Origin of the sequence: Rhodoplanes sp. (genome assembly GCF_013377085.1) — a bacterium.
Classification (GTDB): Bacteria; Pseudomonadota; Alphaproteobacteria; order Rhizobiales; family Xanthobacteraceae; genus Rhodoplanes.
On record NZ_JACAAX010000019.1, the window covers coordinates 1 to 115,343 of the forward strand.

Annotated in this window: 96 protein-coding genes and 7 pseudogenes (1 of these 103 running past the window's edge); 50 read left to right on the forward strand and 53 right to left on the reverse strand. The window is 66.7% G+C overall.

Going from position 1 to position 115,343, the window contains the following annotated elements:
• Positions 1-113: 113 nt before the first annotated feature.
• From HXX10_RS14610 to HXX10_RS14630, 5 genes are all read left to right on the forward strand, one after another.
• Complete coding sequence (locus tag HXX10_RS14610; protein WP_296523289.1) at positions 114-662, forward strand: 4Fe-4S dicluster domain-containing protein; 549 nt, start codon at positions 114-116, stop codon at positions 660-662.
• A 56-nt stretch (positions 663-718) separates the two neighbouring features.
• The gene (fdhF, locus tag HXX10_RS14615; protein WP_296523291.1) at positions 719-2,893 is read left to right on the forward strand and encodes a formate dehydrogenase subunit alpha; all 2,175 of its coding nucleotides are present in this window, start codon (positions 719-721) and stop codon (positions 2,891-2,893) included.
• A gap of 101 nt (positions 2,894-2,994) precedes the next feature.
• The gene (hypA, locus tag HXX10_RS14620; RefSeq protein WP_296523293.1) at positions 2,995-3,336 is read left to right on the forward strand and encodes a hydrogenase maturation nickel metallochaperone HypA; all 342 of its coding nucleotides are present in this window, start codon (positions 2,995-2,997) and stop codon (positions 3,334-3,336) included.
• A gap of 192 nt (positions 3,337-3,528) precedes the next feature.
• Positions 3,529-3,876: a HypC/HybG/HupF family hydrogenase formation chaperone gene (locus tag HXX10_RS14625; protein ID WP_296523295.1), complete on the forward strand. Its 348-nt coding sequence runs from the start codon at positions 3,529-3,531 to the stop codon at positions 3,874-3,876.
• A gap of 205 nt (positions 3,877-4,081) precedes the next feature.
• Positions 4,082-4,981, forward strand: a complete 900-nt coding sequence (locus tag HXX10_RS14630; RefSeq protein ID WP_296523297.1) for a LysR family transcriptional regulator — start codon at positions 4,082-4,084, stop codon at positions 4,979-4,981.
• Positions 4,982-5,191: 210 nt separating this feature from the next.
• Here the strand turns inward: HXX10_RS14630 and nikR are convergent.
• A pseudogene (gene nikR / locus HXX10_RS14635) lies at positions 5,192-5,584 on the reverse strand (nickel-responsive transcriptional regulator NikR); the annotation flags it as partial.
• Between the two features lie 402 nt (positions 5,585-5,986).
• Between nikR and HXX10_RS14640 the strand changes: the two are divergent.
• The 3 genes from HXX10_RS14640 to HXX10_RS14650 are packed head-to-tail and all read left to right on the forward strand — an operon-like array spanning position 5,987 to position 9,491.
• Positions 5,987-8,257: a TonB-dependent receptor gene (locus tag HXX10_RS14640; protein ID WP_296523299.1), complete on the forward strand. Its 2,271-nt coding sequence runs from the start codon at positions 5,987-5,989 to the stop codon at positions 8,255-8,257.
• Positions 8,254-9,099, forward strand: coding sequence for a DUF4198 domain-containing protein (locus tag HXX10_RS14645; protein ID WP_296523300.1), 846 nt, complete (start codon positions 8,254-8,256; stop codon positions 9,097-9,099). The genes HXX10_RS14640 and HXX10_RS14645 overlap by 4 nt, the downstream gene beginning before the upstream one ends.
• Complete coding sequence (locus HXX10_RS14650) at positions 9,096-9,491, forward strand: cupin domain-containing protein (protein WP_296523302.1); 396 nt, start codon at positions 9,096-9,098, stop codon at positions 9,489-9,491. The genes HXX10_RS14645 and HXX10_RS14650 overlap by 4 nt, the downstream gene beginning before the upstream one ends.
• 53 nt (positions 9,492-9,544) lie before the next feature.
• Here HXX10_RS14650 and HXX10_RS14655 read toward each other — a convergent pair whose 3' ends face one another.
• From HXX10_RS14655 to HXX10_RS14700, 11 genes and pseudogenes are all read right to left on the reverse strand, one after another.
• A complete protein-coding gene (locus HXX10_RS14655; RefSeq protein WP_296523304.1) occupies positions 9,545-10,813 on the reverse strand; it encodes an FAD-binding oxidoreductase in 1,269 nt (422 codons plus the stop codon).
• A gap of 327 nt (positions 10,814-11,140) precedes the next feature.
• A protein-coding gene (locus tag HXX10_RS14660; RefSeq protein ID WP_296523306.1) for an IS3 family transposase occupies positions 11,141-12,345 on the reverse strand; the annotation gives its coding sequence in 2 pieces (ribosomal slippage) (positions 11,141-12,081 and positions 12,081-12,345; 1,206 coding nt in all).
• Between the two features lie 476 nt (positions 12,346-12,821).
• Positions 12,822-13,082 carry an IS66 family insertion sequence element accessory protein TnpB gene (gene tnpB / locus HXX10_RS28975; RefSeq protein WP_367141980.1) on the reverse strand — a complete coding sequence of 87 codons (261 nt, stop codon included), beginning with the start codon at positions 13,080-13,082 and terminating at the stop codon, positions 12,822-12,824.
• 314 nt (positions 13,083-13,396) lie between these two features.
• A pseudogene (locus tag HXX10_RS14665) lies at positions 13,397-13,564 on the reverse strand (transposase); the annotation flags it as partial.
• A 160-nt stretch (positions 13,565-13,724) separates the two neighbouring features.
• The gene (locus HXX10_RS14670; protein WP_296523308.1) at positions 13,725-14,144 is read right to left on the reverse strand and encodes a 4Fe-4S dicluster domain-containing protein; all 420 of its coding nucleotides are present in this window, start codon (positions 14,142-14,144) and stop codon (positions 13,725-13,727) included.
• A gap of 8 nt (positions 14,145-14,152) precedes the next feature.
• A complete protein-coding gene (gene padH / locus HXX10_RS14675; protein WP_296523309.1) occupies positions 14,153-15,412 on the reverse strand; it encodes an NADH-dependent phenylglyoxylate dehydrogenase subunit epsilon in 1,260 nt (419 codons plus the stop codon).
• A 67-nt stretch (positions 15,413-15,479) separates the two neighbouring features.
• A complete protein-coding gene (locus HXX10_RS14680; RefSeq protein WP_296523311.1) occupies positions 15,480-17,708 on the reverse strand; it encodes a molybdopterin-dependent oxidoreductase in 2,229 nt (742 codons plus the stop codon).
• Positions 17,709-17,947: 239 nt separating this feature from the next.
• Positions 17,948-19,327, reverse strand: a complete 1,380-nt coding sequence (locus tag HXX10_RS14685; protein ID WP_296523313.1) for an MFS transporter — start codon at positions 19,325-19,327, stop codon at positions 17,948-17,950.
• Between the two features lie 263 nt (positions 19,328-19,590).
• Positions 19,591-20,838 (reverse strand): molybdopterin cofactor-binding domain-containing protein, encoded by a 1,248-nt coding sequence (locus tag HXX10_RS14690; RefSeq protein ID WP_296523315.1) that lies wholly within the window; start codon positions 20,836-20,838, stop codon positions 19,591-19,593.
• A gap of 40 nt (positions 20,839-20,878) precedes the next feature.
• The gene (locus HXX10_RS14695; RefSeq protein ID WP_296523317.1) at positions 20,879-21,385 is read right to left on the reverse strand and encodes a (2Fe-2S)-binding protein; all 507 of its coding nucleotides are present in this window, start codon (positions 21,383-21,385) and stop codon (positions 20,879-20,881) included.
• Positions 21,386-21,412: 27 nt separating this feature from the next.
• Entirely contained in the window at positions 21,413-23,347 is a 1,935-nt protein-coding gene (locus tag HXX10_RS14700; protein WP_296523319.1) for a molybdopterin cofactor-binding domain-containing protein, read from the reverse strand.
• Between the two features lie 411 nt (positions 23,348-23,758).
• On the opposite strand from HXX10_RS14700, the gene HXX10_RS14705 reads away from it, so the two are divergent.
• On the forward strand, positions 23,759-24,505 hold the full coding sequence (locus HXX10_RS14705; RefSeq protein ID WP_296523320.1) for a TetR/AcrR family transcriptional regulator: 747 nt from the start codon (positions 23,759-23,761) through the stop codon (positions 24,503-24,505).
• Positions 24,506-24,591: 86 nt separating this feature from the next.
• Here HXX10_RS14705 and HXX10_RS14710 read toward each other — a convergent pair whose 3' ends face one another.
• From HXX10_RS14710 to istB, 8 genes and pseudogenes are all read right to left on the reverse strand, one after another.
• The gene (locus HXX10_RS14710) at positions 24,592-25,311 is read right to left on the reverse strand and encodes an IclR family transcriptional regulator (protein ID WP_296523322.1); all 720 of its coding nucleotides are present in this window, start codon (positions 25,309-25,311) and stop codon (positions 24,592-24,594) included.
• A gap of 210 nt (positions 25,312-25,521) precedes the next feature.
• A complete protein-coding gene (locus tag HXX10_RS14715) occupies positions 25,522-27,153 on the reverse strand; it encodes a CoA-acylating methylmalonate-semialdehyde dehydrogenase (RefSeq protein ID WP_296523324.1) in 1,632 nt (543 codons plus the stop codon).
• A 297-nt stretch (positions 27,154-27,450) separates the two neighbouring features.
• A complete protein-coding gene (locus HXX10_RS14720; RefSeq protein WP_296523326.1) occupies positions 27,451-28,257 on the reverse strand; it encodes an SDR family NAD(P)-dependent oxidoreductase in 807 nt (268 codons plus the stop codon).
• An 85-nt stretch (positions 28,258-28,342) separates the two neighbouring features.
• Positions 28,343-28,954 carry an isochorismatase family cysteine hydrolase gene (locus HXX10_RS14725; protein WP_296523328.1) on the reverse strand — a complete coding sequence of 204 codons (612 nt, stop codon included), beginning with the start codon at positions 28,952-28,954 and terminating at the stop codon, positions 28,343-28,345.
• Between the two features lie 74 nt (positions 28,955-29,028).
• A complete protein-coding gene (locus HXX10_RS14730; RefSeq protein ID WP_296523330.1) occupies positions 29,029-30,219 on the reverse strand; it encodes a Xaa-Pro peptidase family protein in 1,191 nt (396 codons plus the stop codon).
• Between the two features lie 360 nt (positions 30,220-30,579).
• Positions 30,580-30,876: pseudogene (locus HXX10_RS14735) on the reverse strand (transposase); the annotation flags it as partial.
• A gap of 586 nt (positions 30,877-31,462) precedes the next feature.
• Complete coding sequence (locus tag HXX10_RS14740) at positions 31,463-32,107, reverse strand: hypothetical protein (RefSeq protein WP_296523332.1); 645 nt, start codon at positions 32,105-32,107, stop codon at positions 31,463-31,465.
• Positions 32,108-32,225: 118 nt separating this feature from the next.
• A pseudogene (gene istB, locus HXX10_RS14745) lies at positions 32,226-32,849 on the reverse strand (IS21-like element helper ATPase IstB); the annotation flags it as partial.
• Positions 32,850-32,904: 55 nt separating this feature from the next.
• Between istB and HXX10_RS14750 the strand changes: the two are divergent.
• Entirely contained in the window at positions 32,905-33,867 is a 963-nt protein-coding gene (locus HXX10_RS14750) for an IS630 family transposase (RefSeq protein ID WP_296523334.1), read from the forward strand.
• A gap of 575 nt (positions 33,868-34,442) precedes the next feature.
• On the opposite strand, the gene HXX10_RS14755 is transcribed toward HXX10_RS14750, so the two are convergent.
• Positions 34,443-34,646, reverse strand: a complete 204-nt coding sequence (locus tag HXX10_RS14755) for a cold-shock protein (RefSeq protein ID WP_296523336.1) — start codon at positions 34,644-34,646, stop codon at positions 34,443-34,445.
• Positions 34,647-35,150: 504 nt separating this feature from the next.
• Here HXX10_RS14755 and HXX10_RS14760 point away from each other — a divergent pair.
• Complete coding sequence (locus HXX10_RS14760; RefSeq protein WP_296523337.1) at positions 35,151-35,540, forward strand: HU family DNA-binding protein; 390 nt, start codon at positions 35,151-35,153, stop codon at positions 35,538-35,540.
• Positions 35,541-35,644: 104 nt separating this feature from the next.
• Here the strand turns inward: HXX10_RS14760 and HXX10_RS14765 are convergent, their stop codons facing one another.
• The 13 genes and pseudogenes from HXX10_RS14765 to HXX10_RS14825 all read right to left on the reverse strand — a co-directional run bounded on the left by HXX10_RS14765 (position 35,645) and on the right by HXX10_RS14825 (position 50,826).
• Positions 35,645-36,313, reverse strand: a complete 669-nt coding sequence (locus HXX10_RS14765) for a hemolysin III family protein (protein ID WP_296523339.1) — start codon at positions 36,311-36,313, stop codon at positions 35,645-35,647.
• Between the two features lie 560 nt (positions 36,314-36,873).
• The gene (locus HXX10_RS28980) at positions 36,874-37,449 is read right to left on the reverse strand and encodes a YeeE/YedE thiosulfate transporter family protein (protein WP_367141981.1); all 576 of its coding nucleotides are present in this window, start codon (positions 37,447-37,449) and stop codon (positions 36,874-36,876) included.
• A 135-nt stretch (positions 37,450-37,584) separates the two neighbouring features.
• Positions 37,585-40,674 (reverse strand): molybdopterin dinucleotide binding domain-containing protein, encoded by a 3,090-nt coding sequence (locus tag HXX10_RS14775; protein WP_296523341.1) that lies wholly within the window; start codon positions 40,672-40,674, stop codon positions 37,585-37,587.
• Positions 40,675-40,683: 9 nt separating this feature from the next.
• Positions 40,684-41,787 (reverse strand): NrfD/PsrC family molybdoenzyme membrane anchor subunit, encoded by a 1,104-nt coding sequence (gene nrfD / locus HXX10_RS14780; protein WP_296523342.1) that lies wholly within the window; start codon positions 41,785-41,787, stop codon positions 40,684-40,686.
• Positions 41,784-42,536: a sulfate reduction electron transfer complex DsrMKJOP subunit DsrO gene (gene dsrO / locus HXX10_RS14785; RefSeq protein WP_296523343.1), complete on the reverse strand. Its 753-nt coding sequence runs from the start codon at positions 42,534-42,536 to the stop codon at positions 41,784-41,786. The genes nrfD and dsrO overlap by 4 nt, the downstream gene beginning before the upstream one ends.
• 144 nt (positions 42,537-42,680) lie before the next feature.
• Complete coding sequence (locus HXX10_RS14790) at positions 42,681-43,319, reverse strand: response regulator (RefSeq protein ID WP_296523345.1); 639 nt, start codon at positions 43,317-43,319, stop codon at positions 42,681-42,683.
• Positions 43,316-45,139, reverse strand: a complete 1,824-nt coding sequence (locus HXX10_RS14795; RefSeq protein WP_296523347.1) for a PhnD/SsuA/transferrin family substrate-binding protein — start codon at positions 45,137-45,139, stop codon at positions 43,316-43,318. The genes HXX10_RS14790 and HXX10_RS14795 overlap by 4 nt, the downstream gene beginning before the upstream one ends.
• A gap of 334 nt (positions 45,140-45,473) precedes the next feature.
• Positions 45,474-45,716, reverse strand: a complete 243-nt coding sequence (locus HXX10_RS14800; protein ID WP_296523349.1) for a hypothetical protein — start codon at positions 45,714-45,716, stop codon at positions 45,474-45,476.
• 45 nt (positions 45,717-45,761) lie between these two features.
• Positions 45,762-46,225, reverse strand: a pseudogene (locus tag HXX10_RS14805) (integrase core domain-containing protein); the annotation flags it as partial.
• A gap of 92 nt (positions 46,226-46,317) precedes the next feature.
• Positions 46,318-46,581 (reverse strand): annotated as a pseudogene (locus HXX10_RS14810) (transposase domain-containing protein); the annotation flags it as partial.
• A gap of 164 nt (positions 46,582-46,745) precedes the next feature.
• Positions 46,746-48,839, reverse strand: coding sequence for an acetate--CoA ligase family protein (locus HXX10_RS14815; RefSeq protein ID WP_296523351.1), 2,094 nt, complete (start codon positions 48,837-48,839; stop codon positions 46,746-46,748).
• Complete coding sequence (locus HXX10_RS14820; protein WP_296523353.1) at positions 48,836-49,651, reverse strand: enoyl-CoA hydratase/isomerase family protein; 816 nt, start codon at positions 49,649-49,651, stop codon at positions 48,836-48,838. The genes HXX10_RS14815 and HXX10_RS14820 overlap by 4 nt, the downstream gene beginning before the upstream one ends.
• On the reverse strand, positions 49,651-50,826 hold the full coding sequence (locus tag HXX10_RS14825; RefSeq protein ID WP_296523355.1) for a tripartite tricarboxylate transporter substrate binding protein: 1,176 nt from the start codon (positions 50,824-50,826) through the stop codon (positions 49,651-49,653). The genes HXX10_RS14820 and HXX10_RS14825 overlap by 1 nt, the downstream gene beginning before the upstream one ends.
• 33 nt (positions 50,827-50,859) lie before the next feature.
• Between HXX10_RS14825 and HXX10_RS14830 the strand changes: the two genes are divergently transcribed.
• Positions 50,860-51,765 carry a LysR substrate-binding domain-containing protein gene (locus tag HXX10_RS14830; protein ID WP_296523357.1) on the forward strand — a complete coding sequence of 302 codons (906 nt, stop codon included), beginning with the start codon at positions 50,860-50,862 and terminating at the stop codon, positions 51,763-51,765.
• Positions 51,766-52,090: 325 nt separating this feature from the next.
• On the opposite strand, the gene pyk is transcribed toward HXX10_RS14830, so the two are convergent.
• On the reverse strand, positions 52,091-53,521 hold the full coding sequence (gene pyk / locus HXX10_RS14835; protein WP_296523359.1) for a pyruvate kinase: 1,431 nt from the start codon (positions 53,519-53,521) through the stop codon (positions 52,091-52,093).
• Between the two features lie 598 nt (positions 53,522-54,119).
• Here pyk and HXX10_RS14840 point away from each other — a divergent pair.
• On the forward strand, positions 54,120-55,439 hold the full coding sequence (locus HXX10_RS14840) for a sigma-54 dependent transcriptional regulator (RefSeq protein WP_296523361.1): 1,320 nt from the start codon (positions 54,120-54,122) through the stop codon (positions 55,437-55,439).
• A gap of 236 nt (positions 55,440-55,675) precedes the next feature.
• On the opposite strand, the gene HXX10_RS14845 is transcribed toward HXX10_RS14840, so the two are convergent.
• Complete coding sequence (locus HXX10_RS14845; protein ID WP_296523458.1) at positions 55,676-57,412, reverse strand: ATP-binding protein; 1,737 nt, start codon at positions 57,410-57,412, stop codon at positions 55,676-55,678.
• Positions 57,413-57,488: 76 nt separating this feature from the next.
• Positions 57,489-57,893 (reverse strand): hypothetical protein, encoded by a 405-nt coding sequence (locus tag HXX10_RS14850; protein ID WP_296523363.1) that lies wholly within the window; start codon positions 57,891-57,893, stop codon positions 57,489-57,491.
• Between HXX10_RS14850 and HXX10_RS14855 the strand changes: the two genes are divergently transcribed.
• From HXX10_RS14855 to HXX10_RS14890, 8 genes are all read left to right on the forward strand, one after another.
• Entirely contained in the window at positions 57,888-59,177 is a 1,290-nt protein-coding gene (locus HXX10_RS14855; protein ID WP_296523365.1) for a 2-hydroxycarboxylate transporter family protein, read from the forward strand. The genes HXX10_RS14850 and HXX10_RS14855 overlap by 6 nt on opposite strands.
• A gap of 126 nt (positions 59,178-59,303) precedes the next feature.
• On the forward strand, positions 59,304-60,344 hold the full coding sequence (citC, locus tag HXX10_RS14860) for a [citrate (pro-3S)-lyase] ligase (RefSeq protein ID WP_296523366.1): 1,041 nt from the start codon (positions 59,304-59,306) through the stop codon (positions 60,342-60,344).
• A gap of 71 nt (positions 60,345-60,415) precedes the next feature.
• Positions 60,416-60,709 (forward strand): citrate lyase acyl carrier protein, encoded by a 294-nt coding sequence (gene citD, locus HXX10_RS14865; protein WP_296523368.1) that lies wholly within the window; start codon positions 60,416-60,418, stop codon positions 60,707-60,709.
• Positions 60,706-61,578 carry a citrate (pro-3S)-lyase subunit beta gene (gene citE, locus HXX10_RS14870; RefSeq protein WP_296523370.1) on the forward strand — a complete coding sequence of 291 codons (873 nt, stop codon included), beginning with the start codon at positions 60,706-60,708 and terminating at the stop codon, positions 61,576-61,578. The genes citD and citE overlap by 4 nt, the downstream gene beginning before the upstream one ends.
• 14 nt (positions 61,579-61,592) lie before the next feature.
• Entirely contained in the window at positions 61,593-63,110 is a 1,518-nt protein-coding gene (gene citF, locus HXX10_RS14875; protein WP_296523372.1) for a citrate lyase subunit alpha, read from the forward strand.
• A complete protein-coding gene (gene citX / locus HXX10_RS14880) occupies positions 63,110-63,676 on the forward strand; it encodes a citrate lyase holo-[acyl-carrier protein] synthase (RefSeq protein WP_296523374.1) in 567 nt (188 codons plus the stop codon). The genes citF and citX overlap by 1 nt, the downstream gene beginning before the upstream one ends.
• Positions 63,639-64,595: a triphosphoribosyl-dephospho-CoA synthase CitG gene (gene citG / locus HXX10_RS14885; RefSeq protein WP_296523376.1), complete on the forward strand. Its 957-nt coding sequence runs from the start codon at positions 63,639-63,641 to the stop codon at positions 64,593-64,595. Before citX ends, citG begins: the two co-directional genes overlap by 38 nt.
• Positions 64,596-64,660: 65 nt before the next feature.
• A complete protein-coding gene (locus HXX10_RS14890; protein ID WP_296523378.1) occupies positions 64,661-65,248 on the forward strand; it encodes an alpha/beta hydrolase in 588 nt (195 codons plus the stop codon).
• Positions 65,249-65,551: 303 nt separating this feature from the next.
• On the opposite strand, the gene HXX10_RS14895 is transcribed toward HXX10_RS14890, so the two are convergent.
• The 4 genes from HXX10_RS14895 to HXX10_RS14910 all read right to left on the reverse strand — a co-directional run bounded on the left by HXX10_RS14895 (position 65,552) and on the right by HXX10_RS14910 (position 69,503).
• A complete protein-coding gene (locus tag HXX10_RS14895) occupies positions 65,552-66,517 on the reverse strand; it encodes a tripartite tricarboxylate transporter substrate binding protein (RefSeq protein ID WP_296523380.1) in 966 nt (321 codons plus the stop codon).
• Between the two features lie 39 nt (positions 66,518-66,556).
• Positions 66,557-68,047 carry a tripartite tricarboxylate transporter permease gene (locus tag HXX10_RS14900; RefSeq protein ID WP_296523382.1) on the reverse strand — a complete coding sequence of 497 codons (1,491 nt, stop codon included), beginning with the start codon at positions 68,045-68,047 and terminating at the stop codon, positions 66,557-66,559.
• Positions 68,047-68,478, reverse strand: a complete 432-nt coding sequence (locus tag HXX10_RS14905; RefSeq protein WP_296523384.1) for a tripartite tricarboxylate transporter TctB family protein — start codon at positions 68,476-68,478, stop codon at positions 68,047-68,049. The genes HXX10_RS14900 and HXX10_RS14905 overlap by 1 nt, the downstream gene beginning before the upstream one ends.
• A 272-nt stretch (positions 68,479-68,750) precedes the next feature.
• Positions 68,751-69,503 carry an IclR family transcriptional regulator gene (locus HXX10_RS14910; RefSeq protein WP_296523386.1) on the reverse strand — a complete coding sequence of 251 codons (753 nt, stop codon included), beginning with the start codon at positions 69,501-69,503 and terminating at the stop codon, positions 68,751-68,753.
• Between the two features lie 405 nt (positions 69,504-69,908).
• Here HXX10_RS14910 and HXX10_RS14915 point away from each other — a divergent pair, with 405 nt between their 5' ends.
• The 3 genes from HXX10_RS14915 (at position 69,909) to HXX10_RS14925 (ending at position 73,854) form a co-directional block, all read left to right on the forward strand.
• Complete coding sequence (locus tag HXX10_RS14915) at positions 69,909-71,327, forward strand: aldehyde dehydrogenase family protein (protein WP_296523388.1); 1,419 nt, start codon at positions 69,909-69,911, stop codon at positions 71,325-71,327.
• Between the two features lie 292 nt (positions 71,328-71,619).
• A complete protein-coding gene (locus tag HXX10_RS14920; protein ID WP_296523390.1) occupies positions 71,620-72,792 on the forward strand; it encodes an iron-containing alcohol dehydrogenase family protein in 1,173 nt (390 codons plus the stop codon).
• A gap of 99 nt (positions 72,793-72,891) precedes the next feature.
• Complete coding sequence (locus tag HXX10_RS14925; protein WP_296523392.1) at positions 72,892-73,854, forward strand: hydroxymethylglutaryl-CoA lyase; 963 nt, start codon at positions 72,892-72,894, stop codon at positions 73,852-73,854.
• Between the two features lie 64 nt (positions 73,855-73,918).
• Here HXX10_RS14925 and HXX10_RS14930 read toward each other — a convergent pair whose 3' ends face one another.
• Positions 73,919-74,806, reverse strand: coding sequence for a LysR family transcriptional regulator (locus HXX10_RS14930; RefSeq protein ID WP_296523394.1), 888 nt, complete (start codon positions 74,804-74,806; stop codon positions 73,919-73,921).
• Positions 74,807-75,056: 250 nt separating this feature from the next.
• On the opposite strand from HXX10_RS14930, the gene HXX10_RS14935 reads away from it, so the two are divergent.
• The 5 genes from HXX10_RS14935 (at position 75,057) to HXX10_RS28985 (ending at position 80,207) form a co-directional block, all read left to right on the forward strand.
• Complete coding sequence (locus HXX10_RS14935) at positions 75,057-76,472, forward strand: SAF domain-containing protein (protein ID WP_296523395.1); 1,416 nt, start codon at positions 75,057-75,059, stop codon at positions 76,470-76,472.
• Between the two features lie 42 nt (positions 76,473-76,514).
• Positions 76,515-77,897: a citrate:proton symporter gene (locus tag HXX10_RS14940; RefSeq protein ID WP_296523397.1), complete on the forward strand. Its 1,383-nt coding sequence runs from the start codon at positions 76,515-76,517 to the stop codon at positions 77,895-77,897.
• A 1-nt stretch (position 77,898) separates the two neighbouring features.
• Positions 77,899-78,669, forward strand: coding sequence for an aspartate/glutamate racemase family protein (locus HXX10_RS14945; protein WP_367141982.1), 771 nt, complete (start codon positions 77,899-77,901; stop codon positions 78,667-78,669).
• A 23-nt stretch (positions 78,670-78,692) separates the two neighbouring features.
• Entirely contained in the window at positions 78,693-79,898 is a 1,206-nt protein-coding gene (locus HXX10_RS14950) for a lactonase family protein (protein WP_296523399.1), read from the forward strand.
• Between the two features lie 177 nt (positions 79,899-80,075).
• Positions 80,076-80,207 carry a four-carbon acid sugar kinase family protein gene (locus HXX10_RS28985; RefSeq protein WP_367141983.1) on the forward strand — a complete coding sequence of 44 codons (132 nt, stop codon included), beginning with the start codon at positions 80,076-80,078 and terminating at the stop codon, positions 80,205-80,207.
• 75 nt (positions 80,208-80,282) lie between these two features.
• Here HXX10_RS28985 and HXX10_RS14955 read toward each other — a convergent pair whose 3' ends face one another.
• The 7 genes from HXX10_RS14955 to HXX10_RS14985 form a co-directional block, all read right to left on the reverse strand.
• Positions 80,283-81,638: a malonyl-CoA decarboxylase gene (locus HXX10_RS14955; protein ID WP_296523401.1), complete on the reverse strand. Its 1,356-nt coding sequence runs from the start codon at positions 81,636-81,638 to the stop codon at positions 80,283-80,285.
• Between the two features lie 127 nt (positions 81,639-81,765).
• The gene (locus tag HXX10_RS14960; RefSeq protein ID WP_296523403.1) at positions 81,766-82,647 is read right to left on the reverse strand and encodes a polysaccharide deacetylase family protein; all 882 of its coding nucleotides are present in this window, start codon (positions 82,645-82,647) and stop codon (positions 81,766-81,768) included.
• Positions 82,648-82,700: 53 nt separating this feature from the next.
• Positions 82,701-83,981: a hypothetical protein gene (locus HXX10_RS14965; protein ID WP_296523404.1), complete on the reverse strand. Its 1,281-nt coding sequence runs from the start codon at positions 83,979-83,981 to the stop codon at positions 82,701-82,703.
• Positions 83,982-84,212: 231 nt separating this feature from the next.
• Complete coding sequence (locus HXX10_RS14970; protein WP_296523406.1) at positions 84,213-85,550, reverse strand: MFS transporter; 1,338 nt, start codon at positions 85,548-85,550, stop codon at positions 84,213-84,215.
• An 87-nt stretch (positions 85,551-85,637) separates the two neighbouring features.
• Positions 85,638-87,869, reverse strand: a complete 2,232-nt coding sequence (locus HXX10_RS14975; protein ID WP_296523408.1) for a xanthine dehydrogenase family protein molybdopterin-binding subunit — start codon at positions 87,867-87,869, stop codon at positions 85,638-85,640.
• Between the two features lie 5 nt (positions 87,870-87,874).
• On the reverse strand, positions 87,875-88,375 hold the full coding sequence (locus tag HXX10_RS14980; RefSeq protein WP_296523410.1) for a (2Fe-2S)-binding protein: 501 nt from the start codon (positions 88,373-88,375) through the stop codon (positions 87,875-87,877).
• Positions 88,372-89,244, reverse strand: coding sequence for a xanthine dehydrogenase family protein subunit M (locus HXX10_RS14985; RefSeq protein ID WP_296523462.1), 873 nt, complete (start codon positions 89,242-89,244; stop codon positions 88,372-88,374). Before HXX10_RS14985 ends, HXX10_RS14980 begins: the two co-directional genes overlap by 4 nt.
• Before the next feature lie 435 nt (positions 89,245-89,679).
• Between HXX10_RS14985 and HXX10_RS14990 the strand changes: the two genes are divergently transcribed.
• From HXX10_RS14990 to HXX10_RS15020, 7 genes are all read left to right on the forward strand, one after another.
• Positions 89,680-90,444, forward strand: coding sequence for a GntR family transcriptional regulator (locus HXX10_RS14990; RefSeq protein ID WP_296523412.1), 765 nt, complete (start codon positions 89,680-89,682; stop codon positions 90,442-90,444).
• A 533-nt stretch (positions 90,445-90,977) separates the two neighbouring features.
• A complete protein-coding gene (locus HXX10_RS14995; RefSeq protein WP_296523414.1) occupies positions 90,978-91,199 on the forward strand; it encodes a 3-hydroxyacyl-CoA dehydrogenase NAD-binding domain-containing protein in 222 nt (73 codons plus the stop codon).
• Between the two features lie 301 nt (positions 91,200-91,500).
• Positions 91,501-92,277 carry a 5-oxoprolinase subunit PxpB gene (pxpB, locus tag HXX10_RS15000; protein ID WP_296523416.1) on the forward strand — a complete coding sequence of 259 codons (777 nt, stop codon included), beginning with the start codon at positions 91,501-91,503 and terminating at the stop codon, positions 92,275-92,277.
• Between the two features lie 194 nt (positions 92,278-92,471).
• Positions 92,472-93,473, forward strand: a complete 1,002-nt coding sequence (locus HXX10_RS15005; protein ID WP_296523418.1) for a TRAP transporter substrate-binding protein — start codon at positions 92,472-92,474, stop codon at positions 93,471-93,473.
• A gap of 25 nt (positions 93,474-93,498) precedes the next feature.
• Positions 93,499-94,038, forward strand: coding sequence for a TRAP transporter small permease (locus HXX10_RS15010; RefSeq protein WP_296523421.1), 540 nt, complete (start codon positions 93,499-93,501; stop codon positions 94,036-94,038).
• 4 nt (positions 94,039-94,042) lie between these two features.
• Complete coding sequence (locus HXX10_RS15015) at positions 94,043-95,332, forward strand: TRAP transporter large permease (protein ID WP_296523422.1); 1,290 nt, start codon at positions 94,043-94,045, stop codon at positions 95,330-95,332.
• A gap of 100 nt (positions 95,333-95,432) precedes the next feature.
• Positions 95,433-96,701: an ArgE/DapE family deacylase gene (locus HXX10_RS15020; protein ID WP_296523423.1), complete on the forward strand. Its 1,269-nt coding sequence runs from the start codon at positions 95,433-95,435 to the stop codon at positions 96,699-96,701.
• 606 nt (positions 96,702-97,307) lie between these two features.
• Here the strand turns inward: HXX10_RS15020 and HXX10_RS15025 are convergent.
• The gene (locus HXX10_RS15025) at positions 97,308-98,441 is read right to left on the reverse strand and encodes a GNAT family N-acetyltransferase (protein ID WP_296523425.1); all 1,134 of its coding nucleotides are present in this window, start codon (positions 98,439-98,441) and stop codon (positions 97,308-97,310) included.
• 135 nt (positions 98,442-98,576) lie between these two features.
• On the reverse strand, positions 98,577-99,233 hold the full coding sequence (locus HXX10_RS15030) for a class I SAM-dependent methyltransferase (RefSeq protein WP_296523427.1): 657 nt from the start codon (positions 99,231-99,233) through the stop codon (positions 98,577-98,579).
• Positions 99,234-99,471: 238 nt separating this feature from the next.
• On the opposite strand from HXX10_RS15030, the gene HXX10_RS15035 reads away from it, so the two are divergent.
• The gene (locus tag HXX10_RS15035; RefSeq protein WP_296523429.1) at positions 99,472-100,149 is read left to right on the forward strand and encodes a WecB/TagA/CpsF family glycosyltransferase; all 678 of its coding nucleotides are present in this window, start codon (positions 99,472-99,474) and stop codon (positions 100,147-100,149) included.
• Here the strand turns inward: HXX10_RS15035 and HXX10_RS15040 are convergent.
• Positions 100,109-101,524: a lipopolysaccharide biosynthesis protein gene (locus HXX10_RS15040; RefSeq protein WP_296523430.1), complete on the reverse strand. Its 1,416-nt coding sequence runs from the start codon at positions 101,522-101,524 to the stop codon at positions 100,109-100,111. The two genes, HXX10_RS15035 and HXX10_RS15040, sit on opposite strands and share 41 nt — an antisense overlap.
• A gap of 185 nt (positions 101,525-101,709) precedes the next feature.
• Between HXX10_RS15040 and HXX10_RS15045 the strand changes: the two genes are divergently transcribed.
• The 7 genes and pseudogenes from HXX10_RS15045 to HXX10_RS15075 all read left to right on the forward strand — a co-directional run bounded on the left by HXX10_RS15045 (position 101,710) and on the right by HXX10_RS15075 (position 108,075).
• Positions 101,710-102,795, forward strand: a complete 1,086-nt coding sequence (locus HXX10_RS15045; protein ID WP_296523432.1) for a glycosyltransferase family 4 protein — start codon at positions 101,710-101,712, stop codon at positions 102,793-102,795.
• Positions 102,792-104,036 (forward strand): cellulase family glycosylhydrolase, encoded by a 1,245-nt coding sequence (locus tag HXX10_RS15050; RefSeq protein WP_296523434.1) that lies wholly within the window; start codon positions 102,792-102,794, stop codon positions 104,034-104,036. The genes HXX10_RS15045 and HXX10_RS15050 overlap by 4 nt, the downstream gene beginning before the upstream one ends.
• A gap of 278 nt (positions 104,037-104,314) precedes the next feature.
• Entirely contained in the window at positions 104,315-105,634 is a 1,320-nt protein-coding gene (locus HXX10_RS15055; protein ID WP_296523435.1) for a GumC family protein, read from the forward strand.
• Positions 105,631-106,878 carry a surface polysaccharide polymerase gene (locus HXX10_RS15060; protein WP_296523437.1) on the forward strand — a complete coding sequence of 416 codons (1,248 nt, stop codon included), beginning with the start codon at positions 105,631-105,633 and terminating at the stop codon, positions 106,876-106,878. Before HXX10_RS15055 ends, HXX10_RS15060 begins: the two co-directional genes overlap by 4 nt.
• A gap of 90 nt (positions 106,879-106,968) precedes the next feature.
• Positions 106,969-107,214: pseudogene (locus tag HXX10_RS15065) on the forward strand (hypothetical protein); the annotation flags it as partial.
• Between the two features lie 175 nt (positions 107,215-107,389).
• Entirely contained in the window at positions 107,390-107,653 is a 264-nt protein-coding gene (locus HXX10_RS15070) for a hypothetical protein (protein ID WP_296523438.1), read from the forward strand.
• A gap of 71 nt (positions 107,654-107,724) precedes the next feature.
• The gene (locus tag HXX10_RS15075) at positions 107,725-108,075 is read left to right on the forward strand and encodes a hypothetical protein (RefSeq protein ID WP_296523440.1); all 351 of its coding nucleotides are present in this window, start codon (positions 107,725-107,727) and stop codon (positions 108,073-108,075) included.
• Positions 108,076-108,129: 54 nt separating this feature from the next.
• On the opposite strand, the gene HXX10_RS15080 is transcribed toward HXX10_RS15075, so the two are convergent.
• A complete protein-coding gene (locus tag HXX10_RS15080; RefSeq protein WP_367141984.1) occupies positions 108,130-109,176 on the reverse strand; it encodes a citrate synthase in 1,047 nt (348 codons plus the stop codon).
• A gap of 472 nt (positions 109,177-109,648) precedes the next feature.
• Between HXX10_RS15080 and HXX10_RS15085 the strand changes: the two genes are divergently transcribed.
• The 6 genes from HXX10_RS15085 to HXX10_RS15110 form a co-directional block, all read left to right on the forward strand.
• Positions 109,649-110,614, forward strand: coding sequence for a 2-hydroxyacid dehydrogenase (locus HXX10_RS15085; RefSeq protein ID WP_296523443.1), 966 nt, complete (start codon positions 109,649-109,651; stop codon positions 110,612-110,614).
• 53 nt (positions 110,615-110,667) lie between these two features.
• On the forward strand, positions 110,668-111,165 hold the full coding sequence (locus HXX10_RS15090) for a tripartite tricarboxylate transporter TctB family protein (protein WP_296523445.1): 498 nt from the start codon (positions 110,668-110,670) through the stop codon (positions 111,163-111,165).
• Between the two features lie 9 nt (positions 111,166-111,174).
• The gene (locus HXX10_RS15095) at positions 111,175-112,677 is read left to right on the forward strand and encodes a tripartite tricarboxylate transporter permease (RefSeq protein WP_296523447.1); all 1,503 of its coding nucleotides are present in this window, start codon (positions 111,175-111,177) and stop codon (positions 112,675-112,677) included.
• 22 nt (positions 112,678-112,699) lie between these two features.
• Positions 112,700-113,674, forward strand: coding sequence for a tripartite tricarboxylate transporter substrate binding protein (locus tag HXX10_RS15100; protein WP_296523449.1), 975 nt, complete (start codon positions 112,700-112,702; stop codon positions 113,672-113,674).
• A gap of 76 nt (positions 113,675-113,750) precedes the next feature.
• A complete protein-coding gene (locus tag HXX10_RS15105; RefSeq protein WP_296523451.1) occupies positions 113,751-114,767 on the forward strand; it encodes a 2-hydroxyacid dehydrogenase in 1,017 nt (338 codons plus the stop codon).
• Positions 114,768-114,817: 50 nt separating this feature from the next.
• A protein-coding gene (locus HXX10_RS15110) for a tripartite tricarboxylate transporter substrate binding protein (RefSeq protein WP_296523453.1) crosses the window boundary here: on the forward strand, positions 114,818-115,343 show its 5' portion. It continues 446 nt past the right edge of the window; only the first 526 of its 972 coding nucleotides appear in the window; it begins with the start codon at positions 114,818-114,820; its stop codon lies beyond the right edge, outside the window.

The following is a 115,343-nucleotide window of genomic DNA, read 5'->3' on the forward strand; positions in this document are numbered from 1 at the left end:
GGCCCGCGCCGTGCGCCGACCGCGCCCCGGCCGGCCCGGTCCCGCGCGGACCGCCCGGCGCCAGCCCGCCCCCGTCAATCCACGAGACAGAAGTTCACGAGAAAGACGTTCAGATGAATCGCCTCATCGTCTCCGAACCATCCAAGTGCATCGGATGCCGGACCTGCGAGATCGCCTGTGTTCTCGCGCATTCGAAGAGCAACGACGTCGACGCGATGTCGAAGAAGGACTTCGCGCCGCGCCTCAAGCTGATCCGGACGCTGAATATCTCCACGCCGGTGACGTGCCATCACTGCGACGACGCGCCCTGCCTCAACGCCTGCCCGGCCGGCGCCATCGTCTATCGGGCCGACACCGTCCAGGTCGACCAGGAGCGCTGCATCGGCTGCAAGACCTGCGTGGTCGCCTGCCCGTTCGGCGCCATGGACGTGATCTCGGTGCCGGCAAGGCGCGCCTTCGCGGGCGTGCAGATCGCCAACGGCATGAAGGCCGAGGCGCACAAATGCGACCTCTGCCTCGGCCGCGACGGCGGCCCGGCCTGCGCCGAGGTGTGCCCGACCAAGGCGCTGCACGTCATGGACGAGGCCGCGCTGGAGACAACCCGCCGGCTGCGCCAGCAACGGGCCGCCGTCGAGGCCGCGACGTTCGGCGCGGTCGCCTGAACGAGACCCCTTCGCGTCGCCCGAGCGACGTCCCTTTCACACCGTGAGGTGACACCATGGACAAGCACATTTCCGTCTGCCCGTATTGCGGCTCCGGCTGCAAGTTCAACCTGCTGGTCGAGAACGACAAGGTCGTCGGGGTCGAGCCGCTCAACGGCGTGACCAACCAGGGCGAGCTCTGCCTGAAGGGCTGGTACGGCTTCGACTTCGTCAACGACACCAAGATCCTCACCCCGCGCCTCAAGCAGCCGATGCTGCGCAGGTCGCGCACCGAGCCGTTCCAGGCGGTGTCGTGGGACGAGGCGATCGCCTTCACGGCCAAGCGCCTCTCCGAGATCAAGAGCAAGCACGGCCCCGATTCGATCATGCTGACCGGTTCCTCGCGCGGCACCGGCAACGAATCGAACTACGTCGCGCAGAAATTCGCCCGCGCCGTGATCGGCACCAACAATATCGACTGCTGCGCCCGCGTCTGCCACGGCCCCTCGGTCGCCGGCCTGATGGTGACGCTCGGCAACGGCGCCATGTCGAACTCGATCTGCGAGATCGAGGACACCGACTGCATCCTGTGCTTCGGCTACAATGCCGCCGACAGCCATCCGATCGTCGCCCGCCGGATCATCAAGGCGAAGGAGAAGGGCGCGAAAATCATCGTCTGCGACCCGCGCCACATCGAGACGGCGCGCATCGCCGACCAGTGGCTGGCGCTCAAGAACGGCTCCAACATGGCGCTGGTCAACGCCTTCGCCAATGTGCTGATCACCGAGGGCCTCTACGACAAGACTTACGTGGCGAAATACACGGAGGGCTTCGAAGAGTACAAGGCGACGGTCGCCAAATACACGCCCGAATACGTCGAGGAGATCACGGGCCTGAAGGCCTCCGAGATCCGCGAGGCGATGCGGACCTACGCGGCCGCCAAGTCGGCCACCATCCTGTGGGGCATGGGCGTCACCCAGTGGGGCCAGGCCGTCGACGTGGTGAAGGGCCTGTCCGGCCTCGCGCTGCTCACCGGCAATCTCGGCCGGCCGAATGTCGGCGTCGGCCCGGTGCGCGGCCAGAACAACGTCCAGGGCGCCTGCGACATGGGCGCGCTGCCGAACGTCTTCCCCGGCTACTATTACGTCACCGACGCCGAGGCGCGCGCCAGGTTCGCCAAGGCCTGGGGCGTGCCGAGCCTGCCCGACAAGGTGGGCCTGTCGATCACCGACGTGCCGCACGCCGCCGAGGCCGGCAAGCTCAAGGCGATGTACATCTTCGGCGAGGATCCGGCCCAGACGGAGCCCGATCTCGCCACGGTGCGCAAGGGCTTCGAGGCGCTCGAGCTGATCATCGTGCAGGACATCTTCATGACCAAGACGGCGATGTTCGCCGACGTCATCCTGCCGGCGACCTCGTGGGGCGAGCACGACGGCATCTTCTCCTCCGCCGACCGCGGCTTCCAGCGCTTCTACAAGGCCGTGAACGCCAAGGGCGACGTCAAGCACGACTGGGAGATCTACGGCCTGATGGCGAAGGCCTTGGGCTACGGCGGCATCGACTATCACTCGACCGAAGAGATCTGGAACGAGCTGATCTCGCTGTGCCACCTCTACAAGGGCGCGACCTACGAGAAGCTCGCCGGCCTCGGCTACGTCCAGTGGCCGTGCCCCGACGAGAGCCATCCCGGCACGCCGTGGCTCTACGAGGGCAACCAGTTCCAGACCAAGAGCGGCAAGGGCCTGCTGTTCGCCGCCGAGTGGCGCCCGCCGCTGGAGAAGGTCGACGAGGAGTATCCGCTCGGCCTGTGCACGGTGCGCGAGGTCGGCCACTACTCGTGCCGCTCGATGACCGGCAACTGCAACGCGCTGGCGACGCTGGCCGACGAGCCCGGCTACGTCACCATCAATCCGAAGGACGCCGCCAAGGTCGGCGTCAAGGACCAGGAGCTCGTCTGGGTGCAGTCGCGCCGCGGCAAGGTGATCGCCCGGGCGAGCATCACCGACCGCACCAATGTCGGCGCCGTCTACATGACCTACCAGTGGTGGATCGGCGCCTGCAACGAGCTCACGGTCCATCACGTCGACCCGATCTCGAAGACGCCGGAATACAAGTATTCGGCCGTGCGCCTCGAGACGATCGCCGACCAGGTGTGGGCCGAGACCTTCGTCCAGCAGGAATACGGGAACCTCAAGGCCAAGCTGGCCAAGGCCGCGACCCCGGTCGCGGCCCGGGTTTCCGAGCCGGCGTGACGACGGGCGCCGGGAAATGACGAGTGCTCTCCCCGCATGCGGGGAGAGGTGACGAGTGCCTCTCCCCGCATGCGGGGAGAGGTCGAGCAAGGACACGAAACGTGCACGAGCTGACGATCTGCGACAATCTGATCGGCATGCTCGCGGCCGAGCGCCGCAGGCGCGGCTTCACGGCCGTCACGCGGCTCAAGATCGAGATCGGCCGGCTGAGCTGCCTCGATCCGGAGGCGTTGCGCTACGCCTTCGACATATCCGTCCGCGATACCTTCATGCACGGCGCGACGCTCGAGATCGAGCGCCCCCGCGGCCGCGCGACCTGCCTCGATTGCGGCACCGCCGTCGAGGTCGACACCCGCCTCGACGCCTGCCCGCATTGCGGCGGCGTCCGCCTCGACCCCACCGGGGGCGATAAGATGCGTCTGATCGAGATGGAGATCCGATGATGTGCGAGCACTGTGGACGCGATCACGCGCCGCGGACCGAAGCGCGGAGTCCGGCTGATCACGCCGCCGGTCCGGCGCAGGACGCGCCCCGAAAGATCGGCGGCGACGCGCCGCCGCCGGCGGGCCACCCGCATGACGGACGCTCGGCGGCCGCCGATCCGGCCGCCTGAGCGAACCGCGAAAGCGCGCGCCATGTGCATCGCCCTCCCCCGAAAGGTCGTCGCCGTCGTCGACCCCGCGCGCGCCATCGTGGCGCTCGCAGCCGACGACGGCGCGGCCGGCGAGGCCGAGACGGTGTCGGCGGCGCTGCTCGTCGACGACGAGCGCGGCGTCGACGCGCTGGTCGGCGCCTGGATGCTGGTCCATGCCGGCTTCGCCCTCGCCGTCATCGACGAGGAGGATGCGCGGTCCCGCCTGCAAATGTTCGCCGCCATGCGCGGCGATCCGGGCAGGCTCGACCTGTCGGATCTTCACGCCGAGCTCGATCCCGATCTGAACGCCGCCGCAGCGCCTAAGCCGCGCCGCCTCGACGTGATCTGATCAGAACGGGAGCGCAACTCGATCCACGGCCTCGGCCGACGGCGCGCCCCGACGTCGCCGGTCACAGTCGCATAACCGTGTTGCACAATCGACGACGCTCGCGGCGACATAGAGGTTCCACCGATAGGCCGCGTTCCAGTAACATAGTATAGTCGACGGCGATGCGGCCGTTTCTCGGCATCTGGACCCCCCCGGCCCCACTCCCATGCAAGAGAAGCTTCAATTCCTGCTCGCCCTCGCCCGCGAAAAGCATTTCGGCCGGGCGGCGCAGGTCTGCGGCGTGTCGCAGCCGAACCTGTCGGCGGCGATCAAGCAGCTCGAATCCCTGCTCGGCGTGCCGCTGGTCGATCGCGGCGCCCGCTTTCTCGGCTTCACACCGGAGGGCGAGCGCGTGCTCGAATGGGCGCGCCGGATCGTCGGCGACGTGCGCGCCATGCATGCCGACATCGAGACCATGAAGCTCGGCCTCAAGGGGCATCTGCGCATCGCCGCCATCCCGACCGCGCTGCCGGTGATCTACCGGCTGACCTCGGCGTTCTGGCAGCGCCATCCCGGCATCAAGATCTCGATCGCCTCGCACACCTCGACCGAGGTGCTGTCGCTGCTCGAGAACCTGGAGGCCGATGCCGGCCTCACCTATCTGGACAACGAGCCGGTCGGCCGCGTCTCCGAGGTGCCGCTCTATCGCGAGCGCTACTATCTGGTGACGCCCGGCGATGGCCCGTTCGCCGGCCGCGCCTCGGTCACCTGGGAGGAGGTGGCGACGCTGCCGCTCTGCCTGCTGACGCCCGACATGCAGAACCGCCGCATCATCGACCGCATCTTCAAGGAGGTCGGCATCGAGGTCGAGCCGATGCTCGAATCGAGCTCGATCGTCGTGCTGGCGACGCATCTGCGCTCGGGCCAGCTCTCCACCGTGATGCCCCGCGTGATGGCGGAGGAGCTGGCCATGCCGGCCGCGATCGCCTCGATCCCGATCGTCGCGCCCGACGCCTCGACGCTGATCGGCCTCGTGGTGGCCAAGCGCGACCCGCAGCCGCCCCTCACCGCGGCGCTGATCGCCGAGGCGCGCCTGCTCGCACCGAGCCTCGCCTCGATGATGTGAGAGCGGCCACCGAACGGCCCGCATCGCGGCTCAGCGCGAAGGCTTGCCCCGTCCACGACGGAGCTTCGCGGCGCCGCTCGGCTTCGCGGCCTTCGCACCTGACCGCTTCGCCGCGCCGGCCTTGTGATCGGCGGCGTGCTCGGGCGCGGCAGCAAGCGGGTGCGCATGCCCATGATCATGGCCGTGCCGGTGCGCCGACGCCGGCGCCTCCGGCACGATGTAGAGATGCCCGTGCCGCACGCCACGCTGCGTCGTCACGCTGTCGGCGAAGGCCGAGACCTCGCGCACCGAGCCGCGCAGCACCGCGATCTCCAGGCAGTCCTCGTGCGAGAGATGCACGTGCATGGTGGCCACCGAGAGATCGTGGTGATCGTGCTGGCTGTTGGTGAGCCGGCGGGCGAGGTCGCGGGTCTCGTGCTCGTAGACATAGGCGAGCGCCGCGAAGCACTGCGCGCCGGTGGCGTGCCGGGTGCGCTCGGCCTGGTCGGCCTGCCGGACCATGTCGCGGATCGCCTCCGACCGATTCTGATACCCGCGCCGCGCGCACAGCGCGTCGAGCGCCTCCAGGAGTTCGTCGTCGATCGCGATCGTGACCCGTTGCATGAGATCCCCTCGTCCATGCGCCGGCGTCGTGGCGTTCCGAGACGAGACCGCCGGCGCGCGACCCTAGGCCGACGATGCCGTCTTGTCACGCCGGGCACCGCGACCGACGGGTCCTGAGCGCGACGAGGACACCGCCGGTGCTCCGAACAGATCCGGACCGGATGCGGCCGCGACACGGCGCAGGAAAACCCGCCATGCCGTATGACGTTTCTGTTGTTTGTTCCTAATGACGGTGTTACGAAATTGATCATTGATCATACCGGCGCCGCGGTGGCGCCGGAAGGGCATGCCGAACCCATGTGTCGCGACCTCGTGTCCCGTTGCTCCTGCCAGCCGCGTCCCGGCCGCTCCCGTTCCGATTCGGCCGCGCTCCTCGGCACCCTCTCGGCCTCGGTGTCGGGCATGACGCTGGTCCGCATCGCCATGCTGACGGCGATGCCCTCACTCTTTGTCCCGGCCGCGGCGCAGGACGCCGCGCCGGCGACGCCGCCGGAACAACGCGCCGCCGCGCCGCAGTCCCCCTCCCACCTGCCGACCCTGGTGGTGACGGCGCCGCGGCGCGCCGCTCGGGCGCCATCGTCGACGACGCGCGGCGGCACCCGGACCGCCGCGCCGGCGACGCCCGCCCCGGCGGCTCCCGCCGGCGCCTCCGCCGGCACGGGTGGCGGCGGCCTGATGAGCACCGGCCCGGGCGGCGACGGCGGCCCCGGCCGCGGGCAGCTCTCCACCGCGGCCTCGGCCCAGCCGGCGGCCAGCACCACGCTCGACGCGGCCTGGATCAGCCGCGTGCCGATCGCCAGCTATGGCGACCTGTTCCGGCCGGTGCCCGGCGTCAACATCTCGAATTTTGGCCAGGGCGCCATCGGCTACGGCATCGCCCTGCGGGGCTTCACCGAGGCCGAGCACGGCCGCGACGTCGCCTATGCGATCGACGGCGTGCCGATCAACATCGTCTCGTCGATCCACACGCCGAACTACGTCGATCTCAACACGCTGATCCCGGAGACCGTGAGGAGCATCGAGATCATCCGCGGCCCGTTCTCGGTGGAGTTCGGCGATTCCAATCTCGGCGGCTCGGTGAAGATCGAGACCAAGCGCTCGGAGCCGTTCTCCACCGCCACCGCCTCGGGCGGCTCCTTCGCCACCGGCCGCGGCCTTCTCACGCTGAGCAGCCGGGGCGGCGCGTGGGAGCCCTATGTGGCGTGGGAGGGCTACCGCACCGAGGGCTGGCGCGACAACAGCTTCATCGACCGCTACAACGGCTTCAACAAGGCCTCGACCAAGGTCGGCGAGGACGGCGTGCTGTCGCTGCGCGTCCAGGCCTACGGCACCGACTACGGCGCCCCGAGCTACATCAACCGCGACGCCGTGCTGGCCGGGACGCTCTCGCCGAGGACGGCGGTCAACGGCACCGACGGCGGCAGCCGCTACTACGAGAACCTGGTGGCCAACTACGTCGCCGGCGCCACCGACCAGGAGCTCTCGGGCGTCCTGTTCGTCAGCCACGATCTGTTCGACCGCTTCGCCGATTTCGGCGGCGGCCAGCGCTGGCAGCACGACGAGCGCAGCACCGCCGGCGGCACCATCCGCAAGGTGTGGACCGGTGCGCTGGCCGAGCGGCTGCCGCTCCAGATCCTGGTCGGCGCCAACTGGCGCAGCGACTCGATCGGCACGTTCCAGGGCAGGACCGTCGCCCGCCACCTCACCACGCCGACGCTCAGCGCCGCCACCGAGCAGACCAACCTGGCCGGCTTCGCGCAGATCCAGGTGAAGCCGGCCGAGTGGCTGAAGATCACGGGCGGCGGCCGCTTCGACCAGTTCTTCTACGACGTGACGGACCACCTCGCCCCGCTGAACTCGACCACGATCTCGCCCAACATCCCGACCCCGAAGGCCGGCGTGTCGATCACCCCGGCCTCGTGGCTCGAGCTCTACGGCAATTACGGCCAGGGCTTCCGCAGCATCGACTCCGTGCTCGAGCTGATCGGCAATCCCGGCATCAAGCCGTTCAGGATCGAGAGCGAGGAGGTCGGCGCCCGGTTCAAGCTCGATCGCCTCAGCGTCCAGGGCGACGTGTGGACGACCACGTCGGAGAACGAGTCGTTCCAGGCGGCGCCCGGCCTGCCGGTGACGTTTTTGGGCGCGGCGCGGCGCGAGGGCTTCGACATCGATACCCGCTTCGCCGTGGTGCGCGAGACCGGCACCAACGTCGCGCTGTTCGCCAATTACGGCGCCGTGCGAGCGCTGTTGTTGAACAGCGCGCCCTCCTGGTACGTGCCGAACGTGCCGGCCTATGTCGCCAATGTCGGCGTCGACTTCGACATCGCCACCCGCGGGACCGAGCGGCTGTTCGGCTCGGCCTATGTCACCTTGGTCGGCAGGAAGTACCTCACCCAGGACGGCCTGCTGACCACCTCGCCCTATTCGCGCGTCACCGGGCGGCTGAATTACGCCTTCGGCGACGGCTGGACCGCCTTCACCCAGGCGACCTGGTATCCGGGCGACACGACGAGCGAGATCGCGATCAATTTCGGCGACGTGGTCAACGCCTCCTCGGCCGACATCTACACCAGCCCGCAGGCCCGCCTCACCATGCTGGCCGGGCTCATCTACCGGTTCGGCGGACCGCCGGCCGCCGCGCCCCGCCCCACCACCAAGATGGTCGTGCCATGAGAGTCCGAAGCCCCGCCCCGCTCGCGACGCTCGCGCTTGCTGTCGTTACGCTTGCTGTCGCCGCGCTCGCCTGCGGCCCCGCCGCCGCGCACGACCTGTGGATCTCTTCGACCGGCACCGGCGCCGAGGCCCGCGTCGTCGTCAACTACGGCCATCCGGGCGACCGGCCGCCGCCGCTCGCCGACAAGGTGCTGGACATCGCCGCGACGACCGCGTCCGGCAGCACGTCGCTCGCACCGAGGCTCGCGCCCGCCGTCGTCGACGGCACCTTCGTGCTCGCCGCGCCGTGGTCGGGCGACGCGCTGCTCGCGGCGCGCTACGACAACGGTTTTTGGGTGGAGACGCCGGACGGCACCTGGCGCAACAGCAGCCGGCTCGTCTATCAGGACGCCAAGGCCGCCTTGTGGTCGATCAAGTTCGCCAAGGCGCTGGTCGGCCCCGGCGCGCCGTGGCGGACCGTCCTGGGCCACGAGCTGGAGATCGTTCCGCTCGCCGATCCGGCCGCCCTGACGGTCGGATCGCGCCTGCCGGTGCGGGTGCTGTTCCGCGGCAAGCCGCTCGCCGGCATCGCGGTCGAGCGCGGCGACGGCGTCACCCCGATGGCCGAGAAGGACATGCCGACCTTCCGCACGAACGAGGCCGGCATCGCCGAGATCCCCATCGCGCGCGTCGGCCCGCATCTGCTCGCGGTCGACCACGACGTGACGCCGCCGAAGCTGCCGACGCTCGCCGACCGCGATCTCTACAACGCGACCCTGATGCTCGACGTGCCGCCCCGCCGAGGCAGCCGGCACGGCAGGGGCGCAGACACGCGCAACCGACCCGAGGGAGACCACTCGTGACACACCGGACCACGTCTTTCGCGGCCGCGCTGGCGATCCTGCTGGCAATCCCGGTGGCCGTCCCGGCGCAGGATCAGGCCATCAAGGCGATCCCGTTCGAGCCCGGCGATCAATCCTATGTCCTGCTGCTGAAGGGGCCGCCGGACACGCGATCGTTCCGCTCGGGCCTCGTCACGCTGGCGCCGGGCAAGTCGATCGGCGTGCACAATTCCGGCGTCAACGAGGAGATGCTGGTGCCGCTCGAAGGCGAGGGCGAGTTGCGTTTCCCAAACCGCACCGTGCGCATCGCGCCCGGCATGGTCACGTATGCGCCGGCGCATTCCGAGCACGACGTGATCAACACCGGCACGACCCGGCTGCGCTACATCTTCATCACGGCGAAGGCGGAGTGACGGGCGACCACTGGTTCACGCCAATACCGGTCGGCTGATGGGCCGGTCCGTCCTCACACCACCTTGCCGGGATTGAGGATGCCCTTGGGGTCGAGCGCGGTCTTCAGCATCCGCATCAGGTCGAGCGCGACCGGGTCCTTGACGCGCGGCAGATAGTCCCGCTTCATCACGCCGATGCCGTGCTCGGCCGAGATCGAGCCGCCGCGGGCCAGCACCTCGGCGAACACCGCGTCCGACATGTCGTCCCAGCGGGCCAGATAGGCCGCCTTGTCGGCGCCGACCGGCTGGCTGACGTTGAAATGGATGTTGCCGTCGCCGAGATGGCCGAACGGCACCGGCCGGCAGCCCGGCACGACGCGCAGCGCCGCCACGGTCGCGGCGCGGATGAAATCCGGCACGGCGGCGACCGGCACCGAGACGTCCTGCTTGATCGAGCCGCCCTCGAACTTCTGCGCCTCGGCGACGAGCTCGCGCAGCCGCCAGAAAGCGGCCCGGTGCTCCAGGCTCTCCGCCATCGCGGCGTCGGCGACGAGACCGCGCTCGAGGCCGAGCGCCAGCGTCTCCTCCATCAGGTCGCGCAGGCCGCGGCGCACGCCCGACGACAATTCGATCAGCACGTACCAGAGATGCGGCGCGGCCAGCGGATCGCGCAGGCCGGTGCCGTGGCGGAGCGCGAAATCGACGCAGATGCGCGCCATCAGCTCGAAGCTGGTGAGATTGTCGCCGGCGCGGTCCTGCATCAGGCCGAGCAGCGCCGGCGCCGCCTCGGGCGAGGCGACGGCGACGACCGCGGTCTCGATCGATTTCGGCGCCGGAAACAGCTTCAGCACGGCCGCCGTGATGACGCCGAGCGTGCCCTCCGCGCCCATGAACAGGTGCTTGAGCTCGTAGCCGGTGTTGTCCTTCTTGAGCTTGTTGAGGCCGTGCCAGACGCGCCCGTCCGGCAGCACCACCTCGAGGCCGAGCACGAGGTCGCGGGCGACCCCGTAGGCGAGCGCCGCGGTGCCGCCGGCATTGGTCGAGAGGTTGCCGCCGATCGTGCAGCTCCCCTCGGCGCCGAGCGACAGCGGAAACAGCCGGTCGACTCCGGCGGCCGCGGTCTGCAGCACGACGCCGGCCTCGCACGTCATGGTGTTGGAGGCGGGATCGATCTCGCGGATGCGGTCGAGCCGCGTCAGCGACAGCAGGATCTCGCCCGAGAACGGGATCTGGCCGCCGACCAGGCCCGTATTGCCGCCCTGCAGCACCACGGGCACGCCGAGCTCGCCGGCGAGCGCCAGGATGGCGGCAACCTCGTCGACCGAGCCGGGCCGCAGCACCACGGGCGTGCGCCCGTGATAGAGGCCGCGCGGCTCCTCCAGGAAATCGGCCTGCGCGGCCGGGTCCGTGACGGCATGATGCTCGCCGACGAGGGCGACGAAGCGGGGGCGAGCTCTTCGGGTGCGAGGGGTTTGCGGAACGGTTTGTTCATTTGCGCGGGACTTTAGCGCGTTCTGGCGGGCGTGTGGATGGTCGCTCGGGGCCTTCTTGCCTCTCCCCCCTTGTGCTACGGCATGCACAGAACTGTGAAATGGACCCTGTGCCGAGGACCACTGGGGCGGCGTTCATAATTGGAAACTCGGCCGCTCCGATCTTCTGATATCATGCTGCTAATCGTTTTGTCTGCGGCTTTTGTTGGTGTGGGCATGTGGGCAACGCGGGAGCGTTGTCCACATGCCCACAGCCTCGGCGGCCCGACCGGAACGCCACACCGCCATCGGGGTGCGATAGCCGAGCGCCTGGTGGAGCCGCTGCTCGTTGTAGAAGGCGATCCACGCGGCGATGCCGGCCTTCGCCTCGCGGCCGTCGGCGTAGTGCTTCAGATAGACGTCCTCGTGTTTGAGCGAGCGCCACAGGCGCTCGATGAACACGTTGTCCATCCAGCGGCCGCGGCCGTCCATCGAGACCCGGATGCCGGCCTCGAGCAGCGCGCCGGTGAAGGCCGCCGAGGTGAACTGGCAGCCCTGGTCGGTGTTGAAGATCTCCGGCTTGCCGAACCGCGCCATCGCGTCCTCGAGTGCCGCCAGGCAGAACGAGGTGTCCAGCGTGTTCGACAGCCGCCACGCCAGCACGGCCCGGCTCGCCCAGTCGATGATCGCCACCAGATAGAGAAAGCCGCGGCCGATCGGGATGTAGGTGATGTCGGCGGCCCACACCTGGTTCGGCCGCTCGATCGACAGATCCCGCAGCAGATAGGGGAACACCTTGTGGCCCGGCGCCGGCTTCGACGTGTTCGGCTTCGGCCCCAGCGCCGCGATCCCCATCAGCCGCATCAGGCGCTGCACGCGCTTGCGGTTGATGACCCGTCCCTCGGCCCGGAGCGTTGCCGTCAGTCGACGCGAGCCGTAGAACGGCCAGGCGGTGAACAGCTCGTCGATCCGCCGCATCAAGACGAGATCGTTGTCGTTGGCCGGCCGCGCAGGCCGGTAGACGCTCGATCGCGCCACCCCGAGCAATGCACATTGCCGCCGGACCGACAGCGACTCGTCGCTGCGATCGAGCATTTGTCTCCGGTCCGCCGCGCTCATCTGCCGGACCTCCTGACTAAAATATCTCGCTCCACCGTCAACTGGCCGATTTTCGCGTAGAGGTCGTCGACCGTCTTCTGCGCGAGCTTATCGGCGTCCACACCCACGTTTGCGTCGAACGCCCGCGCCGCGTTGTCCAAGAGCAGCTTCTTCCAGGCGTAAACCCGGTTGGGATGCACCTCGTAGCGCTTCGCCAGATCGGCCACCGTCGCCTGCTCGCGGATCGCCTCCAGCGCAATCTTCGCCTTCAGCCCCGCGTCGATCTTCCGTCTCGTTCTCTTCGTCATCGTCCGCTCCATCTACCAAACGGAGCGACCGATTTCCAACTTGCACCCTGGCCCCAAAGCCCGGGTCCACTTCACTTCGTGATTGATGCGGCGGGACCGTTCCAGGCGTATGGCGACGATCCATACCGGCTGGCGCGGCTCTGCCTCCGCAATGCGATCCATTATGCCGACTTGTCCGACGATGCGACCTTAACGGCTGGGATTACGGCGCTGAACGCCGAGGCTGTCGCGGTCGGGCGGTTCGCATTATCGGGCGTATCCAGCGTGCCCTGCATCTCGGCGGCGGTCGTGAGCGCCTTCAGCGAAGGATTGGACACAATCGCGCTGATCGAGTCGGCGATAGTTCCCGGCAACCGCGCTCCCCGCGCGCTCTGTCGTCGAATCGATTCTCCGCCAGACTGGCGCCCCGTTGCGGCTATGGCGCGGCAGACGATGGCGAACCCACCTCGGCTCGACGGAGCCCCGCAACGTGCAATTCACCTTCGGCGGCCCGACGCGGTGGGCCAATCTAATCGGTGCCCCCGATCTCGTCCTCTTCCCGCGCACCTTCCGGGCCGAGTCGGGCGTGTTCCGCGCCGGCCTCGAACTCGGGGTCCTCCACTCCCCTGGCCATCATGCCAGACGACCTTCGGAAGATCGCCGCGGCGCCCTCTGAAGACAAACAAGTTGCCGTCGTGCGGATTGCGCTTCAAGGTCTCTTGCCCGATCAGAGCTAGGCCCGGGACTCTTTTGCGCATGTCGGTGTGCCCGGTCGCCAGCCACACTTGAACGCCGCTGCCGATCTGGATAATCGGCGCTCCAACACGTCGAGAACCCGTCCCAGCGCAGCGCCATCGACCCCGGCATCGACCCGGATTCGCCGGCCTCCGCCGAGATCAATCGCCATCACGCTTGGCTCCGGACGTGGCCGCGCGGAAGATGCAGGGGGCCGCCCTTCGTCTACCGGCGCGACCAATCGAGACTCCGATCTCGCACCATCGCCGATCTCGACAGTCACGAACGCCGGCAGATCGAACGTCCCGGCAATCCCGATAACGCCGAGTGCGGCAAGCCGCCGCCACTTGAACACCTGAGCCGGAAACAACCCGTGCCGCCGCGCGACGTTCGACAGGTTCGCGCCGGGCTCACTCCCCTCAGAGACGATCTTCAGCTTCTCCTCGACGCTGAAGCGTCGACGCCGCTCCACGCGGCCGCGGACTTCCCAACGGGCTTGGGACATGGATCTTGCGCCATCGCTAGCTTCATCACCAAGCCGCATACCGCCAGATTCCCTTCCCGCTCAGAAGGCGGTCTTGGTCGGGCACATACGGTCCTAAACCCCAGGCCCACTTCAGTCTGGGTGGGGCTCGCCATTCTCAAGTCTCGCCAATTATGCCGAATCAAACAGTACCCAGTGCGAGCGCATTGTGCGCGCACGCTGCGCTGCAGGCTGGCCGCCCAGCGCAGATGTCGCATTTGATCACATGGCCGACCTCCGCCTCGTACACAATGCCCGCATAGGCGCAGCCAACGGTGCACAACAGGCAACCCACGCAACGGCGGTCGTCCCATTCGATCACCCCGGTTTCGCCGTTCTTGGTCAAGGCACCAGACGGACACGTACCCACGCAGCCCGGATCGCTGCATTGGAGACACAGCACGACCTCGAACGCGCCGCTCACCTCGTCCATAAGAATGCGGATGCGCGACTGCGTGATATCATTGGTCGCTGATTTCTGCTGCGCGCAGGCGACCATGCAGGAAAGGCAGCCCTGACAGCGTTCGCGCTGGTAGTGGATTGCGCCGACGCCCTTGTGCATGACTCCCCCTATCGCCACATTTGCGACATCAGCAGCCGTCCGGCTTCCCGGGGCCTTGCCAGAAATGCGGCCTTGACCGGCGACAGGTCGATCCGACCTAGAATGATATGCTTCATGATTCCGGCATCGAAGACGTCGTCGATCGTGGAAATGCCGACCAGGCGCCCCTCTTGCAGCATGATCTGGCGGTAGATGTATCCGTCATCGTCGGCATCTTCGTGGATCTCAAATCCCGCGACCTCGGAGGGTGGCTGATTGATGCCGACCGAAATCAGATGGTGACCGAAGAAGTGATAGGTATTGAGCGGAATCGCACCCGCGTAGCGCTCTGTGCCATTGCCATCAGCCATATTGGCGCCGGCCGTGCGACCCTGCGCTGCGGCACCCGGCAGAATGCCGTTGACAACGCCTCCGCCCCAGAATCCGGGTGTTTCGGCGACGTCGCCGGCTGCCCAGATGCCGGGCTCACTCGTGCGCATGAGCTCGTCGACCACGATGCCTCGGTTCACCTTGACGCCAGACCCCACGAGATAGTCGGTCACCGGCTTCACGCCGGCGGCGACCATCAGGAGATCGGCGACGATCGTCGCGCCGTCGTTCAGCGTCACGACATACTTGCCGGCTTCACGCGCGACGGCCACCGGGCTGCGGTTGGTCCTGATCTCGATGCCTTCGGCCATGAACGAACGCGCGATCATCTCGCCCGCCCGTGGACTGGCGCATTCGCGCAGGATGCGATCACAGATTTCGACCACCGTCACGGTGATGCCCGCCTTGGCCATGCTCTCGACCGCGTGCATGGCGCACAACCCCCCACCAATCACGACCGCGCTCGCGGCGTGACGTAGCGCGTCGCGCAGCTCGATTGCGTCGTTCATCGTGCGCAGCACGTGGAACGGCACCTCGCGAAGGCCTGGAATGGGCGGTGTGGCCGGAGACGCGCCGGTGGCTAGCAAAAGTCGGTCGTATCGCCATTCGTCTCCCGAGCCTGTCCGGACGATCTTCGTATCGGGTTGGACAGCCGTCACCGTGGTGCCCCGCACCAACGTGACGTTGTTGCGAGCAAAGTGGGCCTCGTCACACAAGCTGATGTCGTCCGGCTGTTTCTGCGACGACACGATGTAGGGCAAGATCGTCGGCGAATAGGGTAGTCGCGGTTCGCGGGTCAGGACCGTCAGCGACCCGTCGACGTCCCGCTTGCGGATCGCGATGATCGCCTGCAGCGCGGCGTGACTGCTGCCGACCACGAGATATTTGCTCTCTTGCATATAGAGACTCCCATCGCGCTCTTGACACAACGACGCGCGTTGCTGTGCGACGCAATAGTTTCCCTCGTCACGGGCGGCTCGGCTCGGCTGCCTTTGCCAATTCGTCCGATGTCCCGTCCGTTCTCGCTCTGAACGGACCACCCAGCTTGCCTCTGGACGGCGGCTCCGCCTTCTCGAGCCGGCAGATGGTCCCCCGCAGCGGCACCGAGCCGCAGATCGGCTCGCGAGGCCGGTCGTCGGACAAAATCACGTTGATGTTCGACTCGAAGCAGCCGTGGTCCGGAGTGTCGACCTCGGGAAACCACCAGCCGTGCTGGGCACTGACGACGCGAGGATCGAGGTCCTGAGTAATTCGAACCTTGAGGCGCACCCGCTCACCTTTGACACGCGGTGTTTCGATCCATACCCAATCCCCGTTCGATACGTTCTGCTGCCGCGCCACTTCCGGATGAATGTCGAGCAAGGGGTCCGGTGATTGCGTCCTCAGGGCTCTGATCTGCCGTCCGGACGAGTGATAGAACTGGAGTGCCCTCGCACCGGTAATGAGGATGTAGGGATACTCCTTCATGAGGTCGGGCGTGCTGACAGGCCCCTCCTGCAGCTCGGAATAGGAGGGGAGCGGATCGTAGCCGTGCTTCTCGAAGATCGTCGAAAACAGCTCGACCTTGCCGGTCGGAGTTCGGAATCGGCCTTGCTCGTATTGGGGGAATTTGCGATCGACCTCGATATAGCCGCGCTGCTTGAGCTCGGCGAAGCTCAGGCCCGTGCCCCTGACCCGGAACTCGTTGAATTCGGCCATCGATCTCCAGGGCAGATATTTCGGATCCGCCCATGGAATCCGCTTGGCGAGATCAATCGCGATCTGGACGTCGTCGCGACATTCGGGCGGCGGCTCGATCGCCTTCTGTCGCGCCGCGACGCAGCTCAGATACACCTCGTCGCAGCAGTCGTCCCGCTCGAGCCAAGTCGTCGCCGGCAGCACGTAGTCGGCGAGCTCCGCGGTCGGGGTCATGAAGAAGTCCAGCACGACGAAGCATTCGAGATTCTTGAACGCATCCCAGGCTCGACGCGTATTCTGCATGTTCACCACGGGATTTCCCCCTGCGAGCAGGAGCGCTTTGAGCGGGTAAGGCTCGCCGGTGAGCATCGCCTCGGTGAACACGGCCGGATGCACGAACAGGAACAGAGGATCGGCCCCGGAGATGAGCGGATACTCCGCACCGCCGAGTCGATCGGCATTCACCTCCGGCGGCAATTTGCAGAAATTGATGATGCCCCCGGTCGTGACGAAACCAGGCAGAGAGCCGGCCAGCAGATTCCCACCTTGCACGCCGATATTCCCGGTTATCGCCGCGAGAATGGCGGTCGCCCGCACCGTCTGGGTGGAATTGATATTCTGCTCGATGCCGATGCGGCGGTGAAGGGCGGCAGGCTTCGTCGTCGCATACAGGCGCGCCGCCTCCCGGATCTTGTCCGCCGTCAACCAGGTCAGTGGTGCGGCCCACTCGGGTGTGCATGTCCTGATGTGAGCCGCGAGCTCGTCGAATCCGTGACAATAGCGCGCAACGAACTCGCTGTCGTAGAGCTGCTCCGTGATGATGGTGTGAATCATCGCCAGCACCAGCGCCACGTCGGTTCCAGGCCGGATCGGCAACCAGATGTCCGCCATGGCCGCGAGCGACGTGCGCCGGGGATCGACGACGATCAATTTTGCGCCGTTCTTCTCGACCGCGTCGACGAGATCGCGCCCCCGCCCGGGATGACTGATCGTCGGATTCGCTCCGATCACCAGGACGCATTTCGACGACAGGTAGTCGGGGCCCTGCTCCTGACACACGGATTGCCCTATCGTCGCAAACTCCCCGACCATCGACGGGGCGTAGCAAATGTGCAGATCGGTGTTGAGGACGTTCGGCGTGCCTATCGCGCTCGCCAACAGCCGCGCGAAGAACAGCGCTTGCCTCGGCGCAGTGCCATGAAACGTCCCCAGCGATTTCGCCCCGTTCGTCTCCCTGATCCGCGTGAGCCGGGCCGCTATGTCGTCTAGAGCCTCGTCCCACGACACTCGCTCCCACTTCCCCTCGCCTTTGGCTCCGGCCCGCCGAAGAGGATGCCGCAGCCGATCGGGGTGCCCGGCAAATGCGGCGTAGTTGGTTCCTTTCACGCAGATGTAGCCTCTGCTGTTCGGATGATCGGGGTCGCCCTTGATGCTCTTGACCCGTCCGTCTTCGACCTCGACCAGGACACCACACTCGGAGTGGCACTCTTGACAGACGGTTCTGATGACTGTGCTCATGACGTGGCTCTCGATCGTGTGTACCGCGTCACGGCTGCCGCCGATCTCGGATCTCGGCCGGAACCACAGGCGCTCGGCTTCCCCGCTTCTCGCGGCCGGCCGGATAGACGTAGGGCCCGATGCGTAGGATCAGCGCGGCCGCAATCACCAGCGCACCCGCGAAGCCCCAAAGAACCGGAGCGTAGGAGCCCGCCAATGACGCACTCCCTCGACGCGCTCCGGCCCCCGGGGCGGTCAACTCACGGCGAGACCTCTTCCAGCACCCTGCCCTTGGTCTCGACCGCGAATACCGCAACGATCACGCCCGCCGCCGCGGCGACGAGGCCGAAGGCCAGGAACACGTTCTCCAACCCCCCGCCGATCATCATGCCGATTGCGGTCGGGCCAATCATGGAGGCGATATTTCGCCAAGCGCCGCCGGCACCGACGCCGATCGCCCGCGCCCTCGTCGGATAGAGCTCGGGCGTATAGAGATAAATGCCGATCGACAGCACCGACGAGCAGAAGAAGGCGATGCACACCACGACGAGAACGCGTTCGGCGCTGCCGACACCGAAGATCCAGAGCGAGAGAAGCGAGGCGGCCACTCCAAAGAACGCCAGCGCGAACCACGGGCGCCGGCCGACATAATCGATGGTCAGCGCGCAGGTGAGCGTCCCGAACAAGCCGGCGACCTGGGTGATCAATCCGTACTGCAGCGACTGTGCAAGTGGCAGGTTGAAGACGGTGCGGTACATGGTCGGCACCCAGACGATCAGGCCGAAGGTGAAGAGAAAGGCGGCGAACCACATCGTCCACACGACGAGTGTGCGACGCAGGTAGTGCGGCCCGAAGAGGTCCGACCACGACGCCGGCTTCTCGTGCGTGGATACGACCGCCTGCACAGGCGGCAGCGGTTTTCTGGTCGACCTTTCAGTCGCCCGCTCGATACGTGCGAGCGCCGCCTCGGCTTCGGTGTCACGTCCCCGCACCGCCAGCCACCTCGGCGACTCCGGAATCAGTCGCTGCATGAAGACGGCCAGGATCGCCGGCAGGGCCCCGATGATGAACATGTACTGCCAGCCGAAGGTCGGAACCACCCAGCTGCCGAGGAAGCCGGCACACACCAGGCCGATCGGGAAGATCAACTCGTACAAGAGCACGAAGCGACCACGGCCCTTGGCCCGGGTGATTTCGCTGATGTAGACGGCGGCGATCGGAACCTCACCGCCCAGGCCGATCCCCTGCAAGGCGCGGAACGCGACCAATGACTGGTAGTCCCAGGCGAACGCACAGGCGAGACTCATGACCGAGAGCACGAGCAACGACCAGACCATCGCGGGCACGCGGCCGTAGCGCTGCGCGACCCACCCGAAGAACAGCGCGCCGATAAGCTGGCCGACATAGCCGACGGAGATCATGAAGCCGACCTGCGTGGGTGTCAGCTTCCACAGCGGAACGAGCGCCGGCAGGACGAAGGCGATCGCGAGCCCGTCGAACGCATCGAAGAACGTCGCGACGCCGATGACCACCCGCGCCTTGATGTGCCAAGTCGAGATCGGCATCCGCTCGATTCGAGCGACGACATCGTCGACCTTCGAACAACAGGAGCCGGAAGATTTCAGACTGGTGCTGATCATAATTCCCTCACGTAGGCTATCGAGTCGATCACGACAGTGACGCGGCGCCGAAGAGCGCGGACCGCAATCGCAAACGTTTTCGGGGGTATTCACGTTTCTGATTAGCGGAGTGTTCGACCCACAGGCACGCGGGTGTCGGTGCATTCGTAAGAGCTTTTTCCGTTCGCAGGCCGTTCAACCATCTGCCTGCGCCGGGCCAATCGATCCCGATCGGTCGGACCGCCGCTGGTGGGTCTCCTTCGCAAGGACGAACGAATCGGCGCCTATCGACTGTCGGAGGTTCCGACGCCCCAGCGCGCCATCATCTTCACCTTCTCCAGGCACGCGGTGATGCCGACGCTGTGCATCACCTGGCCGGTCCCGCAGCGGTCGCCATCCACCAGCGCGTTGCGAAGCCGGAACTCGAGCGGATCCATGCCGACGCGCCTGGCGGCGATGTCCATCATCGTTTCGATTGCCACGCTCGGCTGGGACATGCCGAATCCACGGAACGGGGCGCTCTGCGAGGTGTTGGTGTAGACGGTCCAGACCTCGGCAGACTGGTTCGGAATCCGGTAGGTTCCGGACCCGATCATGGCCGCCTTCCCGCTCGAGATGCACGCCGTCGATCCGTACGCTCCCGCGTTGGAAATGTGCGTGCGATGGATGGCCGTGAGCGTGCCGTCGCGCTTGAGGCCGAGCTTGAAGGTCATGTAGTGGGGCGCCTTGGTCGATCCGTACACCATGTTGTCGTGCATCGACATCGCCCAGCGCACTGGCCGCCTGACCTTCAGCGCGAGCGCGGCGACGTTCGGCTCGATCGTCATCTGGCCTTTCTGACCGAAGCCGCCGCCGACCGCCGGAACGATGACACGCACCTTGTTCAGGGGCAGCCCGAGCGCCTGGGCGAGAGTGCCGCTGACCATGAACGGCACCTGCGTGTTGCTCCACACCGTCACGCCGCCGACGGCCTCCGGACGGACCAGGCAGGCATGCGGCTCGATCGGCACCGATCTCTGCCCCGACGTCGAAATCGTCTCCTCCACGATGATGTCGGCCTCGGCGAACCCCTTGTCGACGTCGCCATGGATCTGCTGCAGGCAATCGTGGCCGAACACCATGATCCTGTTGCCCTTGCAGAGCTTCTCCTGGCCCTCCTCGTGGATGATCGGGGCATCCGGCTTCATGGCCTCGCGGGCGTCGAACACGGCCGGCAGCGGCTCGTATTTCACGTCGATCAGCTCGACCGCCGCATGTGCGATCTCTTCGGTATCGGCCGCCACCAGTGCGACGATCTCCCCGCGGTAGCGGACCTTCGTGTCGGCGAAGATCGGCTGCTCCTTGACGATCTGGCCGGTGACGTTGTCGGCGAGGTCGCGGGCGGTGGCGACCCCACGCACGCCCGGAAGGCGTTCGGCTCGGCTGGTGTCGATGGAGACGATTCTGGCGTGATGCTCGGAGCTGAGGAGCCCCCTTGCGTGGAGCATGCCGGGCAGATGCATGTCGCCGACATAGAGGACTTGCCCGGTCACCTGCTGCTCGGCGTCCGTGCGAGGGCGCCGTTTTCCGACTTCAGCGAAATTCATGGCTGCGCTCCCACCCTTGCTTTGCTTGTTCCCGCAGATCTTTGGCGGCGGCGAGCACCGCCTGCACCGGTTTGACGTAACCGGTGCATCGGCACATGTTGCCGGCGAGGCCTTCCTTGACGTCCTCCTCGGTCGGGTCGGTGTTCCTGTCGAGCAGCGCCTTCGCCGACAGGATCATGCCGGGTGTGCAGAATCCGCACTGGCTCGCGGCGAGATCTTTGAAATGCACCTGCAATGGATGAAGCGTCGTGGCGCCCAGGCTCTCGATGGTCTCGATGTGCGCGCCGTCGACGCTGATGGCGAGGACGAGACAGGCGTTGACCGTGATCCCGTCCATGATCACCGTGCAAGCGCCGCACTCGCCCTGTTCGCACGAGCGCTTCGCGCTCGTCATCTGCAGCTCTTCGCGAAGCATGTCCAGGAGCGTCAGATTTGGCTCAACGGACATCGTTACATCTTGCGAATTCAACCGGAACCGAATCTCTTGCTTCATGGTGATCACCTTGGTGGCGTCGGGCGTTCACGCCGTCGCGTCCGCGTCTCGCAGGCGTTTGTCCTGCAGCTTGCGCAACACCTTTTCGGGCGATGCCGGCAGGTCGAAGATTCGAATTCCGACCGCATCGTCGATCGCGTTGAGAATGGCGGGGGTCGGCGTGATCGCCGTGATCTCTCCGCACGCCTTGGCCCCGAACGGTCCGTTCTGCTCGGGCACCTCGACGAAGGCGGCATGGATGTTCGGCATGTCGAGCGAGGTTGCGATCGGATAGTTGGACAGGTCTTTCGGCTCGAATGCCGGATTGAAGCCGGACGGCTCATCCACCGGCGACAGGCCGGGATAGGCGTCCTCGCGCAATGCCCAGCCGACCGCCTGCATCGCCCCACCCTCGACCTGCCCCTCCACCAGAATCGGGCTGATCGCCTTGCCGCAGTCGACCACCGAATAGAGATCCCTGACGGACACGACGCCGGTTTCGGTATCGACGTCGACGTCGACTGCGGAGGCGATGTAGTAGAACGAGGCGATGGTATCACCCTGAAGTCCGCGGCCCGGCGGCGAACTCTTCGGAAAGTAGGTGGCCGAACTGTTGGGAAGCTGCCGGAACGCGAAGTGCGAGAGGGCCGCCGCCTCCGGAATGGAGATGAAGGTGTTGGTGCCCGGTTCGGTGTCGACGATCACCCCCGGCTCGAGGGCGAGGCGTTCGACCGGAACATTGAGCTTCTTCGAAGCGGAATCGAGCAGGACGGTCCTGATCTGCGCCGCGGCCGCCAGGGCGGCATTGCCACCGGCGAAGGTCTGGCGCGAGGAAACGGTGCCCCAGTCGTAAGGGCTGGTCCCGGTGTCGGCCTGATGGACCGTGACCTGATCCACGGTGACCCCGAGCGCCTCGGCGACGATGGTGGCGATGACGGTCGTCGACCCCTGACCGATGTCGCAGCCGCCCGCCTGCACGACGACGCTGCCATCCTCGCGCATCTGCATGTTGATCGAATAGGGATTGGGCACCCCCCCGGGAACGGTGCAGGAGTAGAATGTCCCGGCGACGCCGCGGCCTCTTTTGACGACGGGCCGGGCCATGGCCGGCCGCTCGCCACCGGCGAGCGCCAGCGCATCCTCCAGGCTGCGTTGCGCGAGCACCGGTGCGATCTGGGCGCGGTACCAGGCGCTGGCACGCAGGTCGGTGATCGGGGAGATCGCCTCGGCGACGAGCGGGAGAGCCCTTCGAACTTCGTCGCCGGTCGCGGGTCGCCCGCGCAAGGCGTTTTCGAAGGCCGTCGCCCGGACCACGGTCGGGGCCACCGAACCGAGCGCCAGGCAGACGCGCTCGAACGATCGCCCGTCTGCGCTCAGGGTCACCGAGGCCGCCGCATTGGCGATCGAGATCGTCATCGCCCTCCGGTTGCCTAGTTTGTGGAATGCGGATCCGCTGCGACCGCCGTTGAGCGGGATGCCGACGGCGACGATCAATTCGTTCTTCGCGAGGCAGTTCTTCTTCGGCCCGATCAGGAGATCGCGGACCGCCAGGGTCTTTCGCCCCTGATTGCTGGCGACCTCGATGGTCGCATCGAGCGCGACCAGCGCCGCAATGAGGTCGCCGGCAGGCGACGCCGTTCCGAGATTGCCACCGATCGTTCCGAGATTGCGGACCTGCGGTCCGGCCGCTTCACGTGCCGCCTGTGCGAGGACGTTCGCATGGTCCCGGATCAGGTCCGACGCGAGCAGGTCCGTGAACGTGGTGCGGGAGCCGATGCGGAGCGCATCGCCGTCTCGGCGGATGAACTTCAGCTCGTCGATCCTCTTGAGGTCGACGACGCAGCGGGGATTGATCTGTCGGGCATTCAGCGAGACGATGAGATCGGTGCCGCCGGCGATGACGACCGCATCCGGACCTCGCTCGTCGAGGATCGCGAGGGCCTCGGGAAGGGTCGTTGGGCGAACATAATCGAATGGCTTCATCTCAGTCCCTCCGGATCGGCCTTGACTGCCGCATTCCGCCTTGGGGGTGATGTGTCCGCACAACGACCGTGCCAAGCCGTCACCGCGGAGACCGCCGTTTCCGATGTCAGCTCAATTGTGTTAGCAGCAGAGTCGGAAGCGCGGACACTGATCCGGTCCCATCGCCTCGCGATATTTCCTGTTGTCCAGATCGCGGCCCGAGCTTGCATCATTGCCCACCCGTTCCGGGCGTGTCAGCGTTGGTTCGATTTCGGCCTTGGTTTCATCTCGACGCGAATTCACGCCTGTTCACGTGAATAAGGACTTGTCGGGGAGGCATTTATTGAACATGCTCATGTTTGAACGCGTTCATGCTTATGTCAAGCAGAGAGATGTGGGTCCTGGATCGGGAATGTTACGGATGTGGACGAAATGAGCGCGAAGCGCGGTACCGACCATACGACGCCGACCGCGGCGCCTGCACCAGGGCGACGCGAGCGCAACAAGATCGAGAAATTGCGTCGCATCAAAGAAGCGGCAATGGAGCTCTTCACGCGGAAGGGCTTCGACGACACCACCACCAGGGAGATTGCGGCCGCGGCGGACGTGGGCTTGGGAACCGTCTTCATTTACGCTGCGAACAAGCGCGATCTTCTCTTCTTGATCGCGAACGACGGGTTGGAAGGCGTGGAGGAGCGGGCGCACGCCTGCCTCGATCCGACGGCCCCACTGCTCGAGAACCTGCTCAACATCTTCCGGCACCATTACGAGTTTTTCTGTCGCCAGCCGGCTCTGTCGCGGCTCGTTCTGCGCGAGATGGCGTTCTACGAGGCCGGCGCACAGGCTCGCCCCTTCCAGGAGACCCGGGAAGCGCTCATCAGACTGCTCGGGAAAGCCGTGCAGGCGGCGATCGACCGGAACACGGTATCGCCCGGAGACACCCCGCAGTTCGTCGGCTGGACTCTGTTCTGTATCTATCAGGTGGAACTTCGTCGGTGGATCTCGCAGGATGACCTCTGCCTGCGCGAAGGAATGGATCACTTGCAGCGGGCCCTGAAAGTCGTGATTCGCGGACTCGATCCGACCGCCGAGGCCCTGTCTGTGGGCCGTCCGCCCGCTGCCGCGACCGACAAGACCCCGCCGCGCAAGGTGCCGCGGGCGGTACGCAGCACCAGATAGGGGCAGGCCGCACGGCCTGCGCGGCACAAGGATTTCAAGCGCCGCATATCGGCGTCTCCGGGCGAGATACGACGAGCCGGGCCGCCCTATTCAACTCCTGCCCGACCGAGGCTGGCGATCAGAAATTGCTTTGCTTCGAGCAGACTCCCTGAAATTGGGTTCTTCAATCTCGACACACGTGCGGCCGGGACCGGAACCGAGATGGTCGCATAGCCGCCGCGGGGCAGCGGAAGAGCGATCCCGACGGCGCAAACGCCGATCGTGTTCTCCTCCCGATCCAGCGCGAAGCCGGTTCTGCGAACAGCCGTCAGTTCATCGAGCAGCGCCGCCAAGGGCTTCACCGTCCGTCGGTCACGCCGCTCGAATGCCGACCCTATGCAACTGTTCACCGCGGCATCGGGGAGTTCGGCCAGATAAGCCTTGCCGTTCGCTGTGCAGCAGAGTGGGAGACTCTCTCCTATCGAGGAAACGACTTGTAGACGTTGATTGCCCGGGATCTGATCGACGACGAGCAGACGACGACCGCATACCATGGCGACCACGACAGTCTCCTGAAGCTCCTCCGAAAGCGCGACCAGGACCTCTCTCGCATTCGCCGGAATGGCAGCGGGCATCGAGGCTGCCAGGTGCAGCCATCCCGGCCCGAGCCTCACACCCGTTCCGGACCCCACGGGCACGACCAACCGCTCTCTTTCGAGCGCGGCGACGAGTCGTTGCACCGTGGACCGCGCGAGCGACGTGTGCGACGCGATCGCGCCGAGACTCAGGCCCTGTGGCGCGTCTTGGAGCGCATCGAGAACGGTCATGGCTCGGCGAATGATCTTGATGTCGATCTCCGCACGCGACGACCGGCGCGAAACGGCTGCTGCGCAGATGCACGTTCAGCACGCCAACATCCAGACCTACGCGGAAAGAGCCGCCTCGGATCGACGAGCCCGTTTGGCCGATCTGGTGGGGCCGGACGTCCCGCCCCACCAGGCCGACGATCATGCGTCAGTCTCCCGGCACCGTGCCGGTCAGCCGCGCGTCATGGTGCCGTCCCAGGTCGAAACCTTGGCGGGCACGGCCTTGCCGGTAAACCACGTGGTCGTGACGTTCTTGGTCTCGGTGTAGAAGATGAAGCCGTCACGGCCCATGCAGTGCAAGTCGCCGAAGAAGGACTGCTTGTGGCCGGTGAAGCCGAAGACGCCGAGCGGCACGGGAATGCCGACGTTGACGCCGACCATGCCACCGTCGGTCCGGTAGGCGAACTCGCGGGCGTAGTGCCCGCTTTCGGTGTAGATCACCGAGCCATTGGCGAAGCGGTTCGCGTTCATGACCTTCAGCCCCTCTTCGAAGCTGTCGACCCGCTTGATGCACAGGACCGGCCCGAAGATCTCTTCACGCCCGCAGGTCATATCCTCGGTCACGTGGTCGAAAATGGTCGGACCGATGAAGAAGCCCTTGTCGCAGCCCTCGGCAACCTTCGGGTTGCGACCATCCAGCACGAGCTTCGCTCCTTCCTTGATGGCGGTGTCGATCCATCCGAGCACGAAGCTCTTGTGGCCTTCGTTCACCACCGGGCCGAGATCCGAGGCCTTGTCGTAAGCGGCGCCGAGCTTCATGCCCTTCGCGAGCGAAACAATCATTTCGACCAGGGCGTCGGCAATCTTGTTCTCCACCACCACCACCGGCAGTGCCATGCAGCGCTCACCGGCGCAGCCGCAGAACGAGTTGATGATGCCCTGAGCGGTGCGCTCGAGGACGGCATCCGACAGCACCAACGCGTGGTTCTTGGCCTCGGTCAGCGCCTGCACCCGTTTTCCGTTCGACGCCGCCGTCGCATAGACGTGCAGGCCGACCTGGGTCGAGCCGACGAAGCTGACTCCCTTGATGGCCGGATGCCGCAGGAAGATCTCGGCCTCGTTACGGCTCGTGGTGACGATGTTGAGCACGCCGTCCGGCAGGCCTGCCTCCTTCCACAACTCGGTGATGCGCAGCGCGCATTGCGGCGCGTAGCTCGCCGCCTTCAGGACCATGCAGTTCCCGGTCACGACGCAGATCGGAACCATCCACCCCTGCGGGATCATGGCCGGGAAGTTCCACGGCGCGATGCCGGCGAAGACGCCCATCGGCTCGCGAAACTGGACGGTGTCGTAGCCGGACGAGACATTGAAGAGCGACTCGCCCTTCATCATCTGGGGCGCCCCACAGGCGAACTCGACAACCTCGATGACCTTGAGGATATCGCCCTTCGCCTCGTCCCACTTCTTGCCGTTCTCCTGGGCGCACAGGCGCGTCAATTCGTCCAGATGCTCGTCGAGCAGCGCCTTCATCCTGAACATGACCTGGGCCCGCACCGTCACTGGCGTGTCGCGCCAGGCCGGAAACGCCTTGACGGCGGCGTCGATCGCCTCCTCGACCTCCTCCGCCGTGCACTGCGGCGCCCGCGCGATCACGGCCCCGGTCGAAGGATCGTGGCAGGGCATCGTCCTGGTCGACTTCGATGCCTTCCACCGGCCACCCACACCGTAGTGCAGCGTCCTCGGGCGCTCGCCGCTGATCGAATCGAGGGGAGCGTCGTCGGCGATGTGGAAATAGCGTGCCTGCAGGTCCGGATCGGAGCCACGCACTTTGGGCGCACCAGGCTGTATCGTCGTCGCGGTCACGGAATTCTCCTTTGCGCATGTGTCGGAGCCGCCAGGAGCGGCATGCTGCGAAATCAGGCCGAACCAAGCATCACGAAACTCGGATCATGCCCGGCGTTCATGCCGCCGGGCCTGCGGGGTCCGAGAGGTAGGTCGGCCGGGGGCACGCGTTTCGCGGTACCCGACAGTGCCTCACCGGCGGGCCTCGCCCCCCTGCCCGACTGCGTTCGCTTCGTATCGCCGGAACGGCTCTCCGCTCCGGAGTCTGTCGGGCGAACGCTCCGTCGCGGAGCATTCGCCCGCAGACCTCCGGCGCCGTCAGCGGAATGAAATGTGCTGTCCGCAGTGCGCGATGATCGTCTGGCCGGTGATGGCCGAGGACTCGTCGGACGCCAGGAAGACGCAGACGCTTCCCAGCTCCGATTCCTCGGCCGGGCGCAGGAGCGAGTAGTTCTTCATTTCCCGCCTGATCGTCTCGTCGATGGAGCTGCCCGACGCCTTCGCGCGACCGTCCATCACCTTGAGGAAGCGCTCGCCCTTCACGGCCGCTGCGCTGAGGCAATTGACGCGAATGTTGTACTCGCCGACCTCCTGGGCCAACGTCTCCGTCAGACCGATCACGCCCATCTTGGCGCAGCAGTATCCGGCCCGCATGGGATAGCCGGACCGCCCGTCGCCGGTACGACCGCCTTCTGCGCCGATGTTGATGATCACGCCGCTCTTGGCCGCGATCATGTGCTTCAGCGACTCGCGGGCGCACAGCATGCTTCCGGTCAGATCGACGGCCAGGATCTCGTTCCAGCCGTCGAGCGTCAGGTCGACCACGTTCGCGGTCGGACCGCCGATGCCGCTGTTGTTCACCAGGATGTCGATGCGGCCGAAGGTCTTCACGGCCTCGGCCACCATGTCGATGATCGCCTGCTCCTTGGTGACGTCGCACTCGATGGCCTTGGCGACGCCGCCCATGGCGGTGAGCTCCTGCACGGTCGCCGCCAGATTGGCCTTGTTGCGTGCCGCGAGCACCACCTTCGCGCCCTCGCTCACGTAGGACTTGGCGATCGCCTTGCCGATGCCGCTGCCGCCGCCCGTGATGATCGCGACCTTGTCCTTCAGTCTCTGTCCCATGTCCTGTCTCCGTTGATGAGTTGATCCACGCGCTCGGGCGGAGACCTCCGCCACGGCGGCGCGTCCGATATGACGCCGTCCGACGTCAGCGAGCGTCGAGGCGCGAGATGACGTCCGCCGTCGGGCAGACCATGGCGATGTTGTTGATCATCCGCAGGGCCGCGTCGCAGCTCGCCTTGTCGGCGCCCGAGGACGCGTCCGAGGGAACCACCAGGTTGTAGTAGAGGTCCGACGCCTGCCAGACCGAGGCGAGCACCACCATGTCGGTCGCCACGCCGGCCAGCACGAGGGTCCGCACGCCCAGATCCTTCAGAACCTGGTCGAGATCGTTGTTGGCGAACATGCTGAAGGGGAAGTTGCCGATGACGGGCTCGCCGCGGGCGGGCGCCACCTCCTTGATGACCTCGATGTCCTTCGAGTTCGGCATGTTGACGCCGCTCGTCACGGTGGACCAGAAGCGCCCGAGAACCGGGGCGCTGCCGGCCTTGGTCGGATCCGTGACCGCATTCACGTAGATGACGGGCAGCTTGCGCTCGCGGAACGCCCCGAGAAGCGCCTGCTGCTTGGGAAGGATCCCCGATTCGTGGGTCGCCTTGGCGTGGCCGACATGCGCGACCCGTCCTTCCGGGTCGCAGATCGCATGTTGCATGTGCAGCAGTATCAGGGCGGGCTTCCCGACGATCTTCCAGTCGCTCATCACTGTCTCCTCATTGGCAGCGCGTCCCGGGGGTGGGCTGTTCGCCTTCGCCCTCCGGGGCGCCGATCGCCGTTTCACAGAACGACGATCTGTCTCGGGAACTGGTGGAGTCGGATGGGGGCACCCGTCGTCGTGAGGTAATTGTCGCAACACGGGCAGAAGGCGCCGGGCCGCACCATCACCGGATGGACGGCGATGTTGGTGTTCGGTTGGATCTTCCACAGCTCGTCCGGTCGCAGCATCGGACGATCCACCAGGGACTGGCCCTGTCCGTGTCCGAACGAGCGCACGGGCGGGAAGTATCCGTTCTTGATGCAGTAGTCCTTGAACCTGTTCCACAGATCCGCCGGATCGGCTCCCGGGACGAGCGCGGCGACCGTCATGTCCTGCGCCTCGAGCCCGGCTGCGAGCGTGTCCTTGAGAACCTGAGGAGGCTCCTTGCCGACCGTGTAGGCACGCATCACTTCCGTGTAGTAGCCGCCGGGTCCATTGACCTCGATCAGCACCGTGACCTGGTCGCCTTCCCGGATCACCCGGTTCTGGAATCGGGGAACGTCGAACGGCACGATGGTGCCGAGCGGACCGGATCCGACCTGGACGAGACCTCGCTCGCTGCCGTGCTTGCTGAGAAAGCAGTGCGCCTCGGCGTAGACGTCGATGTCGCGCTTGCCCGGTTGGATGATCGTCTTGAGCTCTTCGAGACAAGCGTCCTGCAGCGAGGCCGCACATTTGACGAGCTCGATCTCCTCGGCGCTCTTGGGAACGCGGATCTCGTCGAGCCAGTCTGTCGCGTCCACGAACCTGGCACCGGGCAGGTTCTGGACGACGTGCTCGAAGAACGTGACCGGGATCGTGGAACGCTCGACCCATCCGATGGTCGGGCGCGGCCGCTCCTTCAGCACGCCCACCGCCAGCTCCGCGTCGTAGGTGCTGGTGTAGGGGAGCGTCGAGAAATAGACGTTGCCCAGCTTCTTCTTGATCCCGCGCGCCGCGTAGGGAGGCGGCCAATTGTCGTTCGGCGGCTCTGATCCACAGACGATCGTCGTCATCTCGTCGTCGACCGGGAAGATGACGGTCATCGGGAACTGATGCCGCGCCGTCAGGTCGGTGAACCATCGAATGGTGCCGCCCATGTATTCTTCGGAATTTTGCATCACGAGGTAATCGATCTTCTTCTCGATCATCTTCTCGCGGACGGCCTTCCAGCGGCGCTCCAGCTCGGCCGTCGAAACACTTCGGGTCAATCTCTGTTTGGGGTCTTCCATAGCCGCTAGCTCCTGATCGAGGTGGCGTCCTGCCCGCATGTCGTCATCGAGGTGGTCAGTCATCGTGATCGACGACTCGCAGGCCGCGCCTCGGCACGAGGCGCCGTCGTCGCAGCAACCCCCGCCCGCAAGACGATGCCCTGCGCACGGTCCGCGTGCCGTTCCGGCGTTCCGGCGCGCGCGGAAGTGTCGAGCCCGGGAACTCGCGTCGATCCTTCTGACAAGACCGCATCGGCTGTTCGTACTCTGCAGCCCAGGCGGGACCTATATGAACATGATCATAATTGATCGCGTTCATTGTTGTGTCAAGCTGCCAAACATCGAACCGCTGTAAGGAGCTCTACGGATGGCCCGTCTCGACGCCGTGAGGGCGTTCTCGGCCATCCGGTGCGGGTCGAGGAGGCCGGAGAAGTGGCTTCCCTTGCGCAGCTTGGGGACACGCAGCTCGACCGCGCCGGCCCGGGTCTGCCGGTCGCGGTCTCGGTACCGGTTGCGCTGGGCGAGCCGCTCGGCGCTCTTCTCGCCATAGGCCGCGCGGGTCCGGCTCTCGATCTCCAGCTCCATCAGCCACTGGGCGGCGAAGCCGATCATCTCCCGCAGCACCTCGGCGTCGGGGGCCTTCTCCACGAGAGCGTGCAGGTCCTTTCTATCGTCGATCTTCGGTGGTTCCTCGGTTGCGTTGCGTGTCGCAACCCAACCCCACCGGCGGACCGTCGATGACCCCTTTCGACGCCGCTCGCTACGGCGCTATGGGGGGCGCGCTCGCGAGCGGCGCCACAACCGCCCTGCTAACACCAACACCGGGGACATGACCGGCCCCGATCTTGAACAACCCGAGCCGGATGGGGTTGAACTCCGCTGCGGCCAATTCGTGAGGCCTCGGAGTCGAGGCACCCACGGCGAGGACCAAGGCGATGGGCGGCAGAGTGGAGACCACGAACCTACTTGGCGAGCGCGCTCACCAACTGGTGCGATCGGAGGCGAGCTGGGTCTTGTCCAGCTCGATGAGGTTCTCGGCGATGATGAGAGGAGCTGCGGCGCACGGGTAAGCCTCCGAGCCGGTTCCCCTCTAGCCCCGCGTCGTCCGATACCGTGTTTGCAAGTTCCGGCTGATGTTGCGCTCGCGGACCCAGCCGAGGAGCTGGGAAAGGGCATCAACGTGGTCGTCATAGCGGCCGCCGGGGAACGAGAGGAGCTCGCGACGGAAGGCATCGAGCCAGGGTGCGCGGGCCAGAAGGAAGATCTACCCGGCTTCGATCATCGGAGTGACGGCCTGCAGGCGAACGACCTTGTCGCCCAGCGGCTGACGCTGGATGATCGGGATCTGCCCGTACAGGTCTTGGATCAGCGGGATGCCAGAGCCTGCCGCCTCGATCAGCGTCGTGGCGTTGTGACGACGGGCCTCCTCGACGATCCGCTTGCGAAACGCCGGGAAGTCGAGCCGGACGCGGATGACGTCCAGGATGTCGACCTGCCGGGCTCCCCGGACCATCGCCACGATGCCGACCGAGTCGTCGTTGACCTCGTGATCCTTCATCGCGATGTCCCAGCTCACGACCATGGTGTCGTACTGTCCGCGCTGGGGCTGGCCATCGTAGGTCTGGAACCACGACCAAGTCACGAGCCCGCCCTGGTCGGGGATCGGCTGTTGTTGGTACTGGGCTTCGAAGGTGCGAGACCCCAGGTCCTCCTTGATCTGGTCGAGCACGTGCCGCGGCTCCCGGACCGGATCGAGGATGTCCCCGGTCTTGCGATGGTGAACCCGTCCCGCCCCGATCGGCAGGATCGGGTCGGTCTCGGCGATGGCCGGGATGCAGCGATGATCCCAGCCGCCCCGGTCGAGCAGGAGCCCGGCGAGGTCTTCGGCATGGAGACGCTGCATCACCACGACGATCGCGTCCTCGGCCTTGTTGTCCAGGCGCGAGCCGACCGTCCTGTTGTTTTCCGGCGAGAGCTGACCCCGGCTTTCCACCGAGAACTGACCCGGCTTGATGATGGTTGCGGGGTCAGGTGGCCGTCAAGTTCCGAGGCTTTTCCTTTGTCGGTTTTGCGGCCTTCGCCGAGCTGCTCTTGAAGCGGAAGCTGTCGTTTCCGGTTTCGAGGATGTGGCAGTGGTGGGTGAGGCGGTCGAGCAGCGCGGTGGTCATCTTGGCGTCGCCGAAGACCGTGGCCCATTCGCTGAAGCCGAGATTGGTGGTGATGACGACGCTGGTCCGCTCATAGAGCTTGCTGAGCAGGTGGAAGAGCAACGCGCCGCCTGAAGCACTGAACGGCAGATATCCGAGTTTGTCGAGGATGACGAGATCGGAGTGGACGAGCCGGCCGGCGATCTGTCCGGCCTTTCCTCGAGTCTTTTCCAGTTCGAGAGCATTGACGAGTTCGATGGTGGAGAAGAAGCGGACCCGCTTGTGGTGTTGCTCGACAGCCTGGACGCCGAGCGCCGTGGCGATGTGCGTCTTTCCCGTCCCGGGACCTCCGACCAGGACGACGTTGTGAGCGTCTTGCAGGAACTCGCAGCGATGGAGTTGACGAACCAGAGCCTCGTCGACCTTGCTGCTGGCAAAGTCGAAGCCGCTGAGGTCCCGATAGGCCGGAAAGCGGGCGGCCTTCAGCTGATAGGCGGTCGATCGGGCCCGCTTTCTGGCGATGATGCGTCGGCAGACGAACAGTGCCGTTCATCGGCGCATGAACGTGCTGCTGCTGTTGGATGACGGGTGGTCGGTCGGCCGGATCTGCGAGGCGTTGTTCATCGATGAAGGCACGGTGCGGGAGCATCGCGCTCTGTACGAGACGCAAGGCCGGGTCGGGGTGGAGCGGCTGGCCTATCAGGGCGCGAGCGGCCCGTTGCGCCGTGATCAGATCGCCGCCCTGGAAGCGTTCGTCGACCGAGAAGTGCCGCAGACGGCGCGCGAGGTGTGCGCCTTCGTGGCGCGCCGGTTCGGTGTCCATTACGGTCCGAATGCCCTGTCGAAGCTCCTGAAGCGGCTGGGGTTCGTGTTCAAGAAGCCGAAGAGCGTGCCGGCCAAGGCGGACGCGGCGGTGCAGCGGCGCTTCGTCGCGGAGACGCTGATGGACGCGGCGGGGCCTGCGGCACCGCTCTATTTCGTCGATGCGACGCACCCCTCCTACACGGGGCGCCCGGCGCACGGCTGGATCCGGCGGGGCCGCACCGTCGAGCTGAAGTCCAACCACGGCCGCAGCCGGATCAACATCAATGGCGCGCTCCTCTGGCCGGACCGCACCCTGGTCCATCGCCAGGAGGAGCTGATCACCAGCGCCGCGATGATCCGCCTCTACGACGACCTGCAGGCGCTCCATCCGCAGGCGAAGCGGATCTCGGTCGTCATCGACAATGCCCGCTACAACCGGTCCCGCGAGCTGCGCACCTATCTGGAGAAACCGGGCTGTCGCATCGTGCCGGTCTATCTGCCGAGCTACGCCCCGAATCTCAACCTGATCGAGCGGTTCTGGCATTTCATGAAGCGGAAGGTTCTGTTCAACAGGGCCTATGCGAAGTTCGCCCTGTTCGAGCAAGCCTTCCACGACTTCTTCCAACGGCTCGACCACCACGCCGCCGAGCTCCGATCCATCCTCACCGACCGATTCCACTACATCGGCTCGGCCGAAAACGGAATTTCCGCCGCGTAGCGTTATATATTCAGTCGTGTGAACGATGTTGATTCGAGCCGCGTTTTCCTCCGGGGCGTTCTGCCCCTGCCTGCTGCCGAGCGCGACCGGCTACCGAGCAGACGGGCCACTCGTATTCCCCGGCGGTATAGCGCCGGATCGCGCGCAGTTCTTCATTGGCCTGACGAGATAGCCAGCGGAAGACGGAACCGACCTCCGAGAAGTCACGCTCATCGGAGACGATCACGTGCCGGGACCTGAGAAGCAATCCGTCCGGCCCGTCCTTCCCAATGAACCCGGCGCTTAACTCTATAGCTGCGAAAGCATCACCTTCCGCCGCTCGATCTGGTCGACGCTGAAGTGCACCCGAGTCCGGCAATAGGGACAATCGACCGACGGCTCGCCCGTGATGGCGAGCCGTCGGTTTGATTCATTGCCTTGGCAGACCGCCTTTTGAAACGCGATGAGCCGCAGGCACCCAGCGTTGGTACAGCGAACCGTCAGATACCATTCCTCGACTGCGCGAAGACCGTCGCCTGTGGAATCCGACTTTACAAGAGTTACCATTGTTTGCCCGGCGGAGCGCCGGAACGCGGTCACTTGACCTTTAGGTTCTCCGCCGAGGATTTTCCGCGGTTGCTGACGATTTCATACTCGACGTTCTGGCCTTCGTTGAGCGAGCTGAGCCCAGCCCGCTCAACTGCCGAGATATGAACGAACACGTCCTGTCCACCGCCTTGCGGTTGGATGAAGCCGTAGCCCTTCGTCGCGTTGAACCACTTTACCGTTCCGGTCGCCATTTGAGGAGATCTCCAGAGCCTTGCTAACGAACGCCGCAGGCTGCTCGATCGAGCGGGATTGCGCAAGGACTTTCCTCGCCCGTGATTTTCTGACCCGCCTGCCACCCGCCAGCCCGCTCCCTCGGCACGCCCCCCATCCCATTTCCGTGACGTCCGTCCCCTCCCGTTTCCGTCGCCCCCGGCGCGCGGTACCGTCCCATTTCCGTGACACGGTCCTCGCCCGTCAGCCCGACGAACAGAGCCGCCCCGCGCGAAATGGACGCCTCTTCGTCTGCCGGCAAACTCGTGGACGACATCCCGGGCTGGAACCGGGGGACACTGGGGACCAGCGAACCCGTCGAGCGGGGCACCCCAGCCGCTCCCATCCACCGCATCGCAATCTCAGGAAAAGGCGGTTGTATCGGCTCTATCGCGATTGCGAATCTATCCCGCCACCGGTAGCACAGCGCCTCACGTCCTGGACTGTAGAGCCGGTCCGGAAGCAATCTCGAACGGAGAACCTAGATGGCCAAGGCGAAGACCAGGAAGCCCGCAACGAAGACCAAAGCCAGCAAGCCCGAAGCTGCAGCCATCCGTCCGGTCAAGGAGACCATGACGAAATCGGCGCTGATCAACTACCTCGCCGAACAGCACGAGCTTCCGCGCAAGACCGCGGCCTCGATCTATGCGAGCTTGGAGAGCCTGTTCCTGGGCTCTGTGCACCCCCGCGGGGTCGGTGAGTTCGTCCTCCCGGGCCTGCTGAAGGTGAACCTCCGCAAGGTGCCGGCGCGCAAGGCGGGCACGCTGGTCCGCAATCCGGCCACTGGCGAGATGGTCAAGGGTGCTGCAAAGCCGGCCAGCGTGCGCGTGCGGATTCGCGCCCTGTCGAAGCTGAAGGCGGCGGCTGCGCCGTAAGGCTTACGAAAGTGCTGGACCGGGATGTGGCATCGTTCACGCCCGGTCCGCCACCGTTCCGCGTCGGTACCGACACGGCGACCACGACAGTCCAGTGACGTCGGTCATGTTTGCGCAAACGCCGCGAACTGCAGAACCGCCACATAGTGACAAGCCGCGCCAACAAGCACAAAGGCGTGCCAAATCGCGTTCTGGAAACGCAGGCTCCGCCAACCGTGAAAGATGACACCGATCGAGTACAGCACGCCACCCGCGGCGAGAAGCCAGAAAATCGAGTATGGGAGCGATGCGATGAAAGACCACACCGTCACGCCGCTCCAACCGAGAAGCAGGTAGAGTACAACCGACACGCGATCGAACCGGCCCGGCAGGGCGAGTTTCAGCAGGATGCCCACGCCTGCCGTCAGCCAAACGCCGGCAAGCAGACCGCCCGAGGTTACGCTGTCCTTCAGCTGCGTGATGAACGGCGTGTAGGTTCCGGCTATCAACAAGTAGATAGCGGAGTGGTCGAAGCGGCGGAGAATCCACTTCGTGGGAGAGACCGGCCACATGTTGTATATGCCGGAGATCCCGAGCATCGCTGCAAGAGCGGTGGCGTAGGCCAAAACGGCCGCGACCACGATGCTTTCCGTTGAGCGGGTCGCGACGAGGGCGACGATAATAACGGCTCCAATCAAGCCGAAGCACATACCGATCGCGTGGATCACGCCATCGGCGATGATCTCGCCGCGGTCGTAATCCCACGAGAACCCGGCAGGCTGTTTATGGTCCATCACCGCTCGTGTCCCCATGAGGATCGATCGCCTACGATGCTTGCCGGGGGACAGAGTCCCGATTCGGCGGCACTCTCGGCGCATCGGGGGGCGGCATTGTGGCGCCGCGTTCACGAGAGTCAGAGCGCGGGCAATTATGTCTGCTCAGGGGCCTCGTCGGCCGGGCGACCAGCGAGACGCCCCGGTGGCCATGCTGCCGGCGAGCCGCCGCGCATTCGCCGGCCCCACCACGCGCCCGATCAGTCTCCGCACGTCGTTCCCCGTTAGCCTTCTCGACGAATATCCGCGGGAGTGGCCGGCGTGTTACAGCCTGCGAACTCCCGCCGTGGTAGGAACCCCGCCATTGGTCTTGGCAGACGCGGAATGATCCAATGAACATCGTCGGCGACGGTCGGCTTCTGGGGTTCAACAAAGGCGACTGGGCCTTCTTTATCGTTGGGTGCCTGCTCTCCGGCGCACTCACGCTCCTCATCTGATCCCCCGATCTCACCCGATCCCGTAAGGTCAAAATACTGAACGCTGGACGATTCGTTCAGCATTCAATATTTTGACCTTACGGGTTAAGCTTCTTGCGAGAACGCGGGGCGCCGCTCCAAGACACCGAGGATCTGCCGCTGTTCATGTCGGCGATGACGGCCCGCTGGAGATCGGTCAGATCGCCCCTGGTGCTGGCACCAAGCACAGGTCTGAGAGTCGCTTTTGCGTCTCCTGGGCCTGCCGGCTCCGAGCCAATCGCAAGCATGACAGCATGGTCTCGGCGAGAGCGATGGCCACGCTCGCCGACAGCCCAGCAGGCGGCTGGCGCAGCCGCGCGTCATGATCATGCCGGCGCTGAAAATCAAGCCGCCGATGACGGCGCCCGACAGGCTGCCGCGCTGGGCGAGCTGCCGCGCCTCGGAGACATCCGGCCGGCCGAGCAGGATGAAGGCTTGCGTCCACACCACCGCGGTGGCGAAGGCCATCAGCCAGATCGCGACCTTCTGGCCGACATGGCCGTGAAAGAACTCGATCGACGCGGCGCGCAGGCAGAAGCGGCTCCTTTGCGCCGCGAACCCGAAGGCCGCCCCGACGGCGACGCCGCCGAGCGCCAGCACGGGGCCATCGCCCAAGGTTTCGATGATCGTGATCAGATCCACGCGTGCCACGCCTCTGCGGCCCTCGGGGGCCGAGCCGGACAAGCATGCGGGGCTACGAATGCGTCAGCCTTGACAAACCATAACAAGGCCGTCGGCGAGCTGCGGCTCGACGCTCGCAGCCGGCCCGTGCCAGGATCAGGCCCGTGCGATACGAGCCGGCAATCCCTGCCGCACGGCGGTGCCGACCACCGGATCGAGCCACACGGCCGGCTCCTTGCGGGTCGGATCACCGAGGCCGAGATCGTTGAGGCAAATCCCGGCGGCGAGCGCCGGCTTCACCGGCTGCGTCGTCGCGCCGATCGTATGCGGGCGCGCGCCGAGTTCCTTGTGGCCGTAGCCGTGCTCGATCGCGATCACGCCCTTCATCACGCCATGGCGCACCAACGCGGTGCCGACCACGCTGCCGCCGGGCGTAGAAATGCGCACGTGGTCGCCGTTGCGGATGCCGAGGACAGCCGCATCGTCGACATGCAGCGCCACCGGGTTGTCGACATGGATACCGCGCAGCCGGTCCAGCCCGATCGAGTAGCTGTTCAGCAGCACGGATTTCTGTGAGCACAGCAGCATCGGCCACTCGGCCGTCGAAAAATGTTGGCGCATCGCCGAGCCGTCCGAAAAAGCTGGTGCGGTCCATTGCGGCACACCGACGAAGCGCTGGCCCGTGACGGCGCTGCGGGCGGTGCCGACCTGCTCGTTGTAGACCTGCAGGGCGCGCGGGAACTTCTGCGCCATCTGGTCGCCCTGATAGGCCTGGTTCACCGGCTGGTACCGACCGCCGCGCGTAAACACATGCGCGGCCTTGCGCCACTCCTCGTCCTTCAACGTCGCCTGCAGCAGTGGGACGAGGCGGTCGACCCCGGTGAGGGCCATGTCGTCGTCGCTCGCGTCGGCCACCGGCTTCTGTCCGGCGAACGCGACATTCGCGGCGGCGCGAAGATACCAGTCGGTGCCACGGTCGAGCGCCAGCGGCGTGCCGGCCGCGTCCTTCATGGCGTTGGCGCCGAACCCTGGCAGACCGAGCGCCTTGGCGCAGGCGATGAAGAAGCTTTCCAGGCCGACCTGCTCGCCGTCCTTGGTCTTCGCGAGCGGTGGCTCGACGACGGGCCAGCGCGCCGTCGAGACGCGGGTCGGCACGCCGTGCCAGGGCGAGGCGAAGCCCCAGCTCTCGTACAAGAGCGAGTCGGGCACTATGTAGTCGGCGTACGCGACCGTCTCGTTGATGAACGGATCGATCGCGATGATCAACGGCAGACGCTTCGGATCCTTCAGGGGCGCGTCGACCTGCGCCCGCAGGCCCGGGATCCCGTAGATCGGATTGGTGTTCCACAGGATCAGCGCCTTGAGCGCATACGGATAGCCGGAGAGCGCCGCCGAAAACCATTCGGTGCCGAGCTGCGGGGCCGCCGGGTACCAGGGCTGCGCCGCCGGATACGGCTTACCCGCGTCCTTCTTGATCTTGAACTCGCCGGAGCGCTCATAGGGCACATTGCGCGACAGCGGCGTGCCCTTCGGCGTAACGGCGCCGTCGAAGCTGGCGAGATTGTAGCGCGGCCCGGGACCTTCGGCCGGGAAGGCGCCGCCCGACGCCATGGTGCCGCCTTTGGCGTTGAGATTGCCGATCAGCGTGTTGAGCGTCACCAGCGCGAAGGCGTTGTAGAAGCCGTTGCCCGCCATGGTGCCGCCATGGCTGTTCACCGCCGCCTTCTTGCCGTGGCTGCTGAACTCTCTTGCCAGTCCCTCGATCACCTCGGCCGGGATGCCGCATTCCGCCGCGTAGTCGGCGATCGTATGGCGGTCGGCACTCTCGCGCAGCAGATCGAAGGACGAGCGCAGCCGAAGAGTCTTGTCGCCGACCGCGAAGGAGGCGTCGACCAGCAGCGTCGCCGGTCCGACGGGCCCATCGTGCGCGACCAGCGCGCCGCTGCCGGGCTCGACCACCACGAACGCGTCCTTGTCGGTGTACTTGTCGCCCTCGATGGGAAGGCCGAGATCGGAGGCGCGCAGGAAGAAGCCCTCGCGCGGATGGTTCGATTCGGCGATCACCAGATGGGTGGCGTTCGACCACGACGGCTCGCCGGCGGCGGTCGCCGCCTTGGCGTTCGGCTGGGCGAGGAATTTTTCGTCGTAGCGCCGGTTCTCGATGATCCAGCGGATCATCGCCATGGCGAAGGCGCCGTCGGTCGACGGCCGGATGGGAATCCAGCGGCCGCGGTGGCGCGCCGCCATCGAGTCCGAATGGCCGAGGACCGGATCGACCACGACATAGTCGAGCTTGCCGTCGGTTCGTCCGCGCGCGAGCTGCCAGCCCTGCCGCTTGAACGGATTGCCGGCATTGGCGGGCGCCGTGCCGCAGAAGATGACGAACTCGGCATTGGCGAAATCCGGCTTGGCGTGCGGCATCTGCTTGACGTCGCCGAACACGGCACCGGAGCCGGACCGGTAGGAGCCGCCGCAATAGGCGCCGTGACCGACGAAGTTGATCGAGCCGAACGCCTGCTGCACGAACCGCTTGGCGAAATTTTCGCGGCCTTCGTTGGTCGAGGACAGGAAGGCGAGCTGGTTCTGCTTCGGCCCGAGGTCGGGCCGCGCCGGATCGATCGGGGCGGTGCTGTGGATGGCGCGCAGCCCGTCGACATGACCTTCGCCGAACAGGTTGCCGCCTTCGATCACCTCGGCGAGGAGCTGCTCGAACGGGATCGGCTGCCACTTGGCGCCGCCGCGCGGGCCGACGCGCTTGAGCGGGGTGGTGATGCGGAACGGACTCTCCATCTGGGCCAGCATGGCGGCGCCGCGGCCGCAGGCGGTCGAGCGGTCGCGCAGGCCCTGCTCGCCCTGCCGCGACAGTGCGACGAAGCTGTCGCGGATCGAGGTCTCGGGCGGCAGCGCCGGATCGGTCGAGAGCGGATGGAACGGATTGCCGGCGACCCGCACGACCCGGCCGCTCGCCTTGTCGACGCGCACCCGCACGCCGCAATAGGTCGTGCAGCCCATGCACATGGTGTAGCTGACCTGCTGGCCGGCGTTCGGCGCCAGCGCGCCGGTCGCCGGATCGACCGTGTATTCGGGCAGGAGCGACGCGCCGTGAATGTTGGCGGCCGCGGCCTTGGGAGCGAGCGAGTCGACGACGCCGTCGACCACCTTGCGGCCCGTGTCGGCATAGCCGACCGCGAAGGTCGCGAGCCCGCCGACGGCGACGCCCGATTTCAGCAGGGTTCTGCGGTCCATGGCGGCCTCCTAGGCGTGCGCGAGCGTGGTGCCGCGATCGGCGGCACGCACGGGCGGCACCACGATGGTGAGAACGACGAAGCAGAAGGCCCACAGGCCGAGCGTACCGGCGATGCCGAGCAGCCCGTCGTGGCCGAGCGGAAGCTCGTAGACGTAGAGCCCGGCGCCGGTCTTCGGCACGGTCTGGCCGCCGATGAGCACGGTCCAGCGGAACATCCAGGCGGCGTGCAGGCCGAGCAGACCGGCGATCCAGGACCAGCCGGCCGGCCGCGCCCACAGCAGCGCCAGCGGAAGCACGGTCGCAGCCGCGGCCCAGATCGCCGTGACCTGCCAGGCGCGATGGTCGGCGACGCTCGCCAGCGCCTGCGCATGGGTCGCGTCGAGCCCGAGGGCCCCGATGGCGAACCAGGCGAGGCCGAGCACGATGGTGGTGACGAGACCGACCATCATCCAGCGCGCCGCGAGGCCGTCGGCCGCCTCGTCGGTCTCACCCGACAAGCGGCCGATCAGCAGCACCAACCCGGCAGCGCCGCTGAACGCCGTCGCGGCGAACTGGAGCGGCAGGAACGGCGTGTTCCACAGCGGCCGCGCCCGCACGACCATGGTCTCCATGCCGGTGTAGAGCAGGATCAGCAAGGCGAAGGCCAAGGTCCAGGCGCCGAGCAGCTTGGTCAGGCGCGGCACCGGACGCGGGCCGAAGGCGATCGTCCGTTGCAGCCGGCTGAGCGGATCAGCGCCGCCCTGCGCACCCGCGGCATAAAAGTCCGGCTTCAGCGCCGCCCAGGCATAGACGAGCAGGCCGCCCACATAGGCCGGGATGAAGAAGGCCCCCCAGGCCATCCACGAGCCCAGGTTGGGATGCGCGTAGAAGCGCCAGAACCGGCCCGGCTGGTGCAGGTCGGCGAGCAGCGCCACCGGCGCCACCAGGGCGCAGGCGAGCGCCCCGATCAGCGCCAGGCGGGCGAAGCCGCGCTGGGCCGGACGGTCGAGCACGAAACCCGGCAGCGACATCACGAAGCAGGCGACCGACAGGCCGATCAGGAAGAAGTACTGAACGGCCCAGGGCAGCCAGGTGACCTCGCGCGACACGTTGACGACCTCGAGGATGCTCATGTGTGCTGCTCCGTCGTGCTCGGGCGCCACAAGGTGGGCTCACCCTCGACCTTGCCGGTGAGCCGCTCGTCGAGGCCGAGATAGAAGACATGCGGCCTGGTGCCGAGCTCCGGCTTCAAGACCTTGGCGTCGCCCCTGGCGACCAGCTTGGAGACGGCGCTCTTCGGGTCTTCGAGATCCCCGAAGATGCGGGCGCCGCCGACGCAGGATTCGACGCAGGCCGGCAGCAGGCCGGCCTCGACCCGATGGGCGCAGAGCGTGCACTTGTCGGCTTTCCGGGTGACGTGATTGATGAAGCGCGCGTCGTACGGACAGGCCTGGACGCAGTAGGCGCAGCCGACGCATTTGTCCGCGTCGACGACCACGATTCCGTCCGCGCGCTGAAACGTCGCTCCGACCGGACAGACCGGGATGCACGGCGCATCGGTGCAGTGATTGCAGAGTCGAGGCAGCATCACCATGGCGGCGCGGCCGGCCTCCTCGACCTCGTAGGTCGAGACGATGGTGCGGAAAGAGTCCTCCGGCACCGCGTTCTCGTAGATGCACGACACCGTGCAGGCCTGACAGCCGATGCACTTGCCGACATCGACCACCATGGCGAAGCGGTGCTTGTCGCCTGCTGCGGCCGGAGAGGCGGCCGCGGGTGACGGGGCGCCCGCGGCCGGCGCCGCGCTCGCCGGCGCGGCACTCGCCGCCCCGACCGTCACCACGCCGATGGCGCGCAGGAAATCACGTCGGGTGTCGAGCATGCCGGCTTCCTCCCGCGGCGGAGGCGTGACAGCGTCGAGGCGCCGCCCCCGCAGCGCGGCAGAACCCTACGCCGCAGGCTGATCCGCGAACATTTGGAGCTTTCCCGCAGGCGGTTAGGGGTTAACCCCTAAGCCGCGCCGCCCCTACCCCACCCCGCCGACCAGCGTCAGCATGCGGGCGAGGTCGGCACCGGTGGTCGCCGCCATCTTCTCCATCGCGTTGTGGCGGTGGATTTCCACGGTCTTCAGGCTGATGCCGAGGACGTGCGCAATCGCCTTGTTCTGCTTGCCGGCGGCAACGAGCTGCGCCACCTCGCGCTCGCGCGCCGTGAGCGCGGCGAGGCGCGCCCGGATCGCGTCGGTCTCGCGCGTCTCCTCTCGCCGCGTATGGGCGAGCCGCAGGGCCTGCTGGATGCGCTCGATCAGAAGCTGGTTGTTGAGCGGCTTCTCGATGAAGTCGAGAGCGCCGGTGCGCATCGCCCGCACCGCCATCGGCACGTCGCCGTGTCCCGAGATGACGATCACGGGCAGCACGGCACCGCGGCGCACCAGCTCCTCGTGCAGCTCGAGCCCGCTCATGCCGGGCATGCGCACGTCGGTGACCAGACAGGCCGTCCGACCGGGATCGTGCTCGGCCAGGAACGCATCGGCCGACGCGAACGATCGCACCGCGAGGCCGAGCGGCGTCAGAAGCCATTCGAGCGAGTGGCGCATCGCGTCGTCGTCGTCGACGATGTAGACGATCGGCTCGTCGCCCGTCCCGCCGCTCGTCATACCGCTCATGCCGCCGCTCCTTCTGCCGCGGTCGCGCGCGGCAGCCACAGCCGCATCACGGTACCGCCGCCGGCACCGAGGCTCGCCTGCAGGCGCCCGCGATGCTCCTCGACGATCGAGTGGCACAGCGCCAGCCCGAGGCCGAGCCCATCCGGCTTGGTGGTGAAGAACGGCTCGAACAGCCGCGCCCGCACCTCCTCGGTCATGCCCGCCCCCTGATCCGCCACCGTGATGGCGACGCCGCCCTCCTCGGATCGCGCTTCGACCCGCACGGTCCACGGTCCGGCACCGTGACCCGCCGACGCGTCGACCGCGTTCTGCAACAGGTTGAGCAGCACCTGCTGAAGCTGGATGCGGTCGCCCATCACGGCGGGCAGCGCCGGCACCACCACGGTCTCGATCCGCACGCCGGTGCGACGCGCCAGCCCCTCGAACAGCTCGACGGCCTCGGCCACCACCTCGCCCGCATCGATGACGGCCTGTGTCGGCTCCCGCTTGCGCACGAAGGCACGCATGCGCTGGATCACCTGGGCGGCGCGCTCGGCCTGCTGGCGGATCAGGCGCGTGCCCTGCATCAGCGCCGTGGTGTCGACCGGGCTCGCCTTCAGGCGCAGCTCACACCCGTCGGCATAGTTGGCGATCGCCGCGAGCGGCTGGTTGAGCTCGTGTGCCATGCCGCCGGCCATCTCGCCGAGGATCGAGAGCCGTGCCGCGTGGTCGAGCTCCTTGCGGTGCAGCGCCTCCTGCTCCTCGACGCGCCGGCGCCGCTCGATCTCGTGGCGCAGATCGCCATTGACGGTGGCGAGCTCGGCGGTGCGGCGGCGCACCAGCCGCTCGACCCGCAGCACATGCACGGCCCAGGCGCCGAGAGCGATGCCGAGCACCGCCAGGAGCTGCCAGTAGCGCGCCAGCACGTCGCGCGCGCTGATGTGGCGAAGCGGCTCGTAAGGCCCGATCTTGAGGTCGCGGAAGGCCTCGTGGACGGGCTGATAGTCGAGCGGCACGGTCCAGGCGGCAGCGCCGGCGGGCGGATCGAAGGTGAGCAGCGCGGTGGCCACCCGCTTCGCCATGGCGGTCGGTGTGCCCCGCAGCTTGGCGAACGGCCAGTCGGGATAGACGCGGCTCGACAGCGCGCAGGCCGTGGCGCTGGTCGGCATCGGCGCCAGCACCCGCAGCGCACCGGGGGCGAGCGCCCCTTCGGCCTCGCGCTGCTCCTTGACGCAGCCGCGGACGATTCCGGCGTCGACCCGGTTCGCCACTACGGCGTCGATCACCCGGGTCATCGGAAAGCCGACGCTGTCCAGGCCGGAAAAATCCCGGAACGGATCGAGGCCGGCGGCGGCAAACTCCCGCCACGCCGCCTGGAACCCGCCGAATGCCGTGGTGCCGACGATCGCCACCCGCTTACCGGCGAGATCGGCGAGCGTCCGGAGGTCGCGGCGGTCGGCGCGCACCAGTACGGCCGAGGCGACAGGCGCGCCGGAGTCGAGAGTGGCGATCCGGCTCACCCCCTGTGCGCTTTCGAGCTCGACATAGTGGCCCGGGTTGGTGATGAGGAAATCGATTTCGGCTCCAGCGACCGCTCGATCGAGGCCGGCGTGGTCGAGAGGGACGAGTCGCACCGTCGTGCCGGGTAGTCCGGTCTCGATCGCCCGCGCGGTGGGGCCCCACTCCTCAAGGCTGTGCTCGGCCCCGAGAAACGCCAGCACGCCGACCCGGATCGTCTCGGCGCGCATCTCTCCGCCGCTGAGCACCAAGCCCACGACCGAGACCCAAAGGGTCAAGATCGTCCTCAGCAGGGCCGCGTGCTCGGAGGTCGAGCTCTTCAAGATGGGAGCCTCGTAATGGGAAGCGTGCGCCGCAAGTGGTGCAGCCGGGCAGGAAGACATCGTGGAGCAGAGCAGGCCCGAAGTTCCCTGACCCTTGTCAATCGCATGGCGCCGATCGATCAGGACAGCAATGCCCGATCGGTACGCCGAAAGTGGTCTGCAGAGACCGCCGAGCGGCAGATGCGTTCGTCGGCGCAAGCATCATACGACCTCTTCTATCCAGGCGCGACTGACCAACGACGCATCCGATCGCAGGCATCGCTGCAGGTGCGGCCCAACCGCGTGCCGCACCATTCCGACCAGGCTCCCGATCCCGCCAAAGTGGACGATCGGCTCAGAACGGCCTGCACCCGACCCGGAACGTCTTCTCCGCCTCCGGCGTCAGCGCCACTGCCTCGATGTCGGCGCAAAAACTCTCCCACCGAACCAGCGCGGCTACCGCCTCCAGCGGATCGCCGTTCTCCGACAGCGCCGCCCGCCGCCTGTCCGCGTCGACAAACCCCGGCTCCCCCATCGTCCCGCCCCGCAGAATCAACTCCTCGGCGATGAGATTCGCGCGGTGGGCCGGGTCAGCCAACTATTCGAGGTGCCATCAGGTCGACGGTGACCTGCCCCTGAATAATCATCCAGCGGCGATTTGAGCCTCGGCCCTTAATACGCCATGCGGCGTGGGGTGAGCAACCGGCCGACACGCGGAGCTTTCAGGTGGCGCAGCGTGGTGGTCGGTTGCGGTGAGGTGGTCGGCGTAGGCCGCCGGGGTCTGGCAGGCGAGCAAGGAGTGCGGCCTCGCCGTGTCGTAACCGGCGATCCAGGCGGCGATCGCCTGGCGGCATGGTCGAGGCCGAAGAGCAGGCTCTCGTTCAACGGTTCATCACGCATGCGGCCGTTGACGGATTCGATGTAGCCGTTCTGCATCGGCTTGCCGCGCTCACCGATCAGCACCGTCAGTTCACGGGCGACGCGCTTGCCCGAGCTCGAGGTGTCGGGGATCGCAGCCAAGCATTCGTGCGTCACGTCGTCGACCACGTTGAGGATGCGGAACCTGCGATCGCCGGCCAACTGGTCGTGGACGAAGTCGAGCGACCAGCAGGCGTCGACCCCAGCCGATCTCCGATTCAGAACTCGATGATCGGCACACTCCGCCCTCACGAACCTCAACAGAAGGGTAAGCGTCGCTTTCAGGCCACGTCTGTGAGGGCTTGTGGAGGCGCATAGGCCCAGGGCAGCAGGTCGTCGATGCGGCTGTTCGGGTGGCCGTCGACGATCCGGGTGATGACGTCGGCGAGATAGACCTGCGGATCGACGCCGGCGAGCTTGCAGGTCTCGACCAGCGAAGCGACGACGGCCCTGTGCTCGGCGCCCCCATCCGAACCGGCGAAGAGCGCGTTCTTGCGGTTCAGTGCGATCGGGCGGATCGATCGTTCGACGACGTTGGAGTCGATGCGGTCGTGCTCAGCCCTCTCATCGCGTTGCTCCCCTCGAGGATTGCACAGGTCTGCAGACTTCGCAGCAAGAGGCGCCGGTCGGCTCCATGCCGGCCGTTCTCGGCGCCTCGTCGGTCGCGGATCCCGGCGGCTGACCGGGTCCCACGTCACCGGAACATGCCCTAGGTGGCCGTTGCCAGGACGACCAAGCCGTCGGCGGCCTTCACGCCCTGCCCTTCGGGCAGCACGAACAGCGGGTTGATCTCCGCCTCCCGCAGCCGTTCGCCGAGACTCCAGACCATCTCGGCAAACGCCTCGATCGCCGCACGGAGAGCCGCTACGTCCGCGCGCGGCCTGCCGCGATAGCCGTGGAGGAGCGGCGCCATCTTCAGCTCGGCAATCATCGCCTCGGCATCGCCGGGCATCAGCGGCAGCGGTCGAAGTGCCGTGTCCTCGAGGAGCTCCGCGGCGACGCCGCCCATCCCGAGCAGGATCGCGGGGCCGAGCTGCGGATCGCGATGAACGCCCAGAATCACCTCGACGCCGCCGCTCACGCGCTCCTGCACGAGAAACCCTTCGATATCGCCCCCCGATTCGCCGCCGAGGCGCGCGGCCATGTCCCGGCAGCGCGCGCCGACCTCGTCGGGCACCACACCGACCACAACCCCGCCGACCTCCGTCTTGTGCGCGATATGGCGCGACAGGATCTTCAGGACGACGGGCCCGTCGCCGAGCCGGTGCGCCGCCGCCTGCGCTTCGTCGGGCGTCGCTGTGACGAGCTCCGTGACCGGCCGGATGCCGAACCGCGCGAACAACGCCTTGCTCTCGGCCTCGTTCAGGGGACCGTCCCCGAGGTGCTTGCCCGCCGCGGACGCGGCTCCGGAACGGGGTTCGATCGCCGGCATGCGAGCAGGTCGTTCCGATGCGGCCCGCAGCGCCGAGAGGGCTGTGACGCAGCCTTCCGGACTCGCGAAGGCCGGGACGCCCGCCCGGTTGAGGGCGTTGACGATGTGCGGCGCCTCCGGGCTCACATAGGCGACGATCGGTTTCGTGGTTCGCGCCAGCGCCTCGATGACGGGGCGCGCGACGAGGTCGGGCTGCCCGAGCGCCGACGAGCCGACGATCGTCACGATCGCATCGTAGGTGGGGCTGTCGGACAGCAGCGACAGCACCGTCCGGAACAGCTCCGGCCGCAGCCCGGCGAGCGTGACGTCGACCGGATTCCGGTCGAGCGCGGCATCCGGGATGTCCAGCGCCATGAGCCCCTGCGCCGTCGTCTCGTCGGGCGCCGGCAGCGAAAAATCCGCGAGGCCTGCATTGTCGGCGATCAGGGTCGCGGCGCCGCCCGTCGTGGTGACGACCGCGAGGCGGTTGCCGGCGAGCAGACGCCCGGTCGCCAGCGCAGCCGGTATGTCGAGCAGGTCCGAGAAGGTCTGTGCCCTGATGATGCCGAGCTGCCGAAACAGCGCGTCGTAGACCCGGTCCGAGCCCGCGAGCGCGCCGGTGTGCGACACGGCCGATCTCGCTCCCGTTTCCGATCGCCCCACCTTGTAGGCGACCAGCCGCTTGCCGCGCTGGGCCGCCTTCGCGGCGCTGGCGCGAAAGCGGTCTGAGTTTCTCACGCCCTCGATGTAGAGCGCGATCACCGACGTGGCGTCGTCGTCGACCAAGTGATCGACGAAGTCCGAGATGTCGAGATCGGCCTCGTTTCCGGTCGCGACCAGCTTCGAGAAGCCGATGCCGCGGGCGGCGCCACGCGACAGCAGGGAGCCGAGAATCCCGCCGCTCTGCGACACCAGCGCGACCGACCCGGACACGAAGCCGTCCAGCTCCATGGCGCCGCTCGCCGACAGCATGATCTTGTCGGTGACATTGGCCAGCCCGATCGTGTTCGGCCCGAGCAGCCGCATGGCGCCGGCCGCCTCCTTCAGGGCGCACTGCCGGCGGCGCCCCTCCTCCCCCGACTCGCCGAAGCCGCTCGCCAGAACAACGGCGCCCACCGCCCCGGCGCGGGCGAGCTGCTCCACGGCCGACACGGCGCGGTCGGCGCCGAGCAACACGAGCCCGACGTCGGGGACCTCCGGCAGGGAGGCGACGTCGGGGTAGCACACGCGGCTGCCGACCCGGTCATAGCGCGGGTTCACCGGATAGATGGCGCCTGCGAAGCCATGCTTCTCCAGATAGGCGATCGGTCGACCGATCAGCTTGCCCGGATCCGAGGATGCCCCGACCACGGCGATGCTGCGCGGATGGAAGAGGCGGCCGACGGCGCTCACGTCCTCGGCTCCCGACGGTCGGTCTTGGCCAGGAACGCCGCGACGGACTCGCGATGCGCCTTACTAGTGTAGCACATCGCCTGTGCCTCCCGTCCGAGCGCGAAGACCTGCTCCTCGGCCAGCTCGAAGGTGCGGTCGAGGATCGACTTCGCGAGTGCCAGCGCGACCGGCGAGCCGCGGCCGAGCTCGGCGGCCCACGCGTGCGCCTCCGTCACCAGGTCGGCATCGGTCGCGAGCCGGTCGGCGAGCCCGATCCGAAGCGCCTCGTCGGCCTTTACGCGCCGACCCGAGAAGATCAGCTCCTTGGCGCGCGACAGGCCGATCCGTCGCGGCAGGAAATACAGGCCGCCGCCGTCGGGAACGAGACCGCGCTGGATGAAGCTCATCGCGAACACGGCGCTCTCGGACGCGACGATGAAATCGCAGCATAGAGCCATGTCGCAGCCGAGCCCGACCGCCGCACCATTGACCGCGGCGATCGTCGGCTTGCCCATCTGATGCAGGCCGGCGATGCTGCGATGGGTCTTCCTCTGGCGACGCCATCCATTGAAGGCGATCTCGCCCGGCGGCTCCTGCAGCCGGGCCTGCATACCCGACACGTCGCCGCCGGCGCAGAACGCCGCGCCCTTTCCGGTGATCACAACGGCCCGCACGGCGTCGTCCTCGGCGATCCGGTCGAGAACCGCGATCAGCTCCGCGCGCATCGCATCATGGATGGCGTTGCGGACCTCGGGCCGGCACAGGGTCACGGTGGCGACGGTATTCTCCACCGTGACGTCGATGAACTGCAGGGGATCGGGCATGTCGGTCATCACTGTCGCTCTGCTCGGATGTTTGCGGCGGCGATCAGGCGTTGCCATCGCGCCGCCTCGGCTCGCACGTAGCGGTCCAGGTCCTCGGGGGTGCCGCCTTCGAGGGTGAGCCCCTCGAGATCCTTCAGCTTGGCGAACGCTTCCGACTCGACGGCGCGCCGCACCGACTGGTTCAGCACCTTCACGACGTCGGCCGGCGTTCCGGCCGGCGCATACAGCCCGTACCAGCTCTCGGCGACGTAGCCGGTCACGCCGGATTCGGCGACGGTCGGCAGATCCGGGTAGAGGTCAGCGCGCGTGGCCGAGGTCACGGCCAGCGCCCGCAATTGACCGCTCTGGACATGCGAGGCGACGCTCGCTGCGGTCGTGAACATCACCTGGATTTGTCCGCCCATGAGGTCGGTGATGGCGGGGGCCGCCCCCTGGTAGGGGACATGGGTGAGGTCCACAGCCGCGAGGTTCTTGAACAGCTCGCCGGCGAGATGCGCCGACGTGCCGATGCCGAAGGACCCGAAGTTGATCCGTCCCGGCTCCGCTTTGGCCGCGGCGATCAACTCCTGCACGGAACGGTAGGGAAGCTGGGGATTGACGGCCACGACGTTGAACGACCGGGCGATCAACGCAACCGGCGTGAAGGCCTTGAACGTGTCGTAAGGCAGCTTCGGGTTCAAGCTCGGATTGACCGCATGGGCGAAGGTCGCCATCAGCAACGTGTAGCCGTCCGGCGGGCTGTTCGCGACCGCAGCCGAGCCCAGGATAGTGCCGGCCCCCGGTCGGTTCTCGACGATCACCCGCTGGCCGAGGGTCTTGCCCATCTCGTCGGCCAGCCGACGGGCGATCAGGTCGGTGCCCCCGCCAGCCGCGAAGGGCACGACGATTCTGACGACCCGGTCAGGATATGCGGCCGTCGCCGGGGCGACACCCGACAAGGTTGCGAGAACGACGGCGAACAGACCCGCCGCGACTGTCCACACGAAACGCGAAGCGGCGCGCGGCTCGCCCGCGGGGCCCGACGCCCGGTCATCGCCCGCGCGACATTGATCGCCTTCTGATGTGCGCATGATTCCTCTGCGTTTCCCGGCCTTTTGGTTGCTCTCCCGGCGAAGGGAGGCTCGCTGACGTCGAGGTGCAGCTCGGCCGAGCGAGATGGTCGGCCGGAGGCGTCGTTGACTCAACCAAATATTTGGCGCAGGTAGCATAACCAAAAGTTGGGCAAGCGAATGCGCGGTCGACGGGTCCCCCTCAATCCGATCCGCACCTTCGAGGTCGCGGCGAGATGCCTGAGCTTCACGGCCGCCGCCAAGGAACTCAACGTCACGCAGGTCGCCGTCAGCCGGCAGATCCGTGCCCTCGAGGAGTACCTCGAGGTGTCGCTTTTCGAGCGGTCACACCGGTCGATCCGGCTCACGGAGAACGGCCAGCGCCTTTTTCCTGCGATCAATCGGGCACTGGATGACATCGACGGGGCCGTCGCCGCGGTCAGCATGCGGGGTCGCCGCGACGTGTTGTCGGTGCACACGCACACGACATTCGGTCAGCGCTGGCTGATCCCGCGGCTGCAACGCTTCCACGACCGATTTGCCGACATCGAGATCCGCTTGACCGCGTCCGCTCATCCGGTGATCGACGCACGCGCCAATCAGGTCGTGATCCGGACCGGAACCGGCCGGTTCGACGGCTGCGACGCGGAATTCCTGGCCCCGGTAGAACTGATACCCGTCTGTACGAAGGCGCTCACGAAATCCTGGAAAGTCAAGAGCTCGCCCGCCAATCTCGCCCGGCACACGCTGCTGCATTCGCTGGCGCGACCGAACGACTGGGCGCAGTGGCTCGCATCGGTCGGCATGACGACCATCGATGCGACGCGCGGACTGAAGTTCGAGAACTCCGTTCTCGCTTACGAGGCCGCCCTCCAGGGGATCGGCGTCGCGATGGGCGTGCGCGTCCTTGTCGCCCAGTACCTGCGCCTGGGGAGCCTCGTCGCTCCGTTCCCGCACGTGCTCCCGCTGGATCTCGGATACTATCTTCTCGTCTCCAAGGATCGACGCATAAGCCCGGGAATCAAGGTCTTTCGCGACTGGTTACGCGACGAAATCAGCGCGGAGTTGAGCTGACCGTGGCTTCGAGCCACCGACAGCTTCGGCGCGGGATCCACTTCGGCAGAGCATTCCACCGGCACACGTCGAGAGAACATAGACGACGGCGTCGAGAGCTTCGCGCACATCGACATCGCGCAGGCGCCCGCCGCGCCGCGCCCGCGAAACCGCCGGTGCCACCATCACCCATTCGGCGTCGGTGAGGTCGCTCGGATAACGAAGGCCGCGTCGCTCGGCCATGCGCCGGTGCGCGGGCTTCCACCCCGCAGGCTTGGGACCTATCAAGCCCCCGCAATGGACTCACATCCGGTTCACCAAACTCGACGTCTTCTCGGATCGGCTCTCAGACCTCGCGCCCGTCGACGATCTGCACGACGCGCAGATTGTTGGTCGTGCCGGCGCGGCCGAACGGGATGCCGGCGACGATGACGATGTGGTCGCCGGGCGCGGCGAAGCCCTCGTTGCGGGCCACGAAGGCGCCGCGCTCGACCATCTCCTCGTAGGAATCGACGTCGCCAGCCAGCGACGCGTGGACACCCCACAGCAGGCTCATGCGGCGCGCCGTCGACTGGTGCGGCGTGATCGCCAGAATCGGCAGGCTCGGCCGCTTGCGCGCGATACGGGTCGCTGTGGTGCCGGACGACGTGAAGCCGACGATGACGGGCGCACCGATCGTCTCGGCGAGATCCGCGGCGGCGGCCGCGACGGCATGCGGCGGCGTCTCCTCGCTGCCGGGCTGCGACGCCTGGACGATCGAGCGGTACAGCTTGTGGCTCTCGGTGGCGCGGATGATCCGGTCCATCATCTCGACGGTCTCGACCGGGTAGCTGCCTGTCGCCGACTCGGCCGACAGCATGACGGCGTCGGCGCCGTCGTAGATCGCCGTGGCGACATCCGAGGCCTCGGCCCGCGTCGGGGTCGGGGCGCCGACCATCGAGTCGAGCATCTGGGTCGCGACGATCACGGGTTTCGCCGCCTGGCGGCACGCCCGCACGAGCTCCTTCTGCCGGCCGGGGACGTCCTCGTGGGGGATCTCGACGCCGAGATCGCCGCGCGCCACCATGACGCCGTCGGCGAGCCGAAGGATGTCGTCGATACAGTCGATCGCGCTCGGCTTCTCGATCTTGGCGATCAGGCCGGCATTGCTGCCGACGAGCGCCCGCGCCTCGATGACGTCGGACGGCTTCTGAACGAACGACAGGGCCACCCAGTCGACCCCGAGCTCGAGCCCGAAGGCGAGGTCGGCCCGATCCTTGGCGGTGAGCGGCGAGACGTCGAGGACGGTGCCCGGCAGGTTCACGCCCTTGCGGTTGGAGATCACGCCGCCGAGGATCACCTCGGCGTCGATCGCCTCGCCGGTCACGCCGGTGACCCGCACGCGCACCCGGCCGTCGTCGATCAGCAGGTCGTGGCCGGGCATCACCGCGGCGAAGATCTCGGGATGCGGCAGCGGGATCGCATCGGCGACACCGTCGACGCCGCCGAGCACGAAGCGGATGCGCTCGCCTGCCGCAACCCGGATGGCGCCGCCCGCGATGGTACCGACGCGGATCTTCGGGCCCTGCAGATCCTGCAGGATGCCGATCGAGCTGCCGGTCTCGCTCTCCAGCGCCCGGATCGCCGCGTGGACGCGCGCGTGGTCCTCGTGAGTGCCATGGCTGAAATTCAGTCGGAACGTGTCCACTCCGGCGAACAACAAGGCGCGCAGCGTATCGGGAGTGGCGCTCGCCGGACCAACCGTGGCAACGATCTTCGCTCGACGAAACCGGCGCATGTGCAACCTACCTGTTTGGACGCGCCGGACCATGCCCGGCGTCTGCCGACGGATCTGATCGCTCCGCCCTTCGGATTGCACCGAAGAGCCGAGCGAGACGGTGTGGGTAACCGGAGACGTCACGTCTCCGCAATCGGCGTGCCAAGCCGTATCCTGTATGTAAGCGGCTTGATTATGCTGCGTTTCGTAAAACGAATGTGATGCCGACCGGCCCGTGGCGGATGGAATCCCGGAAAACCTCGCGAATTGACGTCCGGTTTTTCGGAAATCGCCTGTCGCTTCGGCGTGATCCCGATGTCTGTGGCACCGGCCGGACGGACGGCACCAGCGCCCTGATTTGAGCATTCCGGTGGCGAAATGCGGTCGATCGCCGACCCGCAGGGCCGGTATGTACAGTCTGCAGGGCGACCAGCGAGCGAAATGTCAGGGTCATCCGGTGTTGTCCGGCCGCTACGTAAGTTGCCATATTGTTGACGTCGCCCCCGTCGATCTAAGACCCTGTCGTCGTCGACTGCCGCGCCGTATGTGCAGGCTGGTCGGGGCGCCGGACCGTCGTACTCCCTTTGTCCCCCGTGCGCAGTCCGGCAGGAGGCCGATCGTGTCCGACCCGCAGGTGCTGATCATCGAGGACGATGCCGACGTCCGGCTCGGCTGCGTCCAGGCGCTGGCCCTCGAAGGCATTCGGAGCCTGGGCGTCGAGTCCACCGAGAAGGCCCAGCGCCTGCTCGCGCCGGACTTCGCCGGCATCATCGTCTGCGACATCCGGCTTCCCGGACAGGACGGCTTGTCCTTCATGCGTGATCTGCTGGCCCAGGACGCGGCGCTGCCCGTCATTCTCGTCACCGGACACGCCGACGTCGCGACCGCCGTGCAGGCGATGCGGGACGGCGCCTACGATTTCATCGAGAAGCCGTTCACGTCCCAGCATCTGGTCGAGGTGGTGAAGCGCGCGCTGGAAAAGCGGGTCCTCACGCTCGAGGTGCGCGGCCTCAAGAAGCAGCTCGCCGGGCTCGGGAGCCTCGAGAGCCGCATCATCGGCCGCTCGCCGGCCATCGGACAGCTACGCCGGACGATCTCGGAGATCGCCACGACGTCGGCCGATGTGATGATCCTCGGCGAAACCGGGACCGGCAAGGAATTGGTGGCTCGCTGCCTCCACGACGCGTCGGGACGGCGCGGCCCGTTCGTCGCGCTCAACTGCGGCGGCCTGCCGGAGACGCTGTTCGACAGCGAGATCTTCGGTCACGAGGCCGGCGCCTTCTCGGGCGCGGTCAAGCGGCGGATCGGCAAGATCGAGCACGCCGCGCACGGCACGCTGTTTCTCGACGAGATCGAGAGCATGCCGATTCCGATGCAGATCAAGTTCCTGCGCGTGCTGCAGGAGCGGACCATCGAACGGCTCGGCTCCAATCAGCAGATTGCCGTGGACTTCCGCGTCATCGCCGCGACCAAGTCGGATCTGGCGGCGGAGAGCGCGGCGGGTCGGTTCCGCAACGACCTCTACTTCCGGCTCAACGTCGTGACGCTCGAGCTGCCGCCGCTGCGCACCCGTCGCGAGGACGTGCCGCTTCTGTTCGAGCATTTCGTGACGCAGGCGGCGCTCCGCCACGGGCGCGAGACGCCGGAGGTGAAGGAGGCGACGATTCGCGAGCTGATGGCCTATGGCTGGCCCGGGAACGTCCGCGAGTTGCGCAACTATGCCGAACGCCACGTTCTCGGCATCAAGATGTCGGCGACCTCGAACGACCGTCCGGTGCCGCTCGCCGAGGCCGTCGACCTGTTCGAGAAGTCGCTGATCGCCGAGGAGCTGCGCCGGCAGCACGGCAACGTGCTGCGTGCCGCCAAGACCCTGTCGACGGCGAAGTCGACCCTGTTCGACAAGATCCGCAAGCACGGCATCGACAGCGAGCAGAGTTGATCTCTCGGACGGGGTGCCGGCTGATCAGTTCGGCTCCGACAAACGATCTCGGCGAATGGGGCTTCCCCCCACCCCCAACCCCTCCCCGCCGCTTCGCGGGGGGAGGGGAGCAGAGGCGCTGCGGCTCCCCTCCCCCCGCGAGCGAAGCTCGTGGCGGGCGCGCCCCGGCGCGCCAAAGGAGTCGGGGGTGGGGGGCGGTTCTTGCACTGACGGTCGTTTGTGTCGCCCCGAGCTGATCACCCGGAAACCGTGTGGGATCGGGCGCTCGGCACCGTGCCCATCCCGCTGTCCGAAGCTCCGGCGCCGTCCGCCACCGGCTCTGCCGTGTCCGTCTCGTCTCCGCACAGCGGCAGCGCGAGGGTGAACACGGCCCCGCCCTGCGGCCCGTCGGCGGCCGTGAGCGAGCCGCCATAGATGCGGGCGATGTCGGCCGAGATGGCGAGACCGAGGCCGAGGCCGCCGCCGGTCTTGTCCTTGGTGGTGAAGAAGGGCTCGAAGATCCGGGTGAGGATGTCGGGCGCGAAGCCCGATCCGTTGTCGCTGACCGTCAGGACGGCCCGCGTGTCGGCCGCCTTCCAGGCGATCACGGCGACGGCGTCGGGGATCCCGCGGGTCGCGTCGAAGGCGTTGGAGATCAGATTCACCAGGATCTGCTCGATGCGGACGGCGTTGGCGTCGATGTGGATCGGCGTCTCGGGCGGTTCGAGCAGGATCTTCATGGGGTCGCGGTCGTGGCGGTGGCCGAGCAGAGCGAGCGCGCTCTCGACCGACCGGCCGAGATCGACCACCTCCCGCTCCGCGCTGGTGCGCCGCGCGAACGAGCGCAGGCGACTCGTCAGAATGCCCATCCGATCGACGAGACGGACGATGCGCTCGAGATTCTCGCGCGCCGTCGTCTCGTCGCCGATGTCCAGAAAGCGGACGGTGTTCTCGGAGAGTGTCGCCAGCGCGGCGAGCGGCTGGTTGAGCTCGTGAGCGATACCGGCGGAGAGCTGGCCGATCACGGCCAGGTTCTCGGTGCGGATCAGTTCCTCCTGCATGGATTCGAGCTGGCGGTTTGCCTGGGCGCGCTCCTCGACCTCGGCCTGGAGGGCGGCGTTGGCGATCCTCAGCTCCGAGCTGCGTGCCTCCACCTTGTCCTCGAGGCTCTCGTAGGCGCGTTCGAGCGCGTGGCGCGCCGCATCGCGCTCGATCAGATAGTTGCGAAAGACGTCGACCGCCGCCGCCATCCGACCGATCTCGTTCGACCCCTCGAGGCCGACGACCGACACGGTGCGATCCCCATCGGCGAGGCGGCGCATGGTCTCGGTGATGCGCTCGATCGGCTGGCCGATCGAACGAACGACGATGACGACGAAGACGGCCATCAGCACGAGCGCACAGAAGAAGAGTGTCAGGTTGAGTCGCATCGCCTGCTGGAAGGTGGCGACGGCCTCCGCCCCCGACCGGTCGGCCCCGGCATTATAGAAGGAGACGGCCGAGTTCATCGCCGCATTGACCGCGTCGAAAGCGAGGCGCGAAGGCCCGTTGACCAGCGCCGAGATCTCGTTGGCGGAGCGCGTGCCGAGAACGGCCCGCAGGTCCCGCTCCATGCCGAGATAGGTCTCCCAGGCCGTCATGGCCTCGGCGAAACGCTGCTTCTCGACCGGATCGGTGAGCCCGGTCGAGAAGGCACTGCTGAGCTCGGCGACGTCGTCGCGCCGGCGTTCCGCCGCGTCGAACACCTCGGCACGATCCCCGATCTCGGGCGTCAGGATGGCACGGATGAAGCGCAGCCGATGGCTCGCCATCACGTATTTGATCTCGGACAGCGCGTGCACGGAGGGCAGCCAGCGGGCGTAGAGCTCCTTGGTGGCCCGGTCGACGATGGCGAGCGCCAGCAGCGACGACAGGCCGACCGCCGTGAGCAACAGCAGACTGAGCGCCATGGCGACGATCAGCCTGGCGCGGATCGTGACGTTCGAAAACCACATCAAGGCGCGTCTCCCGGAAGGCCGGCCCGCCGTCGCCGGGGGCCGGATCGTCGCTCGATCTTAGGCCCGCTCGTCGTCACGCGGCAACGAAACGCCGAGACATCCCGGGCTCCACGCCGCGAGCCGATTTCCGGTTTTTCGGAAATCGCGCCGATCCGCGGTCCGGACACCCGGCCATGCCGGTGTCCGCAGACTTCCGGATGCGCTCGAAAAACCCGTTCATCGAGAGGGACTTGGAAACTCCGCGGCGCGTGGCACGGCGATTGCCAATCAGCAGAGCGTCGAAGAGTTCGAGCGCCACAAAAGTCATCCGCTCCGGCGAGACCGAGAGGTCGGCCCGAGCGCGAAAAGCGGCCAGTTCGATGTCGAGAAGAACGACAGGAATCAGGAGGACGTCGTGACGTTGCAGTTGGAAGGAACGCTCCCGGATCTGGCCGCCGCCACGGCCACGCGGGCAAAACCACGGGACGCGTGGTTGCATCTCTGGTGGAAGGTCGTCGACTTCAACATCGGCGTGGTGCCGCTGCCGATCTTCGTCGTGCTGGTCGGCCTCATCGGCTACTATTCCTGGATCGGCAAGCTCTCCGGCGAGATCACGATGGCGATCGGCCTCCTGTCGGTCGGCGGCTTCGCCTGCGGCGAGCTCGGCAAGCGCACCCCGATCCTCAACAAGGTCGGCGCGGCGGCGATCTTCGCGACCTTCATCCCCTCCGCCCTCGCCTTCTATCACGTGCTGCCGTCCGAGGTGGTGCGGGTCACGACGGAATTCTCCAAGCAGAGCCAGTTCCTCTACCTGTTCATCGCCTGCATCATCGTCGGCTCGATCTTCGCGATGGACCGTCAGGTCCTGATCAAGGGCTTCCTGAAGATCTTCGTCCCGCTGGCGGTCGGCTCGATGGCGGCCGCCGTGGTCGGTACGTTGGTAGGCGTCGCGCTGGGCAAGTCGGCTTACGAGACCTTCTTCTTCATCGTCGTGCCGATCATGGCCGGCGGCGTCGGCGAAGGCGCCATCCCGCTGTCGATCGGCTATGCGGAGATCCTGCACCAGCCGCAGGGTGAGCTGTTCGCGACCGTGCTGCCCTGCGTGATGCTCGGCAGCCTCACCGCCATCCTGCTCTCCGGCGCCCTCAACACGCTCGGCAAGCGCTATCCGCACCTGACCGGTGAAGGCCAGCTCCAGCCGGGTGTCTCCAACGATCTCGCGGCAACGGAAGAGAGGGTCGATCCGTCGACCATCGGCCCGAGCGTCGTCGCCGGCGCGCTGATCACGGCCTGCACGTTCTATCTGGTCGGTATGCTGGTATTCAAGCTCACCGGCCTGCCCGGGCCGGTCGCCATGCTGTTCCTGGCGGTTGCGATCAAGCTCGGCCGTCTGGTGTCGCCCAAGCTCCAGGCCGGTGCCGGCGTCGTCTACAAGTTCTTCCAGGTGGCCGTGACCTTCCCGCTGCTCTTCGCGGTCGGCGTCTCGATCACCCCGTGGGACAAGCTCGTCGCCGCCTTCAACTTCACCCATTTGGCGATTATCGTCTCGACCGTGGTGACGCTGATGGGGACCGGCTTCCTCGTCGGCAAGCGGATCGGCATGTATCCGATCGAATCGGCTATCGTTAACGCCTGCCACTCGGGTCAGGGCGGCACCGGCGACGTCGCTATCCTCACCGCCGCCAACCGCATGGTTCTGATGCCATTTGCGCAGATCGCCACCCGCATCGGTGGTGCTATCACGGTGACGGTGGTGCTGATCGTCCTGGCGCACATCGTCTGAGGGAGTTCTCCCGAGACCGGCGCGCGGCTCTTGGAGCGGCGCGCCGGCTTTCTTCGAGCGGGATACACGCGGATCGCATCGTCCTGCATCCCATGATTGTACCCCGCTCAATCGAGAGTCGCAGCGATGACAGACGACCTGCAGTCCTACACGATCGACCCGGAACGAGAGCCGGACGAACGCGAGGACATCCGCGACCTCCTCGCGAAATGCGGGCTCGACTACGAGACCGGGGTGGAGGCGTTCGTCGTCTTCCGCCGCAAGCAGCGCCTGATGGCTTGCGCCGGTCTCGAGAAGAACATCGTCAAATGCGCGGCAATCGATCCGGAGCTGAGAGGCGAGGCGCTGGGACTGAAGCTCCTCACCGAGGTGAGCCACCTCGCCTACGAACGCGGACACAGCCACCTGTTCCTCTACACCAAGCCGGACTGCGTGGAGTTCTTCCGGGCGTGCGGGTTCTATCTGCTGGCCGAGGTACCCGGGCTGGTGGCGCTGATGGAGAACACGCCTATCGGCATGAAGACCTATTGCGACGGGTTGAAGCGGCTGCGCCGTCCGGGCGCCGTGATCGGCGCCATCGTGATGAACGCCAACCCGTTCACGCGCGGGCACCGGTATCTGGTCGAGCGCGCCGCCGCCGCCTGCGACTGCCTGCACGTCTTCGTCGTCGCCGAGGACGTCTCGCTGATCAAGTACCGGGACCGCTACGCGCTGGTCGCCGAGGGCATCGCCGACATCCCCCGGGTCATGCTGCACCACGGCTCCGAATACATGGTGTCGCGGGCGACCTTCTCGGCCTACTTCCTCAAGGAGAAGGGCCTGGTCGAGAACTGCTGCACGGCGATCGACCTGCTGATTTTCCGCAACCACATCGGCCCCGCGCTCGGCATCACCCACCGGTTCGTCGGCACCGAGCCGTTCTGTCGGACCACCTTCAAGTACAACGCCGACATGCGCCACTGGCTCCGCGACGACGTGTCGCCGGCGCCGGCCATCGAGGTGGTCGAGATCGAACGAACGCAATCCGAGGACGTCGCGATCTCCGCCTCGGAGGTCCGCCGTCTCCTCGCTGCCGACGACTTCAACCGCATCCGTCGTCTCGTTCCGGCCGCCACGCTCGAGCTGCTCGAGACGAAATACCGCGTGCCTCGATCCTCCGCCGCCTGAGAGCTCGACGCGGGCTCCCGGCCGACGGCACGTCGTCGCGCCTGCACAAAATTCAGAAAGGACGACATCTGATGAAGATCGTGAGAGAGGCCCTGGCCGGGACGCTCGAGTCGAGCGACCTGATGGTCAGGATCGCGCCACGCGACGGCGAGCTCGCCATCGTGCTGCAGAGCGAGGTGGTCCACCAGTTCGGCGCCCAGATCGAGGCGGTCGCCCGGGATTGCCTGGCGCGCCTCGGCATCACCGAAGCCCTGGTCGTGATCGAGGACAAGGGTGCGCTCGACTGCGTGGTCGCGGCGCGGGTGCAGACGGCCGTCTCCCGCGCCGTCGACGAGTGGACCGCCGACTGGAGTGCCCTGTCATGAAACTGCGCCGCAGCATGCTGTTCCTGCCGGGCGCCAACGCCGCGATGCTGTCGACGGCATACGTCTTCAAGCCCGACACGATCATGTTCGACCTCGAGGACGCGGTTTCGTTGCGCGAAAAGGACGCCGCGCGCATCCTGGTGTTCCACGCGCTGCAAATGCCGGTATACCGCGACATCGAGACGGCGGTGCGCATCAACCCGCTGTCGACGCCCTTCGGCCTGAAGGATCTCGAAGCGGTGGTTCGCGCCGGGGTCGACGTGGTGCGCCTGCCCAAGACCGACACGGCCGACGACGTGAAGGCCCTCGAGACCGAGGTCGAGCGCATCGAGCGCGACTGCGGCCGCGAGGTCGGCTCGACCAAGCTGATGGCGGCGATCGAGTCGGCGTCAGGTGTCGTCAACGCGGTGGCGATCGCCACCGCCTCGAAGCGGCTGGTCGGCATCGCGCTGGCCGGCTTCGACTACGTGATGGACATGCAGACCGAGCGCGGCGACGGCGCCGAGCTGTTCTACGCGCGCTGCGCCGTGCTTCACGCCGCCCGCTTCGCCAAGATCGACGCCTTCGACGTGGTGTTCTCGGACGTCAACGACGACGAGGGTTTCCTCAAGGAGGTCGACCTGATCAGGCGGCTCGGCTTCAACGGCAAGTCGCTGATCAATCCGCGCCAGATCGACCTTCTGCACAACGCCTTCGCTCCCACCCAGGAGGAGGTCGACTACTCCCGCCGCGTCGTCGCCGCCGCCGAGCAGGGCGAGCGCCAGGGGCTCGGCGTGGTGTCGCTGAACGGAAAAATGATCGACGCCCCGGTGATCGAGCACGCGCGCGTGGTGCTGCGCCGGGCCGACGCCTCCGGCGTGCGCCAGTGATCGAGGACCATGTCATGACCGCAGCCATCCGAGAGCGCCTCGTCGGCGCCCCTCTGCCGCAAGGCCTCGAACCGTTCGCCGGCGTCACGGCCCACGCCCCCCATCTCGCCACCCGTGAGAGCAAGTACGGCCGCAAGCTGTGCAAGAGCCTGGAGGACGCGATCCGTGCCTCCGGCCTGAAGAACGGGATGACCATCTCGTTCCACCACGCGTTCCGCGAAGGCGACAAGACCATCAATCACGTCGTCGACACGCTGGCCGCCATGGGCTTCCGCGACCTGACGCTGGCGCCCTCGTCGCTCCTGTCGTGCAACGCGCCGCTGATAGAGCACATCAGGTCGGGCGTGATCCGCCGCATCTACACCTCCGGCATGCGCGGCAAGCTCGCCGAGGCGATCTCCAACGGCCTGATGGAGGAGCCCATCAACGTGCATTCGCACGGCGGCCGCGTCCATCTCATCGACAGCGGCGAGCTGACCCTGGATGTCGCGTTCCTCGCCGTCGCCACGGCCGACGAGTTCGGCAACGCCAATGCGATCTCGGGCCGCTCGCGCTGCGGCTCGCTCGGCTACGCCATGGTCGACGCCGCCCGCGCCCGCAAGGTGGTGCTGCTCACCGAGGAGCTGGTCCCCTTCCCCAACACGCCGGCCTCGATCCGCCAGGACCAGGTCGATCTCGTCGTCAAGGTCGACCAGATCGGCGACCCGTCCAAGATCTCGGTCGGCGCGGCGCGCATCACCTCCAATCCGCGCGAGCTGCTGATCGCCCGGCTCGCCGCCGACGTCATGGAGCACGCCGGCTGGTTCGAGGACGGCTTCTCGCTGCAGACCGGCACGGGCGGCTCGGCGACCGCGACGGCGCGCTTCATCGAGCACCGCATGGTGAAGAAGGGCATCAAGGCCGCCTTCGCGCTCGGCGGCATCACCGGCTCGATCGTCGACCTGCACAAGAAGGGGCTGATCGGCCGCATCCTCGACACCCAGAGCTTCGACGCGGTGGCGGCCCGGTCGCTGGCCGAGAACCCGGAGCACTGGGAGATCTCGACCAACACCTACGCCAACCCCACCTCCAAGGGGGCGTGCAGCGACCGCGTCGACATGGTGATCCTCTCGGCCCTGGAGATCGACCTCGGCTTCAACGTCAACGTCATCACCGGCTCCGACGGCGTCATGCGCGGCGCCTCCGGCGGCCATTCCGATGTCGCGGCCGGCGCCAACCTGCCGATCGTCGTCGGGCCGCTGATCCGCTCGCGCATCCCGACCGTGGTCGAGCGCTGCACCACCGTGGTGACGCCGGGCGAGACCATCGGCGTGCTGGTCACCGACCACGGCATCGCCGTCAACCCGAACCGGCCGGAGGTCGCCGACAGGCTGAAGGCGGCGGGCCTGCCTGTGACCACCATCGAGGACCTCTATGCGCGGGCGATCGCGCTCACCGGCAAGCCGCAGCCGATCGAGTTCCTCGACAAGGTCGTCGGCATCATCCGCTACCGCGACGGCTCGGTGATCGACGTCGTCCGCCAGGTGAAGTGATGGACGCGACCGCGGGCGACCGGCGGGCCGGCCCCGCCGTGACGATGGAGGCCATGCTGGCGGCCCGCGACCGCCGGGTGGAGCGGCGCCGGCAGGCCTTCGCCCGCCGGCCCGACGCGCCGATCGTCACCGTCTCGGTCGTCATGCCGGGGCCCGTGAAGGATTGTGTCCTGAGCCGCGAGGCCGCCAGTGCCGCACACGACGCGCTGGACCGCCTGCTCGCCGAGCGCCGGTGGTCGGCCACGACCGTCGCGGTCGAGGCCGGGCCGACCGGGGCGGAGGCGATGATCGCGGTCGAGGCCGACGCGCGCACCCTCAAGGCAGCGCTGGTGGCGCTGGAAGAAACCCATCCGCTCGGACGGTTGTGGGACCTCGACGTCGCCGCGTCGGCGGATCGCGCCGTGTCGCGGCGCGATCTCGGCCTGTCGCCGCGGCGCTGCCTGGTCTGCGAGGCGCCGGCCCATGCCTGCGCCCGCTCCCGCGCGCATCCGCACGCCACCCTGCTGGCCGTCATGGAGGAGAGGATCGATGCGTGGCTCGCTCGCCCCGCCGATCAGGCCGGCTGACGGCGGCGCGCTGCTGCGCCGTCCCGTCGAGCGGGGCGACGTCGCGCGCCTCGCCGGAAAGCTCGCCGATCTCGTCGTCGATGCGCTGATGCGCGAGGTGCGGCTGACGCCCAAGCCGGGGCTGGTCGATCTGCGCAACACCGGGTCGCATCGCGACATGGACGTGTCGACCTTCGTGGCGTCCGCCGCCGCCATCCGGCCCGGGCTCGCCGGCTTCGTCGTCCTGGGCGCCGAGATCGCGCTCGCGCCGGCCGAGGCCGTCCTGGAACTGGCGCGGCCGGCCGGGATGGCCTGCGAGCGGGCCATGCTGGCCGCGACCGGCGGGGTCAACACCCACAAGGGCAGCATCTTCGCGTTCGGGCTGCTGCTGTGCGCCGCCGGCCGGCTGTGGGCCTTGGGCCTGCCGCTCGATGCCGACGCGGTCTGCGCAGAGGTCGCCCGCATCACCGACGGGATCGTCGCCCGTGAGCTGAGGCGCCCCGGCGAGCCGCGCACCGCCGGCGAGCGGCTGTTCCAGCGCCACGGCCTGACGGGCGCGCGGGGCGAGGCCGAATCCGGCTTCGCCACCGTGAGGTCCGGAGCCCTGCCCGTCCTCGAACGGGCGCTCGCCGCGGGCCGGGACGACGAGAGCGCTCTCGCGGCGGCCTTCCTGCACCTTCTCGAGCACAATGCCGACACCAACCTCGCGGCACGCGGCGGCCTCGCCGGCCTGACATGGGCCCGCGCCGAGGCCGGGCGTCTCGCCCGGGCCGGCGGAATCGACGCGCCGGACTACCGCGACCGCATGCGAGCCCTCGACGACGCCTTCATCGCCCGCAATCTCAGCCCGGGCGGAAGCGCCGACCTCCTGGCGGTCGCCTGGACGCTGCACCGCCTGCCCCACATCCTGCACTTCGGTCCGGCCACTCGCGCGTGTTGAAGCGATAGGCTGCACCGCCTATTGTCCGGGCGGGCTTCCGCCCGGCAGAGCACAGGCCTTCGGAGATGATCGCGACCCTCTCGGGAGGCACACGGGACGCCCTCGCCGGCGCGTCGGCGCGGCTCGATCTCGTGCTGGTTCCCGGCTTCAAGGACAGCGGACCGGAGCACTGGCAGAGCCTGTGGGAGACCGGCCTGCCGACGTTCCAGCGCATCGCGCAGCGCCGCTGGGACAATCCCGACATCGAGCTGTGGATCGCGGCGATCGCGCGCCTGCTGGCGGAACGTCGCCGGCCGGCCGTGCTGATCGGCCACTCGCTGGGAGCCCTGGCCTCGAGCTGCCTCGCCGCCGACGGCCACCGGCTGGTCGCCGGGCTGATGCTGGTGGCGCCGGCCGAGCCGGCCCGCTTCGAGGCGGAGGAGCGCGTGCCGCAAACGCCGCTCGGCGTTCCGACCCTGGTGGTGGCGAGCCACAACGATCCGATGATGCGGTTCGCCCGCGCCGAGCACTGGGCGAAGACCTGGACGGCGGACCTCGCGGATCTCGGCGAGGCGGGCCACATCAATGCCGAGGCGGGCTTCGGCCCGTGGCCGCACGGGCTCGACCTGCTCGCCGGCCTGGTGTCGAAGGTGCTCGTTTCACTCGAAACATGAGCGCCCATCGGGCCGGGCCACCTCGCTTATCCGAATTCGATGTTTTTCGATGTGGGCGCCGACCGCCGATCGGCGCGGCAGGTCTCCCGTGATGGCGAAGGCGACCTTGGACAGACTGGCGTAATGCCAGCCCTCACTGGCTCCACCCCCTCGCGTCATGACCTGGCTTGACCCGACCATCCATCAAACTGCTGAAAAGAAAGCATTTTCTAGAGTTGGATACGCGGGTCGAGCCCGCGTATGACGAGTCGGAGCAAGGCGCCATTCCACTCCCGCACCAGGATCGTGCAATCAACCCGGCGCTCACTTCGGAGACCAGGGCTCCTCGCTCCAGAGTTTCTGCAGGAGTTGCTCGGCACGTTCGAGAGCGACAGCGTATTCGGCCGGTGGCAGGTAGCGCATGGGCGAGAAGGTCGCCGCCATCTTGGCCTGGAACTCCGGGTCCGCCGCCGTCTTGGTGACGGCGTCCTCGAGGATCTTCCGTACCTCGGGCGGAAGGCCTTTCGGCGCGGCGACGCCGCGCATCGCATTGCTTTCCATGTCGAAGCCGAGCTCCTTGAAAGTCGGAACGTCGGGCGCCACCGAGCTGCGCATCGCACCGGCCTGAGCGAGCTGAACGAACGGGCTGCCGGAGGCCACGTACTGCATCGCCTCGCCGATGTTGATCGAGGCGACCGCGATATGTCGCCCGAGAACGGCGGTTCGCACCATCGAGCCGCCCGCGTAGGGCACATGGGTCATCTTGACGCCCGCCGCCCGCTGGAACGCCAGCATGGCGAGGTGATCGTCCGAGCCGACGCCGGTCGTCCCCACCGTCACGGTGCCGGGGTTCGCCTTGGCGTAGGCCTGGAGCTCCTTGAGCGTCCGGAATTGGCTGTCCTTGTGCACGGAGAAGCCGCTCGGGTCGTCGACCAGATTGCCGAGAAGATCGTAGCTCTTCCAGGTGAATTTGGTCGCGCGCTCGATCGGGATGCTGAGGATGGTCGGCGTGTTGATGAAACCGATCGTGTAGCCGTCCGGCTTGGCTTCGGCGAGCGCCGTGAAGCCGATCTCGCCGGCCGCGCCGGGCCGGTTGACCACCACGATCTTGGTGCGCCCGCCGATGTATTTCTCCATGAACGACGCGACGATCCGGGCGGTCAGGTCGGTCACCCCTCCGGCCGAATAGGCGACGATCATCTCGATCGGCTTGGCGGGATACTGCGCCTGGGCGGACGTCGTGAGGCCGAAGACGAGCATCACCGTGGCGAACCACTTCAGCTTGGCCATGTCCCTCTCCTCCTGTGGAGTCTCGTGGTGGGGCCGAGGCTACAGGACTTCGCGTTTGCGCTTCAGCGAAGGCACGAGCATCAGCAGAAGCAACGCCGCGCTCAAGGCGAACAGCGTCGCCGATATCGGGCTCTGAACGAAGACCATGAAATTGCCCTGGGAGATGACCAGCGATCGTCGCAGGTTCTCCTCGAGCATCGGACCGACCACGAAACCGAGCATCAGCGGCGCGGCCTCGCAGCCCGTCAGCCTGAACACGTAGCCGATCACGCCGAACGCGGCCATGATGCCGACCTCGAACACGCTGTTGTTCAGCGAGTAGGTTCCGAGCGCGCAGAAGACGAGAATGATCGGGAACAATATCGTGTAAGGCACGCGCAGCAGGCGGACCCACAGGCCGATCAGCGGAAGGTTGAGGAGGACCAGCAGCACGTTGCCGATGAACATGCTCGCGATCATGCCCCAGAACAATGCGGGCTGGGACGAGATGACCAGCGGACCAGGCTGGATCCCCTGGATCATCATGGCACCGATCATCAACGCCATGATCGCGTTGGGGGGAACGCCGAGGCTCAGCATCGGAATGAAGCAGGCCTGCGCGGCGGCGTTGTTGGACGCCTCAGGTCCGGCGACGCCTTCGACCATGCCCTTGCCGAAGTCCTGCGGGCGATCGGAAATCCTCTTCTCCAGAGCGTAGGACGCGAACGAGCTGAGAGTCGCGCTGCTGCCGGGCAGGATCCCGAGTGCGCCGCCGAGCAGGGTTCCCCGAAGCGCCGCGGGCCAGGACCGTCGGAAGTCCTCCTTGGTCGGCCACAGCCGCGCGATGCTCGCCATCGCGCGGCCACGACCGCCGGTCTCGTCCAGGCTGGCGATGATCTCCGTGATGCCGAACATGCCCATAGCGAGAGGCACGAAACCCAGGCCGTCGTAGAGCACCACCAGATCGAAGGTGTAGCGCTTCTCACCGGAGCTGAGGTCGGTGCCGATGCAGCCGAGCAAAAGGCCGAGCAGAACCATCGCGACGGCCTTGACGATCGATCCGCCCGCCAGCACGACGGCCCCGATCAGACCGACGGTCAGCAGGGCGACATAGTCGACCGGCCCGAACAGGATCGCGATATCGGCGAGAGGCGGTCCCGCGACGGCGATGACCAGCGTGGTCACGATGCCGGCGAACAGAGACGCGAGCGCGGCGATCGCCAGCGCGGCGCCGGCCCGGCCCTGGCGCGCCATCTCGTAGCCGTCGAGGCAGGTCATCACCGACGAGGATTCGCCCGGGAGCTTGACCAGAATGGCCGTCGTGGAGCCGCCGTATTGCGAGCCGTAGAAGATCCCGGCCAGCATGATCAGCGAGGTGACCGGGGGCAGATAGAAGGTGATCGGCAGCAGCATCGCCACGGTCGCGGTCGGACCGAGCCCGGGCAGCACGCCGATCAGCGTCCCGAGGAACGTGCCCAGGAAGCAGAAGAGCAGGTTTTCTGGGCTCAACGCGACGCCGAACCCGAAGACGAGATTGTTGAGGACGTCCATCAGACCGGCCACACGCGAATGGGGAGCTGCGCCCCCCAGATGAAGATCGCGACACAGGTGAGCGACAGGGCGACGCCGAGCACGAGCGTCGTCACGACGCCCCTCCTCTCGCCGGCGAGGCCCGACAAAGCCACCATCAACAGGATGGCCGCGACCAGCCCGAGCGTCTCGAGCGTCAGGGCGAACAGGACGACGCAGAAGGTGACGACGATCAGGGGGCGGGGCGAGTGGAAGGCGATCGCCGCTCGCGACTTGACGACGCCGCCGATCGCGATCCCGACGCCGATGACGACCAGCAGCACGGACACCAGACGGGGCAGGAAGGCGCTACCGAGCTCGGCGGCCGTCCCGAAGCTGAGCTGAAGGGAGAAGAGATACCCGAGAACACCGAACAGGACGAACATCGAGCCCGCGACGATGTCTTGGCTCACGTGCGGACCCGAAGAATCCGCGACCGGATTCGGTTCGTCTGACATGACAGGCGTCCCCGCAGTCGCCAGACCAAAATTCCGTCTGGCGGAATTTGTTTCTTTAGTGTGAAATACGCTAGCCTCATTGTCGCCGCCGAGTCAACGGCGGCGCCGTGCCCTGTCCCGTTCTCCACGGCGTGACGGCCAGGCTCGAGAACGACCGTGCCGGGCGCGATTCCGGCGCCCTGATGCCGATCGTGAAAGACGGCCAGCGCCAGCGCCGGCGCCGATCGTCACGGGCGGAGCAGGCGTTCGATGTCGCGGGATGCCTGGATCGACAATTCGAAAATGCTTCTCAGCCCGGTGCTGTCCACGCGGCTGGACGGCGCCGAGACGGTCAGCGCGAAGGCGATCTTGTCCGGCGCGCAGAAGATCGGGACGGCGGTCGAGGTGATCCCCTCCTCCCGTTCGCCGTGGCTCACGGCCCTGCCCCCGTTGCGGCGAATCTCGGCCAGCTCGCGCCGGAATCGATCGGGGTCCAAAATCGTTCCGGGCGCGATCGGACGCACCTTCGCGATCTCCTCCTCGACCGTCTCGGCATCGGCGTAGGCGAGCAGGCATTTCCCGGCGGCGCCGGCCCACAGCGGAAATCGATCGCTGACGCGAACCACGCAGCGCATGCTCCGCAGGCTTTCGACATGCTCGTAGACGACGCGGTAGCCGCCTTCCATCGCGTAGAGCGTGACGGCCTCCTTGCAGGCGTCGCGCAGCGCCAGCATGTGGGGCAACACGGTGTTGTGCAGCTTGAAGTGAGATTTCGCGACGGCGCCGAGCAGATAGACGGCGTTGCCGAGCGAATATGTCTTGACCTTGCTGCGCTGCAGAAACCCCTGGGCGGTGAGGACGGTCGCCAGCCGCAACGTCGTCGACGGCGCCAACGACAGCTTTTCGGACAGCTCGGTCAGCGTCAGCGCCTCCGTGTTCAGGTCGAAGCAGCGCAGCAACGACAGCGCCCGCTCCACCGATCGCACCGAGTCTTCTGCCATGGCGTTTCTCGTCGGTCCGGCGGAAGGCACCGGCGCCTGGGTCGCCCCCGGGTGACCGGCCCGTCCGCGTGAGTATTTCATCCATTGTAACTCTTTTCCGACTGATGGAAACGCCGCGGGTACCGTCGGCGCCATCGTCGCCCCTCGTGCGTCCCTCGTGCGCCCCTCGTGCGTCCCTCGTCTCGCGCCTCGCGCCTCTCGTTCATCGCACGCCGTCGACGGTGCGGGCGGTGTGCGCCTCGCGCATGTCCCGGCTGCGGGCAAAGCGCAGGGGCCGCGTCTTGACATGGCGAAAGTCGGAGAGCACGCTTCTGCACAGAGGAATTAATTTCCGCTCTATGGAATTTTAGCTCCGAACAAGGCGGAGTGGACACCTGGAGCGATCCCAGCGGAAGGGGGAGCACGATGGCGCGCACCGAGATCACGGCAGAACAGAAGGCGGAGCTGGACGGGCTCTTCGCCACCGCCCGGGCCGGACTGAAGATCATCGCCGGCTACGACCAGGCACGGGTCGATCGCCTGGCCCAGTGCGTCGCCTGGGCGGCCGGCAATGCCCAAGTCTTCGATCGCATCGGCAAGATGGGCGTCGAGGAGAGCGGCATCGGCGATTGGGCCGGGCGCATCGGCAAGCGCCACAAGATCCTCGGCGTGCTGCGCGACGCGCTGCGCCAGAAGAGCGTCGGTCTGATCGAGGACAATCCGGCCAAGGGACTGGCGCGCTACGCCAAGCCGGCCGGCGTGATCGCCTCGCTGATCCCGATGACCAATCCGGAGCTGACGCCGATCGTGACGGCGATCTATGCGCTCAAGGCCCGCGACGTCGTGATCTTCTCGCCCCACCCCAACACCAAGAAGACCACCAACGAGGTGGTGCGGCTGATGCGCGAGGCGCTTCGCGCCATCGGCGAGCCCGACCTCTTTCTGCAATGCCTGCCCAACCCCAATCTGGCGCAGGTGGACGCCCTGATGGGCATGGCCGATCTGGTGATGGCGACGGGCGGGCCCGCGATGGTGCGCGCCGCCTATGGCTCGGGCAAGCCGGCCTTCGGGGTCGGCGCCGGCAACTCGACCATGATCATCGACGAGACCGCCGACGTCGCCGAGGCGGCCCGCAACAGCCGCATGAGCAAGACCTCCGATTTCGGCTCGGGATGCTCGGCGGACGGCAATCTGATCATTCACGCCGGCCTCTACGACAAGATGGTCGCGCAACTGCAATCGGAAGGCGGCTATCTGGCGTCGGACGCCGAGCGCGCGCTGCTCGAAAAGGCGATGTGGGACGAGAACGGTGCCCGCCGGATCTCGACCGTCGCGCAGTCGCCGAAGAGGATGGCCGAGATCGCCGGCTTCTCGGTGCCGGAGACGGCGAAATTCATCATGGTCAAGGGCACCGGCATCGGCAAGGCGCACGCCTTCTCGAAGGAGAAGCTGACGACCGTCATGGCGCTCTACAAGTACGACGGCGACTTCGAGCAGGCGCTGCAGATGATGGAGGCGATCTTCGAGGTCGGCGGCAAGGGCCACTCCTGCGGCATCTACAGCTTCGACGACGACCACATCCATCGGCTGGCGCTGCGGGCGCCCGTCACCCGCATCATGGTCCGCCAGCCGCAGTCGAAGGCCAATGCCGGCGCCTTCAACAACGGCATGCCGATGAGCTCGAGCCTGGGTTGCGGCACCTGGGGCGGCAACATCGTGTCCGACAATGTCGACCTCAAATACTACATGAACAACACCTGGGTGGCGCGGCCGATCGCCGAGGACAAGCCGCCCGAGAGCGAGCTGTTCGGCGAGTTTTTCGATCCGTCGAGGAACGTGCTCTAGCGAGGCCACAACGCGGCGTGCCGGCGTTTGATACTGAACGTCACGATCCTCGACATTCTCCGTCATTGCCGGGCTTGACCCGGCAATCCATCGAGCTTCGGAAGATGCACTTTTTCGAAGGGATGGATTCGCGGGTCGAGCCCGCGAATGACGAGTCGGAGCTGGTGACTGCTGGTGTGACGCGACGGCACGCGCGTGAACTCGGACGCGAGCTCGGGCGCGGGCCGCGCGACCGGCACGCCCGGCCGTCGCCCGTGTCCAGCCGCAAGTCCGCCAGATCCGGAGACAGACCATGCTCGAAGCGCATTTTCCGAAGCGAATCGTCTACGGCCAGGGGAGCATCCGGTTCCTCGAGACACTCGACGCCGAGCGGGTCTATCTGCTCGTCGACGAGGTGTTCCACCAGCACAACGCGGCGCTGTTCGCCGACCTCGACGCCCTGTTCGCGGCGCGCGGCAGCCGGACGATGCTGCAGTTCGGAGAGGGCCACGAGCCCACATTGGACTTCGCCAAGCAGATTTCGGGACGGCTGCGCGCGTTCGCGCCCGATCTGATCCTGGCGATCGGCGGCGGCTCGATCCTCGACACCGCAAAGGTCCTGGAGGTCTTCTACGAGCACCCGGACATCACCGACCAGGCGCTGTACGACCGCTTCCACCTGCCGCCGATCCGCCGCAAGGCGAAGCTGGTCGCGGTTCCGACCACCAGCGGATCGGGATCGGAGGTGACGCCCTTCAGCGTGATGTATGTCGCCTCCGGCAATCCGAGCATCCCGTCGATCAAGCGCGGCATCGCCGACTACCAGTTCATCCCCGACCACGTCATCCTCGATCCCGCCTTCACCCTGACCATGCCGCTCGGCGTGACGGCGGCGACCGGGCTCGATGCCTTCGTCCATGCCATGGAGGCCTTCGTCAGCGTCAAGCCCAAGAACCTGTTCGGCGACCATTTCGCCCTGGAGGGGATGCGGCGCGTCCACCGTTTCCTGCCGCTGGTCCTGAAGCAGCCGGACAACCTCGACTATCGCTCGCAGATGCAGATCGCGGCGACCATGGGCGGACTCGCTTTGGCCAACCGGTCGTCCGGCGGCTCCCATGCGGTCGGCAAGCAGCTCGCCACCCTGTGCCCGCTCGCGCACGGCTTGTCCGTGTCGATCATGCTGCCCGACGTCATCCGGGCCAACGCCGTGGTCCGGGCCCCCGAATATGCGGAGATCGCCCGCTACCTGGGGTCGGAGGCGACCGACGAGCAGGCGGCGATCGCCGACCTGATCGGGATGATCGACGGCCTCCTGACGGCGGCCCGATGCCCGCGTACGCTGGCGGATCTGCGGCTGGACAAGCAGACGTTGGTGGATCATGCCGACCTGCTCGCCCAGAACTCCCTCGCCGACGCGGCCATGAAGGGAAACCCGAGGGTGCTGTCGCACGACGAGGTCAAGCAGATGTTCTTGAATCTCGCCTGAAGCCGACTTGAGCTTTCTCGGCGAGGCGCGCACAAGGCTCGGGCGCGCGAGACGAGACTCGCGCGCCCACAGGCCATATGCAGCGAAGCGGACACTGCCATGAGCGACATGCCGGCGACGATCGAGATCCACGAGGAAGGCCCGCGCGAGGGTTTTCAAATCGAGCCCGGGCCGATCAGCACGGCGGACAAGATTCGCCTGATCGAGGCGCTCGCCGAGACGGGCCTGCGCGACATCCAGATCTGCTCCTTCGTGAACCCCAAGGTTGTGCCGGGCTGGGCGGACGCCGACGCGGTCGCCCGCGACTTCGCGGCAAAACCCGGGGTCCACTACACGGCGCTGTGGTTCAACGACAAAGGATTGGATCGCGCGCTCGCGCTCGGCGACAAGCTGCACCTCTACGGATCGATATCGCTGACCGCGTCGGAGGCGTTCACCCGGAAAAACCTCCATCGCAGCCACGCGGAAAATCTCGAGGCGATGCGCAAGCAGACCGCGCTGCACCTGTCCAAGAACGTGCCGGTGACGCGGATCGGGGTGATGGCGGCGTTCGGGTGCAACTATCAGGGCGACATTTCGCCGGACCAGGTGGTGTCGACGCTGGAGGACGGATTCGCCATCGCCGCCGAGGCGGGCGTCGCGATCAGCCGCCTGTCGCTCTCCGACACCATGGGCTGGGCGACCCCGCTGCGGATCGAACGCACCGTCTCCGAGGTCCGGAGCCGCTGGCCCGACCAGCGGATCTCGCTGCACCTGCACGACACCCGCGGGCTCGCCGTGGCAAACGCCTATGCGGGCCTGCGCCTCGGCGTCGATCATTTCGATGCGACGGTCGGCGGCCTGGGCGGCTGCCCCTTCGCCGGCCACAAGGGCGCGGCGGGAAACATCTGCACCGAAGAGCTCGTGCTGCTGTGCGAGGAGATGGGCATCCGCACCGGCGTCGATCTCGATGCGCTGATCGAGGTCGGTCGCATGGCCGAAGCCATCGTCGGCCATCAGCTCCCGAGCGAGCTGTTGCACGCCGGCAGCCTCGACGCCTTCCGGCGCCAGGCAAGACCATGACCCGGAACAGCGGCGCCTGAACAAGCCGGCACCGCCCTGCCGCACCACCACCAGGGACGGAACCCTACGGCGTCGCCGGTCGAAGGCCCACGACGAGTTGGCTCTGCATGTAAGCCAGAAAGTTTCGGACCAAAGGCCACTCGGCGAACTCGCGGCGCCAGACCATCCACGAATTCCGGGCCAACGGTGAGCCATCCGGGTAGGTCAACGGCAGGTGAAAGAGATCATCGGTGGGACTGATGAAATCGGGCGACAGAAAAATTCCGTAACCCAGGCCGTTGGCGATCATCTCGTGGCACGTCTCGCCGTGATTGGCACGCATCCCGATCAGCGGCGGAGCCGAGAAGCGGCTGTTCCACCATTGCTCCACCAGCTTGATCGCGAAAGGATCCGTCAGGTATGCGATCTGCGGCAGGCGCGGCAGATCGGCCAGGTCGATCGTCGTTCGGCTGACGAGGCACGCCTGCTCGGTGCCGATCAGGACCCTGTCGAAATCTCTTTGCGTTTCGCCTCGGATGAACCCGACGTGGCTCCGATAGCCGTCGAGAAGGTCGATGATGCTCGCCGAGACGCCGGTGGATATGTCGAATTCCACGTCAGGATAGACCTGCTTGTAGTGCCTCAGCGCACGCGGCAGCGTGAAGCGCGCGAAGGAATTGGTCGCGCCCAGCCTGATGACACCGGACCGTCCGTCGCCCAGGCGAACGATGTTCCGCTTGATCTCGTCGAAATGACCCAGCGTCTTGACGGCTTCCGCCGCGACGTACTCGCCCGTCGGCGTGAACACCACGCCTCTCGATGTCCTCATGACGAGCCGGACGCCGAGCTCCCGCTCGATCAACTGCAGCCTTTTCGACAGGGCCGGCTGGGTCATGCACAGCCTGTCGGCAGTCCGCGTGATGCTCGGGCTCTTGTGCAGCTCGACGACGATCTTCCAGTCGACCTCGTCCATTGTACGGTGTTCACGAGATGGCGCCGGCCATTCCAATCTGGAATGGCACGCCATGAAAGATCACGATTTTACAGCAAATTCAATCCCGGTATAATTCCGGCGTAATCCGCGACGTCCTGCTTCGTAATCCAAAATCTAGATCGGACAGTCATTCGTATTGATGGCCCACGCCAGGCGTCAATGCGGGCATAAACGTGCGTGCGTTTCCAATATCCGCACTGTGAATTCACGGCAGCCCGGCAGGAAAGACATGATCTACCATCACTTGTTCAAAAAGCTGGGTCGAAAGAAGACCGTGCATGTCGGCATCATCGGGACCGGCGCCTATGGCACCGCCATCGCGACCCAGGCGCCACATACGCCCTACTTGGCCGCGCGCGTGGTCGCCGACATTTCCCGCGAGAACGCCAGGCGAGCATATGAGCGGGCCGGCATCGGTTCCGACCAGATTGTCTACTGCGACAGCGCCGCGGAGGCTCAGCTCGAGATCGAGAAGGGGCACTACGTCTACACCGACAACTGCGAGCTGGTCTCGCACATCCCGATCGTCGACGTCGTCTGCGAGTGCACCGGCATCCCGGAAGCCAGCGCGACCTATGCCCTCGATGCACTGAACCAGGGCAAGCACGTCGCCATGGTCACCAAGGACTGCGATTCGGCGGTCGGCCCGATCCTGAAACGGATCGCCGACGAGAAAGGTCTCGTGTACACGCCGGTCGACGGCGACCAGCACGGCCTCCTCGTTCAGATGGTCGAATGGGCGAGGTCGGTCGGCCTCACGGTGCTCAGCGGCGGCAAGGCGACCGACGGAGAGTTCATCTACGACTGCGGCGCCGGCACCGTCACCATCAAGACCGACAAGACGATTCAGTCCCCCTACGTCTCGACCATCACCGTCGATCCGAAGGATCGCAAGTATCTCCAGATGATCCCGCCGGGCGGGGCCGCCGAGTACGTCGCCAAGCGACTCGAAATTCTCAGATCTCTGCCGCAGTCCGGCTCCTACGACCTCTGCGAAATGACCGTGGCGGCCAACTACACGGTGCTCGCACCCGCGGTCGACACACTCGTGCACGCGCCCCTGCGGATCACCGAAATCCCGATCGCCTATTGCGCAGCCAAGGACGGCGGCGTGTTCGCATCCGAGGGCGTCATCGATATTGCGACGTGTCTTCGGGCTCCGGAGGAGTCGGGCCTCGGGGGCGGCGTCTTCCTGGTGGTGCGCTGCGACAACGCCTATTCGCACCACGTCCTCACCACCAAGGGACAGATCGCGAACCACGACGGGACGACCGCGGTCATCTATCGCCCCTACCATCTGTGTGGCGTCGAGACGGCGATCTCGATCCTCGTCGCCGGACTGCTCGGCATGAACACGGCGTCGGATACGTTTCTGCCGCGTTACGATCTCGTCAAGGTGGCGGCCCGCGACATCGCGGCCGGCGAGGTCTTCGGCAACGACCACAGCATGCAACTGACGGCCCGGATCGTGCCGGCCGCACCGATCACCCGGGGCGGCCATGCGTGCGCCCATCTTCTGACCGGCAACCGGGCCAAGACGGATATCCCGTGCGGGACGACGATCACCTACGACATGGTGGTCGAGCCCCCGGAGTCGGTCATCTGGCGTCTCCGACGACTCCAGGACGAGACGTTCTTCGGATAGCGGCTCGAAAGCCCGTCTTCGTGCCAGCAGGGAGGCTGGACGATGCTGATCACAATCATCGCGTGGTCGACGGTCATCGTCTTCATGGCCCTCATTCTCGCCAAGAAGATGCATCCGTTCACCGCGATCGTCCTCATTCCGTTGCTGTTTTCGTTGATCGGCGCGTTCGCCGGCCTGTACCAGGCGCCGGCCGCGAAGGCGCTGAAGCTGCCCCTCGATCAGGTCGGCACCTGGGAGGTGACCCAAGCATTCGGCATCTGGATCAAGATGGGCCTGACCAGAACGTCCGGGACAGCGTTCATGCTGTTCTTCGCGATCTTGTTCTTCTGCCTGATGCTCAATGTCGGGCTGTTCGACCCGCTCACAAAGAGGATCGTCAAGATCGCCAAGGGGGACCCGGTCCGGGTTCTGGTCGGCACCAGCGTTCTGTCGACGGTGGTGTCGCTGAGCGGTGACGGAACGACCACGACCCTGATCTGCTGCTCCGCCCTTGTGCCGATCTACAAGAGGCTCGGCCTCAAGATGATGAATCTCGCGGTCATTCTGATTCTGCAGAACACCATACTGAACCTGCTGCCGTGGAGCGGTCCGACCGCACGCGTCATCGCCGTCATCGAAGGGATCGACGTCCAGGCGCTGCTGAACGCCCTCCTGCCCGGCATGATCCTGGCGATCCTGTTCGTCACCGCCGGATCGTATTACCTCGGGCTGACGGAGCGCCGGCGTCTCGGCATCCAGAGCCTCACCGGCGACGACATCGATCGAATGTTCTCCGAGACGTCGAGCGAGGAAGATGCCCTCAAGCGCCCCAATCTGGCACCGCTCAACGCCATCCTGACCATCTCGGCGCTCGTGCTGCTGATCGCCGGAGTCTTCGATCCGGTCTTCATATTCCTCACCGGCACGGTGCTGGCCCTCGCGATCAACTACAGAACGCTGAATGCACAGAAGGAACGCATCTACGCGAACTCGGGCGACGTGCTGCAGACCGTGATCATGGTCATCGGCGCCGGCGTGTTCATGGGCCTGTTCACCAATTCCGGCATGTCGGATGCCATGGCGGCGAGCCTCGTCGACGTCGTCCCGCAATCCATGGGCCGCTTCTGGGGTCTCATCGTCGTCCTGATCTCCGCGCCGGGTGGCTTCTTCCTGTCCAACGACGCCTTCTTCTACGGCGTTCTCCCGGTTCTGGTGGAGGCCGGGAAGATCTACGGATTCACGCCGTTCCAGATCGGCTTCGCATCCCTGCTCGGCCAGGCATTTCACATGCTCAGCCCGTTGACGGCCTTCATCTACATCCTTCTCGGCATCACCCAGGTGGACATGGGCGAATGGCAGAAGGCGTGCTTCGGGTGGACGGTTGGAATCTTTGTGGTCTTCATCGCGACTGCGTTGATGCTCGGCGTCGTGCCGCTGTATCGCTAGCGTGTCGAGCAGACAGGCATGCGACCATGGTGCGCTTCGGTCGACATTCACCGGAGAGGCCGGCTATCGTGCCGTCGCTCGTCCGGTGTGGAGAGCAACCGAGCCGGTGTCCGTCATGACAAAACGAATCGTTTTGATCCATGCCGTCATGGTCGCCATGCAACCCATCAACGATGCGTTCCACCGGCTTTGGCCGGACGCGGAATGCGTCAATATCCTCGACGATTCACTCTCGACCGATCGCGGCAAGGCAGCCGAGATCGCGCCGTCGCTGTTCCAGCGATTCGAGTCGCTGTCCGCCTACGCGCACTCGATCGGGGCAGACGGGGTCTTGTTCACCTGCTCCGCGTTCGGCCCGGCGATCGAGGCCGTGGCGCGGTCGGCCATATTCCCGGTGCTCAAGCCGAACGAGGCGATGTACGAGGCGGCCCTCGCGCATGGCAGCCGCATCGGCATGGTGGCGACGTTCGCACCCGCCGTCGCGCCGATGGAGCAGGAGTTCCACGAGCTCGCGGCGCAGCGCGGATCGAATGCGACGATCAAGACCATCTGTGCCCCCGCCGCGATGGATGCGCTGAACAGGGGCGAACCAGCCGTCCATAACGCCATCGTGGCGGAGGCTGCATGTCGCCTCGACGGCGTCGATGTCGTCATGCTGGCGCAGTTCTCCACGTCGCGAGCCGAGGAGGAGGTCGCACGGGCGATCAAAGCGCCGATCCTGACCAGCCCTGGAAGTGCGGTCCGCAAGCTGAAGACATTGCTGGGCGGGTAATCCCACGACTCAATGGGAGGTTGGTGCACGGCTGTTCCCTCCTCGCCTTCCACGTCGGGATGACCTACGGAAGTGCGCTGTTCAAGAAACCGCCTTACGACATCGAACGGGATTTCAGGCCGATGAGCTGTTTAACCCGCGCGTGTGCGTCGACCGGCACGTCCATCTACGTGTCAAATCACCAAGATGGCGACATATCCGGCTACGTCATGGCTGCCGACACCGGGCGGCTGATCCCCACGGCACGCGCGCCGGCCGGCAAGTTGGTGATGTCGATGGCGTCGGGTCCCGGCGGCGATCATCTCTATGCCGTGGTCCGCACCGAGCCGTATTCGGTGTACGCGTATCGGACGGACTCCGAGACTGGTATCCTGCGGTGCATCGGCACCTCGCCGCTGCCGGCCAGCATGGTGTACATCGCTGTCGACCGCACCGGCCGTTGGCTTCTGACCGCCGGCTACGGCAGCAATACGCTTTGTGTGCAAGCCATCGGCCGGGACGGCCTCGTCTCCAGCACGCCATCGCAGTTCGTGGAGAGCGGCGGCGTCAAGCCACACGCGATCCGCTTCGACTCCTCGAACCGCTTCGTCTACGTGCCGCATCTCGGCACCGATGAGGTGCGCATCTATGTCTTCGATGCCGGTGCGGGCACGCTCTCGCCAGCCGTTCCGGCTACTGTCAAAGTGACGGAAGGTACGGGGCCGCGCCATTTCGTCCTGTCGCGGGGCGACCGGTTCCTCTACATGCTGGGCCAGCTCACGGGCGTCGTCACGGTCTTCGACCGCGATCCGACAACGGGTGGGCTCGCGCAGATCCAGGCGATCGAATCGGTTGCACCAGGCAGCGGCCTGCTGCCCGGCAAGCCGCGTCCCCCGACGGGTGCGCCCGACGCGTTGCCCAGCGAGACGACGTCGATCTGGTGCGCCGACATACAAATCACGCCGGACGGGCGCTTCGTGTACACGACCGAGCGAGCGAAGAGCACCATCACGATCCTGGCGGCCGATACCGAGACCGGGCTGCTGCGCCATGCCGGCCATGTGCCGACCGAGAAACAGCCACGCGGCATCGCAATTGATCCGGGAGGCCGCTTTCTCGTCGCGAGCGGCGAAATGTCGTCATGCTTGTCGGTCTACGCCATCGACAGTGTGACCGGTGCGTTGACGAGAACGCAGCGCGTCCCGGCCGGAGCCGGCGCCAACTGGGTTGAGTTTGTCGAAACAAGGTGACTGCCGATTCCGGCCACGATGGAATGAGTATGGCCTCGGGCCCTTCACCCATTCACGCTCGCGAGTCGCGGCGGCGAGAATCGGCCCGCCATCATCCGCAGACCGTTCCGTCGCGACCCGTATGTGGACGCTCGGCCGGAACGGGTGTCCAGGCAAGCCCGGAATGGATGATGCAGCGTGTTGCTCGGGCGCGTTGCCGACGACCTGACAGGTGCGACCGATTTGGCCCTGGTCCTCACACGCGCAGGCCTGCCCACTGCTGTCGCCGCGATGGCCGCCGAGCTCGCTTCGATGAGGCCGCAGCGGTGATGCTGCGAAAGGCGCCGGGTGGACCTGATATGACGGCTGGCGCCGCCAGCCTTGTCGCCCACACAGCGCGTCGGATCATACCGAGGCTTTGGCCAACTCCCGGGTTCGACCGGCGAGCCGCCGAACCGCCCGCGAGGCGACGATTTCGCGTCGCTCCGCATACGCCTCGTGGTTCTTGACGATCTCCCCGAGATCGTACCGATAATTGACCATGATGCCGTGCGACTGGCGCAATCCTTTACCCGACGTGTCGGCGAGCCAGTTGATCCGCTCGAGTCGGGCACCGTTGCCGAGATGGAAGCGCGCCACCGGGTCCAACGGCGCCCCGGATCTGGAGCGCGCCGACAGGAAGTAGGTCGCCGCGGCCCGGACGAGCGGAGATTCGAGCTGCTCCACGCGTTTCGGGTCGGTGTGCCACACCACGCCGTCCAGGCCGGCCAATGCAGCCTGATCGGCCGTGGCGAGGTGCTCCGACGGTTCACGGCCGAGCTCGCGCTCCAGCCATCCGGCGAAGCCCGGCACCGGCGACAGGGTGACGAAGGTCCGGATCTGAGGGAGCTCGCGGGAGACCTCGTCGACCACCTGCTTGATGAGGAAGCTCCCGAACGACACGCCGGCGAGTCCCCGCTGGCAATTCGAGATCGAATAGAACACCGCCGTGGTCGCCCGATCGGGCGACATCGGCTCCCTGCTGGTGGCCAGAATCGGCGCGATCGCGCCGGGGATGTCGCCGGTCAGCGCCACCTGGACGAAGATCAGCGGCTCGTCGACCAGGGCTGGATGAAAGAACGCGTAGCAGCGCCGATCCGGCGGATCGAGTCTCGCGCGCAGATCCTTCCAGCTCGAAATTTCGTGCACCGCCTCGTAATGGATGATCTTTTCCAGGATATTGGCCGGCGTCGACCAGGTGATCCGCCGCAGGTCGAGGAAGCCGCGATTGAACCACGACGAGAGCAGGTGCATGAAGTCGGCGTCCAGAGCCGCCAGGTCACCGTCCTGCCGGATCGCCTCGAGCAGTTGGCCCCGCATCTGCACCAGCGTCGCGGTCGCGCCGGGCGCCAGATTGAGCCGCCGGAACAGCTCCTGCCGTCGCGGCTCCGCGGCGGAATACAGCGCCGCGGAGGTCCGTTCGGTCGGCGTCCGGCTCCAATCCGAGATCGCGGTCTTCAGAGGTCCCGGATCGCTGTCGAACCGCGTCATCAGCGCCTTGAAGAAGGTGACGCGCTGTCCGGGCTCCAGCGTCTCGTAGGAGGACAGGATCACCCGCGCAAGCGCTGCCCCGGACACTTCGCCGCGCCGCGACAGCAACTCCTCGCAAAGCTCGACAAGGCCCTCGGAAGGCGTCATCTGCGCGGCGCGGCGGGCCCCCATCAGAACACGACCGCGTTCAGCGACCTGCTCGAGCATCTCGCTCAGGAACGTACTGTTCATCGCACTTCTCTTGCCACGTTGTCGTCTCGGCTCGCCTCCCGGCGAGCCACCAGGCCTGCCCCGGCCGCCGTGCGGACGCGGCGGCCGTGGCGATGCCGATCGACGGCGATCGAAAGACTCGCCGCGGTCAGCCGGCGGTCTTCAGCACGTAGTCGGCCATCTCGGCGCGGGTGGCGACATAGACGTCGTCGCGGCCCATCACGGTCTTGACGATCGCCTCGTAGGCCCAGGCGCCGTTCGGGCGGCCGAACACGTGGCAATGCGCCGTCACGTCGATCACCACGGCCGCGTCCTCGCCGGCCAGCACATTGGCCAGAAGATCGTCGAACAGGGCGACGAAGTCGCGCGGCGAGCGGCCGAACCGCATGGCATGCGGCAGGTCGTTGATCTCCATGGTCAGCGGGATGGCGACGATGCGCCCGTTCTCGCAGATCTGGATATAGGGCCGCTCGTCGTCGAACACGTCGCCCTGCCAGCGATAGCCGGCGTCGATCAAGAGGCGCGAGCCTTCGCGCGACGGCGTGCCGCGCGGGCTGATCCAGCCGATCGGCCGCTTGCCCGACACCGCCTCGATCGCCTGCGTGGTGCGGACGATGTCGGCCTTCACCTGCTCGGTCGTCAGCGTCGCCGGGATGACGTCCTGGGCCCAGGCATGGGCGACGATCTCGTGGCCGTCCTCGACCATGCGCTTGAGCACGTCGGGGGTGCGCTCGGCCAGCACGCCCGAGGTCATCACGCTGGCGCGCGCCTTGTGGCGGCCGAGGTTGCGCAGCAGCCGGTCGATGCCGCGGGCGACGCCGTAATGGCCCCAGGACAGCGCGTTGGTGTCGAAGGCGCCGGCCGGCAGCGGGTTGCCCATGGGGCCGACGCCGGGGGCCTTGCCGTCCGACCACGCCTCGTAGGCGAGGTTGAGGATGACGGCGACATGGCGGCCGCCGGGCCAGCGGAACGCGCGGTCGAGGCGCTGGACGCGCGTGTCACGCGCGACGAAGTCGATTGCAGCAGTCATGATACGTCAATTCCGGTGAGTGGAGCGCCAACGATCTGAATTGCTCTGCCGAGTCAGTACGCTTTCGAGACGTACAGCAACGGCATCGCGGCAGTCGGGCTTTTGCCGTTGAGCTTCGGATATGCGGTTCCCACGACGCTCTCGGCGATGGCACGAAACTCCTCGTCGGTGACCAGGCCGCGCTTGGCGATGCCCTGGTCCTTGACCTGCCTGAGCATCTCGTTGACGGCGGCGTCGTCCGGGACCGGCAGGCCGAGCTTCTCCAGCGTGTAGGTGATCGACGCCTTGCCGCTCTTCTTGCCGAGCACCACGTCGCCGGCCCGCCCGGTCAGCGCCGGATGGGTGCCGAACATGGCGAGCGGCTCCTTCACGACGAGATCCACCCCGATTCCCGATTCGCGGGTAAAATTCTTCGAGCCGAGGATCGGCTTGTTGGCGGCGATCGGCACGCCGCTGATGCGGCTCACCAGGGCGCCGAGCTCGGGCAGCTTGTCGAGCCGGTACTGCTTGTCGTAGCCGTACAGCACGTGCAGCGCGACCATCAGCTCCTCGAGCGCCGCGTTGCCGGTGCGCTCGCCGAGCCCGTTGGCGCAGGAGTGCACGCAGCTCGCGCCCGCCTCGACGCCGGCCAGCTCGGTCGCCACCGCCATGCCGAAGTCGTTGTGGGTGTGCACCTCGACCGGCAGATCGGTGATGCGCTTCACCCACCGCACCATGTACTTGATCGCCTCCGGCAGGGCGCAGCCCATGGTGTCGACGACGCCGATCGAGTCGGGCGGCGCCTCCTGCATCAGGCGGGTGAGCAGGTTGGTCAGATCCTCCTCGCGGGCCCGCGTCGTGTCGTAGGGGAAGTAGACGACGTAGAGGCCGCGCTTCCTGGCGTAGTTGACCACCTCGACGCTCTTCCTGAGCACGTCCTCCCAGGTCCACTTGAACTGGTACTTGAGCTTCGGCCAGCCGATCGGCACCTCGACGATGACGCCGTGGCAGCCGCATTCGAGCGCCTTGTCGATGTCGCCCGTGACGGCGCGCGCGAACGAGAAGATCTTGGACTTCAGGCCGAGCCGGGAGATCTCCTTGATGGCGGTGAAATCCATGTCGGAGACGGCCGGCATGCCGGCCTCGATGCGCTCGACCCCGACCTCGGCGAGCTTTTCGGCGATCGCCACCTTGTCGGCGACGTCCATGACGATGCCGGGCGTCTGCTCGCCGTCGCGCAGCGTCGCGTCGTGGATCTCCACCTTCGGCGGAAGCTGCCGCGCCGCCGCCACCTCGGGCGCGTTGTTGTAGGGGCAGACCCACCATTCGTTGTCGCGGATATGGGGCTCGCTCATGACACTCTTTCCTTCAGACGGCTGCTGTGACTGTCGCGGTCACCGACAGAAAGCTCGGCAGTCCACCCGAGACCGCACCATCCGCCGCCGTGGCAGCCGGATCATCATCCTTCGTCGCATCGACCGGGTTTCGACCAGGTCCAGAGACCGTCCGACCTGCGCGGACAGATCGGACGGCGTTCGTGAGTTTGTCTCGCGCGGCTGCTCGCCGACGAAACGCCGCCTGTCGCCTCAGGAGTTCTTGTCGAGGGTGGCGATTTCGATGCCCTTCGTCTCCTTCATCAGCAGGACGAAGACCGCAGCCACGACGAATGCGAGGGCGGCCGAGTTGATCGCCAGGCTGAAGCCGACCTTCGGGATGAGATAGGTGATGATCATCGGCCCGACGAACACGGCCGCACGGCCGCCGTTGTAGAGGAATCCGGCACCGGTCGCCCGGACGTCGGTCGAGTACAGCTCGGAGAACAATGCGCCGTATCCGCTGTAGTAGCCGGTGAAGAAGCCGAGCGCGATGCCGACGAGCGGCAGATAGGTCAAGCCGGTCGACGTCACCGTATAGATGAACACCGTGATCATGATGCCCATCGCCACGAAAAAGACCGCGAAGGTCGGACGCCGCCCGACGCGATCGGCGAAGGCGCCGAACAGCAGGTAGCCGAAGAAGGCACCGATGCTCGTCCAGATCATGAACTCGGCGCCCTTGGTGATGCCGACGTTCAGGGTCTTGTCGATGTAGGTCGGCAGGAAGGTGAACAGCGTCCACCAGCCGTACATGCCGAAGATCGAGACGCCGAGGCCGAGAAGCGTGTTCCGGAGGTTCTTCTTGTTGAAGAGCGCCACGAGCGGGATGGCGTTCCCCGACGCCCGAGGCTGGGCCTTCTGTTCCTGCCGCTTCGCCTTCCAGACCGGCGATTCCTTGACGCAGAACAGCACCAGGAAGAACGTGATCACCACCGGAACGACGGTCGCGTAGAACATCCAGCGCCAACCGTGGCTTGGGATGATCGTGAATGCGAACATCGCGGCGGTGAGCAGGCCGAAGGTCCAGCCCGTCTGCAGGACACCGACGGCCATTCCTCTGCTCTTCGCAGGCCAGACCTCGGAAACCAGCGCCATCGCCGCAGGCCACAGCCCGCCGAGGCCGAAGCCGACCAGCCCCCGATAGATGCTGAGCTCGGTGAGCGATTCTGCGGTGCCGCACAGGAAGTTGAAGACGCCGTACAGAACCACGGACAACAGGACGGTCGGCTTACGCCCGATCTTGTCGCCGATGCTGGCGATCACGATGCCGCCGATCGCGGTGGACGCCAGGAAGACGGAGACCACGCTGAAGGCTTCCGCCATCGTCACGTTCAGGTCTTTGATGATCGACGGAACCGCATAGGCGTAGATCGTCGCGTCCATCGCATCGAAGAGCCACGCGGCGAACAGGCCCATCAGCAGGAGCCCGTCGACCTTGAAGGCCGCTCTGAAGGAGGCGAAGATTTCGGCGAACTTCGATTCCACCGGTGCGGCCCCGACCGCAACGACTGGGGAGGCAGGCACGTGGTCGAGTGGCTGTATGGTCATGTGCAAAGTCCCAACCGCCTATGGAGCGCATTCGAGCGCGCATGATGGTGTCTTCCCCGCGTCGGATCGCGACGCGACGCGAGGCGTCTACGCTTTGTCGGCGGACAATGCCGCCCACACTCGTTCCGATGTGATCGGAAGGTCCTTGAAGAAGACTCCGGTGGCGTCCGCGACCGCCGCCGCGATCGCCGCGGCCGCCGTGATGGCGCCGCTTTCGCCGATCCCCTTCGCCCCGAACGGACCGGCGCCGTCCTGGTTTTCGACGAGCGACGAGTCCATCTCCCACGGGATGTCCATCGTGGTCGGGATTCTGTAGTCGAGGGGACTTCCGTTCCGCAGGCGCCCCTTCTCGTCGTAGAGCATCTGCTCCATGAGAGCGTGACCCAGCCCCATCATGGCGCCGCCCTCCTCCTGCGACTTGCAGTGGAGCGGATTGATCGCCTTGCCGATGTCGCTGACGTTGATCATCTTGGTGATCCGAACCTTGCCGGTCGCAGGATCGACCCTCGCCTTGACGGCGATGAAGATGACCTCCCAGAAGTCCGACAATCCGCCGAGGGGATGTCCGGCGACCACCTCGCCCTTGTAGAGTCCGCGGCCGACGACCTCGCCCTGGGTCTTGGAGAAGTACCGGGTGAAGATGTCGTTGAACGACAGGCTGTTCTGCCCGTCGCTCACCATTCCGCCCTTGATCTGCACCGTCTCGTCGGCGGCGATCAGGCCGAGCTCCTTGGCCATGTCCTCGAGCTGCTTGATCACGTCCTTGCAGGCCGACTGGACCGCGTTGCCCATCGTCACGGTCGACCGGCTTCCGGCCGTCGCGACGTCGAACGGCACGGCCGCCGTGTCCCCCATGATCATGGTGATGCGATCCATGGGAATGCCGAGCTCTTCGGCGGCGATCTGGGCCAGCACGGTGCAGGCTCCCTGCCCCATCTCGGATGTGCCGACCGCGACGGTCAGGCTGTTGTCGGCATGCAGCTTGACGAGCGCGTTCGACACCGAGCCGGGAATCGGGTTCTTGATGCCGATGCTGATGCCGCGTCCGGTTCCGGGCGGCAGCGGCTCGTCCCATCCGAGCATGTCGGCGGCACGTCGCAGCCCCTCGCTCCACTCGCCGTCGGCCGGGATGTCGCCGGGGACGAGCTGCTCGCCCTTCCTGACCAGGTTGCGCAACCGGATTTCGACGGGGTCGATGCCGAGGTCCCTTGCGGCCATCTGCATCTGGGTCTCGAGGGCGAAGTTCAACGGCGGCATGCCGAAGCCTCGCGCCGCCGTGCTCGGCGTGGTGTTGGAATAGATCGCGCGCGCCACCGTCCGCAGATTGGGGATTCGGTACGGCCCGCAGCTCACATAGGCCGCCTTCTGGGTAATCCGCGGGCCGGCGTCGGCATACGCCCCCATCAGATAGTCGGCCTCGACCTGCTGAAGCAGGATTCGACCGTCACGGTCGAACCCCGTCCTCATGCGCACCGTCGCCGACAGCCGCCGCGCCGTGACGAACGCCTCGTCGAGCGACGTCGAGATCTTGACGGGCCGGCCGGTCTGCAGCGCCAGGCAGGCCGCGAGCGGCTCGTACTTCGCGTAGCCCTTGGAGCCGAACCCGCCGCCGATGCTGGTCGCCACGACCCGAACCTTGGACAGCTCGAGCTTAAGGCACTCGGCCACGACACGGCGCAGGAGGAACGGATGCTGGACCGGGCTCTTGATCTGCACCCCGCCGCTCTCGGGCCAGGCGATGACGGAGAACGGCTCCAAGGCGAAGTGGTGGATCATCGGGAACGTGTAGGTGTTCTCGAAGATCTTGTGGCACTGCGCCTCGGCCGAGCCGACGTCGCCCCAAGCGTAGTTGTACGCCTTGTGGACGTTCGAGCGGGGTCCGCCCTCCGTGTCGTGGACCAGGGCCGCATCGTGAGCGAGCGCGTCGGCGACCGTCACGACGGCAGGAAGCTCCTCGTATGCGATGCGGGTTCGCGCGGCGCCGATCAATGCCGCCTCGTCGTTGTCGGCGAGCACCACGGCGACCGGCTCGCCGTGATACCGGTATGTCCCGTCGGCGAGCAGCGGCTGGTCGGCGACGACCGAGCCATAGAGCGGCATCGGCTTCGGAAGGTCGGCCGCCGTGATCACCGACACGACGCCGGGCACGGCCAGAGCCTCGGACGCATCGACCGAGACGATCCGCCCATGGCCCGTGGGCGCCCTGACGAGCCGCGCCCAGAGCATTCCGGGAACTCGTCCGTCGATGGCGAACTCGTGCGTTCCGACCACCTTCTTGTAGGCATCCCCGCGGAGAACGCTCTTTCCGACGACGTCCATCGGCTTCACTCCCCTGCGACCGGAGACGGCGCGCGCAGCTTCCCGGCGGCTCTCGACACGGCTTTCAGAATTCGGTTGTAGCCAGTGCAGCGGCAGAGATTGCCTTCGAGCGCCTTGCGCACCTCGGCCGAGTCCGGATCGTGGTTTCGATCGAGAAGCGCCTTCGTCGACAGGATCATGCCGGGCGTGCAGTAGCCGCAGTGCACCGCCCCTTCCTCGATGAACGCCGTCTGGATGGGGTGCAGCTCGCCGCCGGCCGCCAGTCCCTCGATCGTCAGCACCTCGCAGCCGTCGACCTCGGCGGCCAGGACGATGCAGGAGTTCGCCGTCCTTCCGTCGATCAGCACCGTGCAGGCGCCGCATTCGCCTTCGTTGCAACTGATCTTGGTTCCGAGCAGCCCGAGATCGTCTCTCAGAACCTCGGCCAGCATGGCGCTGCTGCGCACCGCGATGGTCTTCGGGAGGCCGTTCAGCGTGAACTGGAGCTCGATCGTGTCCGACATCATGGCAGCACCCGGCCGGTTGTGAGGCGACGCTCCAGCGAGACTCGGATCGCCTCGCGCGTGAGGGCTTTCACCATCGCCAGCCGATAGTCGCGGGAGGCGCGGATATCGGTGATGGGTTTGGTCGCGGCGGCGACCATGTCGATGCCGCGCTCGAACGCGTCCGCGTCATCGAGCCCTTTCCCGAGCTGGTCTTCCGCATCGAGCGCCCGGACCGGCGTGGGACCGACGGCACCGAGCGCCACCCTGACCTTGCCGGTTCCGAGAATCATCGCGGCAGCACCGACCGTCGCGATGTCGATGCCGTTCCGGCGCGCGAGCTTGATGTAGGCGGAGCCTGCACCATCCTCGGGGCACGGACAGAAGATGCTTTCGATCAACTCGCCCTGGGCGAGCGAGGTCTTCCCGGGAGCCGTCACGAAGGATTGGATCGGAACGGCTCGTCGCCCGTTTGGTCCGACCACGTTGACGACGGCGTCGTAGATGTACAGCGGCGGCATCGTATCGGCGGCCGGCGAGGCGTTGCCGATGTTTCCGCACAGCGTTCCGCGGTTTCGTATCTGCTCGGAGCCGATCTGACCGGCCGCATCGGCGAGAGCCGCGTAGCGATCCCTGATGACCGGATGACTTGCGACATCGCTCAGGCGCGTCAGAGCGCCGAAGAGAACCCCGCTCCCGGTGACCTGTATCGTGCTGTCGAGGTCGCGAACCTTGGAGAGCAGGACGAGGAGCTTCGGTGAGGACTTTCCGGCCCGGATGTGGATCAGCACATCCGTGCCTCCGGCGACAAGCGCAGCGTCGGCACCATAAGTCGGCAGGAGCGAAAACACCTCGTCGAGGGCTCTCGGCGCAGCCACTCGGAATTGGGCCATATCGACCACCCGTGATTACGAACCGCAACGAACCGACCAGGGCAGATCTGTCCTGGCGCCCCTCAACGGCGCCGGTCGGAAGGGCCCGAACGGGTCGGTTGAGGTCTAGGAGACTTCAGGCGGGGGCTGTTCTTGCGGGGGTGGCAGTCGGATTCTGGTACGCAGGCCGAGGAATTCGATGGTCGAATCGGCTCGCTTCTCGAGGTTCGTCCTTTCGACCGTCGGACAACGGCGACCATCGTCGTGGTCCTACCGAGCTCGCCTCAGGGGCGGGCTTCAATGTTCGAACATCTGACACTTTTGATACGATGGTCGACAATCAGGTATACTACGTATAGTGTTCGCACATAGGGCCTATGAGTTGCCGCTCGAGCGAATTGTCTCCAAAATGAAAAGTTGGGGCTGCCGGTGCGCCGGTTTCGCCCTGCAGGGCTGATGATCGCGACCATGACCAAAAGAAAATTCGACCCGAAGAGCCGCCGAGTCGGCGAGACGCTGGCCTCCGCGACCTACGTGAGTCTGCGCCGCGACATCATCGACGGTGCGCTCGAGCCAGGAAGCCAGTTGCGGATCCGCCAGCTCTGCGAGCGCTACGGCACCGGCTTCAGCCCGATTCGCGAAGCGCTGAATCGGCTGCTGCGCGACGGACTGGTGACGCAGACCGACCTTCGTGGATTCGCTGTGGCGCCGCTCAGCAGGGCCGAGTTGGAGGAGATCACGGTCACGCGGTGTTGGCTGAACGAGCTCGCGCTCCGGCAATCCATCAAGCGCGGCGATACCGCGTGGGAAGAAGGCATCGTCCTCGCCTATCATCGGCTGGCGCGCATCGCCGTCGATGCGCCGGGCGTCGACCGGGCGAACAGCGCCGAGAGCAACGAAGCCGCGCACCGCGCCTTTCACGCCAGCCTGCTGCGTGCCTGTGGTTCATCCTTTCTGTTGGGATATTGTGAGCAGTTGTTCGATCTCGGCGACAGATACCGGCGTCTCGTCAAGCCGACGACGCGAAAAGAACGTCAGCAGGACGAGCACCGGCTCATCATGGAGGCCACACTGTCGCGCGACGCCGAAAGCGCGGCAAATCTCCTGACCGGTCATCTTCTCAAGACGGCCGAGCTGGCGTCTCGGGCTCTCGATGATCAGGATTCCGGATCGCCGAGCAAAGAGACGGGCAAATCAGTCCTCGCAACCGCAGAGCCATGAGCCGTCGTTCGGCATTCCGCTATTTCGTCGTTCGGTGATGGTTGGACCCAGAGCCAGAGAAGCTTGTATTGTTGATCCCACGTCTGCTTCCGGCACCAAGCCGCGGCGTGAGTGAGGAACGCTCACGTCAGATTAGAGCGATTTCCGATCGAGATGAATCGGCCTACGAACTCCGCTCGTCCCCGCGAAAGCGCTACGGGATGCACACATCGCTTGCCATGCATGAGAGCGTCATGCGCGGGCTCGACCCGCGCATCCATCGATTTTCGCAAAAATGCTTTGTTCGCAGGATGATGGATCGCCGGGTCAAGCCCGGCGATGACGACGGTGGGGAAGGCGCTCTTTTTGCCGTACCACCAGATGGTCTCGACAAAACGAGATCTGTGCATCCCGTAGCGCGAAAGCGGGGACCCAGAACCGCGGGCGTGGCCCCTCGATTCCCGCTTTCGCGGGAATGAGCGGAGGGTGGGTCGAGATCGCCGGAAAATGCTCTAGTGGAGAGCTGCGGATATCCCGGCAGAACTCCGCCCCCGTTGACCCGCGCTGCCGCCGATGCGGACGTCCGAGGTCCGCCGATCTCCCTCACGCTCAGGGTGACGTCGAGGTCGGACAAGGCGATCCGCTCCGCCATGTCCGCGAGCGACGACAACGTCATGGCGCGGCCGGAGTGCCGCCACCCCGATCGCGTCCTGATTGGGCATCCGTTCGATCCACCAGATCTGATTCCGCTGATCGAGGTGGTGGCGGCACGTTGACCTCGGCCGCGGCGATCGAAACCGCCACGCTGGTCTATCGCCGGATCGGGAAGAAGCCGATCCCCGTGAAAAAGAAGCTCATGGGCCATATCGCGAGCCGGCTCCAGCCTGCCCTCCGGCGAGGACTGGTTCGGCTTCGCCGAGGGCGACGACTCCACCTTCGAGGCACGGCCGTGACGATTCTCAAACAGCCGACCAGGTGAACGACTGGACAAATCGTAAGCTTCTCGAACGAGGCAATCCATACTAGCTTTCGGCCGCGTGTAGCTGGGCTGATACCGGGCTCGGTCGACGGGCGTCAATGGTGGACATGATGCAGGCGAGTCCGGCTTCGAGAATCCTGTTCTCCGGTGATACGGCCATGATCGTCGAGTTCGGCGACACAGTGGACCGCCACGTCAACGCGCTCGTTCTCGAATTCGCGCATCGCGTGGAGCGAGCTGCCATACCCGGGATCGAGGAGCTGGTCCCGACATTTCGATCCCTGATGGTGCACTACGAGCCGCTGCTGCTCGAGCCAGCCGACCTGATGGCGCGGCTGAAGGAGATGATTGCAGGACTGGAAGCGGCCGACATGGCCGGCCTGTTGGAGCAGTCCGGCCGGTTGTGGCATATGCCCACCTGCTATGACGAGGCGGTGGCCCCCGATCTCGCCGAGGTGGCGGCGCGCACCGGAATGACAGCGTCGCAGGTCGTCGATTGCCACAGCGCCGAGACCTATCACGTCTACATGCTGGGATATCTGCCGGGGTTTCCCTACATGGGAAACGTGCCGTCTCGCCTGGTGCTTCCGAAGCTTGCAACTCCGCGCCTGAAGGTGCCGGTAGGCGGAATCGCGATCGCAGGCGAGATGACGGCCATTTATCCCATGGAAAGTCCGGGCGGCTGGTATCTGATCGGGCGCACGCCGGTGCCGATCTGGGATTTGCGGCGCGATCCCCCCGCCTTGATCGCGCCCGGCGACAAGGTCAAGTTCGACCCGGTGTCCCTGGACGCCTTTGCGGCGATGGCAGCGCGCGCGGCCGAGGGATCGCTGACGCTCGCCCCCGAGCCATTCTCGAGCGGCGCCCACCCCTGACGATCCGGCCGTGGCGGATTCGAGCAAACCGTTCCGACGCCGTCGAGGAGCCACATCGGGGTCGGCACGGATGTTGCCAAGCCAGGGCGCCGGTCCTATCGTACTATTAATAGGATGACTTACACCGACTGCTGTCCAATCGCCCGGCAGTGACTGCCTATTTTTCCCGCATTTTCGAAACAAGGAGCCACTCGATGGCGTCCCGCGCACACGTGATCCCTGCTGCGTTGCTGATCCTGGGAGGGCTCGTTTCGTCTCCCGCCCTCGCCCAGACCACCGTGAAGCTCGGCCACGATCAGCCCGAGACCAGCACCCATCACCAGGCCGCAGTGAAGTGGAAGGAACTGGTGGAGAGCCGCACCGGCGGCAAGGTGAAGGTCCAGATCTTCCCGTCCAGCATGCTCGGCAGCGGCACCCAGATGGTCGAGCAGGTTCAGGCCGGCGCGCTCGAGGCCGCCGTGCTGCCGACCGCCTGGGTCGCGCCGCTGGCGCCCAGCGTGCAGGTGCTCGATCTGCCGTTCCTGTTCCCCAATCGCGAGGTCGCCTACAAGGTGGTCGACGGCCCGGTCGGCACCGAGATCCTCAAGCCGCTCGAGAAGGTGAACATCGAAGGCGTCGCCTTCTGGGAGTCCGGCTTCAAGCAGTTCACCGCGAACACTCCGATCCGCCAGCCTGCCGACTACAAGGGACAGAAGATCCGGACCATGCCGGCGCCGGTCATCCAGGAGCAGTTCAAGGCGTTCGGCGCGACGCCGACCATGATCAACTTCAGCGAGCTCTACAGCGCGCTGCAGCAGAAGGTGGTGGACGGCCAGGAAAACCCGATCGCCACCATCGCCTCGATGCGCTTCTTCGAGGTCCAGAAGTACATGACCCTGTCGGACCATGGCTTCCTCGCCTATGTGTTCATGATCAACAAGCCGATGCTGGACAAGCTGCCGGCCGACCAGCGCGACATCCTGGTCAAGGCAGCCCGCGAAGCGGGCCAATACCAGCGCGACATCATCAAGGCGGCCGAGGCGCAGCACCTCGAGGCCTTCAAGAAGGCCGGCGTCGAGATCATGACGCTGTCGCCCGAGCAGCGCGCCGAGTTCGAGAAGGCCTCGCGCCCCGTCTACGACTGGTACATCGCGAAATTCGGCCCGGCGACGGTCGATCTCGTCCGCGCCGATGTCGCCAAGGCGCAGGGCAAGTGACCGCCTTCATCGCGGAGTCGATCGCATGAACGCGACGACGGGACCGTCGCCGTCGATCCTGGCCAGGGCAGACCAAGTTCTGTCCTGGCTGGAGATCACCTTCGTCGGCGGCGCGCTGGCCTTCGCCAGCGTTCTGCTGTTCGTCAACGTGGTGCTTCGCTACGTCTTCCTCATGCCGATCTCCTGGGCCGAGGAGGTCAGTCTCTACCTGATGGTCTGGATCGTGTTCGTCGGCGCCAGTGTCGCCGTCCGGACGCGCGGCCACATCGCCATCGACCTTCTCCCGCTGGTGCTGTCGGCAGCCAACAAGCGACGGCTGGCGATCGCAATCGCGATGGTGGTTCTGGTCTTTCTGGCCGTGTTCGGCTGGTACAGCGGCCAGCATACGCTGCGCGTCTTCAGCAGCGGACAGGTCACGCCGGTGATGCAGGCGCCGATGTGGCTGACCTATCTCGCCATGCCGTTCGGTTCCGCCCTGATGTTTCTGCGGACCTGTCAGCTCTTGTGGCGGCTCGTGCGTCAGCAGCCATCGGACCTCTCCTTCGCGATGGACCTACAGGACTGAGCCCGTGACCGCGCTGTTGATCTTCATTCTGCTCGCGATCGGGTTGTTCTCGACCGTGCCGATGTTCATCGTGCTGGTCGGCACGTCGTTCATCGTGTTCGCCATGACCAGCTCGATTCCGCTGTCGATCCTGCCCCAGCGGGTGTTCGCGGGGCTCGAAAGCTTCCCGCTGCTGGCCATTCCGTTCTTCATCCTGGCCGCCAACATCATGGGGCGCGGCGGCCTGTCGGCTCGCCTGATCGCCTTCATCCAAGGGCTGGTCGGCCACCTGCCGGGCGGACTCGGGATGACGGTGGTCATCACCTGCGTGCTGTTCGGCGCCATCACGGGCTCGAGTGCATCGACCATCGTCGCGGTCGGCGGCATTCTCTATCCGGCGCTGATCAAGGCCGGCTACGGCGAGCGTTTCGCGCTCGGCGTCGTCACATCGTCGGCGCTGATCGGCATGATCATTCCGCCGTCCAACGCCATGATCGTCTTCGGCGCGATCGCCAACGTGTCGATCGGTGCGCTGTTCATGTCAGGCATCGGTGCCGGCCTGGTGTTCGCGCTCGTCTACGCCGTCTATTGCGTGGTCTGGGCGATCATCAACAAGGTTCCGCGCTCCCGCCGAGCCACGCTCGCCGAGATCGCGCAGAATGCGCGCGAGGTGGTGTGGGGCCTCGGCATGCCCGCCATCATCCTCGGCGGACTCTATGGCGGCGTGTTCACGGCCACCGAGGCGGCCGCCGTGTCGGTGATCTACGCCGCCTTCGTGTGCTGCGTGATCTACCGCCAGCTCGACCTCGTCGGCCTGTGGGAGGTCTGCATCGAGTCGGGTCTCGCCAGCGCCCGCATCCTGATCATGGTCGGCGCGGCCAGCCTGTTCTCCTGGCTGCTCACCGTTTCCGGCGTCACCCAGGCGATCGTCACGCCGTTCGCCGACCTGCGCTCCTCGCCGGATCAGACGCTCCTGTTCGTCAACATCCTGGCGCTGATCGCCGGCATGCTGGTCGACGTGTTCTCGAACCTCCTGATCCTGGTGCCGATCCTGCTGCCGATGGTCACCGGCGCCGGCATCTCCGGCACGCATTTCGGCATCGTGATGTCGGTCAATGTCGACATCGGCAACATCACGCCGCCGTTCGGGCTCAACCTGTTCGTCGCCAGCGGGACGTTCGACAAATCCTATGCGACGGTGGTGTGGGCGGTGCTGCCCTGGCTCGTGCTGGCGCTGTTCAGCCTCGCGATCATCACCTACGTACCGGAGATCAGTTTGTGGCTGCCGCGCCAGCTCTATCCGGAATTGAGGTGAGGCCGGGGGGCCGCGACAGGTTCATTTGGCGCGCGTCTGCCGCCAGGCTGCAGCACTCCGCGCGAAATACTGCTCTCATCAACCTGCAGAAGGACACGACATGGCAACCGACGCCCGTCAAAACGTGATCGAGACGATCGACGCCAACCGCGACAAGGCGATCAAGCTGCTCCAGCAGATCGTCGCCATCCCGAGCGTCACGGGCGACGAGGGCAAGATCCAGGCGTTCCTGTCGGACTACATGACCAAGGTCGGCCTCGACGTCGACATGTGGGAGTCCGACTGGGAGGCCCTGAAGACGCATCCTGGCTACATCCCGGTGGACCGCGGCTACGAGGGGCGTCCGAACATCGTCGCCACCTGGAAGGGGACGGGCGGCGGCCGCTCGCTGCTGCTGAACGGGCATACCGACGTGATCCCGGTCGGCAACGGCGAGGGCTGGAGCGACAATCCGTGGTCGGCGAAGATCGAGGACGGCCGCATCTACGGGCGCGGCTCGTGCGACATGAAGAGCGGTGTCGCCAGCCACATCCTGGCGGTGGAGTTCCTCAAGGCCGCGGGCGTCAAGCTCAAGGGTGACGTCCTGATCAACGTGGTGATCGACGAGGAGGTCAGCGGCCACGGGACGCTGGACACGGTCATCCGCGGCTACAAGGCCGATGCCGGCATCTCCGGCGAGACCAGCGGGCTCGCGGTGCAGCCCGCCTGCATCGGGCGCATCTGGTTCGAGATCGAGATCCAGGGCAAGGCAGCCGGCATCCAGCGACGCTACCAGGGCGTCAGCGGCGTCGAGCTCGGCTACAAGATCACCAAGGCGGTCGAGGCCCTCGAGGCGCATCGGGTCGCCACCGTGAAGCATCCGCTCTACCCGAAACCGATCGATGCGCTGCCGTGCATGATCGGCGCCTTCCACGCCGGCAGCTTCCCGAGCTCGTTCCCGGCCACCTGCCTGCTCAAGGGCAGCATGGCGACGGTGCCGGGCGAGGACCACGAAGGCGTCAAGCGCAGCCTGGTGGAGGCGGTCGCGAAGGCCGCCGCCGCAGACCCGTGGATGAAGGACCATCCGCCGGTCGTCCGTTTCGTCGGCTACGACGCGCAGGCGTCGGAAATCCAGCACGATCACGCCATCGTTCAGACGCTGTGCCGGAACTTCAAGGAGATCACCGGGCGCGACCCCGAGATCAGCGGCCGGCAGGGCGCGGCCGACACGCGCTTCCTCAACCTCTACGGCAACACGCCGACCGTCATCTTCGGTCCCGGCTCGACGGCGGTGATGCATTCCGACGACGAGTACGTCTCCATCGACGACTACATCACCGCGATCAAGGTCATGGCGCTCAGCATCTACGATTGGTGCGAAGCCCGCTGATGACGCGTGAGCGAAGCTGCGGCTGCCGATCGTGAAACAGGTTGGAGCGGAACCCGACCTGATCGAATCGGAGAGAAGTCGAACGAAGCTGCTGCGCGCCGGTGTGGGGTGATCGCGGCGATCCCTCCTGTCCGAGAGGATTGTGGGTGTCGAATCCCCCCCTTCAGACAGGAGGTTTGCAGATGGCCCCGACGGGCCCTCTGCGCCGCACCAGGGCGATCGGCGTGAGGGACGTCACCTCCTATCGGTAGCGGTTGGAGTACGGCGGGTCGCGCATCCGTCCACGGCCGGGGTGCGCCGACCATGCCTGGTCCTACGACCTCGTCGGGGATCGGACCCACGACGCTCGGAGGTTCCGCATGCTCAACATCATCGATGGCTCACGCGGGAATGCCCGGCCAGCTTCGCGTCATCCTCGGATCCGGCTTGCAGAGCTTCATTCACCCGTGTTCTTCATCTTTGCCCCCGGGACTGGCGTTCCTGCCGCACTGGTGCATCGAGGCGCTGGCGTTCCGCCCCGAGACGGAGCGGCGGGGCAGGATCAAGCGCCTCGTTTCCTGCATACCCAGGCGAGCGCCGGTGGACGATGTGCTGGACGACAGACAGCTACTGCGGCCGGTAGCGAGCAAGAAATCGAGCTGTGCGGCGAGCCCAACCCCAGCGGGCAAGGGCCAGTGCTACGATGCGTCCGATGGGGCCAATCCCGAGGCAGACTGTCCACAAATCCGACGCCACGCTGCCGAACTGCGTCTTGTATGCTTGATCGCCGATCGTCAAGTCGATGCCCCGCTCTCCGCGGCGGAGGCAGTCGAGCACGATGTCCTCGATCATCAACAGACCGACCGACTCGCTTCGGAAGCTCGTATCGAAGCCGCTCAGCAGCAGATGGAAGACGCCGCCGACAACGATCCCGAACCCGGCTGCAATAGTGCGATCGTCGAGGCGCATCACGTAACCGCGCGCCGGAGGCGTCGTACCGACAATTTCGCGATAGAACGCCGCGTAAGAGGGATCGGAGAGCAGATCGACGATCCCTCTTGCCCGGAAGCGGTCGCGCCGGAACGCGCCGACGGCATCGATCGCCGCGGCAATCTGATCGGAGTCGCTCAACATTCGCGTCTCCAGTCGTCCCTGGGCCGCCAGCTTCCGGCGCTTGCCGTCCAGGGTGCTGCCGCGGCAATGTCCGTGGGTGCGGGCGCGCCACGCCGCCAGCGATCCGCGTGGATCGAGGAAATGTGCGTGCAACGGCATGGCCGACACCCGGATGTCGCCGAGCAGGCCGAACGTGGCCAGCGCCGCTTGGGGCACCTTGTTGACGACGACGAGATCACTGCTGCGGAGCGCGACGCGCACCTCTGCTGTCACGGCCGGCGTCGAGAGGAGGCCTGCGAACTCCGGATCGACGATCACGGCGCAGTAATCGGAGACGCCGAGATCGGCGAACTCGGCGATGCGCAGACCGAAACGGTGCCGAACCACGAGCGGCAGCACCGCGACGAGCCGACGCGAGCATCGTTCACGCACCGTGACGATCAAGGGCCGCACCGCCGCGCCCGGGACGAGCCGCCGAAAGAGGCACTCGAGCCAGATCGGCGACTGGAACGCCGTCGCCGCCGCCCGGTCGAACAACTCCCGGTACTCCGCCGAGAGAAAATCGAACTCCGGAGACGCGTCGACGACGACATCCTCGTTCGCGCGGCCGCGCCCGATCTGCGAATACGAACTGAGGAAGCCGGACATTGCGGGTCTGCGTTCCGGAACTCGGACTGTGGCGGGAACGGCGATCCACCCGCGGACTCGGGGTCCGAATCTGATCTCGACTTGCTACCGGATGGCCAGCGGGCGGGCAACTGCGCGCTTCGCGAAGACCGCTCGTCAGTGATGGATCGCGATCAGCGACTTGGTGAGGAACCCCACACGCTCGCGCACGATCTCCGAGTTTGGGAACAGGCTCCGCATGGCGTCGAACGTGAGGAGGCGCGCATCGTCGACGATGCCGTAGGCCTGGTCGATGTCGGCAGCGCGCGGATAGAAGCCGCAGGCCCGTCGCTGCACGATCGACAGTCGCCATGGCTCCGGCAGCCAGTGGATGAACGGCAGACGGAAATGTGGCTCAACCGGGAACCAGTAGTTCGGCGTCTGTACGAAATGGCGCGGCGCAACGCGCCTGACCTCGGCCGCCATGCGCTTCTGGTCCATCCAGGTGCCGACGTGCTCGATGACGGAGTTCGAATACACGAGATCGAAGCTGCCGTCGGCGAATGCGGTCAGGGCGCGCGCATCGGCGGCGACCGAGCTGAACCGCGGATCGTCGACCGGCACCGCCTCGAGATTGGCGAGCGTGACTTGCAGCGGCTTCCCGGCCCAGAGATCGGCGAACGCGGTCCAGTGCTCCAGCCGGCCGCCGACGTCGAGAATACGGCAGGAACCACGCGCCGAGAGCACCTCGTCGGCAATCGCGAGAAACAAAACAAATCTCCGCCGGCGAAATTCGTTCTTGTAGACGGCGTCTGGCTCGACGGAGAGAAACATTGTTGCCTCTTGCGGTCGCCTCGTTCGCCACCCGGCTTCGACGGTCGGGCGAAACTGGACAGTTCGCCTCTATACGCGGAGAATAGAGCGCTGTCGTCATGGAGCCTGTTCTCCGAAACAGCAATTCCGTCTGCCCATAATGCACTCTTAATGGACGAACCTCCTCCTCTTCACGATGACCTCCCATACGCGTAACATTCTGGGCGTGGACGTTCTGTCCGCGACTGCGAGCGGCGCCTTGCGCGCAATCGACGCCGCGCTCGATCGCGGTGCGCCCGTGCTGGTCGAGTTCCTCAACTCGAACGTTTCCAACCTCGCCGAGGAGAGCCAGGCGTTGAGCGAGGCCTTGAACGCCGGGATCGTGCTCAACGACGGATTCGGCGCCGACCTCGCCTCGAAGTTGCTCTACGGGCGCTTCTTCCCCGAGAACCTGAACGGCACCGACTTCGTGCCGTGGTTCCTCGCCGAGACCGACCACCGTTTCCGCATCTACCTGGTCGGTGCCGAAGGTGACGTCGCGGCGCGTGCTCTCGAGACGCTGCGGCAGGCGGCGCCGCAGCACACGTATCTCGGCGCCCGCGACGGCTTCTTCTCCGTCGACGAGCAGGCTGGGGTCGCCGCCGCGGTCCGGGCCACCGGCGCCGACCTCGTGCTCGTCGGGATGGGCACGCCGAACCAGGAGATTTGGGCGCACACTCATCTGATGACGATGGGCGGACCGTCGGTGTTCTGCGTGGGCGGACTGTTCGATTTCCTGGCAGAGCACAAGCCGCGCGCCTACCAGTGGGTCCGGCAGTTGCGCAGCGAATGGCTGTTCCGTCTGATGGTCGAGCCCCGACGTCTGTGGCGGCGCTATCTCCTCGGCAACCTGGTGTTCATGGCGCGCCTGTTCCGCGCACGCTTCTCGTCCCGATGAGGGCGAGCAGGCCGAAGCGCCAAGCGATGACGAGCGCTGCGATTCCGAAGAGGGCAGCGTCCATGGCAAGTGCCATCCGCGTCGCGCCGAGCAGCCACTCGACGCCCCGGCTGGCGGCGACGAACAGCATCGCCACGATAGTCATCCCGACCAGCGGTCCCGGATCGACCGGGAACCGGTAGAGCGTCCGGCCCCGCACCGCGACGACCGCGCAGGCTGCCGCGTGAGCGACCAGCAGCGCCAGGGCGCCGCCGAACGCGCCGTGCGCCGGCACCAGCATCACGCCGAGCAGCACCGAGACGACCACGAAGGTGACGGAGGCGATCAGGTCGAGCAGTGTCGCGTCGGTAAAGTAGATCACCTGGCCGAAATAGAAACTGCGCAGCATCATGAAGCCGAAGGCAAGCGCGAGCGGCGTGACGATGTCGTAGGCGGGACCGGCGAAGGCCTCGCCAAGCACGAGGTTGGCGAGCGGATGGCCGAACACGACGAAGAACGCCGTACCGAGCGTCGCCGCTGCGACACAGGCGGTGAAGGCCTGCCGCATGATCACCCGCGACTCGTCGTGCCGCCCTTCGTCGGCGTGCTGCTTGGCGACCGTGATCAGCGCCAGCGCGATCGCCTCGCCGACCACCATGAAGCTCTGCCGCATCAGGTCGGCGATGACGCCGTAGGGACCGAGAACGGCGTTGCCGGCGTACCAGGCGATCAGCAACCGGTCGACCGTCTGACCGAGCGCCAGCACGCCGAACGAGAAGATCAGCGGCCAGCCGTAACGAACCATTTGCAGCGCCGCCTCCCGCTCCGGCCGCGCCCGACCGAGGTCGCGCAGCGCCACGAGGCAGGGGACGGCGGCGGCGAGGTGCCCGGCCGCCACCGCCAGTGCGAGCGCGACGGCGGACGGCGAGAGCGAGAGCGCGCCCCAGCCGCCGGCGAGCACGAAGACGGCACGGCAGACCATCGCCGCCGCCACGGTGCCGGACTGCAGGCGGGTGCGGCTCACTTCGACGGCGGCCTCGTAGATCGCCATAGCGCCGAACAGCGCGGCAAGCGCCACCGTGAAAGCGATGCTCCAACCGGCGAGCGGCGCGATCCCGAGCAGGATAAGCGTGGTGATCGCGACGGCGGCGAGCACGAGGCGCGCATAGGTTGCGACGTAGGCGCCCGCCGTGGCCGATCGGTAGCCCCCGAAATAGGCGAACTTCATCCACTGCGCCGCGAACCCGTAGGCGATGATCGCCCAGGCGAAAATCAGGATGTAAACGCCGTACTCGGCCGGTCCGAGCACACGGGCGAACACCGCGACCGACGCAAGGTTGCCGACCGCCGAAACAACGCGAGATCCGAGATAGAGAACGAGATCAGGCGGTCTCATGGATCGGCAGACATCCGGTCGAGCGAATCCGGCCTGGAGGGATCAGGCCCGAAGTGATTCGGCGCTCGTAGCGGACGGTCCGATTGCGTCGTCACGTCCGTTGCGGCTACGTTGGCGCACGCTGGAAGATCGGGCGCGGGGCCGGGATTGGATCACGATTGATGCCGCTCCGACAAGGAGAACCGTTGCGTGTCCTGCAAATCCTCCACACCGACGAGCGTGGCGGAATCCTGACGCTCGCGACCGCGCTGGAACGCGGGCTGCCCGCCTTCGGGATTCGCGTCGACACCGAGCTCCTGTTCCCGCGGCCCGGCCTCGGCGCCGTGGCGAAAGCGCGCGCGGCCGCCGCCATGGCGGCCCGGCTCGTGCGCGACGACCACGACGCGGTCGTCGCCTACCAGGCGACCGCATCGATCCTGGTCGGCATCTTCGCCGGCCGCCGTGGCGGCCAGCGGATCGTCCACCAAACCGCGATCCCGGGCGCAACGGCGCGGCCGCTGCGGATCGCCGACAAGCTGGTCGGTACCGCCGGCCGTTACGACGCCAACATCGCCAACACGGTGTTCACGCGCGACGAGTTCCGCACCTATCCGGCGCGCTACCGCCGCTCGCTGATCCTCATCGAGCACGGTGTCGAGCCGCCCCAGCCCGGAAGCGACCGGCCGACGACGCGGCGCCGATTCGGCTTGCCGGCCGAGGCGCCCGTGGTGTTGACGGTCGGACGACCGACGCCGCAGAAGAACCAGGGCGTGCTGATCGACGCGCTGGCCCGGATCGGCGACGCTGTGCTGGCGATCGCCGGCGCCGGCAGCGACGAGACCGCCCTGCGCGCCACCGCCGAGGCGCTCGGCGTCGGCGCGCGTGTCCGATTCCTCGGAGCCCTTGCGCCAGCCGACGTAGCGGACCTCTACGGGGCGTGCGACCTCTTCGCCTTCCCGTCGGTGTGGGAGACCTTCGGCCTCGCCGCCGTCGAGGCAGCCATGGTCGGGATTCCCATGGTGGTCTCCGACCTGTCGGTGCTGCGCGAGGTGCTGGGCCAGCCCGAGGCGCCGGTCGTTCACCTGCCCCCGTTCGACGTCGCGGCCTGGGCCGAGGCGATCCGGACCGGGCTTGCGGCGCCGCCGCCACGTGCCGCCCGCGATGCCTTCGCGGTGGCGCTGCGCCGACGCTACAGCCCGGTCGACATGATCCGTCGCTACGTCGCACTGCTGCGAACCGGCCGGGCCGAACGCGCGGCCGGGCCGGCGATCGAGCTGGAGACGATGCTGTGAGTGCGGTCCTGCGCCGGCTCGCCGTCGTCGCCACGGCCGTGCTCGCCGTCGCGGCCGTGCTCGCCGTCGCGGCCGGAGCCGCCGTCGCCGAAGCCGACGGCACGCCGTTCCGGCGCGGCGTCAGCGTGCAGGCGTTCACGTTCCCGGCGGTTGTCGGTGGCCGTTATGCGGCGGATGCCTACCCCGGCGCCGACGAGACGGCGGCACGCTTCGATATCGCCGGGCTGCGGGGGCTCGGTCTCGACCACGTCCGCCTGCCCGTCGACGTCGGCCCGCTGCTCGACGATCCCGACGGTCGGCGGCGGCGCGCGCTTCTCGACGCAATCGGGCCGCTGATCGGGCGCCTGCACGCCGACGGGCTCGGCGTGATCGTCACCCTGGTTGCCCCCGGCCTCGGCGGTGCGCTGCCCGAGGACAACCTCGACGGGCCCGAAGGACCGCGCTTCCGCCGCTATGCAACGATTGCCGAGGCGCTCGCCCGAGCGCTCGACAACCTCGCCGACGCGCCGCTTGCGCTGGAGCCGATGAACGAGCCGCAGCGTGCCTGCGTGCGGGCCGACGGCCCCGACTGGGCCATCCACCAGCCGATCCTGCTCCAACGCCTGCGGGCGGCCGCGCCGCGACTATGGCTCGGCGTGACCGGCGGCTGCTGGTCGAAGGTCGAGGGGCTCGAGTCGGTCGACGCCGCCCTGCTGCGCGACCCGCGGACGTTCCTCTCGGTCCACTTCTACGACCCGTTCCTGTTCACCCACCAGGGCACGGACTGGGCTCTCGACATCATGCCGCTGGTGTCGGGCCTGCCCTATCCGCCGCGAGCCGAGCAGGTGCCGGAGGCGCTGGCCACGGCCCGCGACAAAGCGCGCCGGGCCGCCTGGCCCGAGGACGTGCGGCGGGAGCGGCTCGCCCGGGCGGAGGCGTCGCTGCGCTATTATCTGACCACCGACCCGCGGCCGGCGCTGCGCGACACATTCGCGGATCTGCGGGGGCGGGCCTCACGGCTCGGGATTCCGGCCGGCCGGATCGTCGTCACCGAGTTCGGCGCGACCCGAACGCCGGACCGCGACGTCTCCCGCGCGCGTTGGTTGCATGATGTGTCCGGGATGATCTCGGCGGAAGGCTGGGGCTGGACCTTGTGGGTGCTGCGTGAGGGGCCGTTCGGCCTCGACGGGCCCAACAGCCGTCTCGATCGAACACTTTTGCAGGCTCTGGGCCTTCGGGCGCCGGCCGGTTCCTTTCCGTAAACACGTTTGTGGCATTGATGTTGCGAGCAGACGCGGGCGACGTCCCCGCAGTATTGGTACCAAGCGGAATGGCACGGCGACGGAAAAAGGTATCCGTTCCGATGCGCCGACGGTGCGGAGGGGACGCCTCGAGGCTCGCCGATCCGGCCCAGAAGGTCAGTATGTTCGTTCTCAGACCCGACGACACACCATCTGCGGACCGCCGGAGCGGGACCGCACCGGCAGGGCCGGGCCTGCCGGCCGGGCAGGGGGCAGGGTCGCGGGTGCGACCGGTCTGGATGGGACTGACCGTCAGCGTGCGCCGCAATCTGCCGCTCGTCGCCGCCACGGCGCTGCTCTGCATCGGCCTGACGGTGCTCTACCTGGTTGTCGTTTCGCCGACCTTCGTCGCCACCGGACGCATCCTGCTGCAACCAAACGAGCCGCGCGGGGCGTCGACGGCCCAGGCGAACCGCAGCAGCCGCGAGACGGCGGCCATGGAGGCGGAGAGCCAGATTCACCTCCTCACCTCGCGCGCCGTGTTCGACCGCGTCATCGCTGCGGAAAACCTCGACACCAATCCGCTGTTCGGCGCCAAGCCGCGCGGCATCCTGTCCCGCATCCTCGGCTTCGGCCGGGTGGACGATCCACACGCGCTGGCGCTGCGCGAACTCGAGCGGTCGATCTCGGTCGGCCGCCTGCAGAACTCCTTCGTGATGACGATCGGCGTCCGGAGCGAGAACCGCGATCTCGCGGTGCGGCTCGTCGACGCCATCATGAGTACCTACATCGCCGAGGAGGCCAAGGCCCGGGCCGGTATCGCCGGCCGCGCCGGCACCACGGCGGAGCGCCGGCTGGGCGAGCTGCGCGCCCGCGTTCGCGACGCAGAGGAGCGCGTCGAGCGCTACCGCCGGGACCACGGCATCGTCACCACCGGCGGCCAGCCGCTGCTCGAGCAGCAGATCGCCCAGTTGTCGACGGAGCTGAGCGAGGCGAACGCCAAGACGGATCAGCTTCGCTCGACGCTGGCGCATATCCAGCGGGTGCAGAGCGGCGCCGCTGATCTCGATGCGCTGCCCGAGGCGTTGCGCACCGGGACGATCGAGACGCTGCGCTCGCGTTTCGCCCTCACCCGGCAGAACGTCGCCAATGTCGACGCGACGCTCGGGCCGCGCCATCCGCAGCGCCGTGTCGCCGACGCCGAGGTGAACGAGGCGCGGCAGCTCGTCGACCAGGAGCTCGGCAATATCGTGACTGCGACGACGGCCGAGCTGGAGCGGGCCCGGGCGGTCGCGGCGGGCGCGCGGATGCGGCTGTCGGGGCTGGAGAGCGAGCTCGCCAAGTACAACGACGCCGCGGTGGGGCTGCGCGAGCTCACCCGCGAGGTGGATGCCGACCGGGCGATCTACGAGTCCGTGCTCGCCCGCTCGCGTGAGCTGAGCGAGGAGGGGCGGCTCGAGGAGGAGCCGGCCCGGATCATCAGCAAGGCGACGCGGCCGCTCGATCCGGTCGGCCCGCCGCCGCTGCTGCTCGTCGCCGCCGCCCTGCTGCTGGGGCTCGGCCTCGGCTCGGCTCTCGCCTGGCTGCGCGATCAGCTTCGCGGCGGCGGACGCTCGTGACGGCGTCGGACACGCTCTCGGGTCAGACGTCGGTCGAGACGCAATCCGGAAGCGCGGCCGCGGCCGCCGTCGCCATCGTGATCGCGGCGCTGACGTTCAATCAGGTGCTCGCCTTCGTCAACGCGTCGATCACGCCGGTCACGCCGCTCTCCGTCATGGCCGCCGAGGTGCTGATCCTGGCCGCGGCCGCCTCGCTGGTGTGGAACCGCAGCGAGAGTCTCTATCCGCTCTCTGTGGCGCTGGCCGCCTGGTTGGTGTTCGCGATGACGATGCGGTCCGGCTTCGATCCCAAGGTGCTGCGCGACGCCTTCATCCCGGTGCTGTTCTACTTCCTCGGCCAACGCTGCGGCACACCGGAAACTTGCGACCGGCTGGTCGCCATCTCGATCGCGATCGTCGGCGCCTTCGCGGTCATCGAGTGGGCTTTCCTCGACACGTATATCCGCTACGTCGACATCCTCGGCTATTATCTCGCCAAGGGGAGCACCGACGTGACGCTGGGTGGCGACGGACCCGGCCTGTTCACCAGCGGCATCCGGTTCGAGGGGCGTACGCTACTGCCGTTCCTGGGCGAGCACCGGGTCTCGTCGGTTTTCCTCGAGCCGGTGTCGCTCGGCAATTTCGGCGCCATAGCGTTCGCCTGGCTGCTCTTGCGATTTCGCGCCTATGGCTATGCATTCTACGGCTGGACAGCTCTCGTCCTGATTATCCTGGTCCTCGGCGATGCGCGGTTCGGAATCTATCTGTGCGCCACCGCGGCGGCGATCTATCTGGTGGCGCCGCTGGTGCGGCCCGGCCTCGTGTTCGTCGTGCCATTCGTGCTGGTGGTGGTGCTGCTCGCCTATGCGGGCGCGCTGAGCGGGGGGGCATGGGACAACACGTTGCTCGGCCGTTTCCTGCTGTCGGGCCAACTGCTGTCGACCCTCGACGGCTGGCAGGCGCTGGGGCTCGCGCCGAGCGACGTCAACTTCGTGGACTCCGGCTACGCCACCGTGCTGTCGCAGTTCGGATTGTTCGGCGCCGCCGGCCTGTGGGCCGTCTATTTGTTCGGCAGCCCCGCCGAGACACCCGCGGCCTGGCGTTTCAAGCTGTTCGTCTGCTTCTACCTCATCCTGCTGCTGTCGATCAGCACGTCGTTCGCGACGATCAAGACCGCGGCGCTCCTCTGGTTCCTGGCCGGCGGTACCGCGGAGAATCCTCCCGTCGAGCCGGGAGAACGGTGCGGCTCAGCCGGCGCACCTTGAGGAGAGCAGCGATCGCCGCGATACCACGCTTGCGTGCATATGCTCGGAATTGGCGATGCATCGGCGAAATCCCTGTCCTCCCTCGAGGCGGAAATCGTCAGGCGCGCCGACCGTCCGAAACGATTTGCGGTGCTCCCCGAGCGCTGGATCGTCGAAAGCACGACCGCCTGACTCAATCGCTGCCGTAGGCTCGCCGGGGACTGGGATAACCTAAACCGTAAGCGGCTCGCTCTTCTGCGCCTCGCGCCGATCCGCCTCACGCTGCGAAAGCCCTGTAATCTCGCCCGACGTTTCCGGACAGACTCAAAAAGCTCGTTTGGAAAGCGTGCGCCGTGATCGGACGCTTCTGAGCGATGGTTGTCTTTCGACTTATCAGAGCGCGATCTCACGACGCCTTGCTTGATTTACGATCGTGAAATCATGTCGTCGGCTTCGATTCGATTAACCAATCATCTAAAGCTCGGCCTCACGCCTCCCGGGTATGGTCGCACGCAAGGGATGGGAGGCGAACATGCGGATCACCGCAGCAGTTCTCGTGTCAGTGGTCGGCCTTTTACAGCCGGCATTGGGTATCGCCGGCGAACAGACGGCGAGTTTCGATTCTCGGTGGCCCGAGGTTCCGATGCGCGAGCCGACGAGCATGGAAGCAATTCGCCTCGTCGCGAGTGCCCTCAAAGAAGACCTCGAGCCGGCGATCAAAGCGGAGCTGGTGGCCAGGACGGAGAAGCCGTTGCGCTGCAGCGCGAAATTCTGCGGGCTCCTGACGCTGCGCTGAATGCTCCGAGTGCTCGTCAAGACGTCGACCGAAACGGCCATGGGCGACCCGCCACTGACGATCTTTTCCCCATGGAGATCGAGTCCGGCCTGATCGAGGGACGGACCGATGACGCGAAGCAGGCTCACGGAACAGCAGATCATTGCGGTTCTGCACGAGCAGGAGGCGCGCGGCAAACCATGGGCCGTCACGCTGCATTCGGCGGCCCCGAGCGCCACGCCCTCATCGGCAGATGCAGTCGATCCCGAGCAGACGGCCGGACCCTGCCGAGAATCCCCCCTCTCTCGCCCGTCGCCGAGATCCTGGAAAACGCTCCGGCGATCGGCACAGCCGTTTCGAGCACTATCGACGCTGCCCGGAGATGTCTGGTGGACTGGAAACAGCCGACCACACCGCCCGGCGTGGTCGATTCCCGCGTTTGACCCCAAGCCGACCCGCCGCCGGACTTGCCGACGCGGCTCGGCCGTCGCCTTCCTCTAACCTCTCGATCGAGCCGCCGACCCAGGAGGCGGTGGACTTTCGGGGCGCATCAATGGCGGGCCCGTATAGCGCGCGCGCGGACGTATCATGGTTCCGATGGCGGACTGCTCGATGCTGTGCGCGAGCCACCCGACGCTCCGACCCACCGCGAACAGCGCGAAGGGCGCATCTTCGGGCAGATTGAAGCGTTCCGCCAAGGCCGCGAGGGCGACGTCGATCGTCGGGGCCTGACCCGTCGTGGCGCCGACGGCCGCGATCGTGGTCTTGAGGTGGGCCGGCACGTCGAACGCGGCGAGAAGCGCGGCCGCACGCGGATCGCCTTCGGGGTAAAGCGGATGCCCAAACCCCGGAACGGCCCATCCCGACGCGAGGTGGCGCTGGATCGCCTCGTCCGCATTCGTGCGCGCGACCTCGCCGAACAGGCTCTGCACCCGCACCGAGGCGCCGCCATGCAGCGGGCCCGACAGGGCCGCCAGTCCCGCGAGCACGCATGCGCCGAGGGATGCCCCGGTCGATGCGGTCACGCGCGCCGCGAAGGCCGACGTCGTGAGCTCCTGATCCGCCAGCAAGACCAGGGCGCGCCGGATGAGGTCGACGGACGCCTCGTCCGCCTTCCATCCTTTGGCCAGCCGAATATGAACGGGCGAAGTGCCGGGCACGGCCCCGACAGCCGAGGCCAGACAGCCTACCAAAGCGGCCGCCTCCTCACACAGGACGCTCGCCGCTCGTCCGAATGTCGGGCTGCTGGTCGCGGCGGCGCCCGCAAGCGTCGCGTACGCTCGTGCCCGCATGGAGTCTGCGGCCACCGCGCGCTGCCGTTCCGACGTGAATCTCGGGACCGCAGGCGCATCCCAGAGCACCGCCGCGACATCTTCCAGACTCGCCGTGCTGGAGAGATCGACGACGTCTCGGCCGCGATAATAAAGCCGCCCGGACTCGATCGTCGAGATGGTCGTGGTGATGATCGGCTCGCCCCACGCGATCGTGCTCGCGGCGATGACGTCCGGACGTTTCCCGCGCCGCCGGCGCCGGACGAGCGTCATGATGTCCTCACCGCGGTAGAGGCTGCACTTGGGATCTCGAGGGTCGCGACACACCCCGATCTGGCCGCGGCTCGCATAGGCGTAAAGAGTCTGTGGGCGGACGCCCAACTCCCGCAGCGCCTCCGCCCGGGTCAACCACTTTCTCATGTTGATTCACACAATCAACGTTGATCTCATTAATTCATAGGACGATGCTCCCGCCCGAGCAAACGCTTTCTTCGGAAGAAGCCTCGGGCGGGGCCGCACAGCAAACCCCGGTCGTTCTGCTGGTCCTGCATCCGCTGCCGAAGGTGGCCGCCCTCATCGTTGTTCTCGTCGAAATCCAACCGGTCGCACGCGGGTCCGCACCGTCAGATCGAGCCGAACGCCGACACCCATCGAACCGAGAGAGCTCGCCGCGATCGTGCGAGCTCGACACCGGCCCTTCCTCCGCGGGTCGGCGGCAACTCCAGCAAGGAAGCGCCCGAGAGACATGAACCGCGCAGAAACGACCGCATCGCTCCTGGTTGCCCGACGCGTCCCCGACGCGGTTGCCGAACGCGCCCGCCGCGAGTTCGATGCCGTGGTGACCGACCATGACATGGACGCGGCAGCCGTCGTCGCCGCGAGCCGTACGCATCGCAGTCTGGCGATCCTCACGGGGAAGAAGGCTGCCCTGACGGCAGCCGACATCGCGGCCCTGCCCGACAGCGTTCGCATCATCGCCAATCCGAGCGCCGGCTTCGATCACATGGACGTCGAGGCCGCCCGGGCTCGCGGCATCGTCGTCACCAACGCTCCCGACTCGCTGACCGAATGCACGGCCGACTTTGCCTTTATGCTGATCCTGGCCGCATGCCGGCGCGCCTCCGAATACGAGCGGATCATGCGCGCGGGCTGGCGAAAGTCGTTCGGCATGCCGGACATGCTGGGCAAGCGGGTGAATGGGCAAACGCTCGGCATCGTCGGCTTCGGCCGGATCGGCCGTGCGGTCGCCCGGCGCGCCCGGGCCTTCGACATGCGGGTGATCTACAACGATCTGTCGAGAGCGCCCGCGACGCTCGAACAAGGCGCCGAGTTCGTGCCGAACCTCGAGGACATGCTGCCGCGTTGCGATATCCTGTCGCTGCACGTGCCCGGCGGCTCCCGAACCCTGATGACGCGCGAGGCGTTCGGCCTGATGCCGCGCGGCGCCGTGTTCGTCAACGCCGCGCGTGGCTCGCTGGTCGACGAGGATGCGTTGATCGACGCGCTCCGGTCCGGGCGACTGTGGGCGGCCGGCCTCGACGTCTTCCGCAACGAGCCGGATTTCGACCTGCGTTTCGGGGAGCTTCCGAACGTCTTCCTCACTCCGCATGTCGCCAGTGCCACGGTCGACGCCCGCAATGCGATGGGGTTCGCGGCTCTCGACAACATCTCCGCCGTGCTCGCCGGACGCCCACCGATCAATCCGGTTTGACCGGCCGACGTCCGACTGCACGATCAACAGGACCACGACTCCGGGACGAGCGGATGGCCGACATGCCGATCAAAATCTCCAGCCCGAAGGACTTCTGGGCCGGCCTGATCTACCTCGCGATCGGTGCGGCCGCGATCTGGATCGGCTCCCACTACAGGTTCGGGGTCGCCGGGCGTATGGGTCCGGGCTACTTCCCCTTCGTCCTGGCGGGCGGCCTGGTTGCCGTCGGTGTGGTTTCGTTCGTGCGATCCTTCGTCATCCCCGGCAGCCGGATAGGAACGATCGCCTGGAAGCCGATGCTCATCGTTCTCTCGGCGAACCTTCTCTTCGGCTTCCTGCTGCCCCGGGCGGGCCTCGTCGTCGCGCTCGTGGCCCTCACTTTGGTGAGCGCCGCCGCGAGCCGCGAGTTTCGCTTCGAGTGGCGCGCGAGCCTCGGCCTTGGCGTTCTCGTGCTCTTCTGCGCGCTGGTTTTCGTGAAGGGCCTCGGCGTGCCGATGCCGATCGTCGGGTCCTGGCTCGAGCCCTACGTACCCGCCTCCTGGCTGTTCTGAGGTCGCACCATGGACATTCTGTCGAACCTCTGGCTGGGGCTCTCGGTGGCCGCCACGCCGTTGAATCTCTGGTGGTGCCTGGTCGGCTGCTTCCTCGGGACGGCGATCGGGGTGCTGCCAGGGCTGGGCCCGGCCGCCACCATCGCCATGCTGCTGCCCGCCACCTTCGGGCTGCCGCCGGTCTCGTCGCTGATCATGCTGGCCGGCATCTTCTATGGCGCACAATACGGCGGCTCCACCACGGCAATTCTGGTCAACCTGCCGGGCGAGACGTCGTCCGTGGTCACGGCCCTCGAAGGCCACCGGATGGCGCGGCGGGGCAAGGCCGGCCGCGCCCTGGCGGTTGCCGCCATCGCCTCGTTCTTCGCCGGCACGGTCTGCACCTTCCTGATCGCGCTGTTCGCGCCTCCGCTCGCCGAGGTCGCCATCAAGTTCGGGCCGGCCGAGTACTTCTCCCTGATGGTGCTCGGCCTGGTGGCGTCGATCGTGCTCGCTCACGGCTCGATCCTGCACGCCTTCGGCATGGTGTTCCTGGGCCTTCTGCTCGGCCTCGTCGGCACCGACGTCAACTCCGGCACCCAGCGGTTCAGCTTCGGAATCTCCGAGCTCGCCGACGGGATCAACTTCGTGATCGTGGCGATGGGGATGTTCGGGATCGGCGAGATCATCGCCAATCTCGAGTCCGGCGATACCCGGGACGTCATGGTGAAGAAGGTCACGGGACTGTGGCCGACCCGGGAGGATTTCCGGCGGATGATCGCGCCGACGCTGCGCGGCACCGCACTCGGCTCGATTCTCGGCATTCTGCCGGGCGGCGGCGCCGCGCTGGCCTCGTTCGGCGCCTACGCGCTCGAGAAGAAGATATCGAAATACAGGCACGAGTTCGGGACGGGCGCCGTCGAAGGCGTGGCGGCACCGGAAAGCGCCAACAATGCCGGCGCCCAGATGTCTTTCATTCCGATGCTCACTCTCGGCATTCCGGCGAACCCGGTGATGGCCCTGATGATCGGTGCCATGGTGATCCAGGGCATCCAGCCGGGCCCGTCGGTGCTCACCGATCAGCCGGCACTGTTCTGGGGCGTCATCGCATCGATGTGGATCGGCAACCTGATGCTCGTCGTGCTGAACCTCCCGCTGATCGGCATCTGGGTGAAGATGATTTCGGTGCCGTATCACCTGCTCTATCCGATGATCCTCGTCTTCTGCGCGATCGGCGTCTACTCGCTGTCCAACGCGGCGTTCGACGTCTATCTGATGGTCCTTTTCGGAGGGCTCGGCTACGTGTTCAAGAAGCTCGACTGCGAGCCGGCTCCCATGCTGCTCGGCTTCATTCTCGGCCCCATGATGGAGGAGTTCCTTCGCCGGGCTCTGCTCCTGTCCAAGGGCGATCCGGGCGTGCTGGTCACGCAACCGATCAGCGCGGTTCTTCTCGTTCTCGCGTTCTGCCTGCTGCTTCTCGTGCTCGTGCCGTCGTTCGGCCGCACCCGCGAACAGGCTTTCGAGGAAGGCTGATCTCTTCTCAAGGAGACGACGCATGAAACTCAAGATGCTCCTGAGCACTGCGCTCCTGGCATGTGCTCTTTCGCTGGCGGGCACACCGGCGCCGGCCCAGACCTACCCGTCGAAGCCGATCAAGATCATCGTCCCGGTGACGCCGGGCGGCGCCATCGACATCATCGCACGGCTGGTCGGCGAGAAGATGCGGATCTCGCTCGGCGTTCCGGTCGTCATCGAGAACAAGCCCGGCGCGAGCAACAATCTCGGTGCCGACATCGCGGCGAAGAGCGCCCCCGACGGCTACACGATCCTGATCGTCGCCTCGAGCCACGCGACCAGCAAGTTCGTCTACAAGGACCTGTCCTACGACCCGGTGAAGGACTTCGAGCCGATCGTCTACACCCACGTGGTGCCCCTGTTGCTCGCGGTCAATCCCGGCGTGCCGGCCAAGACGGTCCCGGAGCTGATCGCCTGGATCAAGGCCAATCCGGGCCAGGCGAGCTACGGCTCGAGCGGCCCGGGCGGCTCGCTGCACATGGCGGCGGAGCTGTTCATGAGCATGAGCGGCACCAAGATGCTGCACGTTCCCTACAAGGGCTCCGCGGCCGCTCACCCGGACCTCATCGGTGGCCGGACCAAGATGATCTTCGACACCGTCTCGGCCATCCAAGGACACGTCAAGTCGGGCGCGGTGCGCGGCCTCGCCGTGACGACCCTGACGCGATCGAGTGTCTTCCCCGGGCTGCCGACGATTTCGGAGGCAGCGCTGCCCGGCTACGACGCGAGCACCTGGGGTGGCATGCTGGCGCCGGCCGGAACGCCGAAGGAAATCGTCGCCAAGCTGAACACCGTCATCAACGCGGCCCTCAAGGACGAGGACGTGAGGGCCAAGCTGATCGCCTCCGGCATCGAGGTCCAGGGGGGCACGCCCGAGCAGTTCGATTCCTTCATCAAGAGCGAGATCGAGAAGTGGGGCAAGGTGATGAAGGACGCCGGCATCGAGCCCGAGTGACCGCGACCGCCGACGGCCACACCATCCTCGACCATCCTGCTCGGCGCGGTCCGCCGAGCCGCTGAGGCGGAACGACATGACGACGTCGGAGCAGCACACCGGGTCGGCCGGAATCGAGATTCTGATGACGGCCGCCATGCCGACCCGCGACGCCGCGGCGTTCGACCGGCGCTTCACCATGCATCGTCTCTGGGCATCGCAGGCCCCCGAGGCGATGCTGTCCGACGTGGCACCCCGGATTCGCGGCATCGCCGCCGGCGGCCCGATGCGCATCGACGGCCCGCTGATGGACCGCCTGCCGCGTCTCGAGATCGTCGCAAGCTTCGGTGCCGGCTACGAGCGGGTCGATGTCGAGGCGGCGGCAGTGCGCGGCATCACAGTGACCAATACGCCGGGCGTTCTCACTGAAGAGGTCGCCGATCTCGCCATGGCCGTGATGCTGTCCACCATCCGGCGCATCCCGCAGGCGGATCGCTTCGTACGCGAGGGCAAGTGGCTGTCCGGCCGGTTCCCGCTGTCGGCCTCGCTGCAGGGTCGCAAGATCGGCATCGTCGGTCTCGGCCGCATCGGCAAGGCGATCGCTCGCCGTTGCGCGGCGTTCGGCGTCGACGTCCACTACCACGGCCGGACCGAGGTGCCGGACAGCGGATACCGCTTCTGTCCGACGCTGCTCGAGCTGGCCCGCACGGTCGATGTGATGATCCTGTCGACGCCCGGCGACGCGGGGACGCACGGCATGGTCGACGCCCCGGTTCTGGCGGCCCTCGGTCCCGACGGGATCCTCGTCAACGTCTCGCGCGGCAGCGTCGTCGACCAGGACGCGCTCGTGGCCGCCTTGCGCGATCGCAAGATTCTCGCGGCCGGGCTCGATGTCTTCGCCGATGAACCCGAGGTCCCAGCCGAGCTGATCGCCATGGACAACGTCGTTCTGACGCCGCACGTCGGATCGAGCTCGCTCCGGACGTGGCAGAACATGAGCCAGCTCGTGCTCGACAACCTGACGGCCTGGTTCGAGGAGCGCGGCCCTCTGACGCCGGTCGTCGCCACACGGAAGACGAACAGCAGCGAGCCGGACCGGGCCAGGACCGCGTAGCTCGCCCCGCCCTCGATACGACGTCGCCACCTTATTGAGAGGAGACCAGCATGGCCATGATGCGAACGGCGATTGCGCTGATCCTGCTTTGCATGCTCGGCACGCCCTTGGCCGCGCAGGTCAAGTTTCCGACCAGGCCCGTCGTCATGGTCGTTCCGTTCCCTCCCGGAGGCGGCACCGATACCGGATCTCGGTTCCTGGCCCAGAAGCTGTCCGAGCGCTGGAAACAGACCGTCATCGTCGAGAACAGGCCCGGAGCCGCCGGAAACATCGGCTTGGAGTACGCGTCCAAGGCCAAGCCGGACGGCTACACGATCATGATGGGCAATATCGGGACCCAGTCGATCAATCCGTCCCTGTACAAGAACCTCGCCTACAACCCGGACACGGCCTTCCAGCCGATCGCGCTGGTCGCCGAGCTGCCGCTCGTCGCCGTGGTGACCCCGTCGTTGAACGTCAAGACCGTCGGTGAGCTGATCGCCCTGGCCAAGGCGCAGCCGGGCGACCTCACCTACGGCACGTCCGGTTCCGGCTCCGCCATGCACCTCGCGGCCGCCTTGTTCGAGGACGGCGCGG

Bases quoted from the DNA above. Each gene is read 5' to 3' on its own strand.
- HXX10_RS15025 (WP_296523425.1), bottom strand. From the start codon at position 98,441: ATGTCCGGCTTCCTCAGTTCGTATTCGCAGATCGGGCGCGGCCGCGCG.
- HXX10_RS15075 (WP_296523440.1), top strand. From the start codon at position 107,725: ATGGAGATCGAGTCCGGCCTGATCGAGGGACGGACCGATGACGCGAAG.
- HXX10_RS14705 (WP_296523320.1), top strand. From the start codon at position 23,759: ATGAGCGCGAAGCGCGGTACCGACCATACGACGCCGACCGCGGCGCCT.
- pyk (WP_296523359.1), bottom strand. From the start codon at position 53,521: ATGCGCCGGTTTCGTCGAGCGAAGATCGTTGCCACGGTTGGTCCGGCG.
- citE (WP_296523370.1), top strand. From the start codon at position 60,706: ATGAAACTGCGCCGCAGCATGCTGTTCCTGCCGGGCGCCAACGCCGCG.
- HXX10_RS14670 (WP_296523308.1), bottom strand. From the start codon at position 14,144: ATGCACAAGGGCGTCGGCGCAATCCACTACCAGCGCGAACGCTGTCAG.
- HXX10_RS14730 (WP_296523330.1), bottom strand. From the start codon at position 30,219: ATGGAAGACCCCAAACAGAGATTGACCCGAAGTGTTTCGACGGCCGAG.
- HXX10_RS15085 (WP_296523443.1), top strand. From the start codon at position 109,649: ATGAACCGCGCAGAAACGACCGCATCGCTCCTGGTTGCCCGACGCGTC.
- HXX10_RS14750 (WP_296523334.1), top strand. From the start codon at position 32,905: ATGAACGTGCTGCTGCTGTTGGATGACGGGTGGTCGGTCGGCCGGATC.
- fdhF (WP_296523291.1), top strand. From the start codon at position 719: ATGGACAAGCACATTTCCGTCTGCCCGTATTGCGGCTCCGGCTGCAAG.
- HXX10_RS15080 (WP_367141984.1), bottom strand. From the start codon at position 109,176: ATGACGCTCGTCCGGCGCCGGCGGCGCGGGAAACGTCCGGACGTCATC.
- HXX10_RS14890 (WP_296523378.1), top strand. From the start codon at position 64,661: ATGATCGCGACCCTCTCGGGAGGCACACGGGACGCCCTCGCCGGCGCG.
- HXX10_RS14850 (WP_296523363.1), bottom strand. From the start codon at position 57,893: ATGCAACCACGCGTCCCGTGGTTTTGCCCGCGTGGCCGTGGCGGCGGC.
- HXX10_RS14820 (WP_296523353.1), bottom strand. From the start codon at position 49,651: ATGACCGACATGCCCGATCCCCTGCAGTTCATCGACGTCACGGTGGAG.
- HXX10_RS14940 (WP_296523397.1), top strand. From the start codon at position 76,515: ATGCTGATCACAATCATCGCGTGGTCGACGGTCATCGTCTTCATGGCC.
- HXX10_RS15020 (WP_296523423.1), top strand. From the start codon at position 95,433: ATGGCAACCGACGCCCGTCAAAACGTGATCGAGACGATCGACGCCAAC.
- HXX10_RS14775 (WP_296523341.1), bottom strand. From the start codon at position 40,674: ATGGACCGCAGAACCCTGCTGAAATCGGGCGTCGCCGTCGGCGGGCTC.
- HXX10_RS14755 (WP_296523336.1), bottom strand. From the start codon at position 34,646: ATGGCGACCGGAACGGTAAAGTGGTTCAACGCGACGAAGGGCTACGGC.
- HXX10_RS14935 (WP_296523395.1), top strand. From the start codon at position 75,057: ATGATCTACCATCACTTGTTCAAAAAGCTGGGTCGAAAGAAGACCGTG.
- HXX10_RS14765 (WP_296523339.1), bottom strand. From the start codon at position 36,313: ATGGACCATAAACAGCCTGCCGGGTTCTCGTGGGATTACGACCGCGGC.
- HXX10_RS14985 (WP_296523462.1), bottom strand. From the start codon at position 89,244: ATGGCCCAATTCCGAGTGGCTGCGCCGAGAGCCCTCGACGAGGTGTTT.
- HXX10_RS14895 (WP_296523380.1), bottom strand. From the start codon at position 66,517: ATGGCCAAGCTGAAGTGGTTCGCCACGGTGATGCTCGTCTTCGGCCTC.
- citD (WP_296523368.1), top strand. From the start codon at position 60,416: ATGAAGATCGTGAGAGAGGCCCTGGCCGGGACGCTCGAGTCGAGCGAC.
- HXX10_RS14710 (WP_296523322.1), bottom strand. From the start codon at position 25,311: ATGACCGTTCTCGATGCGCTCCAAGACGCGCCACAGGGCCTGAGTCTC.
- HXX10_RS14625 (WP_296523295.1), top strand. From the start codon at position 3,529: ATGTGCATCGCCCTCCCCCGAAAGGTCGTCGCCGTCGTCGACCCCGCG.
- HXX10_RS15030 (WP_296523427.1), bottom strand. From the start codon at position 99,233: ATGTTTCTCTCCGTCGAGCCAGACGCCGTCTACAAGAACGAATTTCGC.
- HXX10_RS14975 (WP_296523408.1), bottom strand. From the start codon at position 87,869: ATGGACGTCGTCGGAAAGAGCGTTCTCCGCGGGGATGCCTACAAGAAG.
- HXX10_RS14925 (WP_296523392.1), top strand. From the start codon at position 72,892: ATGAGCGACATGCCGGCGACGATCGAGATCCACGAGGAAGGCCCGCGC.
- HXX10_RS14630 (WP_296523297.1), top strand. From the start codon at position 4,082: ATGCAAGAGAAGCTTCAATTCCTGCTCGCCCTCGCCCGCGAAAAGCAT.
- tnpB (WP_367141980.1), bottom strand. From the start codon at position 13,082: ATGCGCAAAAGAGTCCCGGGCCTAGCTCTGATCGGGCAAGAGACCTTG.
- HXX10_RS14960 (WP_296523403.1), bottom strand. From the start codon at position 82,647: ATGACTGCTGCAATCGACTTCGTCGCGCGTGACACGCGCGTCCAGCGC.
- HXX10_RS14725 (WP_296523328.1), bottom strand. From the start codon at position 28,954: ATGAGCGACTGGAAGATCGTCGGGAAGCCCGCCCTGATACTGCTGCAC.
- HXX10_RS14930 (WP_296523394.1), bottom strand. From the start codon at position 74,806: ATGGACGAGGTCGACTGGAAGATCGTCGTCGAGCTGCACAAGAGCCCG.
- pxpB (WP_296523416.1), top strand. From the start codon at position 91,501: ATGGTGGACATGATGCAGGCGAGTCCGGCTTCGAGAATCCTGTTCTCC.
- HXX10_RS14990 (WP_296523412.1), top strand. From the start codon at position 89,680: ATGATCGCGACCATGACCAAAAGAAAATTCGACCCGAAGAGCCGCCGA.
- HXX10_RS14970 (WP_296523406.1), bottom strand. From the start codon at position 85,550: ATGACCATACAGCCACTCGACCACGTGCCTGCCTCCCCAGTCGTTGCG.
- HXX10_RS14955 (WP_296523401.1), bottom strand. From the start codon at position 81,638: ATGAACAGTACGTTCCTGAGCGAGATGCTCGAGCAGGTCGCTGAACGC.
- HXX10_RS15040 (WP_296523430.1), bottom strand. From the start codon at position 101,524: ATGAGACCGCCTGATCTCGTTCTCTATCTCGGATCTCGCGTTGTTTCG.
- HXX10_RS14640 (WP_296523299.1), top strand. From the start codon at position 5,987: ATGACGCTGGTCCGCATCGCCATGCTGACGGCGATGCCCTCACTCTTT.
- HXX10_RS15005 (WP_296523418.1), top strand. From the start codon at position 92,472: ATGGCGTCCCGCGCACACGTGATCCCTGCTGCGTTGCTGATCCTGGGA.
- HXX10_RS15090 (WP_296523445.1), top strand. From the start codon at position 110,668: ATGGCCGACATGCCGATCAAAATCTCCAGCCCGAAGGACTTCTGGGCC.
- HXX10_RS14980 (WP_296523410.1), bottom strand. From the start codon at position 88,375: ATGATGTCGGACACGATCGAGCTCCAGTTCACGCTGAACGGCCTCCCG.
- HXX10_RS15055 (WP_296523435.1), top strand. From the start codon at position 104,315: ATGGGACTGACCGTCAGCGTGCGCCGCAATCTGCCGCTCGTCGCCGCC.
- HXX10_RS15070 (WP_296523438.1), top strand. From the start codon at position 107,390: ATGCGGATCACCGCAGCAGTTCTCGTGTCAGTGGTCGGCCTTTTACAG.
- HXX10_RS14610 (WP_296523289.1), top strand. From the start codon at position 114: ATGAATCGCCTCATCGTCTCCGAACCATCCAAGTGCATCGGATGCCGG.
- HXX10_RS14915 (WP_296523388.1), top strand. From the start codon at position 69,909: ATGGCGCGCACCGAGATCACGGCAGAACAGAAGGCGGAGCTGGACGGG.
- citG (WP_296523376.1), top strand. From the start codon at position 63,639: ATGCGTGGCTCGCTCGCCCCGCCGATCAGGCCGGCTGACGGCGGCGCG.
- HXX10_RS14965 (WP_296523404.1), bottom strand. From the start codon at position 83,981: ATGAGCGAGCCCCATATCCGCGACAACGAATGGTGGGTCTGCCCCTAC.
- dsrO (WP_296523343.1), bottom strand. From the start codon at position 42,536: ATGCTCGACACCCGACGTGATTTCCTGCGCGCCATCGGCGTGGTGACG.
- citF (WP_296523372.1), top strand. From the start codon at position 61,593: ATGACCGCAGCCATCCGAGAGCGCCTCGTCGGCGCCCCTCTGCCGCAA.
- HXX10_RS14845 (WP_296523458.1), bottom strand. From the start codon at position 57,412: ATGTGGTTTTCGAACGTCACGATCCGCGCCAGGCTGATCGTCGCCATG.
- citC (WP_296523366.1), top strand. From the start codon at position 59,304: ATGACAGACGACCTGCAGTCCTACACGATCGACCCGGAACGAGAGCCG.
- HXX10_RS15105 (WP_296523451.1), top strand. From the start codon at position 113,751: ATGACGACGTCGGAGCAGCACACCGGGTCGGCCGGAATCGAGATTCTG.
- HXX10_RS14790 (WP_296523345.1), bottom strand. From the start codon at position 43,319: ATGAGCGGTATGACGAGCGGCGGGACGGGCGACGAGCCGATCGTCTAC.
- HXX10_RS14760 (WP_296523337.1), top strand. From the start codon at position 35,151: ATGGCCAAGGCGAAGACCAGGAAGCCCGCAACGAAGACCAAAGCCAGC.
- HXX10_RS14645 (WP_296523300.1), top strand. From the start codon at position 8,254: ATGAGAGTCCGAAGCCCCGCCCCGCTCGCGACGCTCGCGCTTGCTGTC.
- citX (WP_296523374.1), top strand. From the start codon at position 63,110: ATGGACGCGACCGCGGGCGACCGGCGGGCCGGCCCCGCCGTGACGATG.
- nrfD (WP_296523342.1), bottom strand. From the start codon at position 41,787: ATGAGCATCCTCGAGGTCGTCAACGTGTCGCGCGAGGTCACCTGGCTG.
- HXX10_RS14685 (WP_296523313.1), bottom strand. From the start codon at position 19,327: ATGATCAGCACCAGTCTGAAATCTTCCGGCTCCTGTTGTTCGAAGGTC.
- HXX10_RS14700 (WP_296523319.1), bottom strand. From the start codon at position 23,347: ATGAAGCCATTCGATTATGTTCGCCCAACGACCCTTCCCGAGGCCCTC.
- HXX10_RS14910 (WP_296523386.1), bottom strand. From the start codon at position 69,503: ATGGCAGAAGACTCGGTGCGATCGGTGGAGCGGGCGCTGTCGTTGCTG.
- HXX10_RS14695 (WP_296523317.1), bottom strand. From the start codon at position 21,385: ATGAAGCAAGAGATTCGGTTCCGGTTGAATTCGCAAGATGTAACGATG.
- HXX10_RS15100 (WP_296523449.1), top strand. From the start codon at position 112,700: ATGAAACTCAAGATGCTCCTGAGCACTGCGCTCCTGGCATGTGCTCTT.
- HXX10_RS14720 (WP_296523326.1), bottom strand. From the start codon at position 28,257: ATGGGACAGAGACTGAAGGACAAGGTCGCGATCATCACGGGCGGCGGC.
- HXX10_RS15095 (WP_296523447.1), top strand. From the start codon at position 111,175: ATGGACATTCTGTCGAACCTCTGGCTGGGGCTCTCGGTGGCCGCCACG.
- padH (WP_296523309.1), bottom strand. From the start codon at position 15,412: ATGCAAGAGAGCAAATATCTCGTGGTCGGCAGCAGTCACGCCGCGCTG.
- HXX10_RS15010 (WP_296523421.1), top strand. From the start codon at position 93,499: ATGAACGCGACGACGGGACCGTCGCCGTCGATCCTGGCCAGGGCAGAC.
- HXX10_RS14900 (WP_296523382.1), bottom strand. From the start codon at position 68,047: ATGGACGTCCTCAACAATCTCGTCTTCGGGTTCGGCGTCGCGTTGAGC.
- HXX10_RS14680 (WP_296523311.1), bottom strand. From the start codon at position 17,708: ATGAGCACAGTCATCAGAACCGTCTGTCAAGAGTGCCACTCCGAGTGT.
- HXX10_RS14920 (WP_296523390.1), top strand. From the start codon at position 71,620: ATGCTCGAAGCGCATTTTCCGAAGCGAATCGTCTACGGCCAGGGGAGC.